The organism is Antarctobacter albus (genome assembly GCF_900101505.1).
Taxonomy (GTDB): domain Bacteria; phylum Pseudomonadota; class Alphaproteobacteria; order Rhodobacterales; family Rhodobacteraceae; genus Antarctobacter; species Antarctobacter albus.
The window spans coordinates 1-111,689 of record NZ_FMZI01000003.1 but is presented as its reverse complement, the minus strand read 5'-3'; the positions used below and the strand labels follow the sequence as shown (position 1 = coordinate 111,689).

Sequence of the window (111,689 nt, the reverse complement as noted above, 5' to 3'; positions counted from 1 at the left end):
ATCCTGCTGGCGGCGCTGATCTCGGCGCTGGTGATCCTGGCCATCGGGCACAACCCGGTCGAGGCCTTCTCGATCATGGTCAAGGAAAGCCTGACCTCCTCGCGCGGGATCGGCAACACGCTGTATTACACGACGAATTTCATTTTCACCGGCCTCGCCGTGGCGGTGGCCTTTCACGCGCGGATGTTCAACATCGGCGGTGAAGGCCAGGTGCTTCTGGGCGGGCTGGGTGTTGCCCTGGTCTGTCTTTACGTGCCCTGGCCCCACTGGACGCTGGCGCTGGTGGGGGCGACGGTGGCGGCGGGTGTCTTTGGCGCCGCCTGGGCGCTGATCCCGGCCTACCTTCAGGCCAAGCGCGGCAGCCATATCGTCATCACCACGATCATGTTCAACTTCATCGCCGCGGCGGTGCTGAACTATGTCCTCGTGAACATGCTGCGCCCGCGCGGCGCGATGGAACCGGCCTCTGGCCCGTTCCCCGAACCGACCCACCTGCCCACCTTCCAGGAGATGTTTTCGACCGCCGACACGGTCCTGTTCCGCTCGGCCCCGGTCAACGTCTCCTTCTTCCTGGCCGTTCTGGCCTGTTTCGCCGTCTGGCTGCTGATCTGGCGTACGCGGCTGGGCTATCAGATCCGCGCCTTCGGCCATTCCGAAAGCGCGGCACGCTACGCAGGCATCTCGCCGGTCCGCATCACCGTCATTGCCATGCTCATCTCGGGCGGGCTTGCGGGCATGATGGCATTGAACGCCACGATGGGAGAGGCCGAACGGCTGGTTCTGAACGCCTCCGAAGGCGCGGGGTTCATCGGCATCGCCGTGGCGCTCATGGGGCGTTCGCACCCCTTCGGTATCTTCATGGCGGCACTGCTGTTTGGTTTTCTCTACCAGGGCGGGCTTGAGCTGGCCTTCTGGACCGGCATCCCGCAGCAGCTGATTACCGTGATTCAGGCGCTGGTGATCCTCTTTACCGGAGCGCTGGACAACATGGTGCGGATGCCTCTGGAAAAACTGTTCCTGGCCCTTCGCAAGGGCAAGGCCTGATGCTGGCCGACTACCTGCCCTCCCTGTTGCTCGCCTGGGGCGTGCACGCGCTGGCACTTGCCTCTCCGGGGGCCAACGTGCTTGCGGTGATCGGCACCGCGATGGGCACTGGCCGACGGCAGGCACTTGCCATGAGCGCGGGGATCGTGACCGGCTCGATCCTCATGGCCTCGGGCGCCATCGCGGGCCTTGGCGCGTTGATCCTGACATGGGCCCATGCCGTGACCCTGATCAAGTTCCTGGGCGCGGGCTACCTGGCCTGGCTCGGGTACAAGTCCCTGCGCTCTGCCACCACCCCGGGCGCAGCCCCGCCCGTGACCATGCTCAGCGGCAGCCCCGCCGGGCTCTACCGGCGGGGCCTATTGCTACAGGTGAGCAATCCCAAAGCCATTCTCGCCTACCTGTCCATCGTCACGCTGGCGCTCGGTGGCACCGCCCCCTGGCCTGTCGCGGCGCTCTTCGTGCTTGGCGCCGCCCTGAACTCGGCCCTGATCCATGCGTTCTACGCGCTGACCTTCTCGACCCGCCCGATGGTCGCGCTCTACCTGCGCGCCCGGCGTGCCATCGACGGGGCGCTCGGGGCGTTCTTCTGTTTCGCCGCCCTTCGTCTGGCGCTGGCACGACCATGACCAGGCGCCCCGCTCATCCGCACTTCCTCGAACCAAGAGGCTGACACCGCACATGGATCTTGCCACGCTCATCCCGGTCCTTGAATCGACCATCCGCCTGTCGACCCCGCTGCTGCTGGCCTGTCTGGCCGGGCTGTTCTCGGAACGCGCGGGCATCTTCGACATCGGGCTTGAGGGCAAGATGCTGATCGCCGCCTTCTTCTCGGCGGCGGTGGCCTACAGTTCGGGGAACGTCTGGATCGGGCTGCTGGCGGGCATCGCCGCCTCGTTGACGCTGTCGGCCATTCACGGACTGGCCTCGATCACCTTCCGGGGCAACCAGCTGATCTCCGGTGTGGCGCTGAATTTCCTCGCCTCCGGCCTGACGGTGCTGATCTCACAAAACTGGTTCCGGCAGGGCGGCAAGACGCCCACCCTGACCGATGGCGCGCGCCTGTCGGAATGGCACCTGCCCTTTGCCGACAGTTTGCGCGACGTGCCCGTCCTGGGTCCGATCTATTCCGACCTCCTGTCCGGGCACGCACCGCTTGTCTACCTGGCCTTCGCGCTGGTGCCCGCCACATGGTGGGTGCTGTTCCGCACCCGTTTTGGCCTGCGCCTGCGGGCCGTGGGCGAGGCGCCCGAGGCGGTGGACACCGCCGGCGTCTCCGTCGTCGGGCTGCGCTTCGCCGCCGTCGCGATCTGCGGAATTCTCTGCGGCATCGCGGGCGCCTACATGGCCACCGGGCTGCAGCCTTTCTTCGGCAAGGAGATGACGGCAGGGCGCGGCTATATCGCGCTGGCCGCGCTGATCTTCTCGAAATGGCGCCCCTGGTACGCGCTTGGCGCCTGCCTGCTCTTCGGCTTCCTGCAGGCGGTGGCGCTGCGCTTCCAGAACATCGACCTGGGCGCCTTTACCGTGCCGGTACAGGTCATGGACGCCCTGCCCTACATCCTGACCGTCGTGATCCTTGCGGGGTTCGTCGGCAAGGCCATTCCCCCGCGCGCCGGCGGAGAGCCCTACGTCAAGGAGAGATAGGCCCCGCCAGCCCCCCGGGCGCGGCCCCCGTGCTGCGCTTGCATAATCCCACGACATGGGACTAACTTTGCTCATGCAGGTCTACCTCCCCATTGCCGAGGTTTCGGTCAACGTCTTCGTCCTTCTCGGCCTTGGCGGGCTGGTGGGCGTCCTGTCGGGCATGTTCGGCGTCGGCGGCGGCTTTCTGATGACGCCGCTGCTGTTCTTCATCGGCGTGCCCCCCGCCGTGGCCGTGGCCACCGGCGCCAACCAGATCGTCGCCTCTTCGGTTTCCGGTCTGATGGCCCATCTGAAACGAAGGACCGTCGATCTGCGCATGGGGACGGTGCTGCTCATAGGCGGGCTGATAGGGGCTGCGCTGGGGGTCGTGCTATTCAACTACCTGAAATCGCTGGGCCAGGTCGATCTGCTGATCAACCTCTGTTACGTCGTCTTCCTGGGCATCATCGGCGCCCTGATGTTCATCGAAAGCCTCAATGCGCTGCGCAAGTCGCGGCGGGGCACCCCACCGAAACGCAAGAAGCACAACTGGGTGCACGCCCTGCCCTTCAAGATGCGCTTCCGCACCTCGGGGCTTTATATCTCGGTGATCCCGCCGTTGCTGGTGGGTCTCGCGGTCGGGGTACTGGCGGCGATCATGGGTGTGGGCGGCGGGTTCATCATGGTGCCCGCCATGATCTACCTGCTCAACATGCCGACCAAGGTCGTCATCGGCACGTCGCTTTTCCAGATCATCTTCGTCACCGGCTTTACCACGATGATGCATGCCACCACCAACTACACGGTGGACGTGGTGCTGGCGGTGGTCCTGCTGGTCGGCGGCGTGCTCGGCGCGCAGGCTGGGACCGCCATCGGGATGCGGCTGAAGGCCGAACAGCTGCGCATCCTCCTGGCCGGACTGGTGCTGCTGGTCTGCGGCAAGCTCGCGCTTGACCTGCTGCTGACCCCGTCCGAACTCTACGTCCTTTCCGCGGCAGGGAGCCACTGATGCGCCTGCTGCTGCTGATCCTGCTGGCGTTCGCCCTGCCCGCAAAGGCTGAACAGGTCGTGCTGGGCCTCAGCAAGGAAATCGTCCAGATTTCCACCGATTTCGACGGTTCCGACATCCTGATCTTCGGCGCGATCAAGCGCGAAACCCCGATCGAGGCCGAGCCGCTGCAGGTCATCGTCTCCGTGGCCGGTCCGCAGCAGCCGGTCACGGTCTGGCGCCAGGCCCGCCGCTTTGGCATCTGGGTCAATGCCCACGCGGTCGAGGTCGATGCCGCACCCAGCTTTTACGCCATCGCCACCTCGGCCCCCTGGGCGCAGGTGATCTCGGAAACCGAAGACCTCCGCCACAAGGTCTCGATCCCCCGCGCCATCCGCTCCGTCGGCGCCCCGATGGACGTTCCCGACGCACAGAGCTTTACCGAAGCGGTGATCCGCATCCGCACCGGCGAAGGCACCTACCAGCTGCTGGAAAACACGGTAACGGTCCGGGAACAGACGCTTTTCGACACCGCCATCTCGATGCCTGCCAACCTGACCGAGGGCAGCTATCCCACGCGCATCTTCCTGACCCGTGGCGGCAGGGTCATCAACACCTACGAAACAGAAATCGAGGTGCGCAAGGTCGGCCTCGAACGCTGGCTCTACGTCCTCTCCCGGCAACAGCCCTTCGTCTATGGCCTGATGTCGCTCTTCATCGCCATCGCCGCGGGCTGGGGCGCGTCCACCGCCTTCCGCATCCTGAGGTCACAATGACACGCACACCGCCCGGCACCCGCGCCGACTACCGCGCCTTTCGCACTCTGCCCACCCGCTGGATGGACAACGACGAATACGGGCACATGAACAACGCCACCTACCTCTCCTTCTTCGACACCGGCATCAGCCTCTGGCAGATGGACAACGGCATCAACATCCGCGGACCTGAGGCGCTCCGCCTGCTGACAGTGGAAACCGGCTGCCGCTACCACTCCGAAACCGGCTTTCCTGACCTGGTCCATGCCGGGCTGCGCATCGGGCACCTCGGCACATCATCGGTCCGCTTCGAGGTCGGCCTGTTTCGCAACGACGAGGAAACGGCCAGTGCCGAAGGGTTCTTCACCCAGGTCCTGACCGGCGAGGCTGGCCGCCCGACGTCCATTCCCGAAACGCTCCGCGCCGCATTCGATACCCTGCGCGGCTGAGAGGAGAGGACGGGGGGCCAGCCCCCGATCCCCCCGGAGGTATTTTTTTGCCAAAAGAAACACCAGTCGCACGCCTTGGGCTTCTTTGGGCTCAAAATACCTCCCGGGTGAATGTGCATAGCACAGAGGGGCAGCGCCCCTCACTGGCTTGCGGCCACGCAAGCTCCCCTGTCACGCCGCAGGCGTGCCAACTGGATCACGCCTTTTCGTTGAAATAGGCGTAGATGCGTTCCGCAAGCGCCCCGCTCACGCCGTCCACCGCCTTGAGATCGGCCAGGTTGGCGCGGCTGACCGCCTTGGCAGAGCCGAAATGCGCCAGCAGGGCGCGCTTGCGGGCCGCGCCGACGCCCGGCACCTCGTCCAGCGGGTTGGCCATCTGGGATTTCGCCCGTTTCGCGCGGTGCGTGCCGATGGCAAAGCGGTGGGCCTCGTCTCGAAGGCGCTGCACGAAGTAGAGAACGGGATCGTTGTGGCGCAGGGCAAAGGGGCGCTGGCCGGGGCGGTGGAATTCCTCCTTGCCGGCATCGCGGTCGATCCCCTTGGCAACACCGACGAAGGGCAGGTCATCGACGCCCCGTTCGGCCATGATCTCGGCCACCGCGCTGATCTGGCCCGCGCCGCCGTCGATCAGCATCAGGTCGGGCCACAACCCCTTGTTCCGGTCCGGGTCCTCTTTCTGCAGCCGCGTCAGGCGCCGCTTGAGAACCTCCTTCATCATCCCGAAGTCATCGCCGGGCACCAGGTCATCGCCCTTGATGTTGAACTTGCGGTACTGGTTCTTCATGTAGCCATCCGGCCCGGCGACGATCATCGCGCCCACCGCGTTGGTGCCCTGGATGTGGCTGTTGTCATAGACCTCCACCCGCTGCGGCGGCGCGTCCAGGTCAAAGGCCTCGGCCAGCCCGCGCAGCAGCTTTGCCTGCGTCGCCGTCTCGGCCATCTTGCGGCCAAGGCTTTCCTTGGCGTTGCGCAGGGCGCCGTCCACCAGTTCGGCCTTCTCGCCCCGTTGCGGCACCGCGATCTCGACCTTTCGGCCCAGCTTGTCACCCAAAGCCTCTGACATCAGGTCCTCGTCCTCGATCCCATGCGACAGCAGGATCAGCCGCGCCGGGTCCTTCTGGTCGTAGAACTGGCCCAGGAAGGCCTGCATGACCTCGGCGGGGTCGATCTCGTCACCGACGCGCGGGTAGTAGTCCTTGTTGCCCCAGTTCTGGTTCGCCCGGATAAAGAACACCTGCACGCAGGCCTGCCCGCCCTCCATGAACAACGCGATCACATCCGCCTCGGCCGTCGTCTGCGGGTTGATCCCCTGCGATGTCTGCACCTGCGTCAAGGCGCGGATGCGGTCGCGCAGGGCAGCGGCGCGTTCGAACTCCATTTCATCCGAGGCCTCGGCCATCTGGGTCTTGAGCCGCTCCTGCACCTCGGTCGACTTGCCCGAGAGATAGCGCTGCGCGTCCTTCACGCTGCGGGCATAGTCCTCTTCCGAGATCTTGCCGACACAGGGCGCGGTGCAGCGCTTGATCTGGTACTGCAGGCAGGGCCGCGTGCGCGTCTCGAACATGCTGTCGGTGCAGTTGCGCAGGAGAAAGGCCTTTTGCAGCTGGTTCAGCACCCGGTTGACCGCACCGGCGCTGGCGAAGGGCCCGTAATAAGCGCCTTTCTCTTTCTTCGCGCCGCGATGCTTCTTGATCATCGGAAAGGGATGATCGGTCACCAGGATGTTCGGAAAACTCTTGTCGTCCCGCAAGAGCACGTTGAACTTCGGCTTGAGCTGCTTGATCAGGTTCTGTTCAAGCAGCAGCGCCTCGGTCTCGGTCCGGGTCGTGAGGAACATCATCGACGCGGTTTCCGAGATCATCCGGGCAATCCGCCGCGAATGCCCCGTGGGCCGCGCATAGCTCGACACCCGCGCCTTGAGATTGCGCGCCTTGCCGACGTAAAGCACGCGGCTCTGCTCATCCAGCATGCGATAGACACCGGGCGAAGAGTCCAGCGTCTTGAGGTATCCGTGGATGATCTCGTGGCCCTTTGGCACGCGGTCCTGTTCCCCGTTCTGCTCACACAATGGTGGTATTCCTGCTGATATGCGAGTTGCGCGATTCCTTGCCCGTGCTGCAATGCAACGAAGGCCGTTTCAAGCACTTAAACATCCACCGAATATGTGGATAACTCTGCGGGCAAAATCCGGGTAGGTGGATTTTTTCCTTGTTTACGGCCCACTTCGCCGAGATGCCTAATTTTTAGGCGACTACGTAAGGCTTTGATTTCAGGTCACAAAAAAGCTGTCACGTTGCAAGCCATTGAGACCATTTACCTTTTCGTAACGCTTTTGTTAAGACTTTGTGACCCGTGCACAACTCTGGGGCGCATCCCCCTATTCGACACCTACAACGTCGGGTGTCTGCCATCCCAGGTGCTGGCCGCCATCAATACAAATCAACTGGCCGGTGACGGTTTTCGCCCCCAGAAGGTAGGTCAGCGCGGCTGTGATGTCCTCGGGGTCGGCGCCCCGTTCCAACACCGTCGACGCCCTCTGCCGGGCAAAGGCCCCGGCGTCCTGCCGTCCGCCTTGCAGGGTCGGCCCCGGGCCGATCCCGTTGACCCGCACTCGTGGCGCCAGCGCCTGTGCCGCGGTCTGCGTCAGGGTCCAGAGCGCGGATTTTGCCAGGGTGTAGCTCATGAACTCGGGCGTCAGCTTGCGCACCCGCTGGTCGATCATGTTGACCACCAGGCCCTGCGCCACCGGCTCGCCTCTCGCGTCCAGCGCGGGATCGGGCACCTGGGCGGCCAGGGCCTGGATCAGCACGAAGGGCGCGCGCAGGTTGCTTTCGAAATGCCGGTCCCAGCTATTCCGCGTGGCGCTGCCGATGTCGTCGTATTCAAAGACGGAGGCGTTGTTCACCAGAACCGTCACCGAACCGCCCAGCACCTCTGCCGCGCGCGGCAGCAAGGCCTGCGCCTGCGCCTCGTCCAGCAGGTCCGCCTGCAAGGCCACGGCCTGACCGCCACGCGCCTCGATCCCGGCTACGACCTCCTGCGCAGCGGCCTCGGACCCGGCATAATGCACCGCCACGGCATGCCCTTGCGCGGCCAGTGTCTCGGCCATTGCGCGGCCCAGCCTCCGGCCCGCGCCGGTCACCAGCGCGCGCCCTTTCACATCACCCATGTGGTTCTCCGTCACAGCAATACGACTGTGACATAGCCCAGATAAAGCGCCGACAAGACAAAGCCCCAGATCCGCCCGAGGTCACGTCCGAAATAGACGAAGGGCAGCAGCAGCAGCGAGGCCCCCAGCATCACCCAGAAGTCGAACTGCAGGAAGCCCGGCCCGACCTGGATCGGGGCGATCAGGGACGCGACACCGATGATGGCCAGCAGGTTGAACAGGTTCGACCCGATCACGTTGCCGATGGCCACGTCGGCCTGCCGGCGGATCGCGGCCATGACCGTCGTCGCCAGTTCCGGCAGGGAGGTGCCCAGCGCCACCAGCGTCAGCCCGATCACCGCGTCCGGGACGCCGAACATGCGGGCGATCTCCTCGGCGCTGTCGACCAGCAGGTCGGCCCCAAGGGGCAGGCCGATCAGGCCCAGCACCAGGTACAGGCCGATCCGCCACCACGGCATGTCAGGGTCCGCGCCCTCCGGTTCTTCCAGCTCTTCGTCGGCCTGCCCTTCGGCGCGGTGCCGCAGCGCGGTGCGCAGCTGGCTGCCCAGGATGACGAGCAGCAGCGCCAGAAGAATCAGGCCGGCGGTCATGTCGAAAACACCGCGAAAGCCCAGCGCGATGAAAACCAGAGTGCCGCCCATCATCTGCAGATAGCTGGTGCGCGTGTCGCACTGGCTGGTATGCATGACCGTGATCAGCCCCGGCACCCCCAGGACCAGCAACACGTTGGCGGTATTCGACCCCACCACGTTGCCCAGCGCGATGCCCGGCGCGTTTTCCAGCGCCGCCTTGATCGAAATGAGCAGCTCTGGCGCCGAGGTGCCGAAAGCGACGATGGTCAGGCTGACGACAAGGGCCGGGATACCGACCCGCAGGGAGAGATTCACCGCCCCCTTGACCAGCGCGTCCCCCGCCAGAAGCAGGATCAGCAGACCAAGAACCGCGTAGACGTAGACCATCTCAGTTGTCACCCTTTCGACAGTCGCAAGGCCCCTTGCCGATGCGGTAGCGACCGCATTTCGGGCATTTCGTGGCGTTCAGGCGGGCGCGGTCACGCAGCTGGCCCAGCTGCTTGGCACCGGGGATCCGGAGCTTTCCGAAAAATCCCAGCACGGCGATGAACACCAGGAAAAGGGCAACGATCTTGACGATCAAGACAGGCCAAACCGCGCGTAGTCCGCGCGTTCCTCGATTTCGCCCAGCGCGCCCTGAACCGCCTGCGCGCCAAGGCGCGGCAGCAGTGGCTTGCGCGCCTCGTAACGCTTGAACCGGGTCTTGTCGCCAAAACGGTCCTTCATCAGCGGCACAAGGTGACCGATGCCATCGGCCAGCCCCTCGTCCACAGCCGCCTGGCCGATCCAGACCTCGCCGGTATAGAGGTCGGGGTTCTCGGTCAGCTTGTCGCCCCGCCGGGACTTCACATGGCCGATAAAGGTCTCGTGCAGCTGCTCCAGCAGGCGGTTCAAACGGGCCACGTCCTCTTCCTTTTCAGGCTGGAACGGGTCCATCATGCTCTTGGACTTGCCCGCCGTGTGAACCCGCCGTTCGATCCCCTGCCGTTGCAGGAAGACCGGCAGGCCGAAACCGGCAGAGATCACCCCGATCGACCCCAGGATCGAGCTGGGGTCGGACCAGATCTCGTCCGCCGCACTGGCGATCCAGTAGCCGCCAGAGGCCGCGACATCCTCGACAAAGGCCAGCACGGGCACCTCGTGTTCCTCTGCCAGCCTGCGGATGCGGGACCCGATCAGCGAGCTTTGCACCGGCGACCCGCCGGGCGAGTTGATTTCCAGCGCGACCGCGTCGGGTTTCGACCGAAAGGCCTTTTCCAGCAACGGCGCAACCGAGCGGTCAGAGATACTCGACCGTCCGGGGACGCCGATAGCGCCCTGCAGGCGCACGACGGACACCCGCGGAACGGATTTCATGAAGGGAACCCAACGTCTCATGGCGTGGCATGTAGAGAGCGTGCAGGGGACAAACAAGGCAGGGGCCGAAAAGACGCCGCGTTGTGGTGCATTTACCTCTGACGCCGCGCGATGTTGCCAACCTGCTGGACAACCACACCCGAGGTTTTTCTTGCCAAGCCGCCCGACGGTCCCAAGACTGCTTCACGATGCTTGATGAACCGCGACACCCCTGCCGAGCAGGCCTTGCCCTGTTCCTGGCCCAGTTTCTGGTCCTGACGGCATTGTTCCTGCCGGCCTCGGCCTTGGCTGCCACAATTACCCCGGGCGGCGATGCGATCATGCAATGCGATGCCACGCTGACCGAAGAGATCCGGGACGGCGATGCGGACAAGCTGCGCAGCTTTGCCAAGCGAAACGGATGGGAACCCGCCTTTGCAGGCAGTGGCAGCACCGACGGTATCCGGACACTCTGTCTCGACAGCAACGGCGGCAGCTACCTTGAGGGCATCGAACTGGGCAATGTGATCGGCAGTATCGGCATTCGAACCGCCGTTGGGCCGGACCGGACCTGCGAAAGCGCCTGTGCCCTCACCTTCATGTACGGCACGTTTCGCACCTTCGAGGACATCATCTTGCCCGAACGCCGCCTGCACCCGCGCGGCACATTGGGATTTCACGCCCCCGGTCTTGTCGTGCCACGGGGGGACTATACCGAAGACGCGGTGAACGACGCATACCGCGTTGCAATTCAGAGCGTCGAACGCCTGGCCAGCATGAGGGGCATGGGCCAGTCCATCTTTCCCCAGGCGCTGTTCCTGACCATTCTCGGCACCCCGCCCGAAGAGATGCGCTATGTCCGGACGGTGCAGGAGGCCGCAACCTGGAACATCGAGGTGTTCCCCGTCGGCTTCCCGGCAACAGACCGGCACCGCGCCGTCCTGAATGCCTGTACCAACGGCTCCCCGAATGCCGGCGTTCTGGCCATGTTCAACCGCACGACGGGGCCGAACCTCGACTTGATCGAAAGCGCGAAATGGGATGCCGGAGAACTCAGGATCACGACGCGAGACTTCTTTCACGTCGAGGCAATGAGCAAGTGCCGTCTGGTTCAGCAAAACAACGCCGCGCAACGCAGCCATTTGGGCAAGGTGGAATTCCTTGACGTCGGCGTGCTGTCGAACTCGCCCCTCTACCGTTTCTTCTTCTTTCCCCCCGACATGCCGATCAGGGACATTCCCGAACGCCCCGGCATGAGCAATGGTCAGTTCTTCGAGGCCCTCGCAGGTGCCCGCCCCATGCCTGCGCCGGACGCGCCCCGCACCGAGGCTCCGCCCCCGACCGCCACGCCCGCCGCATTGATCGCCCCTCTTGCGACAGAGGCGGACGAGGCCCGCCTGAACCTGGATCGCGCCGCACGGCAAGAGATCCAGCGCCGCCTGACGCTGGCCGGCTTCGATCCCGGAGGTGTCGATGGCGATCTGGGGCCGAACTCGCGCAGGGCCATCCGGGACTGGCAACAGGCGCGGGGCTTTCCCGCCTCCGGCCACCTGAACGCAAGCCAGCGCGCAAGACTGATCGAGGACAGCCGCGAACTTTATGACGGCTGGCTGGCCGAGGAACAGGCGAAGCCCAGGAAACGGCGAGTCAAGGTCTGCCAGCGCGGCGCCCTTGGGCTGCTGGTGAACTGCCGCATGGAATGGCGATAGCACCGCTGCGCGGGCTTCTTTCATCACATACCCAAAGACCAGGTTCCCCTCGGGTCGCCAAAGTCAGCGCTGGGCCGGAAACGCGATAGGCCTGCGTCCACACCTTGGCCCGTCCCGCCTTACTTCCCCCTATGGCACGGCCAGCCACTGACGACCTCACCCGCCCGACGTGAACCGCACCGGCGTCCGCGCCGAGGTGTCCACGGTCAGCGTAAACACGTCAGGCCGGGCGTAGTGACCCGCCACATCGAAGGCGCGGCGCGCGGAGCGCAGGGCAAACCTGTCGATCTCGGCCCCCAACGACCCGATGGTCTCGCGCATCGGGCCGGCGAGGATCTGCCCGCCGGGGGCCACCACCACGGCACCGCCGGGCTGGTTCCATTCGCCGCCCTCGTCGAACCTGTCTCGTTCAGGGAAATCCTTCGGAATCGCTGAGACGCGCTGGATCGCCCCGCACCCGACCACGAAACACCCTCCTTCGCGACCGATATGCTGCATGGTCGCGTTCCATTCCGGCATCGGGTCGGCTGTGGGGGCGCAAAGGATCTCGAGGTTTTGCGCATAGAGCGCCATGCGCGCCAGCGGCATGAAATTTTCCCAGCACAGCAGCACGCCGACCCGACCGACCGCGGTTTCGACCACCTTCAGCGTGCTGCCGTCACCAAATCCCCAGACCGTGCGCTCTGCCCCGGTCGGCATCAGTTTGCGGTGGGCGTTCAGGATCGTCCCGTCCGCGTCGATGATGACCCCGGTGTTGTAGAGCGTGCCGGCGCTCATCTCTGGCGCACGCTCGTTGATGCCCATGACGACGACCACACCATGGTCCCGTGCCGCCGCGCGGATCGGCGCCAATCCGTCGCGCGACAAATCCACTGCGTTGCGCCACAGGATACCGTCGGCCTCGTCGACAGGGCTGGGCCAATTGTCCGGCCGGATGGCCCAGACATGGCAAGGGTAATTCGGCAACCAGCCCTCGGGAAAGACGATCAAGTTCGCCCCCTCGCGGGCGACCCGCCCGATGATCGCGACGCCTTTTTCAAGACTGGCTTCAAGGTCGTAAAAGACGGGCGTTTCCTGAACGGCTGCAAGTTTCACAACACCCCCCCGGCTAACTCCGGACAACCATGCCTCATTTCCCGTAGCGGATCAAAATCCAATGGCCTGCTGCGCCATTGGACGCCGTTCGAAAGGACGCTGCATGGGCCAATTGTCGCCCCGTCAGAAGAAGCTCTGCGGATCGATGTCGATGGCCAGCCGCATATCGCCGGTCAGGCGGACCTGCGCGACCCAATCCGCCAAGGCCCCCTGCAGGGCCACCCCCTTGGACGCCTTGACCAGCAACCGCACCCGGTGCCGCCCCTTGACCCGGGCGATGGGCGCGGGCGCCGGCCCCCAGACCTCGGCCCCGACCTGCCGCAGGGCCCTGTCGTTGCGGGCCAGGAAATTGCCCAGGTCGAACACCTTGGCCATGTCCCCGCCCGACAGGATGATCCCGGCCAGCCGACCAAAGGGCGGCATCCCCGCCAGCCGACGCTCATCCGCCTCCGCCGACCAGAAGGCCTCTTCGTCCCCCGCCAGGATCGCCCGGATCACCGGGTGTTCGGGCTGGTAGGTCTGTAACAGCGCCACGCCCGGCTTTTCCGCCCGCCCCGCGCGCCCCGCAACCTGCCGCATCAGCTGAAAGGTCCGCTCGGCGGCGCGCAGGTCGGAGCCCTGCAGGCCCAGATCCGCGTCGATCACCCCCACCAGCGTCAGCAGCGGAAAATTGTGCCCCTTGGCCACCAGCTGCGTGCCGATGATGATATCGGCGCCCCCTTGGGCAATCGCCGCCACCTGGTCCTTCAACTCGCGCGCGGTTCCGAAGAGGTCCGAGGACAGCACCGCGATCCGCGCCTCGGGGAAGAGCACCGCCGCCTCCTCGGCCAGACGTTCCACTCCGGGGCCAACGGCGGCCAGCTTGCCCTCGACCTCGCAGGACGGGCAGACCTCGGGGATCGGCATGCTCTCGCCACACTGGTGACAGACCAGCCGCTTCAGGAACCGATGCTCGACCATGCGCGCATCGCAATGCGGACAGCCGATCTGTTCGCCACAGGCCCGGCACAAGGTCACCGGCGCATAGCCGCGCCGGTTGATGAACAACAGCGCCTGCTCCCCTTTCTCCAGCCGCAGGGTGACCGACCGTTGCAACGTGCCGGAAATCCACCGCCCTGCGGGCAGTTTCTCTGCCCGCATGTCCAGCGCCCGCATCTCGGGCAGGACGGCGGGGCCAAAGCGCGATGTCAGCACCAGCCGCTTGTACTTTCCCGCATCCGCGTTGGCCCAGCTTTCCAGCGAAGGCGTGGCCGAGGCGAGCACCACCTGGCACCCCAGAATCGAGGCACGCAGAACCGCCATGTCGCGCGCATTGTAAAGAACCCCGTCTTCCTGCTTGTAGGATGTGTCGTGTTCCTCGTCGACGACGATCAACCCGAGGTTCTGGAACGGCAGGAAGAGGGCCGACCGCGCCCCCACGACAACCTGGCAGCCGCCCTCGCCGACCATGCGCCAGACCCGCCGGCGCTCTGTCATCGTGACGCCGGAATGCCACTCGGCCGGGCGCGCGCCGAACCGCGCCTCGACCCGGGTCAGGAACTCCGCCGACAGCGCGATCTCGGGCAAGAGCACCAGCGCCTGCCGCCCGGCGCGCAGGGCCTCGGCCACCGCCTCGAGGTAGACCTCGGTCTTGCCAGACCCGGTCACCCCCTTCAGCAGGACGGTCTCGTATCCACCGACCCGCTGCCCCTCGCGCAGCATCTCTGCCGCCGCGGCCTGGTCTTCGGTCAGATCCTTGCCGCCATACCCGGGGTCGAGCCTAGGAAAGGCCGTGTCGCGCGGCGTATCTTCCTCCCGGATTGCACCGCTCTTGACCAACCCCTTGACCACCGAAGAGGTCACGCCGGCCGCTTCGGACAGTTCCTTGAGCGTCAGGGACAGCCCGCCCATCTCGCGCGCGGCGTCGATCACCCGGGTCCGCGCCTCTGTCATGCGCGGCGGCTCTCCCTCGCCCAGACGATAGACCTTGCGCATCGACGGCGGATCGCCCAGCCCGGGCGCCCGCGTCGCCAGCCGCAACATGGCCGGCAGCGGTGTCAGCGTGTAGCCGGCGGCCTTCTCGATAAAGGCACGCAACTCGTCACGCATCGGCGCCACGTCCAGAACGCGGTTCACGGCACGGATCTTCGACGCGTCGAAATCCCCCCGCCCCGGTCCCCAGACCACGCCCAGCACCTTGCGCGGACCCAGCGGCACCTCGACAAAGGCACCGCGCCAGCACCCGCCTTCGGGCGCGCGGTAATCCAGCACCCGATCCAGCGGTTGCGTGGTCAGCACACCCACAAGCGTGCCGGCGTCAAAGAATTCCGGGGTAGTGATCGGCATGCAAAAGGGGTAAATCGCGGGACAGGAAAGGCCAAGCCATCAAGGAGCGCGCGCCATGAAATTCTTTGTCGACACCGCCGAGATCGACGCCATCGCCGAACTGAACGACCTCGGCATGGTGGACGGGGTCACCACCAACCCATCGCTGATCATGAAATCCGGCCGTGACATCCTCGAGGTCACCAAGGAAATCTGCGACATGGTCTCGGGCCCCGTCTCCGCCGAAGTGGTCGCCACCGAGGCCGACGCCATGATCGCCGAAGGCCGCAAGCTGGCGGATATCGCCGAGAACATCGCGGTCAAGGTGCCGCTGACCTGGGACGGCCTCAAAGCCTGCAAGGTGCTGAGCGACGAGGGCCGCATGGTCAACGTCACGCTCTGTTTCTCGGCCAATCAGGCCCTACTGGCAGCCAAGGCCGGCGCCACCTTCATCTCGCCCTTCATCGGGCGGCTGGACGACCTGAACCTCGACGGCATGGACCTGATCGCCGACATCCGCGAGATCTACGACAACTACGGGTTCGACACCCAGATCCTCGCCGCGTCGATCCGCTCGGCCAACCACATGTCCGAAGCCGCCAAGATCGGCGCCGACGTGGCCACCGCGCCTCCGGGCGTGATCAAGAAGATGGCCGAGCATGTGCTGACCGACAAGGGACTGGCACAGTTCCTGAAGGACGCGGAAAGCGCGGGCATCAAAATCGTCTGATCGCCCTGCGGAACGGACAGGAGTGGGGGCGCCGCCCCCACACCCCCGGAGGTATTTTGACCAAGGAGAAACATGGAAGGGCGCTGTTTCGGCTTCTTCTTGGCCAAAATACCCAAACTCAGCCCACAAAGCGGCGCAACGCCGGCCAGGCAGACCTGCCGCCGGAACCTGCGTAGGGCGGGGTTGACCCCGCCGTACCGTCAGACGTTGGGCTCTCCCTGCAGGCCCAGAAGCTTGCGGAACCCGGTCCAGTATCCCGGCAACTTGGGCGGTGCCTGCAGCCCGGCCAGCGCCTCATCCGACCAATGCGCCATCTCGCGCGTGACGAAGTCGCGCCCCCAGGCGAGGTAGGCCTCTGCATCGTCGGGGCGCAACCGGCAGGCTGACCCGACCAGCCCGACCAGTGTCTCCGGCGGCGAATACCATTCGTCCTGGATACCCGTAACGCGCTTTTGCATCAGCGGGCCAATGATCCGCATCAGCCGCTTGTCCGAGAAGGTCAGCAGCATCTTCCCCATCTCGTCCCGCGAATAGTGGATCAGTGGCGGGAAGGTGTCGAAGAACACGGCCTGTCCCTCGATCACCGCGAAATTCCGGATCGAGGGGTGAAAGCCGATCCGCCCCTCCTGGTCCCGCGCCCAGAGCCAGAAGCGCGCGATGACCTGGCCCGCCGCTTCCATCATCTCCAGCGTCGCGGCCAACGGTTCCTTCTGCATCCGCGGCCGCATCAGGCTGTCGACCGGCAGAGCCTCCTGCACGATCACCGGCACGCGCGCACCGCCCAAGTCGACGAAGTGGAACTCAGTCGCCGGCATCGGCACGCCGCCCGCCAACAGGGCCTCGACGTAGTCGTCGTGGCAGCGTTTCAACCGGTCCAGCGCCGCCGCGTCCGCCATACCCCGGTAGACCTTGATCACCCGGTCGGACAGCGGCCCGCTGTCCGGCCGGAACGGCGCGCAGAAATAGCCCAACCGGGAAATCGTCTGGCCCCGGGACTGGGCATCGGCCCGGATCAGGCGGGAGAGTTCATCGAGATCGGTCATCAAGGGGCCTCCTGTGCGCGCCCCCTTACCCCGTCCCGAGCCGCTCCGCCACCTCTTGCGCAAGCGCCTCGATCTCGGCCCGGGCCGGGGTCCTGGCTCCTTCATGCGCCCCGCGCCCCTGTCCCAGCGCCTCGGCATAGCCCACGCGGTTGCCCAGGCTGGCCTGCGCCACGGCCGCGCCCAGCCGGGTTGCCGCCTCGGCCACCTCGGCATTCAGCCGTGTGCCCACCCGCGTGCGATTCATGACCAGCAGCGTCGCGCAATTTTCCCGCGCGGCTAGGTCCAGAACGCCTTCGGTGGCCCAGAGATCGACATGGCTGACCGCCACCGGCACCACCACAAGGTCCGCCACCCGCAGCGCCGGGCGCAGGTCGCTGTCCGCCTTGGGGGGCGTGTCGATGATGACGATGTCATTGATCGCCGAAAGCTTGCGCACCTCGTAGGAGATCCCCCAGGCCGAGGAGGTCGCGAAATCCAGCCCCTCGCAGGTTTCGGGCTGGCGTTCGACCCGGGTCATGAACCAGCGCCCCAGGCTGCCCTGCGGATCCAGGTCCACCACGGCCACCCGCTTGCCCTGACCGTGAAAGGCCAGCGCCAGGTGAGCCGCCAAAGTGGTCTTGCCGCTGCCGCCCTTCTGCTGCGCCACGGTGATCACATGTCCAGCCATTCCATCCCCCGAGAAACCTGTCAGCGACTGTGCACCTGCGGCATCGGGGAATCCAGCCCCCTGCGTCAATTGCTTCACCTTCCGTTAACCATTGCATCCTTACGGTTTGGAAGGGTTGGTTAACGGCCCGACGCTGCCCAGAGACCCAGCCATGCGTCCTCTAGCCCTCTTCCTGGCCGCCATCCTGGCCGCCTGTCTTGCCGCCCCACCCGCCGGGGCAGGCGCCTGGCCGCGCAAGCAGGGCAGCGGCTTTGGCAGCATCGCCGTTCGCCTGGGCTGGCCACAGGACATGAGCACCTGGACCTCGATGGACCCGACACAGGACTATTCGACGCTGTTCTTCGAATATGGCCTGACCGATCGCCTGACGCTGGGATTCGACATCGGCCATTCGGTCGGCGGCAGCGGGAAATCGGTGCTGTTCCTGCAATGGCCGCTCCGGCAGGCCGAAACGGGTGCCCAGATGACCGCCCAGTTCGGGCTGGGCACGATCGCGGGCGAACAGGTCCTGCGGCCCGGGCTTTCTGTCGGCTGGGGGCTGCAAAACGGCTGGCTGTCCATCGACAGCGTGGCCGAGACCTATGTCGACAGCGGCCGGACCGACCTCAAGATGGATGTTACGTGGGGCCGCAACCTGCCGAGGGACCGCAAGCTCATCCTGCAGCTGCAAACCGGCCAGCCGGATGGCTACGCCCCCTTCGTACGGGTCGCGCCCTCGCTGGTCGTGCCGCTGAGGGGACCGCTCAAGCTGGAGACCGGCGTCACCTGGGGGCTGACCGGGGACACCTCGATGGGCCTGAAGATGGGGCTCTGGACGGAATTCTGACCGGCCCCAAGGTCAGGCGGACACGCCCGGCGCCGGAATGACGCGCACGCCCGAAATGCGCCAGTCGCCATCGACACTCTGCATCCTGTACTCGACGATATAGCTCTTGCCGGCCTCGTCCCGGATCAGGACCTGCTGCCAAAGGGCCTCGTCCCGCTCGCGCAGCGGGCCGAACTCCACGTCGCTGGGCCGCCAGACCATCGGATAGCCCTTTTGCACCATCGCGCCGAAATTCTGAGGTGTGCGAAAGGTGTTACGGATGCCCGGGCTGGCAAATTCGAAGGCGGCGCCGAAATCGTCCTGCAAGAAGGCGTCGATCTGGCCCTGGATCGTTCCCTGGATTGCCGGGTTTGGCGCCAGGGCATCCTGTGCCGGAGCCGTCCCTGCCAGGCTGACCGCCACGGCCAACCCCATCAAAAATGTGCGCATGTGATCTCTCCTCGTGGCTTTCCCATAGGTAAGACACGAGGAGAGTCCGTCAAAGTTTCAGGCGCATGGGGTCAGCACAGATCGCCCGCCAGGCCCTTTTCGATCAGTGCCACGGTCTCGTCGATGCCATAGAGCGCGATGAACCCGCCGAACCGCGGACCCTGGCTTTGGCCCAGCAGCACCTCGTAAAGCGCCTTGAACCAGTCGCGGAGGTTCTCGAACTCATGTGCTTTGCCGACGGCAAAGACGAGGCTTTGCAGCGTCTCGTCGTCGGTCGCGCCGTCATGCGCCCCAAGCTGCGCGGCCAGGTCCTCCATCGCCGCGCGTTCCTTGGCGTCCGGGGCGCGGAAGACCTTGGTCGGCTTGACGAAATCCTCGTAGTACTTGACCGCGAAACCGGCGGCGGCATCCAGGTCGGGATGCGTTTCCGGCGAGGCGTCCGGCGCGTAACGGCGGATGAAGCCCCACATCGCGGCCTTGTCCTCGGCCCCGGCGGCACTGGCAAGGTTCAGCAGCATCGAGAAGGGCACCACCATCTTTGATTCCGGCACGTCGCCGTTGTGGATGTGGTAGACCGGGTTGTTGACCTGCGCCTTGAGATCCTGCCCCGGGTAGGCGCGCAACTGCTGGTGATATTCGTCCACCGCCTTGGGGATCACGTCAAAGAACAGCCGCTTGGCGGTCTTGGGCTTCTGGAACATGAAATAGGACAGCGACTCGGTCGAGGCGTAGGTCAGCCACTCGTCGATCGAGATACCGTTGCCCGAAGATTTCGAGATCTTCTGTCCCTTGTCGTCCAGGAACAGTTCATAGGTGAAATGCTCCGGCGCCCGCACGCCCAGCGTCCGGCAGATGCCGTCATAGATCGGCGTGTTGGTGCTGTGGTCCTTGCCGTACATCTCGAAATCGACGCCCAGCGCGGCCCAGCGGGCGCCGAAGTCCGGCTTCCACTGCAGTTTGACGTTGCCGCCGGTCACGGGCAGCGTCCATTCCTTGCCGTCCTCGTCGTCGAAGGTGATCTCGCCCTTGGCGGCATCGACGTTCTTCATCGGCACGTACAGCACGCGGCCCGTTTCCGGGTGGATCGGCAGGAAGATCGAATAGGTCTCGCGCCGCTCGTCGCGCAGCGATTTCAGCATGATCGCCATGAGGTCATCATAGCGTTCTGCGCAGCGCAACAGGATCTCGTCGAACTGGCCGGACTTGTAGAACTCGGTCGCGCTGATGAACTCGTATTCGAACCCGAAGGTGTCGAGGAACCGCCGCAGCATGGCGTTGTTGTGGTGGCCAAAGCTCTCATGCGTCTCGAAAGGGTCATAGACGCTGGTCAGCGGGCGCTGCAGGTCCTCGCGCAGGCGCTCCTGGTTGGGCACGTTGCCCGGCACCTTGCGCATCCCATCCATGTCGTCCGAGAAACAGATCAGGCGGGTCGGAATGTCCGAGATCACCTCGAAGGCGCGGCGGATCATGGTGGTCCGCGCGACCTCGCCAAAGGTGCCGATATGCGGCAGGCCCGAGGGGCCATAGCCCGTCTCGAAAAGGACGTAACCCTTTTCAGGCGGCGCCTTTTCATAGCGTTTGAGGATCCGGCGCGCCTCTTCGAAGGGCCAGGCCTTGGCGCTCATCGCCGCGTCGCGCAGATCGGACATTTCTCGGTCTCCTTGGGGGGTGTTGCGGGCGCTTCTCTATTGCCCCCCCGCCTCCGCGTCAATAAATTGCACGGCGACGCCATTGCAGACCGAGGCCCCCGCATGTCCGACGCCACCCAGCCGCTCAGCCCGCAGGACTGCCTCGTGGCCCTGATGATCGCCGTTTCCGTCTCGGACGAGAGGGTGCGGACCGTCGAACTGGTCAAGATCGACGCCTCGGTCAAGATGCTGCCGGTCTTCTCGGGCTATGACAGCGACCGGGTGCGCGCGATGTCGACCCTGGTCTTCGAGCTTTTCGAACAGGAAGACGGGCTGGACGCGCTGTTCGGCCTGATCCGGGACAACCTGCCGGAACGGCTGTTCGAAACCGCCTACGCGCTGGCCTGCGATGTCGCCGCTGCCGATGGCACGCTGCAGGAAACGGAACTGCGCCTGCTCGAAGAGATTCGCTACGAGCTCAACCTCGACCGCCTGCACGCCGCCGCGATCGAGCGTGGCGCCCGGGCGCGGCACCTGACCCTGTGAATTTGACTTGAAACGGCCCGAATCCCGGGCTGGCCTGTTGCAAAAATCCCATAGGTTTTGCCGCTCTACCCCCTGTACCGGGCCGGGTCGGGTATACCTGACTGACCGGCGGGTAACCGCGTAGTAACGTCCCTCTAGGCATTTTTTCGCCGAAGCTGCCAAGCTTGTACCTGGAGGGACGAATGAAACGATTTTTTGCCGCCGCGCTGGCCGCGGCACTTCTGTGTTTTTCACCGCTCATGGCCGCCGCCGCCCCGCTGGTGGCCAAGGTCGACGTGTCGACCCAGACCATGACGGTGATCTACAACGGCAAGGTTGAGTATCGCTGGCCGGTCTCGACCGCCCGAGCGGGCAAGCACACGCCGCGTGGCCAATGGAATGCCTACTGGCTGTCCAAGTACCACCGGTCGAGCATCTACAACAACGCGCCGATGCCCTTTGCGATCTTCTTCAACGGAGACTACGCGATCCACGGCACCGACCAGATCAGCCGCCTCGGCCGTCCCGCTTCGGCCGGCTGCGTGCGCCTGCACCCCGAACATGCCGCCGTGTTGTTCGAACTGACCCAGCAGGTCGGCAAGAAGAACATGAAGGTCGTAATCGACAACTGAGCCGCCAGGCCGGCTGCCACCGGCCATGAAGATGCCCAGACATGAAAAGGACCCTGCATCGCGGGGCCCTTTTTTCGTTGGTCGCAGGGGACGTCACGGCCCGATACAGAGGGTCAGCTATACCTCTTCCAGGTCTCCATCTCGATCGCCTTGCGGGTTTCAAGGGCAGAAATCTCGGACTGGATAGCGCGCCGCTGTTCCGAATCACTCGCCTCGGCCAGCCGTTTGCGGGCCTCGTCGATACGGACCTGCAACATGCCGAAGGGCGTCATCGCGCCACTTTCGGCAAAGGTATGCGCGAAAGGATCGACGGTCAGGCTGCTTGGCTCGATGGGTTTTCCCGTGCCCGGCAGGTCGTCGAGATCGCCGTTTTCCTGTGCACGCCTGAAAGCCTGGTCGATGAACGACTCGAACATGTCCATCACGGCCCCTTCCACTCTTCTGCCACGCGTCCTTGTGCTTTGGCACTTATGCAGCCGACAGCTCCGTCGCAAGGCGCGCGGTCAGACAGGGTCGCTTTCGTACAGAACACCCCAGCGCCCGATCAGCCCCTGTTGCAGGATCTTGGCCCGGCTGTTCCAGCTCCGTCCGCCTTCGGGGCGTTCTCGCTGTGCCTTGGTCAGCGCGTCCCGCCGCGGCATGTCGGCGGCAAAAATCGCAAAAACCAGCTCGGTGCCGTCGGGCAGATCGACGAAACCGGCCAGCCCGCTGACGAAGTTCAGGGTGCCGGTCTTGGCCCGCACCTTCAACGGCGCATTCTCGATCACCTGGTAACGGGAATCGCGGAGCGGCATGTCCTTGAGCAGCGGCTTGATACCCATCTTCATGCGCAATCCGCGCAGGCATCCCATCATCTGCATCGCGCTGACCCGGCTCTGGTCGCCCAGGCCGGAGTGATCGACCAGCGCCAGGCCGCCGACCCCCAGTTTTTCCTGCGCCCAGGCATTCATTTCCGCCGCCGACGCCTGAAGCGAGGCGGGAACGGCCCCGCTGCGCGCCACGCTGGCGGCAAGGCCGACGACCTCGGCGGTCAGGTTGGTCGACCATTTCAGCATGTCGCGCAGGATCACCCGCAAGGGCGGGCTTTCGTGGCGGGCCAGTTCATCGCCGCCGGGCAAGCCGGTGGCGATCTCGGGCTTGCCGGTCTTGATGCCCTGCGCCGCCAGCAGCGTCTGGAACACCTCGCCCGCGTAGGCCTCGGGCTTTTTGATGGGCAGCCAGCGCGCGCCGCCGTCGCCCAGCGCGCCACGCGCCACCGTCCAGTTGTCGCGCCCCAACTTGTCTTCGTAGGTATATACCGGCAGGCTGCGGTCGATCAGGTCCATCCGGGCCACGCGCACGTCCGGCCGGTGCGCGGCAGAACGTGCCTGCATTGTCACGGTGTAGTCGCTGCCCGCCTTGCGCCATTCGAAATGCACGCGGTTGTAGTTCAGGTTCAGCCCGGACACCGACGGATTGTAGCCGACATGATCCGGCTGGCTGGCGTCGATGCCGATCAGCGAAGGCAGCGCCCCGCCCCAGACCTTCAACCCGCCGGTCAGGCCGGTGACGCCGGCGGCGCTGACCGCTGCCGCCAGCCCGGCAAGGGCGTCGGTGTCCAGCGTCGGATCCCCCCCGCCCGCCAGCACCAGGTCGCCCTGCACCACCCCGTCCTTGACCGGGCCGGTGGCGATCACGCGGGTGACGAAATGATGCGCCGGACCCAGCACGTCCAGCGCGTAGCCGGCGGTCAGGGCCTTGGCCACGCTGGCCGGGGGCAGGCTCACGTCGGGGGAATGCGTCTCCAGCACCTCGCCGCTGTGCAGGCGCGCGACGGCAAAGCCGACCTCGCCGTCAAGCGCCGCGCGTTCGATCAGCGCCTCTGCGGGCGGCTGGATGCGTTTTCGAAAATCATCGGACCGTGCGACCGGGCGCAACGAGGTTTCGGGCGCTCGCGCCCAGCCGGGCGATGCCGCCCCGCCTAGCGCCGCACCCGCCACTCCCCCCAGGAAGGCACGTCTGGAAATGCCATGCGTCATGCGCCCGATCTAAGCGAATCCCGGACCTTCGGGCAACCGGCAACTGGGGGCACGCCCTTCACGTTTTCGGGCCTGTTGCCCAGTGGCCCGCCGCGCGGATCGCGGTCGAGCTGAGGTCGGTCATCGGCATGTTCACGAAACACCAGGCCGGGGGGCACATGCTGGGCAACCGGTGCGAGGCCTGTGCCGGTATCCGCGCCGCGCGATAGATCCGCGCCGCCGGAGAGCTGCGCGCCGCCGTGCGCAGCCCGGGACGCGCCAGAATCCCCAGCGGCACGGCCTGCAGGATGCCCTGCCAGTTGTCCCAGCGATGGAATTGCGCCAGGTTATCGGCCCCCATCAGCCAGGTGAACTGCACCCTCGGAAACAGGTGCCGCAGCCGCGCCAGGGTTTCGGCGGTATAGCGTGTGCCTGCGCGCGCCTCGAAATCGCTGACGGTGATGCGCGGGTGGTCGATCATCGCCCGGGCCACCGCCATCCGGTCTGCCAGCGGCGCCGGGGGATTGGGTTTCAGCGGGTTCCCCGGGCTGACCAGCCAGACGACTCGGTCCAGCCCGAACCGTTTGAGCGCCTCGCGCGACAGGTGCAGATGCCCCGCGTGCGGAGGATCGAAAGAACCACCCAATAGGCCAATCCGGGAGCCGCGCGGCAGTGCACGCCCATCCAGCGCACCCGCCCCGGCCGGGAATACGTCCTGCCCCTGTCTGCCTGACTGCGGCACGCCGCATCCTCCCGCCAAGTTGCGCCCGCGCGCACCGGGCAACCGGATACGCGCTCAGACCGGCTTGTGCAAGAAACCCTTGCGCGCGGGGGCCTTACCCGACCCGCCGGACCGCGCCGCCCAACTGCGCAGGACCATGCTCCGGCCCTTCGCCGGACGCCTCCACAAAGCACTTGCGCATCTCCTGCCCAAGCTGTTCCAGATCCGTCCCGAGGCCGACCAGACGACCAACCTGCGCCTCCATATCCGGCATCGCCTGCCCCGCCCGGACGGCGCCGCGGATCTCCCTCTGCGCACCGTCGACCTGCTTGCCCAAGGCGCTTACCAGCCGCACCCCGTCCAGGACCCGCTCTTGCGAGGAAGTAATCAGCGCTCTCACCCGCTCCGCGCTTTCAGCCGATTGGACAGCCAGACCGTGCATCTCTTCGGCGACGACGGCAAAGCCACGCCCCGCCGTCCCGGCCCGCGCCGCCACGATCCCCGCGTTCAACGCCAGCAGGTTGGTCTGAAAGGCGACGTCCTCCATCACCTCGACCACCTGCCCGATCTCGTCGGTCGAACTCGCGATCCGCGCCAACTGCTCGACCGCCCTGCCGGGCAATCCGGCATCCCGATCCAGCACCGCCCGCGCCGCCTGCACCGATCCGGTCATGTCCCGAGCCGCCCCCAGGACATCCTGGATGCCCCGACCCAGGTCATCTGCCCCGGTCCGCAGGTGGTCAATTGCCTCGACGCCCGCACGGCCGCCTGTCTGCGCCTGCCTCAACTGCAGGGTCAGCCGACGCAACTGCCGCTCTGCATGCTGCCGGGTCCGCACATGTTCACCCAACTCCGACGCGACCCTTGCCTCTACGGCCCCAATCGCCCGCAGGATGCCCGGCGGGCATCCCTCCGGCAGCGTGGGCTCACCCCGTGCCACCCGATCCAGGGCGCCCTGGATGGCGCAAAGGTCGAGCGCCGGTTGCGCCGCTGCCTCCTGTCGTGCCTCGACAAGCGCTGCCTGAAGTTCCCCCACGGCCCGCGCCAACCCGCCGATCTCATCACCCGAGGCGCGATCCGGCAACACGCTCAAGGCGCCATCCGCCGATGCGACAACCGCCGTCTCCAATGCACGCAGGCGCCGGGCAAGCCGTGCCGCCGCGACCCAGGCCAGACCGAAGGCAGCCAGCACCTGCAGACCAGCCCCGGCCACCAGCATCCGACCCGCTGCACCGTCGCCAAGAACGCCCACGGCCAGCGCCACCAAAGACGACGCCACGGCCACCAAGCCCGGCAGCCACCACCGCAGGCCCAGCCGTGCCTGTCCCTGCTCCGGCGCGTTCCGCATCACCCTTGCCTTTCCCGGTCCCCGGCCCCTTGGGCACGACCACCTAGATGACGGGGAAATCTTTAGATCGGTTTAAGGCAAATTTGCCCGGAATTTTCCGGGTCTCGCGCCGCAGATTGCACCGCCGACGCCAACGCGCTACTCCGTCACGAACAACGCGCAAGCTGCAGGAGCGGATCATGGCCTCGTATCAGTATGTCTACCACATGGATGGCGTCTCCAAGACCTATCCGGGCGGCAAGAAATGCTTTGAAAACATCCGCCTGAGCTTTCTGCCCGGAGTCAAGATCGGTGTCGTCGGCGTCAACGGCGCCGGTAAGTCGACCCTCATGCGGATCATGGCCGGAATCGACAAGGACTTCACCGGCGAGGCCTGGGCCGCAGAAGGCGCCAAGGTCGGCTACCTCCCGCAGGAGCCGAAGCTGGAAGAAGAGATGAGCGTGCGCGACAACGTCATGCTGGGCGTGGCCGAGAAGAAGGCCAAGCTGGACCGGTTCAACGAACTCGCCATGAACTATTCCGACGAGACCGCCGACGAGATGGCGCAGCTGCAGGACGAGATCGACAGCCAGAACCTCTGGGATCTGGACAGCCAGGTCGACGTCGCGATGGAGGCGCTGCGCTGCCCCCCCGATGACGCCATGCCGGCCAACCTTTCGGGCGGGGAACGCCGCCGGGTCGCGCTGTGCAAGCTCTTGCTCGAAGCACCCGACATGCTGCTGCTCGACGAACCGACCAACCACCTGGACGCCGAGACCATCGCCTGGCTGCAGCAGCACCTGATCGACTACAAGGGCACCATCCTCTGCGTCACGCACGACCGTTATTTCCTGGACGACATCACCGGCTGGATCCTCGAGCTCGACCGCGGTCGGGGCATCCCCTACGAGGGCAATTATTCCAGCTGGCTGGAACAGAAGGCCAAGCGGCTGGAACAGGAAGCGCGCGAGGACAAGGCCAAGCAGAAGACGCTGGAACGCGAACTGGAATGGATGCGCCAGGGCGCCAAGGCCCGGCAAGCGAAATCCAAGGCCCGGATCAGCGCCTACAACGAGATGGCCAACCAGTCCGAGCGCGAGAAACTCAGCCGCGCCCAGATCATCATTCCCAATGGCCAGCGCCTGGGCCAGAAGGTGATCGAGGTCGAGCACCTGAACAAGCACATGGGCGACAAGCAGCTGATCGAGGACCTGTCCTTCTCACTGCCGCCGGGTGGCATCGTCGGCGTGATCGGCCCGAACGGCGCCGGTAAATCGACGCTGTTCAAGATGATCACCGGGCAGGAAACGCCCGACAGCGGCACCATAGAATTCGGCGACACGGTGCAGCTGGCCTATGTCGACCAGTCGCGCGACGACCTCGCCGCGGATGCAACCGTCTGGGAGGCGATTTCCGGCGGCGCGGAACAGATCAAGCTGGGTGACGCCGAGATGAACAGCCGCGCCTACTGCTCGGCCTTCAACTTCAAGGGCGGCGACCAGCAGAAGAAGGTCGGCCTGCTCTCGGGTGGTGAGCGCAACCGGGTGCACATGGCGCGCCTGCTGAAAGAGGGCGGCAACGTCATCCTGCTTGACGAACCGACCAACGACCTCGACGTTGAAACCCTGCGGGCGCTCGAAGACGCGCTGGTCGATTTCGCAGGCTGCGCCGTCGTGATCTCGCACGACCGTTTCTTCCTCGACCGGATCTGCACGCATATCCTGGCCTTCGAGGGCGAGGCGCATGTGGAATGGTTCGAGGGCAACTTCGAGGACTACGAAGAAGACAAGAAGCGGCGGTTGGGCGCGGATGCGCTGGAGCCGAAGCGGCTGAAGCACAAGAAGTTCACGCGGTGAAGGTCGAAAGGTAGTGCGTCATGACAACTAAGCGTTCCATAGACGCCTATTTTTCGGCAGATGTTGAGACGGACGGCCCCGTGCCCGGCCCATACTCGATGCTTTCTTTCGGAATGGTTTATGCTGGCGAATTTGATGGGCATGAATTCATTCACCCCAGTCACCTAGACATTTCTTTTTATCGTGAAGTGCGCCCGATATCGGACAATTTTGTGGGCGAGGCGCTAGACGTAAATAAATTAGATCGCGATAAACTAAAGTCCAAAGGGGCCGATCCACACGAAGCGATGACAGAGGCGGCACGGTGGGTGCAAAGTGTTGCCAACGGCAGAAATCCAGTCCTAGTTGCATACCCACTCGCCTTCGATTGGACTTGGCTCTATTGGTATTTTACAGTCTTTTCAGAATCAGGGTCTCCGTTCGGCTACTCTCAATGCTACGACCTAAAAACTGCATTCGCCACAAAAGCGGAACTCCCCATCTCTCTTTCGGGTCGATCGAGATTGCCAATTGACGTCAAATCCTTGCGTAGACATACTCACCATGCGGTAGACGATGCCGTGGAACAGGCAGAAATATTCGCAAACCTATTTGAGTGGAGGCGACGACGTGAAAGAAATTGAACGCAGAAAAAATTATTCCGATTCAACAATCTCCCGCCTGAAGGAAAAGCTAAAACTATCCACCAGAGAACTGGAAAACAAGGGCTGTATATACTTAACCGGATCCTTTGGACGCCGTGAAGCGAGCGAAGGCAGCGATATAGATGCATTCATAGCATGTACTGGTGGCGAGCAAAGCCGGGCTGTGTCACGTTTGTCTGAGATCAAGATCAAGGCCGACCTGATAAATGGCACGGAAAAACTGAGACTACCAGAATTTGATGGAGACGGCGACTACCTGAGACTATTCTCATTTGACAAACTTATAGAATCCATTGGATCGCGAAATGATGACTATGAAAACACATTTACAGCTCGTCTGCTGCTTCTTCTGGAAGGGAGCCCCCTGATAGGCGAAGAATCTTTTTCCGACCTGCGAAGCAGCATAGTTGACGCATACTGGAAAGACTATGGCGGGCACGAAGCAAGCTTTATTCCAGCGTATTTCACCAATGACGTTTTGCGGCTGTGGAGAACGTTCTGCGTGAACTACGAAGCCCGCACTAGCGACAACACGTCAGAAAAACTAGCCAAAAGGAGAGCAAAGAACTTCAAGCTTCGCCACACTCGAATTCTTACCTGTTATTCCGCGCTCGCCATGTTAATAGATTCAGAGCGCCAGAAGAAAAAAATTGATCAACACTGCATTTTGGAAGTCTGCCTGCTCACCCCGACTGATCGAATAGAGAGATTGCGTGAGAGCGCGAGTTCAAAAGCTGAACACGTCTTGCAGCTATATGAGCGATCTCTCGAATGGACAGCCAAAAGCGATTTTAAATCGCTGTTTTCGCGCGACGATTTCAATAACGCGCGCAGAATGGAGTCAAGAGAGTTTTCTGAGGCCTTCTTTGAAATGTTGATGGAGTTGGGTAGGGACACGACATTGCTGAAAAGACTCGTAGTCTAAAGGGATCAGAAGCAGTCTTCTGAGGTTTCTTGCATCTTGCCAAGTCCATCCGCACCATAGCTACGGGTGTTGTGCGGAGGATTCTCGATCCGCCCACGAAAAATCCGCGCGGGGCCCATCGGCGTACCCGCGCGGGTCCACTACTCACACGGCCCGAACGACGGGCCCAACCATCACCCGTCGTCCGACGGCTGCGCGCCGTCGCCCGGCATCCGCTCCTGGAACATCGCGGTGATCCGCTGGCTCAATGCGTCGTCGGCCTGGGCGGCCTCACCGATGGCGGTATAGGTCGGCACGTCGATGCCATCGGTCTGCACGATGGCCGCCTTCATCTCTTCCTGCGCCTGGCGGACCAGTGCCTGCTGCTGCTTTTCGTTGACAGCCCCCTGCAGCCGCGCCTGGTAGGTCTGGCGCAGGGCCATGACCTTCATCGCCGCATCGACAAAGCTTTCGAGGTCGCTGTCGCTGTATCGCGCCTCGGCCTGTACCGGAACCAGGTCGGCCTGCGGTCCGGATTGCGCCAGGGCCGGCGTCAGCGGTGCCGCGGCCAGTGCCACGAGGGTTGCAGTTCCAAGAATTTTCTTTCTTACGCTCATGATCGGTCTCCCGTCAGAGGTGGATTTCACGGCTCTCACCGCACTCTCCCCCCGACCAAATCCCTTGGCGCCGATGTTTCAACCGTTCAGCCAAAATTCCTGTGCTGACGGCGGCGGTCCGCCGCCGGTGCTACAGCGCCAGCGCCGTCGCCCACAGACCCAGTGCAAACACCGAATGCGCCAACAGCCCCATGACGCGCCCCTTCCAGGGCCGCTCCGTCCGCGACAGGGCCCAGCCCAGCCCCATGCCGGGATGCAGCAGGAACCATCCGCCCGCGATCGTCACGATCCCCCAGATCCAGGCCATCCAGAACACCGGCGCGTCGAACCACGCGCCCCCGACGATCAGGGCAAAGACCACGCCGTAGACAACCCCGACAAGATAGTGAAACGCCCAGCCCAGCGCGCGCTCTCCCGCCACCGGAGCCGCTGCGTCGATGTCGTCGTGAAAGACCCGCCCCCGGAACAGCCAGCCGACCCAGCGGCCCACGTTGCCCCAGTTCGGCCGCCCCTGCCCCGCCAGCCGGTCCAACAACAGCGCCCAGAGGTCCATCGCCACCGTGCCGCCGATGCCGATCACCACGCCTGCCCAGATCACGCCCATTGCTCCCCTCCCTGTTTGCGCCACCATGACCCCGGCATGCCAAAGTGGCAATCATCCCGGCCCGCACCGCCCCGCGCCCAACAATCTTGACCACTGCGCCGGACCCGGCCTAACCTTGCGTCGGACTTAGATTAATTGCTCAAGGAATTGATACATGCACCGTCTATTGATGCTGGCGCTCTGCTTGATGACCGCCGTCAGCGCCGGGGAAACCCGCGCACAGACCCAATACGCCCAGAACAACAACCAATTCACCGTCATCTTTGTGAATGCCTGCAACCGGCAGATCCAAACCGCGATCAACTATCGCGACCTGTCGGGCAACTGGGTGACAAACGGCTGGTGGAACCTCGCTCCGGGGGAATCCGCGACGGTCGCCTTTACCACCAACCGCATCTACTACATGTACGGCGAAAGCATCGCCCCGGTGAACAGCCGCATCTACTGGCGCGGCGCCGTGCGGCACTTCCATATCCGCGGTTCGTCGCACACCTATGGCTTTCGCCAGCGCACGATGGACATGAACAACTGGGGCCGCTGGACGGAACGCTTTACCTGCAACTAGGCCGGCCCACTTCAAACCGTGGTATCCTCGGAACAGGTCCCGGACCAACCGGGACCGATTCTGGAGGAGAAACTCATGTCTTTCATCCGTTTGCCCGCCCTCGCGGCGGCCTTTTTCATTTTTGCCACCCCCACCCTTTCCGAAACCGTGAATGCCGCCGGCGTGGGCCACGGCACATCTACCGCCACACCGATGCCGGTGACCGATGGTCTGGTCATCGTACACGCGACCTCGATGTACGAGCGTTTCGAGACCGAGGACCCGATGAACCCCTTTGCCAGCGCAAAGGGCCCCTGTTTCGGCGCGATCCTCATCGACAAGGGCAAGGTGTCGGGCGACGGTCTTTGCCACTACACGGACGGCGACGGCGACGTGGCCGTTGTCAAATGGGTTGCCAATGGCATCGATGCCGAAGGCCGCACGCAGGGCGAGTGGATGGTCCTGGGCGGCACCGGCAAGTGGGCCACGATGACGGGCGGCGGGACATTCGACGCAGGCGGTGATCCCTATACCAACCGGGTCGCCGGCGAAATGACCCGGAACTGACCGTGCAGACCGGGGCCAAAAGGCCCCGGAAAGCGCCCCTTTGCAGGGCGCAGCAGACCTGGCAATTGCATCTGCGACAATCCGATCCTTCTTGCTCCGACTCAGCAAACCTGCGATATCCAATACCGCTACGTTACCACTATCGCCTACCTGTCTCCGTCATACGGCGTCAGCGCAACCGATACTGCTCTGACATTGCCGGGCCGCAGCACTTCCGCGTGCGGCAAATCTACAGGAGACCACGGAATGGCCACTGGCACCGTGAAATGGTTCAACACCACCAAAGGCTACGGCTTCATCGCGCCCGAGGGCGGCGGCAAGGACATCTTCGTCCACATCTCTGCTGTCGAGCGTTCGGGCCTGACCGGCCTGCAGGACAACCAGAAAGTCAGCTTCGAACTGCGCACCGGCCGTGACGGCCGCGAAAGCGCGTCGGACATCGAACTGCTCTGATCGGCGCCGCCCGGGGTCGTCAGGCCTCGGGCGGAACCATCCTCTTGTTGCCCTCCTCGTCGAGGGCAACATAGGTAAAGACCGCCTCGGTCACTTTCTCGCGCTTGCCGATCCGGTTGCGGATCACCCAGGCCTCCAGCCCGATCCCCATAGAGGTCCGGCCCACCCGCGCGACCCAGCCATAGATTTCCAGCACGTCGCCGATCCGCACCGGACGGATGAATTTCATCGCGTCAACCGCCACTGTGGCCACGCGCCCCTGCGCCCGCTCTCCGGCGATGATGCCGCTGGCAAGGTCCATCTGGCTGAGCACCCATCCACCAAAGATATCGCCGCTGACATTGGCATCCGCCGGCATGGCCAGCGTCCGCAGGGTGGGATCGCCCTTTGGTGTCACCTGTTCCATTCCGTGCCTCCTTCCTGTCCCGCGCGGCACCACGCACCGCCTTTGTCCCGACCATAGCCGGTTTTGTACAAAACGTCAGAATCCGCGTACGTTTTGTACGTTTTGTACAAGGGGTCGCCGGTCAACTGCCCCCTTGCGCCAGGCTCCCGAGGGCGTTTTCATGGTCGGGTATTCCGGAGGGTCCCCCATGCTGCGCAACATCCCCGCCATCCTCTCGCCCGAAATCCTGTACAGCCTGCGGGCGATGGGACACGGCGATGACCTCGTGATCGCGGATTGCAATTTCCCAGCCTATTCAATGGGATGCAAGGTACACCGCCTCGATGGCCTGTCCGCCACCCAGGTGCTGCAAGCGGTTCTGACACTCTTGCCGCTGGACAGTTTCGTCAAGGACCCGGCCCATACCATGCAGGTGGTCGGCGACGCCGAGGCCACCCCAGAAATCTTCAATGAATTTCAAACCCTTATCGATAATTTCGCGGACAACCCCGCGCCCATCGCGACGCTGGAACGCTTTGCCTTCTACGAGCGGGCAAAGACCGCATTCGCAGTGATTCAAACCGGGGAATCAAGGCTTTACGGGAACATCATCCTCAAGAAAGGGGTCATCCCGCCAAACTGAACTGGCCGGTATGGTTTTCGTGACTGTCGGAAAAGGGCGCCTTCCCCCATCTTCAGAGACAGGAAAAGGAGACCCGCCATGACCAAGCACAACCAGCCCCGCCCCGCACAGCCCACCATGCCCGTCCCGGGCCGCACCACGCCCAAAACCTACCAGTTCACCGACTGGGCCGCTTTCTGAACCGCCCGGCCAACTCTTTGATCAAAGACGTTTTTCCCGGGACCATCCGGGGCAGATGCAAGACCTGCGGGAGTGAACCCCTGCACCCGGACCTTGGCGAGCGCGCCGCCAAAGCCAACCGGACAAAGCGATCAGAGCCCTGCGATGTCCCGCAGTTTCGCCACGATCCCCTCGACCCCTTCCCCGCCCTTGAGAGCTGAGAACAGGAACGGTCGCCCCGCGCGGACCCGCGTCGCATCGCGCTCCATCACCTCCAGAGAGGCGCCGACATATGGCGCCAGGTCGGTCTTGTTGATGACCAGCAGATCCGACCGCGTGATCGCCGGTCCACCCTTGCGGGGGATCTCTTCTCCGGCAGCAACATCAATGACATAGACCGTGAGGTCCGCCAGCTCCGGGCTGAAGGTGGCCGACAGGTTGTCGCCCCCGGATTCGATCAGGACGATCTCGACCTCCGGATGCCGCTGCCGCATCTCGGCCACGGCGGCCAGGTTGATCGAGGCATCCTCGCGGATTGCCGTGTGCGGACACCCCCCGGTTTCCACGCCGATCACCCGGTCCGCGGGCAGGATCTGCATCCGCATCAGCGCCTCGGCGTCCTCTTGCGTGTAGATGTCGTTGGTGATCACCCCGATCGAGAAATCATCCTTCAGCCGCTCGGCAAGCCGCGCGGTCAGGGTGGTCTTGCCGGCGCCGACAGGCCCGCCGATGCCAATGCGCAAGGGGCCGTTCATCCGTGTCATGACTGGAATAGCCTCGGTTCAAGTGTTTCGTGTTTCATGGAAGCGATATCGGACAGAAAGGCGCAGGAGGCCATATCGTCCAATGTCAGCCCCTCCGTGCCCGCCGCCACCTCGGCGCACAGCGGCGCCAGTCGCGCCAGCACAGCCTGCGCCGCCATCTGCCCCAGGGGCATCAGCCGCTGGGCGGCAGAGACCAGGTTGCCTGCAAAGGACTGAAGATAAAGCGCGATCACCGGCTCTATCGCCATGTCCATCTGCCGCGCCGCGTCGCCCAGCGCCACAGGCAAGAGCATCGGCGGCAAATCCAGGTCCCAAACCTCGGCCGTGACCTGCGCAAAGGCCGCGCCCTGGCGTTCCGCCTCGCGCAGGCGTTCGCGTGAGGGCTGCCAGGCGCGCGCCAGCGCGTCGAGCTCGGCCGCGGACCGATCCCCCTGCCAGGCCAGCCGGATCCAGAGCGCATCCGCCTTGCCGGACCCGTCGCGCAGGACATCCGTCAACCATGCCTGAAGGCTCTCCGCATCTGTCACCCAACCCTGCCCCACGGCGCTTTCCAAGCCGTGTGACCAGGCGAAGGCGCCCACCGGGTAGGCAGGGGACAGCCATTGCGTCAGCGTCAGCAGGCGCGGGTCAATGGGCATGGGCGGTATGGCCGTGCTCGTGGCTGTGGGTGCGGCCGTGGCCATAGGCGCCGCCCTCGGGCGTAAACGGCTCCTGAATCTCGGTAATCCCTGCCCCCAGGTGTTCCAGCATGTGCCGGATGACCGGGTCGCGCTGGATCAGCAGCACGGTCCCTGCCATCTGGCAGGGCGTGTGACGGTTGCCAATGTGCCAAGCCAGACGAGGCAGATCCCCGGACACGGCCAGCAGATCTTCTGCCGCCGCGACCACTTCGATCAGGCGCCCGTCATCGCATTCCAGCGCGTCGCCCTCTTCCAGGGAGGTCGTCTTTTCCAGGTCGACGACGAAGCGCTCTCCGTTGACGGTCGTCAACACCTTGCGGCGCAGGAAGCGTTCATCATACGTCAGCCGGCAGGTCTCATGTTCGCCCGACCAACTGCCCGCGGGTCGCAGGGTCTGGGCCACGGGAAGCTCGGTCATTGCACCACCTCGATGCTGCTATAGTAATAATCCGTCCGCTCACCATCGCTTTCGAACCCGGCGATGTAGGTGATCCCAAGCTCGGGCAGGTAACGCAGGTAGTCGACGCTTGACACGATATCGCCCCCATAGCGGACCTCGACCGGGATCATGCGGTAATCGCAGCCGCCGATGGTGTTGATCGCCTCCTGGCCAAAGCGGTAGTCATGCGTCTCTGTCCATTGCTCGCCACCCCGGATCACAACGACCTTCGCGCTGAACCCGCCACCTGGCTCTGGGGCAGGCAGGACGCCCGACACGGTTTCAAAGGTGTAATGGACCATGTCGCCAATGGGCTTATGGTCGGAATCGAGGTCCTGCTGCTCCATGATGTAGACCCCTTTGGCGAAATCCATCCAACCGACATAATCGCCCTCTTCCCAGACAGACTCGACGAATCCGGGCCGCATCTGGGTAAAAGTCTCGACGTGTCCGCCGTCGATCGTGAAGCGAATGCCAGTGTAGAGATCATCGGCCACCGGACAGGACGCCCAAAGTGGGGCGCCCAACCCGCACAGCACAGATGTGGCGCAAACAAGCAGTTCAGTTTTCAAGTCAGTTACCTTGTTCCTTTGGGCCGCATGAGGCTGTGCGGTCCTGGGTAGGAGGCAAGGCATCGCGTCGGCCTGCCCCTCATTCGATCACCTCGATGTCGGAATAGTTGTAGCGGTCCGAACCGTCCGTATAGTCACTGCCCGCGTAGTAGGAAAAGCCGAAGGCGGGGAGGTAATAGAGCAGGTCGACCGTGCCACTGTCGTCGGGCTCATACCGGATCTCGATCGGGATCAGATCGTATTCGCAGGCGCCGAAGTTGATCTTGGACAGCGGGCCGAAGTCGTAGATCTGGCGTTCCTTGTCGAGATCGCCAAGGTTGTTGATCGCCACGTCATAGGTCACCTGCCCGCCCGGTTCGGGCACCGCCAGTTCTTCTGCGCGGCCCGGAAAAGCATAGGTGACACGCGTATCCTGGTCCGGCACGCCCTCGACCAGATCGACCAGTTCGACCAGGTAGACCCCCTGCGCCAGCAGGTTGCGCGTGACCAGCCCGTCCGAGGCGGAATAGACCGCCTCGATCATGCCCGGCCCGATGCGGCGGTATTCCTCCGTATCGACGTCATCGACGGTAAAGCGAATGCCCTTGTCGATGTCCGATCCCACGGGACACCCCCAGGCCACGGGGGCAAGGAAAGCAAGGCCGGCGGCCAGGACCAAGCTGCGCATGTTCAAACTCCAATCGATTGATCCGCGTCCGGTGACGCCCGGACCAGGATCATGTTGCGGGAGCAACTGGCGGATATCAAGCGGCGGCCCGCAGGGGCCGTCCCCCGCCGCCCCGGGACGATTCAGAACAGGAAATACCGCTGTGCCATCGGTAGTTCGCTGGCCGGTTCGCAGGTCAGCAACTCGCCGTTGGCGCGCACCTCGTAGGTTTCCGGGTCGACCTCGACCGTAGGTGTCGCATCGTTCAGCAGCAGGTCCTTCTTGCCGATGCCACGCGTGTTCCTGACCGCCACGGTCTGCTTGGCCAGCCCCAGCCCGGCGCCGATCCCCTCGGCATGCGCGGCCTCGGAGACGAAGGTGACGGCAGAATTTTCCACGCTGCGGCCATAGGCGCCGAACATGGGCCGACTATAGACCGGCTGCGGTGTTGGGATCGAGGCATTCGGATCGCCCATCTGCGCACAGGCGATGGAGCCACCGATCAGCACCATCTCGGGCTTCACGCCAAAGAACGCCGGGTTCCACAGGACGAGGTCGGCGCGCTTGCCTTCCTCGATGCTGCCGATCTCATGGCCGATGCCATGCGCAATGGCCGGATTGATCGTGTATTTCGCGATGTAGCGCCGGACGCGAAAATTGTCGTTGTCGCCGGTCTCCTCGCTCAGCCGCCCGCGCTGTTTCTTCATCTTGTCTGCGGTCTGCCAGGTGCGGATCAGCACCTCGCCCACGCGGCCCATCGCCTGACTGTCCGACGCGATGATCGAAAACGCGCCCATGTCGTGCAGGATGTCCTCGGCGGCGATGGTTTCGCGCCGGATCCTCGATTCCGCGAAAGCCACGTCCTCGGGGATCGCCTTGTCCAGGTGGTGGCAGACCATGAGCATGTCGAGATGCTCTTCCAGAGTGTTCATGGTGAATGGCCGCGTCGGGTTGGTCGAGGAGGGCAGGACGTGTTCCTCGCCGCAGATCTTGATGATGTCCGGCGCGTGTCCGCCCCCCGCGCCTTCGGTGTGGAAGGCGTGGATGGTGCGGCCCTTCATGGCCTTCACCGTATTCTCGACAAAGCCGCTTTCGTTCAGCGTATCAGTGTGGATCATCACCTGCACGTCCATCGCGTCCGCCACGCTCAGGCAGCAGTCGATGGCGCCGGGCGTCGTGCCCCAGTCCTCGTGCAATTTCAGCGCGCAGGCGCCGCCCAAGACCTGTTCCTCCAGTGCCGCGGGCAGCGAGGCGTTGCCCTTGCCCGCAAAGGCCAGGTTCATCGGAAAGGCATCCGCCGCCTGCAACATCCGCCCGATGTGCCAGGGACCCGGCGTGCAGGTGGTGGCCAGCGTCCCATGCGCCGGGCCGGTGCCCCCGCCCAGCATGGTGGTCAGGCCGGAATGCAGGGCATCCTCGATCTGTTGCGGGCAGATGAAATGGATGTGGCTGTCAAAGCCGCCCGCGGTCAGGATGCGCCCTTCGCCCGCGATGGCCTCTGTCCCCGGGCCAACGATGATGTCGACGCCGGGCTGGGTGTCCGGGTTACCGGCCTTGCCGATCTTGTGGATGCGCCCGTTCTTCAGCCCCACGTCAGCCTTGTAGATGCCCGAGTGATCGACGATCAGCGCGTTGGTGATGACCGTGTCCACGGCGCCCTCAGCCCGTGTGGTCTGGGCCTGGCCCATGCCGTCGCGGATCACCTTGCCGCCGCCGAATTTCACCTCTTCGCCGTAAGGGCCGGTCAGGTCCTTTTCGACCTCGATGATCAGGTCGGTATCGGCCAGCCGCAGCCGGTCGCCGGTGGTGGGGCCGAACATGGCGGCGTAGTCAGAGCGTTTGATAGTGGCTGGCATCCTGTCCTCGTTCTTGTCATCGGCGGACCCTCTTCGGGTCCGGGCCGCGTCCTATTCCTTGAAAACCTCGTCCACAGGCACCTGCAGGGCGCTCGCGAGGGCGTTGGTCTGGTTGGCCATGCCCATCACGGCCAGCAGTTCGCCGTACATCTCGGGCGTCATCCCCTTGGCGCGGGCCGAGGCCGTGTGAGAATGGGCGCAGTAGGCACAACCGTTGGTGCCGGAGACGGCAACATAGATCATCTCCTTGACCAGCGGATCCAGCGCGCCGGGCGCCATCACCACCTTGAGCCGGTCCCACGTCGCCTTCAGCAGCGCCGGGTCATGCGCCAGCGCGCGCCAGAAGTTGTTAATGAAATACGTCCCGCGCACCGCGCGGATGTCGTCGAAAACCGCCTTTGCCTCGGCGCTCAGTTCCTCGTCGGACAACAGTTTGACCGTCGCCATTACATCCTCCACTTGGGTCCGCGCCGCGCCAGCCGCAGCGCGTTGGCCCGGGTCTGGCGATGCAGCGGGGCCAGCGCGGCGCCAAGGGGATCTTCCCCTTTCCAGGCCGCGCGGGTCGCCTGTTCCATCGCCAGCGGGAAATTCACTGCCTTTTCACGCATCATCCGTGCCGTCTCGGAGGGGGTCACGGACCACAGCCCGGCCATCCCCAGGACCCGCATGGCCACCACCGTTTGCGCCTCGGCCGCCATGCAGGCAAAGCGCGAGGCGGTGAGCCAGAGATCGAAAGGGGACAGCCGGACCATAGGCGTCACACCATCGCGAAAATGCGGGCAGGGCCACCGGTGCCGCGCGCATGTTTCGGGGCCCCCACGATCAGCGTGGCCCCGGAGGCCGGGACATTGCCGAGGTTCGCAATATTCTCGATCCCGTAGCGATTGGTCGGCAACCATGCGTAGTGCGCGTCGAAGGTGGCCGAGTTGCCCGGATCCAGCGACAGCGTGTCCGTCGCGATGGCCCGCGCGCCCGTTTCCTCGACCAGCATCTGGGCCGCCTCGACGTGGAAACCCGGGAAATGCATCACCCCGTCCCCATCCGCGTTGCGGAACCCGTCGGTGCCCAGCCTGGCGGTCCAGCCCGAATCCATCGCGACGCAGGCGCCCTCGGGGATATCGCCATGTGCGGCGATCCACGCCTTGAGGTCGTCAGGTGTCACCATCGTGTCAGCGTCTTCGGCAGCCCGGGCCGCGATATCCACCTTGACCAGCGGGCAGACCAGGCTGTCGACCGGGATTTCGTCCACCGACTGCCCATCGGCCGAGAAGTGCAGCGGCGCGTCCACATGGGTGCCGGTGTGTTCGTTGACCGTCAGGCTGTACAGGTTGAACCCGTCCTTGGCGAAATCGGCCCCCTTGTCGTAGGAAATACCCGGAACGCCGAAATAGGTCGGAAAGCTCTCGTCATAGGTATGAGTCATGTCGACGACACCGCTGCCGTGGCTTGCCGCCATCGCCGGTTTTGCCATGCCGGCCCCCAGAACGGCCCCGGCACCGGCAACGGCCCCCGCCCTGAAGAACGAGCGCCGCGACAGCATCCGGTCCTTGACCGAGTTCATCACGCATACATCGCACATGGTCTTTCCTTCCCTGGTTGGTTTCTGCAACCCCACCAGTCTGTGCCGACTCGGGCGCGTCAGTCCAGCGCGCCCATCACCTGTTGATTGAACCCGTAGACCCGGCGCGCCCCCGAAATCGGGATCAGGTTGACCTCGCGCGCCTGCCCCGGCTCGAACCGCACCGCCGTTCCCGCCGCGATATCAAGCCGGCATCCGCGCGCGGCGGTCCGGTCGAAATCAAGCGCGGGGTTGGCCTCGGCGAAGTGGTAATGAGAGCCCACCTGCACCGGGCGGTCGCCGGTATTGGCCACGCGCAGCGTCACCACCTCGCGGCCTTCGTTCAGGGTCAGCGTGCCCTCGGCGGGGAACAGCTCCCCGGGGATCATCTCCGGCCCCAGGCGATCAGGCCCGCAACCACGATCAGTGCCACGGCGGGCAACAGGCTCAGCCAGCTTTCGGCGCCATGCGGATGCATGTGCGAGCCGGGATGCGACATTGCGGGAGCGGCGGCCATGAGTGCGGCGCCAGTTGCGATCAGCTTTTTCATCCTTGTCCCTCGTCTTTCTTCTCTCTGAAAATACTCAATGTCACCGGATCGGATCGTGAACCGTCACCAGCTTGGTGCCGTCCGGAAAGGTCGCTTCGACCTGCACCTCGTGGATCATCTCGGGCACACCCTCCATGCATTGTTCACGCGTGATGACCTCGGCGCCCGCCTGCATCATGTCGGCGACGGATCGCCCGTCCCGGGCGCCTTCGACCACGGCGTCGGTGATCAGTGCAATCGCCTCGGGGTAGTTCAGTTTCACGCCGCGGCTCAGGCGCTTGCGGGCCACCTCGGCGGCCATCGCGACCAGCAGCTTGTCTTTCTCGCGCGGGGTCAGTTGCATGTCTTCAAAGTCTCCAGGATGTCGGCAGGGTGTCCCGGCTCAGCCGGTCCAGCACGGGCAGCAGGCTGCGCCGCAAATTCAGACTGTCGCGCGCCAGCATCCGCAGGATCAACAGATCCTCGCGCATCAGGGACACGCCGCAGGTCTCGGGCAGCATCGGCCGCAGGGCCGCCAGGTGCGCCTCGGCGTCGGGCGCGACATAGACAAGGCTGGCCATCGCGCCCGCACCGCCGCCAAGCGCCGGGCGCCGCATCCGCGCCTCCAGGTCACCGTCCAGCTGCACGGAATCAAGGTAGAGAGGTGAGCCCCCGCGCCAGACTTCGATCCGGTCATCGAAACGCACGTCGTGCAGATGTTCCCCCATCGCGCTGCGGCCAAAGATCACCGGTTCAACCAGCAAAAGGCGCGCATCCGAGGCCAGATCGGCCCGCAGGCGCCGTCGCAGGCGCGCACCTTCAAACAGGATCAACTCCTGCGGCAACCAGTGCAGACTCGCGTCGGCCCCGGCCTCGAGCCGCGTTTGGACCCTGGCGATGTCGGAACTCGCCTTGTAGGCACGTTCGGCCGCCTGGGTCGTCAGCGTCAGGTGAGAGCCGTGCCCTGCCGTGGCAGCGAGGTCCAGCCGGTCACCCCCGGTCAGCCCTCCCGACGTGTTGATGACAATGGCCTCGACCCCTGCCTGGCGGCGCGGAAACAGTGCCCGCAGGCAACCGGAGGTGCGCAAGCCGTCTATCGCCGATTGGTCGGCGCGTGACTTGGTCGACAGGTCAAGTGTGCCGCGCGCCCGGGGCAGCCTTGCCGCGGGCGCGGCCTCTCCCGTCCGGTCCTTGCGCATGTGCAGTGTCATGGTCCCCCCGCGACCTCTTTCGGCACGATACCGCCACTGCGGACCGGCCAATGCAACATGCTTGGGCACTTTCGCAGACAGGTGGCCGGAACTTTCGCTGACAAATTAGGCGTTCATGCCGGTTTCGGGTCAATAATTGGGCATTTCCTGCCACACACCTGTCAGCTCCCCTCCCGCGATTGACCGAAAGGCACCTGGGCCAGATGACTCGAGGCGCCCAGGCCGCGCTGCTCAGGAGATGGACGGAAAGGGCGTGTGGCGACCGGTCAAGTTCGCACCTCGGTCAGGCCGCCACACTGGATGCAACAAGTTGTTGCGGGGGAGGACCTAGTCGCTCGGAAACGTGCCGACAAGGGCCGCTCGCCCGCGGGGAGACAGGAATGAACCGTTTCACGAAACTTCTGTCCGGTGCTGCCGCACTGGCCATCATCGCGGGCAGCGCAAGCGCCCAGGACTGCACCATCAAGGTCGGCGTCCTGCACTCGTTGTCCGGCACGATGGCGATTTCGGAAACCACGCTGAAAGACACCATGCTGATGCTGGTGGCGGACCAGAACGAAAAAGGCGGCCTGCTGGGCTGCGAGCTTGAAGCCGTCGTGGTCGACCCGGCCTCGGACTGGCCGCTCTTCGCCGAAAAGGCGCGTGAACTGCTGACCGTGCACGAGGTCGACGTGATCTTCGGCAACTGGACCTCCGTGTCGCGGAAATCGGTGCTGCCGGTGATCGAGGAACTCAACGGCCTGCTGTTCTACCCGGTGCAGTACGAAGGCGAGGAATCGTCCAAGAACGTCTTCTACACTGGCGCCGCGCCGAACCAGCAGGCGATCCCCGCCGTGGATTACTTCCTCGAGGAACTGGGCGTCGAGAAATTCGCCCTGCTGGGCACCGACTACGTCTATCCGCGCACCACGAACAACATCCTGGCCAGCTACCTGGCATCGAAGGGCATCGCCGAAGAGGACATCTTCGTCAACTACACGCCCTTCGGTCATTCTGACTGGGCCACCATCGTCGCGGACGTCGTCGCCCTGGGCGAGGACGGCAAGCAGGTCGGCGTGATCTCGACCATCAACGGCGACGCCAACATCGGCTTTTACAAGGAACTGGCCGCCGCCGGCATTTCCGCTGACGATATCCCGGTTGTCGCCTTCTCGGTCGGTGAAGAAGAGCTTTCGGGCCTCGACACCGTGAACCTGGTCGGTCACCTGGCCGCCTGGAACTACTTCCAGTCCGCCGAAACCGACGCCAACGAGGCATGGGTCGCCGCGTGGAAGGCCCGCATGGGCGAAGACCGCGTGACCAATGACCCGATGGAAGCGCATTACATCGGTTTCAACATGTGGGTGAACGCCGTGACCCAGGCCGGCACCACCGACGTGGATGCTGTCCGCACCGCCATGTACGGGCAGGAATTCCCGAACCTGACCGGCGGCACCGCGGTCATGCTGCCGAACCACCACCTGACCAAGCCGGTGTTGATCGGCGAGATCACAGAGGACGGCCAGTTCGACATCATCAGCCAGACCGACCCGGTTCCCGGCGACGCCTGGACCGACTTCCTGCCGGAATCGGCTGTGCTGAAGTCGGATTGGAAAGACCTCGGCTGCGGCATGTACAACACCGAGACCGAGACCTGCGTCCAGATCAAGTCGAACTACTGATGATACCTCTCGGGGCGGCCGCCATGCCGCCCCGGCGACCAAGGTTACTCTGGCAGGGCGGCCCGACCGCCCTGCCCCACCCCCTCCCAAGACACAGGCTGACACATGCTCCGTGCCCTTCTTGCGGTTCTCCTGATCGCGTGGCTGCCCGCGCCCGGCTTCTCCCAGGATCTGCAATCGCTCCTGCAAGAGCACCAGGAGGAAGTCGCCAAGCCGTCGCGCCGCACCGTCACCCCTGTGCTCGAGGCGCTGTCGGCTTCCGGCCTGCCCGAGGTGCCGCGCTTTCTGGAACGCTGGCAGGGCAAGGCCGTCTACGTCCGTGAAGCGGACGGGCTGTTTTTCTACATCGAGGAAACGGGCGACACGCTGACCCTGCTGGACCTCACCAGCGGTGACGCCGTCGCGACCGGCGTCGCATCGGATGCTCTCGACCAGATCAAGCCGAACGGCGGGGTACGCCGCGCCATCGCCGAAACGCTGGTCCAGTTCCAGCTTTCCGACCCCGACATCACCAAGCGCCAGGACGCCGTCGATGCCATCGCGCGCGGGCTGGATCCCAGCCAGATTCCTCCGCTCGCCGCCTCCATCGACGGCGAACCGGACGCCGCGCTGAAAACGCGCAAGGAACGTCTGCTGAATTACCTTGTCGCCCGTTTCGGTGACACGTCCGAAGCCCGCATCGAGGCCATCGAGGCGCTGTCCTCCGACCTCAGCGTCGATGCCCGCGCCGTCCTGTCCCAGATCCTCGCCACCCGGACCGAAATCGCCGAGGACCTACCCGAGGACGCGAATATCGCCCGCGTTCTTGTGCCCGGAACCGATCTGCCCGAGGCCGAGGCCTATGCCATGATCGGAGAACAGACAGACCTGCCCGCGCTGGTCGATGCCTCTTCGATCCGCACGACGCTGGAACGCCACGTCGAGGACGGCAAGGTCGGCGGTATCCCGGTCGGCCAGCTTGGCACGTCCGACCGGCGCCTGCGCGCCTATGACACCCTGGCCGAGGCCGGAACGCTGCCGCCGCGCGCCACGCCCGAGATCATCGCCGAAACCCTTGCCGCCTGGACCATCTACGAGGCTTACGACGAGCCGGACAGTGCCATCACCGATGCCGCCGAAAGGACCCAGGACGCGGTTCAGACCCGCGTCGGGATGAGCCAGGCAGGCGATCTCGCGCTGGACGCCATCTCGCTGGCCTCGATCTACTTCCTCGCCGCCATCGGTTTGGCCATCACCTTTGGCGTCATGGGCGTCATCAACATGGCGCATGGCGAATTCATCATGATGGGCGCCTACACCGGCTACGTCGTCCAGCTTTTCATTCCCGATTACACGCTGTCGCTCATCGTCGCCCTGCCGCTGGCCTTTGCCGTCACCTTTGGCGCCGGCGTGGCGATGGAACGCCTGGTGATCCGCTGGCTCTACAACCGCCCGCTGGAAACCCTGCTGGCCACCTTCGGCGTCTCGATTGCCCTGCAGCAGCTGGCGAAGAACATCTTCGGCACCCAGGCCCGCCCGCTGACCTCGCCCGACTGGCTGGACGGCGCATGGCAGATCAACGACGTGATCGCCATCAGCTATATCCGCATCGCCATCTTCGTGCTGGCCCTGCTGTTCCTGGCCCTTCTTCTTTTCATCCTGAAACGCACCCGGCTGGGGCTGGAGGTACGCGCCGTGACACAGAACCCGCGCATGGCTGCCTCGATGGGCATCAACCCGGACAGGATCAAGATGATGACCTTCGGCCTGGGCTCTGGCATCGCCGGGATCGCCGGTGTGGCCATCGGGCTTTATGCCAAGGTGACATCGGAAATGGGCGCCGACTATATCGTGCAAAGCTTCATGACCGTGGTTGTGGGCGGTGTGGGCAATGTCTGGGGCACGCTCGCCGGTGCCTTCATGATCGGCACGCTGCAAAAGGGGATCGAATGGTTCAACCCGTCGAACACCCTGGCGGCACAGACCTACATGATCCTCTTCATCATCCTCTTCATCCAGTTCCGTCCCAAGGGCATCGTCGCCCTCAAGGGCCGCGCGGCAGGAGACTGAGACCATGCGCACCCTGTTCTGCAGCCATAGCCACGGCGTCCTGATCCCGCACACATGTGGCGCCGCCACCGGCACCAGCGCGCACGCCCCGTCTTCCTTGGGCCCGAAACACGCCGGGGGAGGCCGCAGGCCGGGGGCAGAGCCGCCCGATGCCCGAAACCGCCCCCCTGCCCCCGACCGGAGCAATCCCAAGAACGGAGCGCCGAAATGAACCGCAGCTTCATTGCCCGGAACCCCTCGGTTCTCTGGTTTCTCGCCTTCCTCGGGATCTTCACGCTGGCCGTCACCCTGATGGCCGAGGCGACCGGGACGGGCTTCATCTCCACCAGTTTCGTCAAGACCCTGGGCAAGACCCTGTGCCTGTGCCTCGTCGCCATCGCGATGGACGTGGTCTGGGGCTATTGCGGCATCCTCAGCCTGGGCCATTTCGCCTTTTTCGGGATCGGCGGCTACGCCATCGGCATGTGGCTGATGTATGCCCGCACCGAAACCATCGTCACTGACAGTATGGCCGCACAGGTGGTCCCGCCCAGTCCGCAAGAGGTTTCTGACGCCATTGCCAGCCAGATCTTCGGCGTGGTCGGGGCGTCCGAGTTCCCGCCGATCTGGGCCTTTGCCCATTCCCTGCCCCTGCAACTGTTGATGGTGGTGCTGGTCCCGGGCCTCTTGGCGCTGGTCTTTGGCTGGCTGGCCTTCCGCTCGCGCGTGACCGGCGTCTATCTCTCGATCCTGACCCAGGCCATGACCCTGGCGCTCTCGCTTTACCTGTTCCAGAACGACAGCGGCTTGCGCGGCAACAACGGCCTGTCCGGCCTGCAAAACATCCCCGGATTCGAGAGCACCCCGCAAAGCATGGTCTCGATGGTCTTCTTCTGGGCCTCAGCCCTGGCGCTTGCGCTGGGATACATCCTCTTCGCCTGGGTCGTCTCGGGCAAGATGGGCAGCGTGATCCGCGCCATCCGCGACGATGAAACCCGGGTGCGCTTCCTCGGCTACCACGTCGAAAGCTACAAGCTCTTCGTCTTCACCCTGACGGCGGTGATCGCGGGCATCGCGGGCGCGCTCTATTACCCGCAGGCCGGCATCATCAACCCGGCGGAAATCGCCCCCATCGCCTCGATCTACCTTGCGGTCTGGGTCGCCATCGGCGGGCGCGGACGGCTCTATGGCGCGGTAATGGGCACCGTCTTCGTCACCCTCGCCTCGAGCTGGTTCACCGGCGGCGGCGCGCCCGACATCAACCTCGGCTTCTACACCATCCAGTGGACCGACTGGTGGCTTGTTCTGCTGGGCCTCTCGTTCGTCGCCGTCACCCTGTTCGCACCGCAGGGCCTGGGCGGGCTGGTCGACAAGATCGCGAGGAAATCATGAGTAAGACCCTGCTAGAACTGTCCGGCGTTTCGGTCTCCTTCGACGGGTTCAAGGCGATAAACTCGCTCTCCTTCCAGATCGGAGAGCCCGAGTTGCGCGCCATCATCGGCCCCAATGGCGCCGGCAAGACCACCTTCATGGACATCATCACCGGCAAGACAAAGCCGGACGAGGGCCATGTCCTGTGGGGCGACAAGGGTATCTCGCTGCTGGGCATGTCGGAATCCGCAATCGCCCGCGAAGGCATCGGCCGCAAGTTCCAGAAACCCACCGTCTTCGAGGCGCAAACCGTCCGTGAGAACCTGGCGATGGCGTTAAAGAACCCGCGCGGCCCCTTCGACGTCTTGTTCTACAAGAAGACGAAACGAGGCGCCGAGCGCATCGAGGAAATCGCCGAACAGACCGGCCTGACCGACAGTCTCACCCGCCCCGCCGGCGAACTCTCCCACGGCCAGAAACAGTGGCTGGAGATCGGCATGCTGCTGGCGCAGGAACCGCGGCTCCTGCTGGTCGACGAACCCGCCGCCGGCATGACCCCGGCAGAACGCGAAAAGACCACCGAAATGCTGGTCGAGGCGGCCAGGACCCGGGCCGTCGTCGTGGTCGAACATGACATGGAGTTCGTCCGCCGCCTGAATTGCAAGGTCACCGTGCTGAACGAGGGATCGGTTCTGGCCGAGGGCTCGATCGACCATGTCACCAGCAACCCGCAGGTGATCGAAGTCTACCTGGGCCGCTGAACGATGCCTTGCCGCTTCTTCTTGGTGAAAATACCCCAATGCGCCCACGTTCCCGCGCGCGGCGCCCGGACGACAGGAAAGCCCACCCCATGCTGAGCCTCTCCGACCTGACACTGCACTATGGCCACAGCCAGATTCTCTACGACATCTCGATGGAGGCAAGACCCGGCGCGGTCACCTGCCTGATGGGCACCAACGGCGTGGGCAAGACATCCCTGCTCAAGGCGATCTCGGGCACTCATGCGCGGTCCGGCGGCGCGATGGTGCTGGACGGGGCGGACATCGCCCGCACGACACCAGCGCACGCGCTGGCGCGGGCCGGGGTCGGATACGTCCCGCAAGGCCGCGACATCTTTCCCCTGATGACCGTGAAAGAGAATCTCGAGACCGGATATGCCTGCCTGCCCAAGTCGGACTGGGGCATTCCGGACGAGACATTCGAGCTTTTCCCGATCCTCAAGCAGTTCCTGGCCCGCCGTGGCGGCGATCTTTCGGGTGGCCAGCAGCAGCAACTCGCCATCGCCCGCGCGCTGATCGCACAGCCCAAGCTGCTGCTGCTGGACGAGCCCACTGAGGGGATCCAGCCGAACATCATCAAGCAAATCGGAGAGGTCATCAAATACCTCCGCCAGAAGGGCGACATGGCCATCATCCTGGTCGAGCAGTTCTTTGATTTCGCTTACGATCTTGGCGATCACTTCATTGCGCTGGAGCGTGGCCGGGTGATCCACAATGCGCCCAAGGCGGACACCCCGCGCGAGGTCCTTCTGAAGAAGGTGTCGGTCTGATGCCGACAATGGACCCTTGACTCGTAAACCATTTCTCCACAGCTGCCAACGCACGCAAGTTTAGTAAAACAAGGCCCAAGAAGCCCCCACCCCGCCACCGGCAGTGACAGGCTTGTTAACCTATGGGCGCTTTAATCTGCCGTACCGACCCGATCATTTACGGAACAGCAGATGACCAAGGACCTTCAACAGAAACTCTCGCACTTCCAGCTGGACGGCGAAAACGCAGGTTTGCTGCGTGAGGTCGGGGAACTTCTCAAACCCGAACTCGACGCGGTGCTGACAGCCTTCTACAAGCGCGCCCAGGCCAATCCCGATACCGCGGCCTTCTTCGACGGGCCGGAGCGGATGGAATACGCCCGCAATGCCCAGAAAAAGCACTGGACCCGCCTGCTGTCAGGAGAGTTCGACACGGAATACATGGCCTCGGTAGACCGGATCGGGCGCACACATGCCCGGATCGACCTGCCGCTTGATACCTACATGTCCGCCTATTCGCTGGCCACGACCGACCTTGTCGCGGCCCTGTTCAAACGCATCCCCAGGCGCAAGCGCAGCCGCCTTGCCATCATGGTCGGCGTTCTGACCCGGGCCTTCGCGCTGGACATCGAACGGGTTGTCGAAACCACGTTCCGCATCCTCGCAGAGGAACAGACCGCCGCCTTTGGCCATATCGACACCGCGATCGAGAAACTGGCACAGGGGGATCTGACCCATGTCATCCCCGGCCCCGACAGCAGCGACTATCCCAAGCGATTCGACGATGTACGGAGAAAGCTGAACGGCGCCACGGAAAACCTGAGGGAGACCATGACACAGGTCACGGGTACCATGTCGAACCTGGTCAAGATCATCGAGGAAGTATCGGCCGCGGCCGACGACTTGTCGGAACGCACGGCCAACCAGGCCGCATCGCTGGAAGAAACCGCCGCTGCGGTGCATGAACTGACCGAAAACGTGGCCAGCTCTGCCAAGAACACGCAAGAGGCCAACCAGGTCGCCGCGACGGCCTCGCAGACCGCGCTGGAAGGCGCGCGCACTGTCGAGGAAGCCTCTGGCGCGATGACCCGCATCCAGACCTCCTCGGACCAGATCACGCGGATCATCGGGCTGATCGACGACATCGCCTTTCAGACCAACCTTTTGGCCCTGAACGCGGGCGTCGAGGCGGCGCGCGCCGGCAGCGCGGGCAGCGGCTTTGCCGTGGTGGCCGAAGAGGTGCGGGTGCTGGCGGGCAATGCCTCGGACGCCGCGCGCCAGATCACCGAGCTGGTCTCGAACAGCTCGAAGGAAGTGACCAGCGGCGTCGACCTGATCGACAACGCAGGTCGCAACCTCAAGGCCATCGTGGAAAGCTTTGAAAAGGTCTCCGGGCTTTCCGCCGCGATCGCCGCCGCCTCCAGCGAGCAGTCCACCGCCCTCTCCGAGGTCAACTCCGCCGTCAGCCAGATGGATTCGGTCACCCAGCAGAACGCGGCGATGGTGGAACAGACGACCGCCGCCGCCTCGATCATGCGCCAGAACGCCACCGAAGTGGCCGCCGCGCTGGCGGGACTAAAAATCGGCGGAACGGCTGCTCAGCGCACCCCCAGACCGACCGCGCAGAGCCAGGCCGCCTGACTGTCGCGCGCGCTCACCGCAGGCAGGGAAAGGCGGCCCGGATCGCACTTTCCCGCGCCGCCTCCAGGTAAACAGGCCGATGCGTGGCCAGGATATGCCGCGCCTCGGCCTTTGCCCTTGTCCGCGCCTCTTCGGCCCCGGCCAGTTCCCAGCTGCGTGGATCGCTGCGGTCCGCGAGGCGCGGATAGAGATAGTCCCGTTCCATCGCCGCGCGGGTCTGGTCCGCCCCCAGGAAATGCCCCTGGCCAAGGACGGCGTCCCGGATCGCCTCGACACCCAGCGTGTCCTCGCTGACCTCGATCCCGCGCAGCACCCTTTGGACGGCCCCCAGCATCTCGTTGTCCAGGACAAAACCCTCGTAACTGGCGCCCAGCAAGGCGGCGGTCATGCCCGCGCTCTCGTAGACCAGGTTGCCGCCCGCAAGCCCCGCCGCCAGCGCCGTCATCGCCTTTTCCATCCCGTACTGCGCATCCACCGTCTTGGCGTCCGTCATCGAACAGGCCACCCCAGACGGCAGATCCAGCCAGTTCGACAACTGCGCCGATGCCGCGTTCATCAAAGCGACCTCTCCGCCACCGCCCGAAAAGGACCCCGTGCGAAGATCCACGACGAAGGGCCAGTTCGAAAAGACCATCGGATGCCCCGGTCGGATGGCATGGACCATGACCAGGCTGGCCAGCGTTTCGGCCAATGACTGCGCCAGGAACCCCGCCAAAGTCGCCGGCGCCGTCGCCCCGGCCTGTGCCGCGGTGATGCAGGACAACGGCATGTTGGCAGCGATGCAGGCATAGACCACCTCGACAGCATCGGCCCCATACCGCATGGGCGAGATCACCGGGCTGATATGCGCCTTTAGGAAAGGGCGGGCGGAAAACGCGCCCTCGCCTCCCAGCGCCATGTCCATCATCGCCACGACGGGCGCCACGTTTTCGGCCAGGGTAAAGGCGCTGGCCACCGGCTTTGTCGTCCCGACCAGCAGCGCGAAGGCGGTGTTCAGGTCCAGGTCGCGGGCGTCGGACACATCGGTGGCGATGCAGCACCGGGTAAACCAGCTGATGTTTTCAAGCGCGTCCTGCAGGCGGGTGAAATCCCGCAGGTCCTGCAGGGTGGCCGCCCTGTAAAACCCGCTGTCCAAGTCCACGACCTGCACCGCCGCCCCGCCGGTGCCAAAATACACCCGGTCACCGCCCACCTCGATGTCGCGGGCGGGATCGCGGCCGTGAAGGACAAAGCGTTTTGCCGCCCGGTCCACCGCCGCATCGACCAGCGCAGCCGGAAACAGGACCCGCGGGCCTTGCGCCTCGGCCCCGACGGTCAACAGATCGGCCCGTAGCCGGTCGGGGACCTCGCCCATGCCCAGTTCTGCCAGCAGGCGCTTGGCGGCAGCATAGATCGCCACGATGTCGTCATCGCTCAACGGTGCGTATTGCCCGCCAACCTGGCCTGGCGGCGCCGGACTGGCCAGCCCCTTGGCCCGGGCTGCATGACGCGCAAGACGACCGCCAGGCCGCCTCCCCTCCCGCACCTGGCGCAGGCCGCGCTGATCCTTTTCGATATCCATGCGGATCACTACGGGCTGTACCGCCGCACATGACAAGCCGCCGCATGCACCTGAAGACTTTCAAAAACTCCTTTTTCGAGGCGCTTAAGTCACGAAAGCCGCCTTGCCCAAGTGTCGGAGTTCGCCCCCGATTGGCAACAGCAGCAGGAGGCCCGCACATGAAGACCACCACTCGCGCCGTCGTCATCGGCGGGGGCATCGCCGGATGTTCGACGCTTTACCACCTGACACAGGAGGGGTGGACCGATGTCATGCTGCTGGAACGGGACGAGCTGACCTCTGGTACGACCTGGCATTCCGCGGCGCAGGTGACGAATTTCGGCATGACTCAGACGATGGTCGGCCTGAAAAGCCATTCCATCGCGCTCTACAAGGAATTGTCCGAGGACCCGGAGTACCCGATCACCTACCACCACGCCGACGGTGGCATTCGGTTGGCCAACACCGGGGCGCAGATGGACGGCTATCGCCATTTCGCCAGCATGGCACGGGGCATGGGGGTGCATTTCGAGATCATCGACGCCCAGGAGTGCGCCCGCCGCCACCCGCTGATTTCCACCGACAACCTTGTCGGCGGGCTCTGGGATCCGCTGGACGGCGACATCGACCCGGCGCAATTGTGCCAGGCCCTGGCACGGCGGGCCCGAAAAGCCGGGGCAGAGGTGCATCGCAACACGCCTGTCACCGCCCTGCGCCAGTTGCCGGACGACAGCTGGATCGTCACCACGCCCCGGGGCGAGATCCACACCGAGGTCGTCGTCAACGCCTGCGGCTACCGCGTGAACGAGGTCGGGGCGATGATGAGCGTGCACCATCCGGTCATGTCGATGGAACACCAGTACTTCGTGACCGAGGAAATCCCCGCGATCCGGGACGCGGGGCACCGGATGCCCCTGCTTCGCTGCCCGATCTCCGACTACTATTGCCGACAGGACAAGACCGGGCTGCTGATTGGCTTCTACGAACAGGACTGCCGCACCTGGGGCATGGACGGGATCGACCCGAACTTTACCAACGCGCTCTGCCCCGACGATCTGGACCGTATCATGGACGTGCTGGAGGGCGCCTTTGCCCGGATGCCTGCCCTGCGCGACGCGGGCATCCATACCATCGTGAACGGTCCGATCACCTATACCATCGACGGCGCGCCGCTGGTCGGGCCGATCCCGGGCAAGCGCAACGCCTATTGCATCATCGGGTTGCGCGCGGGCCTGGGAGAAGGCGGCGGGCACGGTTGGCTGCTGGCCCAGCAGATCGTGCATGGAGAGGCAATCTACGACACCTGGGCGCTGGACCCGCGCCGCTATGGCCCGCACACCAATGTCGAGCTGACCGCCCGCATGGCCGTGCAGGAATACCAGAACGAGTTCCGCTTTCACTTTCCCAACGAACACCGCCCGGCGGGCCGCATGGCCCGCACCACCCCCCTGACCCCGATCCTTAGGGCCGAGGGTGCACATTTTGCGCCGGTCAACGGATGGGAACGGGCCGAGGTCTTTGCCCCGGGCCTGCAGGTCACGCCCGGCTTCCGGTTTGACGAAACCCACGCGACGGTTGCCGAAGAGGTCCAGGCCGTCCACACCCGCGCGGGACTGGCAGAGATCAACGGGTTCAACCGCATCGAGATCACGGGCCGCGACAGGCATGCGTTTCTCGACCGGCTCTGTTGTGGTCGCGTCCCCCGGCAGGCGGGCCGCGTCGGGCTGGGTTACCTGCTCAACGATCATGGCTGCATCAAGGCAGAGGCGACCTTCGCCAACCTGCCTGCCTCCGACCGGGGCACGGACCGTGTCTGGTACGGCTCTGCCGCAGCTTCGGAACGGCACGATCATGACTGGCTGGCCGGGCACATGCGCCCGGGCGAGGACGTGCAATTGCACAGCCTGACGCAGGACATGAGTATCTTCGTGCTCGCCGGCCCCGGCGCCCGCGCGATCCTGTCCACGGTCGCGCGCGGCGACTGGTCCGCCAGCGGCTTTCCCTGGCTGTCCGCGCGCGAATGTTTCATCGGCTACGCCCCGGCCACCGTTCTGTCGGTCAGTTTCTCTGGCGAACTGGCCTATGAGGTCCACGTACCCAACGCCTCGCTTATGGCCGCCTATTCCGCCCTGCAAGAGGCCGGCACCGCGCAGGGGATGCGCCTGTTCGGCAGCCACGCGATCGAGTCCATGCGGCTGGAGAAGAGCTTTCTGCACTGGAAATCGGACCTGCTGACAGAGTACGACCCCTACGAGACCGGGTTGGGACGCTTCGTCTCGACCACCAAGGCATTTGTCGGGAAAGAGGCGCTGATGCGACGCCGGGCGAAGGGTCCGGGAAGGTGCCTTGTCACCCTGCGGCACGGGGCGACAGACCGTGTGGCCCAGCCCGGCGCCTCGATGATGCGGGACGGCAAGGTTGTCGGCACCGTCACCTCCGGCGCCTACGGGCACCGCACGGGGATGAACCTGGCGCTGGGTTTCGTCGTGCCCGACCTTGCCGCGCCGGGCAGCCGGGTGGAGCTGGACCTGCTGGGGGACCTGATCCCGGCAGACGTCATCCCGTCCAGCCCCTTTGATCCGGGCATGACGCGCCCCCGTACATGACCCTGTGCCTTGACCTTCCCCCAAGGGGAAGCCCTATCTGGTCAGGCGACCCTGTGCTGGGCCAGAAGAAAGGACGACAAGAACCATGCCGATCACCCCCCTCCACCGTCGCGGCCTGCTGATGGGCGCCCTTGCGGTCACCGCCCTGCCCGGCATGCTGCGGGCTGCCGCACCGGAGATCCACGTGCTCAAGGACCGCAATTGCGGCTGCTGCAGTTCCTGGGTCAAGATCCTGCGCCAAGAAGGATTTGCGGTCACCACCGAGGACACCCACAACGCGGCGCTGATCCGCTACAAGATGGACAACGGCATCCCGCCCAGGATGGCCTCGTGCCACACCGCGCGGATCGAGGGCTACCTGATCGAGGGTCACGTCCCCGCCGCGGACATCCGCCGCCTGCTGGAGGAACGCCCCGAGGCGCGCGGCCTCGCCGTGCCGGGCATGCCCTACGGCTCTCCCGGCATGGGGCCGGAGGACGAGCGCGAGGCCTACGACGTCCAACTGATCCTGCGCGATGGGACGACGCGCGTGTTCACCCACTACGACGCCGCCTGACGGCCCTGGCAAACGCGCCCCGGGCCTGCCCCGGGGCCTCTCCCCTTGCCCGCGAGGCGCTTTCGTCGCACAACTTGCGGGCAGTCCTGCCCCTTCACGCAGGCGCAGACAGGAGGAGACCCCATGCCGAAATTCGCCCTTGGCAAGACCGATCTCGAAGTCACCGAGCTTTGCTTTGGTGGCTCCGCCCTGGGCGACATGCCCGACACATATGGCTATTCGGTGGACGAAGACCGCGCGCGTGCCACGGTCGAGGCGATCTTTGACGGGCCGGTGAATTTTCTCGACACCTCGCGCAACTACGGGTTCGGCCGGTCCGAGGAACGGATCGGCGCCGTGATCAAGGACCGCGGCGGCCTGCCCGAAGGCTTTGTCCTGTCGACCAAGCTGGACCGCGAGATGGAGACCGGGCGCTTCGATGCCGCCCGCGTGCGCCAGTCGCTGGAGGAAAGCCTGGCGGCACTGAACCTCGACAGCATCCCGCTCCTGCACCTGCATGACCCGGAACATGCCCGCGACCTGGCCGAGATCACCGGCGATGGCGGCGCGCTGGACGAGTTGTTCAAGCTCAAGGAAGAGGGGCTGGCACAGGCCGTCGGACTGGCGGCGGGCAGGCTGGATGTGATGGAGCCGATCCTGCGCGCCTATCCATTCGACGCGCTGATCTCTCACAACCGGTTCACCCTGCTGAACCGCTCGGCGGATGCGATGTTCGACTATGCCTATGACAACGACATTGCCGTGTTGAACGCCGCGCCTTTTGCCAGCGGCGTGCTGGCCAAGGGCAGCGCTGCCATGCCGCGCATCACCTACCAGGAGGCCGACGATGCCGCCCTGGCCCCGGTGCGCGCCATCGAGGAAATCTGCGCCCGCCACGGCGTGCCGACCGGCCCGGCGGCACTGCAGTTCTCGCTGCGCGATCCGCGCATCACCTCGACCGTGGTCGGCGTGTCGAAACCCGAACGCGTACAACAGACGCTTGACTGGGCAGCAATGAAACTGCCGGAGACGCTCTGGGACGAGCTGTCGAAACTGCCCTTCTCGGACGAAGACCCCGAGGCCAACCGCGATTACAAACCGGGCTGAGGGCAACACGGGCGCAGGGCGGGGCTTGCCCCGCCGTCCCGGGTCACGCTTCCCTGGCCCAGTCTTCCCAGTCGTTGCCGTGCCAGATCACCTCGCCGTCCCAGGCAAAGGGGATCTGGTGCACCACCACATCCTCTCCGCGCATCAGCACAACGCGGTAGGACGGTTCCAGCGGCCCCATGCCCGAAAGCTTCGAGGGCGACAGGTTCGGGATCACCTGGTGCACCGTCGAGGCCACGCCGGAAAAAGGAATGCCTGCCAGCGTGCCCGACAGCGGTTCGTGCACATGACCAAAGAAAATGTGCACGATCTTGTCACGATGGGCCTTCAAGAGCGGCCTCAGCCCCGCCTGGTCACGGTCGTTCAGCGACAGCATGTCCGAGGACGGATCGCCCAGGTGCAACGGGTTGTGGTGAAAGAACAGGAACGCGCGGGCACAGCCCTCCAGCTGCGCCCGCAGCCAGTCCAGGCGCACCTCGCAGAAATGGCCCGCGTGGCTTTGCGGCTGGACCGTGTCGCAATAGATGAACCGCCCCTCGGGCAGGTCCTCGGCATGGTTGATGAAACCGGCCGCGTCGCGTGGATGTTCTGGGAATTGCTCCAGGAAGGCAGTCCTGTCGTCATGGTTGCCCACCATCAGGCGCACCGGGATCGGCAGCACGCGCAGTGCCTGTTTCAGCGCCGCATAGGCCTCGGGGTCTGCCCAATGGGCCAGGTCGCCGGTGATGACCAGCCGTACCGCGTCCGAATGATGCTCGGCGATATGGCCAAAGGCGCGGGCCAGGCGTTCGTGCGGGTCGATCCCCTCGATCAACATGCCCGGCACGCCCAGGTGAATATCCGACATGTGGATGAATTTCATGACACAGCCCCCGTCCGAATCGCCACGACCCTATGACAGCCGGATCACAGGATCACGACATCCGGACCAGGGCTTGCGGTTCAGGTGCGCAGGGGCCAAAGACACCGGCAAATTGACAAGCGGCGCAGGGGCGGCAACTCTGCCACCAGCCAAAAAACCGACAGGGGTAATTCCGATGAAACTCATGACTTTCACCGCGCTCGCCTGCGGCCTCGCGGGCGCCGCGCTGGCCCAGGACACTTGTGCCACCGGCAAGACCCTGACCGACGGCATGCTGACCATCGCCACCGGCAATCCCGCCTATTACCCCTGGGTCCTGGATGACGCCCCCGAAAGCGGCAAGGGATTCGAGGCCGCAGTGGCCTATGCCCTGGCCGGGGAAATGGGATTCGCCGCCGACCAGGTCACCTGGGTGCGCACCTCCTTCGACCAGTCGATCCAGCCCGGCGCCAAGAACTTCGACATCAACATGCAGCAGTTCTCGATCACCGAAGAGCGTGAGAAGGTCGTCGATTTCTCCGACCCCTACTACAGTTCCGCGATGGCGGTCCTGACCACGCAATCCGTGGTCGATGGCGGCGCGCAGCCCACCGTGGCCAGCCTGAAAACCCTGCTCTGGGGGGCTGATGCCAACACCACCGCCGTGCCGATGCTGATGGACCTGATCGGCCCGGACAAGCAGCCGATGCTCTACGGCGACAACGTCGACGTGACCGCGGCGATGCAGGCGGGCCAAATCGACGCCGCGCTCTTTGACCTGCCGACGGCGCTGTACCTCTCGGCCGTGGTGGTCGAAAACGGCACCATCCTGGGCCAGTTCCCGCCCGAGCGCAGCGACAGTCCCGACCAGTTCGGCCTGCTGATGGAAGAAGGCAGCCCGCTCAAGACCTGCGTGAACGAGGCCCTGGCCGCGCTGAAGGATAGCGGCAAGCTGGCCGCGATCGAGGCCGAGTGGCTGCAGGACGCCACCGGCGTTCCGGTCATCGAGTAATCGCGGAACGCGCCCCCGCTTCTTTGGTTTTCCAAGTACCTCGGGGGAGGCCCGAAGGGCCGGGGGCAGAGCCCCCCGCCCCGCCCCCCCCATGCCTGACGGACAGTTGATGCCCACCCGCAGACAGATCTTCGAGACCCGCCAGCGCCGACGCGCCAACCTGATCGCCGCCGGTTCGACCCTGGCGGTTGTCCTGGCCATTGTCGTGTTTGTGCCGATGGCTCCCGGCTGGGACCGGGTCCAACGCAGCTTTTTCAACGGCGAGGTCTTTGCCAAGACCTTTCCGGGCCTGCTCGAGGCCTTCCTCCTGGACATCGCGATCTTTGCCTGGTGCGCCCCTCTGATCGCGGCGCTGGGGCTGGCGGTGGCCATCGCGCGTGACCTGCGTACGCCCGCGCTCTACCCGGTGAAACTGGCGGCGATCCTCTACACGGATATCTTTCGCGGCCTACCGGTGATCCTGGTCATCTACTTGATCGGCTTCGGCATTCCGGGACTGGGCCTGCCGCGCCCCTGGAACTCACCCTATATCTGGGGGTCGCTGGCACTGGTGCTGGTCTATTCCGCCTATGTCGCCGAGGTCATCCGCTCCGGCATCGAATCGATCCACGAAAGCCAGCGCGCGGCGGCGCTGTCGCTGGGCCTGTCGCCGTCCGATGCGATGCGCTTCGTGATCCTGCCGCAGGCGATCCGACGCGTGGTGCCCGCCAACATGAACCTCTTCATCGCGCTGCAAAAGGATGTGGCCCTGCTCAGCTTCATCGGCCCGGTCGAGATCTTCCGCCAGGCCGGTGTCTACAAGTCGCTGCTGGCCAATTTCACGCCCTATGTCGGCGCCGCGCTGATCTTTCTGGCGATCACCATCCCCGCGACCCGCTACGCCGACCACCTCATGAACCGCCAGCGCAAGGCCCGCAGCTGATGCCGACACTTTCCCTGAAAAACGTCCGCAAGAGCTTTGGCGGCAACGAGGTCCTGCGCGGCATCGACCTGGACATCACCACCGGCCAGATGATCTGCCTCATCGGCGCATCCGGGTCCGGTAAATCCACGCTGCTGCGCTGCCTGAACCTGCTGGAACCGATCGACGACGGCACCATCACGCTGGACGGGACGGACATCTCCGAGCCCGGCTTCGACCCGCAGCCGGTGCGCCAGCGCATCGGCATGGTCTTCCAGAGCTACAACCTGTTCCCGCACATGACGGCGATGGACAACGCCATGCTGGCGCCGCGCCGCATCCACGGTCACAACCGGGCCGCACTGGAACCGCGCATTGCCGAGCTGTTCACCCGTTTTGGCCTGGGCGACCGGATGCAGCACTATCCCGACCAGTTGTCCGGCGGACAGCAACAGCGGGTCGCCATTGTGCGGGCGCTGGCGATGCGCCCCGAAATCATGCTGTTCGACGAGATCACATCGGCACTGGACCCCGAGCTGGTGGGCGAGGTTCTGGATGTTCTTAGGCAACTGCGGGCCGAAGGCATGACGATGGTCCTGGCCACGCATGAGATGGGTTTTGCGCGTGAACTTGCGGACACGGTCTGCTTTCTCGACCAGGGCCGCATCCTCGAATCCGGGCCGCCCTCGCAGGTCTTTGGTGCACCGCAAGAGACCCGCACGCGGGCCTTCCTGTCCCGCGTATTGTAGCCACCGGGCGCCCCACCCCCGCCTAGCCCCTCTCAAATACCGGAATTTGCCCGACTTTTTGCAGGGTCGGGTTTTCCTTCGTTGACGCAACGGCCCCTTCTGAACAAACTGAAATCATCTTGATGACAAACCTTTTTTCGAAGGATGGATACCGTGCGTACCGCCGCTGCAATGGCCACACTGATCACCTCGCTGGGACTGGCGGCCTTTTTGCCCGTTCAAACCCGGGCGCAGGAGTTCGTCGGTTTCGACCGGACGAGCTTTGGCAGTGTCGTTCTGCGCCGAAACCAGACGGCAGGCGGCGGCAGCGACATCAACCTCGAACTTGCCATCGGCGACTACAACAACGAGCCGATCCTGAACTATTCCCCCAACAGCGTCTTTTCCAAGATGGGGCTGGCCGTGGGCCGTCTGGACATCCTCACCGATACCGGCGTCTACCCCTGCACCGCCTTCATCGTCGACGACAAGCACATCCTGACCAATCATCACTGCGTGCCCGGCATCCTCGACAATGAACGGGCCGGTGCCACGCGGATCGACTCGATCCTTTTCGTGGCCGGCTATCGCCAGCCGGGCGTCGACGAGGGAACCCGCCGCTACACGGTCGTGCCGACGCCGGTCGAGACCTCCAAGGATCTCGATTACGCAGTGCTCGAGGTGATCGGCGATCCCTCGGCCGATTTCGGCACGCTGGACCTGGCCGCCGTCACGCCGCAGGACAACGATCCCTACTGGGTCATCGGCCACCCGATGGGAGAAGCCCAGCGCATCAGCCGCGAGAAGTGCCGCGCCAATGCGCCCGCCCTGTCGAACCGCCAGCTGCTGCACACCTGCGACACGCTGCCGGGCAACTCCGGCTCGCCGGTGATCGACGCCTCTCTGCAAAAGGTCGTCGGCCTGCATCATGCCGGGTCGAACCGCGACGCGGTCAACTATGCCATCCCGATGGCCGACATCCTGGCCCAGTCCACGGTGCTCAAGGCCGCCGTCGTGCCCGGCGCCCCGGACCCCGTCACGCCACCGCCGGCCCCGGCACCCGGCGAGGAGGGCAGCGGCCGGCCGCTGCCGCCGGAAGAGCTCGCCCCGGAACTGGCGCTGTGCGACGCGCTCTATGCCGAGGCCAAGGAATTCGACGAATGCTTTGCCTACGAGGCCTACCTGCAGGTCTGCGGCGACCACGGCTATTCGATCCTGGCCAAGTCCTATGTCGCGCGCCAATGCACCATTGCCGAGACACCCGAAGAGCCGGTTCCCCCAGTGATCGATACCCGCCCCGAAGAACCGCTGCTGTGGTGGTGCACTTCGCCCAACCTCAACACGACCGAGCGCACGATCTGCGGTGACCGCTACCTTGCCGGCCTCGACGAGGAAATGGAGCGCGCCTACAAGAACCCCGCGCGCCCGGTGAGTGCATCCGACCAGCAGAGTTGGCGCATAAACACCCGCGATCGCTGCGGCGCAGACACGGATTGCATCTCGCGCGTGGTGATCGACCGTATCACCTTTCTCAAGACGCCGGAAAAGGTGGTGACACCGCCGCCCAGCCGCACCTTCCCGATGTATGTCACCGGGACCGATCACCTGAACGTCCGTTCCGGGCCGGGCACGCAATACGGCGTCGTCAACCGGATCGACTTTGGCGACAAGGTGACCGTGCTGAACCAGAACGGCGGCTGGAACAACGTGCGCCTGTCGAACGGCCAGGACGGCTGGGTCTCCAACCGCTACCTGGCTTCGGACAAGCCGCGCCAGCGCCCGGTGACGCAATGTACCGCCACCGTGGTGAACCTGAACCACTACAACAGTCACACCCGCAACAACGGGAGCGGCTTCCTGAACATCCGGACGCAAGCCAGTACCCGCGGCCGGATCATCTCCGAGACATATCTCGGCGACACCCTCAGGGTGCTGAACCAGAGCGGCAACTGGGCCCAGGTCCGCTGCCTCTCGGGACAGTGCCAGAACCCCCACCGGGGCAGAGGCGGAGTGACCGGCTGGGCCTCGAAGAAATACCTCTCGATCCGGTGCCAATAATTCGAATTCCACCCCAATCCCTCTTTGAACAGGAGAAGATGTTATGCAACCCAACGACCTGATGAAGGTGAGCGTCATCGCCCTGACGACCGCTTTCGGCCTGCCCGCACTGGCGCAGGACCAGACCAAGCTGGTCGACCCGGAGGAGCTGGATTACCAGTTGCCCGCCGATGCGACCGCCCAGGAAAAGGCAGCATACGCGGTTCTGGACAAGTACTGCGCCGACTGCCACCAGCAAGGCGCGCTCGGCGACGGGCTGACCACGCCGAAGGCGGGTTTCGGCCACGTCCTCGACCTGCGCCGCCTGTCCCATGACCCCAAGTTCGTGGCCGTGGGCGAACCGTCCAAATCCAAGCTGTACCAGGTCATCACCGGCGGCGCGCCGGCGATGCCCGACAACTGCTGGGACCCCAGCTGCGTGCCGAACGAGGCAGAGCTGCAGCAACTGCAGGACTGGATCGTCGCTCTGGGTGACACCGCGCCCGAGCCGCGCACCTACATCTCGCTTGCGGACATGTACGCGATGGCCCATGCCGACATGCAGAGCCTGCCGACCAACCGTCGTGACCGCGTCCGCTATATTTCGATGCGGCCGATGTGGAACGACCCGGACGTCACCGACGAGAACTACACCGCCTACCTGGCGGCGACGGTCAAGCTGCTGAACGCGCTGAGCTGGAACCCCAACGTCTACAAGTTCGAAAAGGTCGACGAGCACGGCATCCTGCTGCGCGTCTTCCTGCCCGATCTCGACTGGACGCATGAAACCTGGGGCTACATGGAAGCGCAGTACCCCTACGGCATGGAAAGCGACACCGACCCCTACCTGGGCTCGCTGCAGCACCTGGCCGGGACCAAGATCCCGATCATCCGCGCCGACTGGTTCGCCGCGACCGCTTCGGTTTCGCCGATGTACTATGACATGCTGGGCCTGCCCGACACGGTGCATGGGCTGGAAAAGCTGCTGAACATCGACATGAAGAAGAACATCCTGAACGAGCAGGTCATCCGCGCCGGCTTTCAGGACTCGGGCGTGTCGACGCACAACCGCCTGATCGAACGTCACCCGATGGGCACCGGCTTTTTCTGGACCTCCTATGACTTTGCCGGGTCGGCCAAGCGTCAGAGCTTCTTCGAGTTCCCGCTGGGTCCGACAGAGGCCTACGGCCCCGATCTTGCCTTCCTCCACGATGGCGGCGAGTCGATATTCACCCTGCCCAACGGCTTCCACGCCTATTACCTCAACACCGCCGAAGGCGATCGTCTGAACGTCGGCCCGACCTCGATCGTGCGCGACACCGACTATCCCGACGGCACCGGCGAGGTGGTCAACGGCATCTCGTGCATCTCGTGCCACTCCAAGGGCATGCGGTTCAACGACGACACCGTGCGTGACGTCGCCCTGAACAACCTGTCCCTGTCGGCCTCGGCGCGTCAGACCATCGACGCGATCTATCCCGGCAAGGATGTCGTGAACGAGTACTTCCAGCGCGACATGGAAGCCTTCCTGGACACCCTGGCCAGCGCAGGCATCGAACCCGACACCAAGGCCGCAGGCCTGGAGCCGGTGCGCGGCCTCTTCGTCTACCACGTCGACTACTTCATCGACTTCGACCAGGCGGCCAACGAACTTGGCCTGACCTCGGACGCGCTGCGCAGCCGGATGGCCTTTGCCGGGCACGAGATGGCCAGCCTGCTGACCCGTCTCGACACCTCGCCGATTGCGCGCGACGAATGGACGGCGGCCTACCCGGTCCTGCTTGAAAAACTGACGGACTACTACCCGTACAAGACCGACCATGTCGTGACGGCGGACCTGTCCTACTCGGTCAAGCAGGTGGTCAAGGACACCGACTACGAGCCGCCGGCCAAGAAGGTGAAAGTGATCAAGGACGATGGCTATGTGGACACCAAGGTCGTCAAGAAAGACGCCGACTACACGCCCACGGACAAGGACTATGTCGTGACCGGCAAGGAACCGATCAAGACGCATGACGACGCCAAGAAGTACGGCGACGACTATGATCCGGTCCAGCATTCGGCCGCGGCCCAGAGCCACCTGACCGTCTACACCGACAAGCCCACCTACAAGGTCGGTGACGAACTGCGGGTCTTCATCGAACCGCGCCACGACTGCCGCCTGACGCTGATCTCGATCGACGACGATCACGACAGCTGCGTGCTGTACCCCTTCCCGGGCCTCGATGACATCGTCATCCCGGGCGGCACCCAGTACGTCTTCCCGCCGAAGGGCGCGCTGCGCACCTCCGAACCGGGGCTGGAGACAATCCTGGCGATCTGCAACGGTGGCGACGCGGCCATCAAGAAGGCGACCCGCGATACCTCCAAGGTGTCCTGCGCAGCCGGTCACAAGACCGTCTCCAAGGATCACTACGAGGGCATCGTCAAGGAAACCCTCATTCTTGACCTCGACGCAGACGCCAAGGACAAGAAGCACACCGCAAGCGGCGTAGACTACCGCGCCGTGTCCAAGCACAACCCCGACGTGACCAAGGCCCAGATCTCGGTCGTGGTCCGCGATTACTGAGGAGACGAGAGCGATGCGAGAGCTTTTCCTTGGCGTCGCTCTCTGCCTTGGCCTGCCCCCTGCGGCAGGCCTTGCGCAGAGTGGCGAAATCTTCATCCCGGGCGACGATCCCCTGGTAGATATCAAACCGCAGCCGAAAAGCGCGATGGCCAATTGCCTGCTAAACCCCGACGCAGCGACCTGCGCCGGTGTGGATATCGACCCGGACGGGATCGCGCTGGAAAGCGCGGGACCGGGGGTGGAGTATGAAACGCTGGTGCTGGACCTGGACAACAACAAGGTCACTGTCAGCAAGGCCCCCCCTCCGCCCACACCGACCTACACCGACACGGCGAAACCCAAGCCCCAGGAGCCCGTGACGGCGCGCTACGACGAGCCGAAACCTTTGAACTACGACGCTCCTGAACCGCCCAAGACGGGCAAGGTCGTGATCCCGTCAGTCGCTATCACAATCGAATTCGATTATGACAGCGACAAGGTCCGGCAGGACCAGAGCGGCAAGATCAACACGCTGATCGCCGCACTGAACGATCCCGCGCTGCAGGGCACCTCTTATGCGGTCGTGGGCCACACCGATGCCGTTGGCTCGGCAGGCTACAACTGCGATCTCAGCCTGCGCCGCGCGGCCTCGGTGACGCGTATCCTGGAAGGGGCCTATGTGGGCGTGCCGCTCTACCCGGTCGGCTGGGGGGAATATGTCCTCAAGAACGAGGCCTACCCCGACGCGCCGGAAAACCGCCGCGTGACCTTCATGCGCCTGCCCAACACGCCCGGCGCCGTCCTGCAGACCGCAACCACGGTCTGCCAGTACTGACACCGCGGGCCCCGCCCGTCACCGGGCGGGGCCTATGTCCTAAACCGTTCTCCTGTCCCAGGTGGGCCGCAAATAGCACGGTTTGACACTTGCCTGACCCGGAATGGCACAGCTACCTTGTCATGGGCGCGCCGCCTCTGGGCATTACCTTCCGGGCAAGGACAGAATTTCGAATGGACTCCAATCACGACACGGGCGGGCCGCAGCGGGCCCCGCTGGCCAATTTCCTCACCTATCGCTTTGCCAGGGTGCAGTCCAAGCTCAACGCGCAGGCCTCGCGCATCCTGCGGGAACACTCGGGCGTGACCATCACCCAATGGCGCATCATCGCCGTGATCGGCGATGGAGGGCCCTGCACCTCGGCGCAGTTGTCGCGGATGACCGCGATGGACAAGGGTCTGATCAGCCGCAACGTCAAGTCTTTGAACGCCGAGGGCTACCTGAGCGTGACCCGCGACCAGACAGACAACCGCGCGCTGTACCTCGACCTGACGGAGAAGGGGCGCGAGGTCTTTGAGCGCACGATGCCCAGGATGCAGGCCCGCCAGAAGGCCCTGCGCGCCTACCTGGACAAAAGCCAGATCGATCTGCTGATGCAGACCTTCGACACGCTGGAAAAGGCCGCCGAGGACCCGAACGTCTGAACAAGCCTAGAGGGTCACCCGGCAACAGCCCCGCCGGGCACTGTCGGCGATGGCGTGGATCACACGTTCGAACACCAAGGCGTCCTGCATCGACGGATAGGCCTGCCCACCGTCGCGGATGGCCGTTAGCAGGTCCGCCGCCTCGATGGTCTTGAGGTCGCCAAAGCCCAGCTGATGCCCAGGCGCAGGCACAAAGGCGCCAAAGGGCGGATGTTCCGGGCCGGTCAGGATCGTGCGGAATCCCTGTTCCGCCTTGGGCCCCTCGTTCAGGTAGACCTGCAATTCGTTCATCCGCTCCTGTGCAAAGCAGATCATCCCCCTGGTGCCGTGGACCTCCCAATCGAGCTTGTTCTTGCGGCCCCAGGCCGACCGAGAACTGGAGATCGACCCATGCGCGCCATTGGCAAATCGCAAGAGGGCCGTCGCCGTATCCTCGTTCTCGACCGCGCCCCGGCCCGATCCGTCGGGCAAGGGGCGCGTGTCGTGGATGATCTGCGTGTCGGCGACAAGGCTCTCGATCGGTCCGGCAAGGCCAACCACCATCGACACCAGGTGACAGCCCAGGTCGCCCAGCGTGCCAAGGCCCGCGTCCTGCAGCCGCGCACGCCAGGTCCAGGGCAGATCGGGGTCAGCCTGGTAGTCTTCGTCCACCCAGCCGCGCACATGCACGACACGGCCGATGCGCCCCTCCTCGATCAGCTTTTTCGCGTGCAGAAAGGCCGGGTTCCGGATGTAGTTGTAGCCTACCATCGTGACGGTCCCGGCCTCATGCGCCGCCTGCGCCATCTCTTCGGCCTCGGCCAGGGTCAGCGCCATCGGCTTTTCGCACCAGACATGTTTGCCCGCCCTGAGCGCGGTACAGGCCATTTCGTGATGCAGGTTGTTCGGCGTGGTGATCGAGACCACGTCGACCGCCGGATCGGTGACAAGCGTGCGCCAATCCCCTGTCGCACGGGCAAAGCCGAACTGGTCCGCCATCTCTGCGGCTCGGTCCTGGGGCGTATCGCAGAGCATCTCCAGACGCACTTCGGGCAGGTCGCGCCCGAGAACCGCCCGCGCGGCGCCCCAGGCCAATGCATGGGTCTTGCCCATGAAGCCCGTCCCGATCAGCCCGATCCCCAATCCTGCCATGCTGCCCTCCTGTTTTGCACCTCAGCCCTAGCCGCGTGACGCGATTCTTCCCAGAGAGATTGCAACCGGGGGATTGGATTTCTTGCAAAAACCCTCATGATGCGCGCGCACAATTCATCAATCGTCAGGACATGACATGGCCAAACGTCCGACCATCACCGATCTGGCCCGCGAGGCGGGGGTCAGCGTCGCCACCGTTGACCGCGTGCTGAACGGGCGGGCCAAGGTGCGCGAGGAGACCGCTCGCCGCGTCTACGAGGCCGCCCAACGCATCGGTTACCATGCCGCCGCGCTGATCGGGCAGCGGATGTTCGCGGACCTGCCGGAGGTGCGATTCGGCTTTGTCTTTCCCAAGGCGCGGCAGCCGTTCTGGCAGGACGTCGCGCGCGAGATGGAGGCGGCTGTGGCGCGGGCGCCGGGCATTCGCGGGTCGTTCGCGGTGGAATTCGCGCCCTCGCAAAGCCCCGGCGACATCGCGGGCTTGCTGACCGGCCTGGCCGACCGCTGCGATGCGCTGGCGGCCTCGGCGGTCAACCACGTCCAGATCACCGATACCGTTGCCCAGTTGCAGGCGCAGGGGGTGCCCTGTTTCGCCATGCTCAACGATTTCGCGCAGGGCGTGCGGCAAGGCTATATCGGGTTGAACAACATGAAGGCGGGACGCATCGCTGCCCACATGATGTTCCGCACCGTGGGCAGCCCGGGCAAGCTGGCGGTCTTCGTCGGCGGCTACCGCTGGCACGGGCACGAGCTGCGAGAAACGGGTTTCCGAAGCTATTTCAGGGAGTTCGCGCCGGACTTCCGCATCCTCGACACGATGGTGAACTTGGAGACGCGGCAACTGACCTACGAAACCACGCTGGAACTGTTGCAGCGGCATCCGGATCTCAAGGGGCTGTACTGTTCGGGCGGCGGCATGGAGGGCGCGATTGCCGCCCTGCGCGAGGCGCGGGCGCCCGGCCAGGTGACACTGATCCTGCACGAACTGATCCCAGAATCGCGTGCCGCGCTGGCCGATCGTTATGCAGAGATGTCGATTGCCACGCCGCTGGAACAGCTGTGCAACGACACGGTGGCGCTGATGGTTTCCGCCGTTCAGCAGCAGGAAAGCCCCACCCCCGGACAGCATTTCCTGCGCCCCGATCTCTACCTGCCGGAGTCGGTTTGACCATCTTGGCGCGACCACCCGGCCTTGTACGTTTTGTACAAAACGTACAGCGTTTTCTGCGTTTTGTACAAAACCCTCAGACCGGCGGACTCACTACGCCAGAACGTCCCGACCTCCAGTCGCAAGAACGCGTCGGACATACCGGTGCCTCCGGATCAAAACGGTCCAACACGACCTCGCCTGAGACGTTTCATCTCATTTGGCAGAAAACCCTCTCGCAGAACCTATCAAAGACCCTCATGAATGAGAGGATTCGGATTGCGGGGAATTGACCGCGGGCCCCTCTCGGCTCAGGTTTGCGCCAACATGCGCCGCGCTGAGGAGAGCGGCGCGGATGTTTCGACGATCCGGAAAGGCAGATAGGCATGGGCAAGACCCTGGATGTGATCACCATTGGCCGGTCCTCGGTGGACCTCTATGGCGCGCAGATCGGCGGGCGGCTCGAGGATATGGCGAGCTTCAACAAGTATATCGGCGGCTCGCCCACCAATATCGCCGCCGGGACCGCGCGGCTGGGCCTGAAATCGGCGCTGATCACCCGCGTGGGCGATGAACACATGGGCCGGTTCATCACCGAGGAGCTGCTCAAGGAGGGCGTCGACACGCGCGGCGTCGTCACCGATCCTGAGCGCCTGACCGCACTGGTGCTGCTGGGCATCCGCGACCAGGAACAGTTCCCGCTGATCTTCTACCGCGACAACTGCGCCGACATGGCGCTGTGCGAGGATGACATCGACGAGGGGTTCATCACGCAGGCGCGGGCAGTCGTCGCCACGGGCACGCACCTGTCACATTCGCGCACCGAAGCGGCGGTGCTCAAGGCGCTGAACATCGCGCGCGGGAACGGGATGCAGACGGCGCTGGACATCGACTATCGCCCGAACCTCTGGGGGCTGTCCGGGCACGGTGACGGCGAAAACCGCTTTATCGCCTCGGACGCGGTCACGGCCAAGCTGCAAAGCACGCTGCATCTGTTCGACCTGATCGTCGGCACCGAGGAAGAGTTCCATATCGCCGGCGGCACCACGGACACGATCCAGGCGCTGCGCAATGTCCGCAAGGTCTCGGGCGCGACACTGGTCTGCAAGCGCGGCCCGATGGGCGCCGTCGCCTTCACCGGCGAGATCGCGGATACCCTGGACGAGGGCCAGAGCGGCCCGGGCTTTCCCATCGAGGTCTTCAACGTGCTGGGCGCCGGTGACGGTTTCATGTCCGGCCTGCTGAAAGGCTGGCTGACCGACCGGGACTGGCCCACCGCACTGACATATGCCAACGCCTGCGGCGCCTTCGCCGTCTCGCGCCACGGCTGCACCCCCGCCTATCCCTCCTGGGCCGAGCTGGAGTTTTTCCTGCAGCGCGGGGTCAAGGAAAAGGCCCTGCGCAAGGACGCCGAGCTGGAACAGGTGCATTGGGCCACCAACCGCAAGGGCGACTGGTCGACCATGCGGGTCTTTGCCTTTGACCACCGGATGCAGATGGAAGCGCTGGACGGCGCCACGCCCGAGAAGATCGGTGCCTTCAAGGAATTGTGCCTGCAGGCCTGCAAGCAGGTGGCGGACGGGCGGCCCGGCTACGGCCTGCTGGTGGACAGCCGCCTGGGGCGCGATGCGCTTTACAAGGCTGCCGGAACGGGTCTGTGGATCGGGCGCCCGGTGGAATGGCCCGGATCGCGCCCGCTGACGCTGGAACCCGAGATCGGGCCGGATTTCGGCGGGCTGAACGAATGGCCGCTGGACCACGTCGTAAAGGTGCTGTGTTTTTACCACCCCGACGACACGCCCGAGATGCGCGCCGACCACGAGGCGACCGTGACCCGCCTGTTCCATGCCGCGCGGCGCAACCGGCTGGAATTCCTGCTGGAGGTGATCCCGTCGAAGGCCGGGCCGGTCGATGACGACACCACGGCAAAGGTGATCCGGCGGTTCTACGAATTGGGCGTCTATCCCGACTGGTGGAAGCTGGAACCGATGACCTCGGACGTGGCATGGCAAAAGACCGTGCAGGCAATCGAAGAGAACGATCCCAACACCCGTGGTATCGTGGTGTTGGGCCTGGGAGCCGGAGAGGCTGCGCTGAAGGAAAGTTTCAAGGTCGCGGCGCGTTTCCCGCTGGTCAAGGGCTTTGCCGTGGGCCGCACGATCTTTGCCGACGCGGCGCAGGCCTGGATGACAGGCGCCATGAGCGACGCGGACGCGGTGGCGCAGATGACGGACAATTTCGCACGCCTCTGCGGCCACTGGGATGCCGCACGCGGGGAGGACTGAGACATGACGACGATCCGACTGACCGCCGCGCAGGCGATGGTGCGCTATCTTTCGGCGCAGATGACCGAGGATGGCGAGAGGTTCCTGGCCGGGTGCTGGGGCATTTTCGGCCACGGCAATGTCGCCGGGCTGGGCGAGGCGCTGTACCAGGCGCAGGAAGAGCTGCCCACATTTCGCGGCCACAACGAACAGACGATGGCCCATAGCGCGATAGCCTTTGCCAAGCAGAGCGGGCGGCAGCGGGCGATGATGGTCACATCGTCGATCGGGCCGGGGGCGACCAACATGGTCACCGCCGCCGCGCTGGCGCATGTGAACCGCCTGCCGGTGCTGCTGGTGCCGGGCGACGTCTTTGCCAACCGTGGCCCGGACCCGGTGCTGCAACAGGTCGAGGATTTCGAGGATGGCACCGTGTCGGCCAACGACTGTTTCCGCCCGGTCTCGCGCTATTTCGACCGGATCACCCGGCCCGAACAGCTGCTGACCGCCCTGCCCCGCGCGATGGCCACGATGACGGACCCGGCGCAATGCGGGCCGGTCACGCTGGCCTTTTGCCAGGACGTGCAGGCCGAGGCCCATGACTATCCAACCAGCTTCTTCGAGCCGCGCGTCTGGTATCGCCGCCGCATCCGCCCCGATCACCACGAATTGCACCGGGTTGTTGAAAAGATCCGCGCGGCCAAGCGCCCTGTGATCGTCGCCGGGGGCGGCGTGCATTACGCCGATGCCTGCGGCGACCTGCAAGGCTTTGCCGAGGCGCATAACATCCCCGTGGTCGAGACGCAGGCGGGCAAGTCGGCGCTGGCCTGGGATCACCCGCTGAACCTTGGCCCCGTGGGCGTCACGGGGGCCACGTCGGCCAATGCCATCTGCGCCGAGGCGGATCTTGTGTTGGGCGTGGGCACCCGGTTCCAGGATTTCACCACCGGCTCCTGGACGGTGTTCAAGAACCCGGCGGCCACGCTGGTGAGCCTGAACGTCAACGCCTATGACGCGGTGAAACACGGCGCGCTGCCCTTGTTGTCGGACGCGAAGACCGGGTTGACGGAACTGGCGCTGGAGCTGACCTCCTACCGGGCCGGGGATGTCCCGGCGCAGCTGAAGCAGGACTGGTTCGCCGCCGTCGATCCGCTGACCGATGCGCCCGCCGATGGCAACGAGCTGCCCACGGACCAGCAGGTGATCGGCGCCGTGCAACGTGCCAGCGGGCCGGACACGGTGGTGATGTGCGCCGCCGGCTCCATGCCGGGCGAGCTGCACAAGCTGTGGAAGGCCCCGCGCCCCGGCGCCTATCACATGGAATACGGGTTCTCCTGCATGGGCTACGAGATCGCCGGCGCAATGGGGATCAAGATGGCCCAGCCCGGGCGCGACGTGGTCTGCATGCTGGGCGACGGCAGCTACATGATGGCCAACTCCGAGCTGGCAACGGCGGTGGCGATGGGGATCAAGATCACCCTGGTCGTGACCGACAACCGCGGCTTTGGCTGCATCAACCGGCTGCAGATGGGCACCGGCGGGGCCGAGTTCAACAACCTTTTCGACCACTCCAGCGTGGCGCAGAGCAACATAGATTTCGCCGCCCATGCCGCCAGCATGGGGGCGGCGGCGGTCCATGTGCAGACCATCGCCGAACTGGAAGAGGCGCTGAAACGCGCCGCAGACGCCACCGGCCCCTTTGTCGTGGTGATCGACACCGACCCCTACCCCAGCACGCCGCATGGCGGACACTGGTGGGACGTGGCCGTCCCCGAGGTCTCGGCCCGCGAGGAAGTGACCGAGGCCCGCAAGGGCTATGAGGCACAGCTCAAGGAACGCATCTGACATGGGCCGTGACATCCGCCCCCTAGGAAAGGCATGCCAATGATCCGCTACGGCACCAACCCCATCGCCTGGGCCAATGACGACGACCAGACGCTTGGCGCCCATATCCCGACAGACCAGATCCTCTCCGAGGCGGCCGAAATCGGGTTCGCCGGGATCGAGGGCGGGCACCGCTGGCCCGCCGATCCGCAGGCGCTCAAGGAGCTGCTGGGCCGTCACCGGCTGGTGCTGCCCTCGGCCTGGTACTCGCTCGAACTGTGCGCGCGCTCCGTCGAAGAGGAAAAACAGGCGATCCAGCCGCATCTGGACATGCTGAAGGTGAACGGCTGTTCGGTCTGTATCGCCGCCGAATGTTCCAACACCGTGCATGGCTCGCAGGTAACGCCGGTGTCGCAACGCCCGCGGCTGTCAGCCGAGGAAATGGCCACCTATGGCGCCAGGCTGGAAGAGATCGCGCAGTTCACCGCCGAGCAGGGCCTGACGCTGGTCTATCACCACCACATGGGCACCATCGTCGAGAGCCCTGAGGACATCGACGCATTGATGGCCGCCACCGGCCCGGCCACGCATCTGCTGTTCGACACCGGGCATTGCTATTTCGGCGGCGGCGACCCGGCCGAAGTGTTGGCCCGCCACGCCCCCCGCGTGCGCCATTTCCACGCCAAGAACGTCCGTGACGACATCATGAACCAGGTCCGGGGCGAAGACCTGACCTTTCTCGAAGGTGTCCGCAGGGGCGTCTTTACCGTGCCCGGCGATGCCGAGGGCGCGATCGACTTTGCCCCCTGCCTGCAGATCCTGGCCGACACGGGCTACGAGGGCTGGCTAGTGATCGAGGCCGAACAGGACCCCGAGGAGCGCGACCCGGTGAAATACCAGACCCTTGGCCTGACCACGCTGCGGGACACCGCCCGCGCCACCGGGCTGGACAGGGGGTAGGGCATGTTCGACGTCCAGCACCCCTTCTTCATCCCGCTCTGGCGCCGCATCGTTGTGGTGGCCGCCTGTATCGGCTGGGCGCTGCTGGAACTCAGCTGGGGCAATCCCGGCTGGTCGATCGTGTTCGGCGCCATCGGGGCCTATTGCGCGCACCAGTTCTTCGTCGCCTTCGACATCGAGGCGATCCGGAAGAAGTACACCGACGAAGGAGGATCGTCATGAAAGACACGGCTTATTTCGACGTCACGTCCTGTGACCTTGCGGAGTTCGCCCGGCTGACCGGGCAAAGCCTCTCTGCCTCGGACCTGCGATTTGCCTCGGCGGTGGAACAGAACGTGCCGGTCTATGAGGTGGCCTCCCTGCAGGCGGCGCTGGGCGATCCCGCCCACCGGGCCGAGCTGCTGGCGGAATGGGGCTTTGTCCTGGGCCAGTCGGCGGGCGTCCTGGCGCTGAAAGGCGCCTATGCGGATACCGCGCCCGTCGACGCGGCAACCGCCGTCTTCAACCGGATCATCGCCCGCGAGAGCGAGGCCGGACTGGGCGCGGGCGACCATTTCGCCAAGGCCGGGTCGAACGCCCGGATCTGGAATTCGCTGCAGAAACACTGTCTCGAGGATCCCGAGGGCTTTGCGCTCTACTACGGCAACCCGGCGATCGCGGCCGTCTGCGAGGCCTGGCTCGGCCCCTTCTACCAGATGACCGCGCAGGTGAACCTGGTCCGCCCCGGCGGACAGGCCCAATCGGCGCACCGCGACTATCACCTCGGGTTCCAGACCGCCGACGTTGCGGCGCGGTTCCCGGCCCATGTGCATGACCTTTCGGCGGTGATGACCCTGCAAGGGGCGGTGGCCCATTGCGACATGCCCATTGAGAGCGGCCCGACCAAGCTGCTGCCTTTCTCGCAGTTGTTCCGCCCCGGCTACATGGCCTACCGGCGCGAGGATTTCCGCGAGTTCTTCGAGGAGAACTACATCCAGTTGTCGCTGGCCAAGGGCGACGCGGTGTTTTTCAACCCTGCACTGTTCCACGCGGCGGGAGAGAACCGCAGCGCCGACATCGAACGCATGGCGAACCTGCTGCAGGTCTCCTCGGCCTTTGGCCGCGCGATGGAGACGGTGGACCGGACGGCCATGAGCCGCAGGCTGTACCCCGCGATCCAGGCGCTGCGCGCCGCCGGGCGCCTGGGGGACGAGGCGCTGGCCGCCGCCGTGGCCGCCGCCGCCGAGGGCTATTCCTTTCCCACCAACCTCGACAGCGACCCGCCGCTGGGCGGACTGGCCCCTGAAACCCAGAACGCCCTGTTCCACCGCGCCCTGTCCGAAGACCTCTCGCCCGAGGCATTCGCGCAGGCACTTGCGGACCAGGACGCGCGCCGCCACCCCTGACCCCGGGAAGGACAAGATGACCCAGCTGCTTCGCAAACCCGCCGGCACCACCGGCAAGGTCCACGAGATCACCGTGGACAAGGCCCGCACCTCCGAAAGCCCAGATTGGGGATACGTCGGGTTCGACCTCTGGCGACTGCATGCCGACGACCGCGCCGAGGGCCGCACCGGCGACCGCGAGGTGATCCTGGTGCTGGTCGAGGGCAAGGCGCACATCAGCGGCGGCGGCCAGGATTTCGGCGAACTGGGCGCACGCATGAGCGTCTTTGACCGTATCCCGCCGCACGCGGTCTACCTGCCCGCCGGTGCGGACTGGACCGCGACGGCCACCACGGAGTGCACGCTTGCGGTCTGCTCGGCGCCCGCCAGCGCCGACTACCCGGCGGCGCAAATCGGCCCCGAGGGCATCGACCTGGTGGAACGCGGGCGTGGCACCAACACGCGCTACATCCACCCCATCGCGATGGAGGAACGGGATGTTGCCTCCTCGCTGCTGGTGACAGAGGTCTACACGCCGTCGGGCCACTGGTCGTCTTACCCGCCGCACCGCCACGACGAGGACAATTTCCCCGAGATGACCTATCTGGAGGAAACCTACTACCACCGGCTGAACCCGGCGCAGGGGTATGGCCACCAGCGGGTCTTTACCGAGGACGGATCGCTGGATGTCACGGTGTCGGTCAGCGATCACGACGTGATGCTGGTGCCCAGGGGCCATCACCCCTGCGGCGCGCCCTATGGCTACGAGATGTACTACCTCAACGTCATGGCCGGTCCGATGCGCAAGTGGCGGTTCCGGAACCATCCCGATCACAACTGGATCGCCCGGCGCGACGCCTGACGCGCCCGGTATCAGGGGTGTTTTGGGGTATTTGCACCAAGAAGAAACAGCAGGCGCGCGCTCCTGGTTTCTTCTTGGTGCAAATACCCCGGGGGTCAGAGGGGGCAGCGCCCCCTCGTCCTACGGCGCAGCCGGGCCCCGCATGTGGATTTGGGCGCAGGGCTGGGTCGCGCCGCTGCCCGCGCTGCGTGTAGGGTGGGTTGTTCCAACCCACCCCGTCAGGGCAGGAGCTTTCCCGGGTTCAAGATTCCCTCCGGGTCCAGCGCCGTCTTGATCGCCCGCATCATGTCCAGCGCGACGGCATCCTTGCGCCGCGCCATCGAGGCCCGCTTGGCCAGGCCGATGCCGTGTTCGGCGGAAAACGACCCGCCAAGACCCAGGACCACGTCCTCCACCGCCTCCATCACCGCGTCCTTATGGCCCGCGTCGCCGATCCAGACCGGGTAGTGCACGTTGCCATCGCCCAGGTGAGAGACGACGACAGGCTGCGCCTCCGGGTCGATCTCGGCCAGCCGCGCGCCGGCCCGCTCAAGGAAGGTCTCGACCTTGTCCAGCGGCACAGAGATGTCGTTGTTGACCAGCGGGACGTGCGAGAGCGAGACCTCCGCCGCCGCCTCGCGCAGGGCCCACATGGCCTCGCGCTGCGCGTCGCTTTGCGCAACCGCGGCGTCCAGCACCGCGCCCTCTTCCAGCATCTCGCCCAGGACCTCTTCGAGGTAGGCCGCGATCGGCACTTGCCCGTCGGGGCCCGGCTCGGCGTCGCGCGGGGCGGTGGCGCCCAGTTCGACAAGGATGGTCACGTCGTATTCCCCGTCGAGGACCGGCCGCGCCTCGGGGTGCATCGCTGCGTATTGCTGTATGTAGAAACGCGACATGAACTCGAAGGCCTCGACCGCGCCGCCGGTCACGTCCCTGAGCCGGTTCAGCACCTCCAGAGCCCCCGAGAGCGTCTCTGTCGCCACCATCGCGGTGGCAAAGGCGCGCGGCTTTGGCACCAGTTTCAATACCGCGCGGGTGATCACGCCCAGCGTGCCCTCCGATCCGATCAGCAGGTGGCGCAGGTCGTAGCCGGTGTTGTTCTTGTGCAGTTCCGACATCAGATCGACCACGCGGCCATCGGCCAGCACCGCCTCCAGCCCCAGCACCAGGTCACGCGTGTTGCCATAGCGCAGGACGTTGGACCCGCCCGCGTTGGTGGCGAGGATGCCGCCGATCCGGGCCGATCCCTTGGCGCCGAAAGTCATCGGGAAACTCAAACCCTCGGCCGCCGCGGCGGCGTGCAGGTCGCTGAGGATCACGCCCGCCTCGACCACGGCAAGCCGGGCGGGGGCGCGGATTTCCTCGATCCTCGTCATCCGGTCGAGCGAGAGCATCACGGCCCCGTCGCCCGAAGTGCCGCCGGCAAGCCCGGTGTGCCCCGAGACCGTCACCACCGGCACCCGTTCCGCATGGGCCGCGCGCAGGACGGCGGCGACCTCTGCGGTGCTGCGGGGGCGCGCCACGCAGAGCGGTGTCCAGCTGTATTGCCCGGTCCAGTCGCGCGACCAGGCAGCCATGTCCTCACCGGTCAGGACGCCGGATTCGTCCAGTTCGCCGCGCAGGTGATCCACGAGGCTCATTGCGGGACCTCGAATGTCAGCGAGGCCCAGAGGCTTTCCCATGCCGGATCTTTCTCTTCCTCGATCTCCAGTTCCCGCATGACCACGGCATCGACCAGGTAGAAATGCCCCGGCTTCACCTCGACCCGGGCGCGTCCCTCGTCGTCGGTGCGGTATAGACGGATCGTCACCGTGCCCTCGGGGTCCCGTTCGAACAGTTCCACCTGCACGTCCACGCGCGGTTCGCCCTGGTAGAGGACGCGCACCGGCAATCCGTCAGAGAGGTCGTCGGTATAGGGATTCGCCTCGGCCACGATCTCGGTCAACAGGCCCACTTCTCGGTCGGCGCCCGCACCATCGCCCAGCGCCACCAGGCTCTTGGCGTGGCGGGAATAGCGTTCGCGCACCCGGTCCTGCCCCAGTCCGCGATCCAGGTGCCTGTCAAGCGCCCAGGCGAAATCCTTGTGCTCGACGAAGGTGACGAATTTTTCCCACTCGGTATAGGTCAGGCTGTAGTCGCGGGTGACATGCACGATGGTCGCCAGCCCCGTGCCCTCGGGCACCATGTTCAGCGCCGGCTTGTCGCCAAGCCGCCCCTCGACCGGTTCGACCCCTTCGGAGGTGACGATGTCGAAACGGGTGAAGTTACGGGGATTGTAACTGTAGGTCGCGCCCTTCAGTTCCGTGCCGACGAGGGTCTGTGCCAGTACCGGCGCCTCGTCGGGGATCACAAAGCCCTCGGGCTCGATCCAGAATTCATGAGCCGACAGCGGCCCGGCCAGCAGGGCCAGGACCCAGGTCAATCGCAACATGCGGCGCTCCTTTATGCCTTTTGCGGCAATCTAGCGCCATGTCACCTCAACGCAACGGGATCAGGCCGCGCCGCGAAGCCTTGTTTCCATTTCTCCGGCCAATTCGGCCACGCGCTTGCGGAACCGCTTGTCCATGCCGCCACGGGCCAGCTTCATCGACTGCAGGAGAAGCCGGGCCGACAGGCTGCGCGCCGCCATGACCGTGGTGACATTGATCCGCGACCGCGAGGGCGACAGCGCCACCACATCCAGCGTCAGCGTCATGTCCAGCCCGCCCGACACGGTATCAAAGACCATCCGCTCTGGCGGCTGGTAGTCGGCCAGGGTGATGGCGGCCTCGCGCCGTTTGCCACGGAACCGGAAGGTCACGTCCCAGGCCATCCCGGCGCCCGGGCCGTCCCCGGTGCGTGTCACGTCAAGGCCGCGCCGCATGGCCTGGCGTTCGATGCTGTCGAAATCCGCCATCATGGCAAAGACCCGGTCCTGCGGGGCCTCGATATCTTCGCGTGCCGTGAGTTCCATCTGCCTGCTTTCGCCTCATCCTGTCCGGCTGTTTTCCGGCACCCTACCGCAACCTGCGCCTCAGTCCAGCCTATCCGCCATCCAGTTAAGCAACATGAAATGCGCGATGGCGCCCTTGCGGGCGGGCAACAGCCCCTCGCGCAGGCCCGCCGCCGCCTCGGCCACCTCTTCGCGCGTGACCCATATCGCGTCTTCCAGCTCGGCCGGGTCCACGGTGATCTCGTCGCTTGTCGCCTCGCCGTGACAACCGAACATCAGCGAGGCGGGAAAGGCCCAGGGCTGGCTGGCCAGGTAGCGGACCGGGCCGACGCGGATGCCGGCCTCTTCCCAGACCTCGCGCCGCACGGCGGCCTCGATCGTCTCGCCCGGTTCGACGAAACCGGCGAGGCAGGAATACATCCCCTCGGGCCAGCCCGGCGAGCGGCCCAGCAAACAGCGGTTGCCCCGGGTGATGAGCATGATGACCACCGGGTCGGTGCGCGGGAAATGCTGCCCGCCGCAGGCCGGGCAGATGCGGGTCCAGCCGGCCTGGTGCATCTCGGATTCCGCTCCGCAGCGCGAACAGAACCGGTGGCTTCCGTGCCAGCCGTGCACTGCCTTGGCGGTCGCCGCCAGTTCCGCGTCACGGGGCGTGAGACGCGTCATGATGCGGCGCAGCTCGGCAAAGCGGGCCTCGGGGCAACTGGGGTGGCTGTATTCGCTGGGATCGAGGAAACTCGCCTGCGCCTCGGCATCGAAATCCGGCGGGGTCCAGCCCGATATATCATGCGAAAAGACCGCCGCCCCCTCTTCGCGGCCCAGGAGGATGGGAGAGCCGCCCGCCTCCCCCAGGATCGGGTGGTCCAGAGGCAGGCGCACGGCCTCCATCATGCCCTCGCCCGCGACCAGCGGCTTGCCGCGCCAGATCGGGATCGTGCGCGCCCGCGCATCCTGCATCGCGGCGGCCAATGCGCCGATGTCGCCCCGGATCTCTGCCGCGCGATCCAGCCCCGATCCCCCGAATGTCACCTCTTCCGCGTGCCGCATCCCGTCCCCCGTTCCAGCGCCCCGCACATTTGCCCGCCCCGGACCGGGATGCAAACCCAAAGCCCGCGCGATTTCCCCAAGGTCAAGCCGCCACGGCGCGCGGGAATCGTGTTAGCGTCACATCACTGTTGGAATTTCCGGGTCAATACCATCACGCAGCCAAACTTTGGGGAAAACCATGTCACAGTCCTTTGATGCACGTCTCACGCGGCGCCAGTTCCTTGCCGGCACCACCGCCGGGGCCGCCCTGATCACCTTGCACCCCTATTCGGCCCATGCGGCGGCCAATCAGGCGCACCTGCGGATCATGGAAACGACGGACATTCACGTCCACGTCCATCCCTATGACTATTACGCCGACAAGCCGCGCGACACCGTCGGCCTGTCACGCACTGCCTCGATCATCGAGGGCATCCGCGCAGAGGCGACCAACACGATGCTGCTGGACAACGGCGATTTCCTGCAGGGCAACCCGATGGGCGATTACATCGCCTATGAACGCGGCATGAAAGAGGGGGACATGCACCCGATCGTGACCGCGATGAACACGCTGGGCTTTGACGCCGCCACCATCGGCAACCACGAGTTCAACTACGGCCTCGACTTCCTGATGAAATCAATGGCGGGCGCCGATTTCCCGGTGGTCCTGGCCAACATCGCCAAGACGACAGGCGCCACCGCGCGCGAGGACGAGACGCTGTTCAAGCCCTACGTCATCCTCGACCGGATGCTGACCGACGGCGCCGGCGACACGCATCCGATCAAGGTGGGCGTCATCGGCTTTACCCCGCCGCAAGTGATGAACTGGGACCGCAAGCATCTTGAGGGCAACGTATCCGCGCGCGACATCGTCGAGACGGCGAAATCCTACGTCCCCGAGATGCTGGAACAGGGGGCGGAAATCATCGTGGCGCTGTCGCATTCGGGCATCGGCGCGGCGGACCACACGGACGGCATGGAAAACGCCTCTGTGCCGTTGGCCGGGGTCGAAGGCATCGACGCGGTGATGACCGGGCATTCGCATCTCGTCTTCCCCTCGCCCACCTATGCCGACTATGCCGCCGTCGACGCGGACAAGGGCACGATCCACGGCAAACCCGCCGTCATGGGGGGCTTCTGGGGCTCGCACATGGGGCTGATCGACCTGCTGCTGGAACGTGACGGCAATACCTGGCGCGTGGTCAACACCATGTCCGAGGCGCGCCCGATCTCGAAACGCAACGAGGACCGTTCGATCACCGCGCTGGTCGAGGATTACCAGCCGGTCATCGACGCGACGCTAAAGGAGCACGAGGAAACACTGGCCTATGTCCGCCGCGCGGTGGGCCAGACCTCGGCGCCCCTGCACAGCTATTTCGCGCTGGTGGCCGATGATCCCTCGGTCCAGATCGTCTCGATCGCGCAGAAATGGTACATCGAACAGATGATGCAGGGGACCGAGTACGAGGGCCTGCCGATCCTGTCCGCCGCCGCGCCGTTCAAGGCCGGTGGTCGTGGCGGGCCGGACTATTACACCGACGTGGCGCCCGGCGCCGTGGCGATCAAGAACGTCGCCGACCTGTACCTTTATCCCAACACCGTACGCGCGGTGAAGGTGACAGGTGCACAGGTCAAGGACTGGCTGGAACGCTCGGCGGGCATGTTCAACCAGGTCGATCCGGGCACGCAGGACGCACCGCTGCTGAACCCCTCTTTCCCGTCCTACAACTTTGACGTGATCGACGGGGTGACTTACCAGATCGACCTATCTCAACCTTCGAAGTTCGGCCCCAAGGGCGAATTGGAAAATCCCGATGCCAACCGCATCGTGAACCTGATGTTCAACGGAGAGCCGGTGACGGCGGACATGGAATTCGTCATCGCCACCAACAACTACCGCGCCTCCGGCGGCGGATCGTTCCCCGGCGCCAAGGGCGACACCATCATCTTCGAGGCGCCGGACACCAACCGCGACGTGATCGTGCGCTACATCGTTGAACAAGGCACCATCAACCCGTCGGCAGATGCCAACTGGTCGTTCAAGCCGATGGAGGGCACCACCGTCCTGTTCGAGACCGGCCCCAAGGCGCGCGACTATGCCGATGACGTCAAGGGCGTCACCATCGAGGACGCAGGCGAAGGCGCCGACGGTTTCGCACTCTTCCGAATCTCGCTGTAAGACCGGGACACGAAACGTTATGGCGGGCGGCTTTCGGGCCGCCCGTTTTCCGTCTAGGCCTTGGCCAAAATCTGCGAACCGGAAAACCGATGCCCTATGATGCCGTGATCTTCGACCTGGACGGAACGCTGGTCGACACCGAAAGCCTTGCCTTTGTCACCGGGCGCCGGGTGCTGGCCCGCCACGGCGCCGACCTGACAGAGGCGATCTTTCTGCAACTGGTCGGCACCGCCAACGACACCGGGCGCGCGATCCTCGAACGGCATTTCGGCGCGCTGGATTTCGACGCGATCCATGCCGACTGGCTGGAAGAGGACCGCCGCCAGACCGCGCAGGGCATCCCCCTGAAAGCCGGTGCGACCGACCTGCTGGACCAGCTTGCGGCGCGGGCGGTGCCCGTGGCCATCGCCACCTCGTCGCGTCGTGCCTCTGCCCTGCACAAGCTGGCGCAATCGGACCTGGCGCGGCGCTTTGACGTGGTCGTGACGCGCGATTGCGTGACGCGGCCCAAACCGGCGCCCGAGCCCTACCTGCTGGCCGCCAGCCGGCTGGGGGCAGAGCCGCGCCGCTGCCTTGTGTTCGAGGACAGCAACACCGGCGCCGAGGCCGGCTTTGCCGCCGGCATGACCGTCGTTCAGGTGCCCGACCTCGTGCCACCCTCTGGCGGGCATGCGCATCACCTGGCCGACGACCTGCTGCGGGGGGCGGCACTGGCGGGCCTCATCTGACGCGCTTGCGCAGGGCCCCGCGCTCGCCTACTCCATCAGGCATCGAGGTCAGACAATGGAATTGCCATGTATCGTTTTCTTCTCGGCATGATCGTCATGGCGCTGATCGGCGCCCTGGTCACCAAGCCCGGCCCCGAGGCCGCAGAGGCAGAGGTACGCCGTCAGATACAGCTGTCTGTTGCGAACGAAGGGCTCGACGGCAAGTCCGGCCTCGACGCGGCGGCCTTGCTGCTGTGCCGCGCCGACAATCGCGCCTGCACCGATCTGTTGATGTCCGGCATCGACCTGACCTACGAGGACCGCTACGTCTACGCCCGGATCGACCTGCGCGGCTACAAGATGACGGCCACCTGCTACGGTCTTTACACCCGGTTCTTCTGCCCCGGCGGGCTGATCCGCGAATAAGTCCGCAGGGGACCTTGTCGGCCATTGCACGCGGGACTGGGGGCGCATAGCTCTGGCCGCAGAGGATGCAAACCCGATGAGGCCCGTGATGAGTTTTTCGTTTCCAACAGGCAGGACATGCGCAGCACTGACCGCGGCGGTCACGCTGACATTTGCCACCGCCGGCGCGGCTTTCGCCGGTGACCATGCCGCAGGTGTGCGGACACTTTCGGTGCCCTCGGCGGAACGCGGGACAGATCTGGACGTCACGGTCTGGTATCCTGCGGCAAGCGGCGGCACCCCGGTGACACTGGGCGAAAACATCTTTTTCCAGGGCACCGCCGCCATGCAGGACGCCCCGGTTGCGCCCGGGCAACATCCGGTGATCGTGCTGTCGCATGGCGCGGGCCTGGGCGGGCGCCCCTCGGCGGCCAGCTGGCTGGCCACGCCGCTGGCCGAGGCGGGGTACATCGTCGCCGCCCCCACCCATCCCGGCAACACCGGGCCGGACCGCTCGGCGGAACAGACAATGAAGCTGTGGCAGCGGCCCGCAGACCTGTCGCGCGCACTGGACGCGCTGGAGATGGCGCCGGACCTGACGGCCCATGCCGACCCGGACAGGGTCGGTGCCCTGGGCCTGTCGATGGGCGGCAACAGCACCCTTGGGCTGGCCGGTGCGCGGATCGACCCGGACCTGCTGGCGGGATACTGCGACGACGCGGAGCGCAACCCCTCGCTTTGCAGTTGGGTCCGGATGAGCGGCGTGGACCTGCACGCGATGGACATGACCGTCGCGGGCCGCGACAACTCGGACGATCGGATCGGCTTTGTCATGGCGATCGACCCGGCCCCGGCGGATGTCTTCGCGGCGGAGAGCCTGGCAGAGGTGACGATGCCGGTCGCGCTGGTGAACCTGGGCCAGGAGGCCGGGATTCCCGCGACGATACGCGCCGCAACGCTGGCACAGGGCATTCCCGGGGCCGATTACACGGTGATCGAGGGCGCAACCCATGCCGCCATGTTCCCCGAATGCAAACCCAAGGCCGCCGAAATCGCGCGGGAAGAAGGGATCGAAGACCCGATCTGTCCCGATGGCACCGGGCGCCCGCGCGCGGACCTGCACGCGCAGATGATCGACATGGTCACATCCGCCTTTGCCGAGGCTTTCGACGCCGAGGAGTGAGGCCCGCTAGAGACGCGCCTGGTAAAGCTTGACCTTGAGCCCGCCGAAACTCACCGGCGGGCCGGCGTCCAGGGTCAGGCCCGTGGCCTTGGCCAGCCCCCCGTCAGAGGTCACCATGCCCAGCCGCCAGCCCGCAAAGCGGTCCTGCAGGACGGCGCCAAGCGTGCCGTATAGCGCAAACAGCAGCTTGCGGTTGCCGATCCGTGCGCCGTAGGGCGGGTTCACCATGACCAGCCCTGGCGGCCCCTCGGGCCGTTGCAGGTCGCTGATCGCCGCGCGGGTGAAGGTGCAGAGATCCGCAACCCCCGCCCGTTCGGCATTGGCCTGGCTCATCCGGATCGCCCCATCGTCCCGGTCCGATCCGTAGAACCGCGCGCCGACCTCGCGCCGCACCGGTTGCGGCGCTTCGGGCACTTCGATCGCCAGCCGGTCAAAGGCAAAACCCCGCGCACGCCCGGGTGCCAGCCCGGCGGCAATCTCTGCCGCCTCGATGACAAAGGTGCCGGACCCGCACATCGGGTCCATCACCGGCCCTGTCCCGTCATAGCCGCAGGCGCGAAGGAAAAGCGCCGCCAGCGTCTCGCGCATCGGGGCCTTGCCCACCTGCTGCTTGAGGCCCCGCCGATGCAGCGGTTCGCCCGAGGTATCGACGGAAAACACCGCCATGTCGTCCTCGATCCGCAGCATGATGCGCACCGCCTCGTCCGAGGCTTCTTTCAGGACCGGCGCGCCCACCGTCTCGGCGATGGCGCCTTCGACGCGCTGCCGCGCCGCGCGGTCGTGGTAGATCCTGGAATTGCGGCAGGTCACTTCGACCCGCACCGGCACATCAGGGCGCAGCACGGCCGCCCAGTCCAGTTTCCGCGCCCGCTTGTCCAGCTGCGCAAGATGCATGGCCCGGAAACTCGCAAAGCGCGCCAGGACCCGCCCCGCGCCGCGCAGCTCGCGGTTGGCCCGCGCCACCTCAGCCCAGCCGCCCTGAAAGGTCACGCCGCCCGGCACCTGCGCAGGCTGCGCGAATCCCGCCGCGCGCACCTCGTCCAGCAAGAGCGGTTCCAGCCCCGGCGGCGCGCTTGCGAAAATCTCGAATGTCTCGTCCATCCCGCCCTCATAAACGCCCCGCGCGGCAAACGGGAGAGTGCATCGCACCCCATTGCAAAATCCGCGCCGGCGTCTTAGATAGACGGTCGAGAGGTTGTGCGGGCAAGCGCCTCGCCAACCCGGTCAGGTCCGGAAGGAAGCAGCCGTAACGAGCCCCGCTTGGGTCGTTGCAATCTCTCACCTCAATCGGCCCGGTGCGCAAGCGCCGGGCCGTTGCCTTTCCGGTCCAACCGTTTGCAGGCCAACCATTTGCAGGATTGTCAGCCCGACCGGGCGTGCCGCACGAAGGGCACTGGCTCACGCTCTGCCTGCAGAGACCAGTTGCGTTGCCAGGACTCGAGATGGGCTCCCCGCTGGACCGATTGCAGACGGGCCTCGGCCTCGTCCGGGGCCTCTCCCGCCTCGATCATCAGGCGCAGGGCCATCATGCCCGACCGGCCCTTGCCGTCACGGCTGTGCAGCATGACGCGCCCGCCGCCCAGCAGCGCCTTGCGAACCTGCGTGCTGACCTTTGGCCAGTCCTCTTCGACGGTGGCATTGGGCGCCTCGCCGCGCTTGATCGGCATGTGCACCCAGCGCGTGCCCTTGTCCTGTACGTCCTGGCCAAGGGTCTTGGCCCCGGCCTCCAGCATCTCGACATGGCTGACGAGGGAAATCACCATCGCCGGGCGCCAGCTGGACAGGTGTTCCAGATCGCCGCGATAGTCACCCCCGGTGCCGGGCAGCTGGGAAAAGGCAAGGATGCCGCCCCCCACGGGCAGGACATGCAGAACCACAGGCCCGGCGGTGCCGGCTGCTTTCTGCTCATCCTCGACCATGCAATGTCTCCCCAATCGGCAGCGACGGCGCCGGCGACCGCCCCCACGGCCGCGGATTTCCGCCAACGGGGATAATACACGCATGTCCAGACCGGCCTAGCGATTCGGGCCGCAGACAGCCGGCAATCCCCACCAGAGTCGGGCACTTGCGGCCAGTTTTTCACGTTGTGCGTTCAGAATGCCACGCAAAGGCCCGCGCCCGAAGGCGCGGACCGGCTCAGACCACCTGCCCGGGATGCGACTCGGCCCAGTCCTCGAGAAAGGCGCGAATGTCCTCTCGACCGGCAAAGCCGATCTCGCGACGAGGCAGGGCAACGCCGTGATGCAGGGCCCGTTCCAGGCATCCGATATGATCCCGGCTGGCGCGATCGGGCGCGTTTTCGGCCCCGTGCAGGATCGTGCTCAACAGCGTGCCACCATAGCCGTTGACATGGGACAGGTCCGGCTTCAGCCGCAGGAAGAACCCCATGACCTCGGGCAGGCCTTCCCAGCCCGCCGCCTGCACGGGCGTCACGCCCATTCCGTCCGGCAGGTCCCAGGGCAGACCCAGCGCCACCAGCCGTTCCAGCACCGGCAACCTGTCCGGCAGGTGCAACGTCTCGCGCAGGATGTTGGCATAGGCCGGGGCCAGGCGTGCCGGGTCGATGTACTCGCCCGGGCTGTCCTGCCCCTCGGCGGCGCGGGCCAGCAGGGCTTCCTCGCGGCTGAGCGGGGTCGCGGCACCGCGCGCCTCGATCGCCTCCGCGACAGCGTGGTTGCCATGCACCCGGGCATAGGCATAGGCCGTGGCCCCCTGCCAGGTGCGCGCCGGGTCGGCGCCCGCCCCCAGCAGCAGGTCCACCATGCGCCGGTCACAGCCCCGCCGGGCCGCCTGGTGCAGGGCGGGCACCACCCAGGGGGCCTCTCCGCCGATATCGTCCGGATTGAAGTCATCCGGCCGCGCGCCGTGCGCCAGCAGCATCTCGACCGCGGCGTGATCGTGGAAATCCATCGCCCGGAGCAGCGCGTTGGTGCCATGCGGATCGGCGCCCGCCTCCAGCAGCATCCGCAGTCCTTCGTGATGGCCCAGTTCGGTGGCGTGGTAGAGCGACTCGTTGTCGTTTGGGTTGGCGCCGTGGTCCAGCAGCCAGCGGCCCAGCACCATGTTGTCCGCGTGGCCGATGGCACCGTAGAGGGCCGAGAGCAGGTGCTCCTCTCCCTCGGCGGCCGGGTAGCCATCATTCACGTCGGCCCCATGCGCCAGCAACAGGTCGGCCACCGCCAGCATGTCGGCTTCGAGTTCAGGATGCGCCTTGAACCAGCGCGAAAAGGCCAGGTGCAGGATCGGTGTCCGAGGCCCGAGGGGCCGCGTGGCCAGGCCGGGATCGCGCGCCAGCGCGGCGGCCACCGCCTCGCGCCGGTAAAGCGCGCATTCCAGGCCAAAGACACCATCCGCCAGGTCGGGCGTATCGGCCAGAAGCGCCACGACAGCAGGGGTCTGGCCGTGAAACAGCGCGATCTTGAGTCGTTGCAGTTTCGCGGCGCGGTCCAGCCCCGTGGTTTCGGCGGCGAGTTTCAGACGCGGCCAGCTGGGAAAACCGTTTTCCTGCGCGATGACGTGCAGGAAATCGGCCCGGCGCAGGGTGTCGGGTGCGCGCCGTGGCGGGTGCTGTTGCAGGCGCTGCAGGGCCCAGACCTCGTGCGCGACATAGGCACGGTGCAGGCGCTTGGCCTCAAGGCGCAGGGAATCGAGGGAAAGCTCGGTCATGATCGGGTTCCTCCGTCACTGCCCGCGATCCGCCATGTCGGGCCAGAGAAAACCGTAGGATCGGTGGTCTTCCATATGGGCCGGCGCAGGTGCTTTCCGCGGATCAGGAGGCCCCCGGCAAGCGGCCCTGCCCCTGATGTGCCGCGTCGCCGCGCGGAAATCAAGCCTTGCCTGCGCGCTTGCCGTCAGAGGGCGGTGGACGGCCCGGCGCGCAGCGCTTACCTTGGCCGCAACACCAGACAGGACCCCCATGACCGACGCCCCCGCCTACCAGGTGCTCGCCCGCAAGTACCGCCCCGAGACCTTTGCCGATCTCGTCGGGCAGGACGCGATGGTGCGCACGCTGAAGAACGCCTTTGCCGCCGACCGGATCGCCCAAGCCTTCATCATGACCGGCATCCGCGGCACCGGGAAGACCACGACCGCGCGGATCATCGCCAAGGGCATGAACTGCATCGGCGAGGACGGCAACGGCGGGCCGACGACGGACCCCTGCGGCAAGTGCGAACATTGCGTCGCGATCATGGAAGGCCGCCACGTCGACATCCTGGAGATGGACGCCGCCAGCCGGACCGGCGTGAACGACATCCGCGAGATCATCGACAGCGTGCACTACCGGGCGGCCAGCGCACGCTACAAGATCTACATCATCGACGAGGTGCACATGCTGTCCAAGAGCGCGTTCAACGCGCTCTTGAAGACGCTGGAGGAACCGCCCAGCCATGTGAAATTCATCTTTGCCACGACAGAGATTCGGCAGGTGCCGGTCACGGTCCTGTCACGCTGCCAGCGTTTCGACCTGCGCCGGATCGAGCCGGAGGACATGATCGGCCTCTTGCGCAAGATCGCCAAGGCCGAAGCGGCAGAGATCACCGACGAGGCGCTGGCGCTGATCACCCGCGCCGCCGAAGGGTCCGCGCGGGACGCGACCTCGCTGCTGGACCAGGCGATTTCGCATGGCGCCGGGGAAACCACCGCCGAACAGGTGCGCGCCATGCTGGGCCTGGCCGACCGGGGCCGGGTCATGGACCTGTTCGAGCGCATCATGCGCGGTGACGCGGCAGGCGCGCTCGAGGAACTGTCGGCGCAATATGCCGATGGTGCCGACCCGCTGGCGGTGCTGCGCGACCTGGCCGAGCTGACGCACTGGATTTCCGTGGTCAAGATCACGCCCGAGGCCGCCGACGATCCCACCGTGTCCCCCGACGAACGCGGGCGCGGGCAGGCCTTTGCCGATGGTCTGGGGATGCGGGCGCTGGCGCGGGCCTGGCAGATGCTGCTCAAGGCGATCGAGGAGGTCTCGAACGCGCCTTCGGCGATGATGGCCGCCGAGATGGCTGTGATCCGCCTGACCCATGTGGCCGAGGGCCCCTCGCCCGAGGAACTGATGCGCAAGCTGCAGGACAGCCCGCCGCCGCCCGCGCCGAAGGGCGGTCCCGGCGGCGCGCCTGCCGGCCCCTCCGGCGGCATGACCCACGCGCCACAGGCCCATGCGCCACGCGCCGGCGGCGGCGGTCATTCCGGCGGGACCGTCACGGCTCTTGCCACCGAGGCCGCCGAGGCGCTGGCCCGCTACCCCACCTTCGACCATGTGCTCGAGCTGATCCGCGCCAACCGCGACGTCAAGCTGCTGGTCGAGGTCGAGGGATCGGTGCGCCTTGCCGCCTATCAGCCGGGCAGGATCGAGTTCACCCCCACCGACGACGCCGCCCCCGATCTGGCGCAACGGCTGGGCGCGGCCTTGCAACGCTGGACCGGCAATCGCTGGGCGGTGATCCTGGTCAACGGCTGCGAGACACCCACGGTGGTCGAGAAACGCGACGCCGCCGAACTGGCGCTGAAGGCCAAGGCGCAGGAACACCCGCTTGTGCAGGCCGCGCTGGCCGCCTTTCCGAAAGCGACGATCACCCATATCCGCACCGCGCAGGAAGCCGCGACTGAGGCGCTGGAAGAGGCCCTGCCCGAGGTCGAGGACGAATGGGATCCTTTCGAGGAATAAGGCCGGTTGCCAAGCGCCCGCTGCGGCGCCAATTCGCCGCTCACGCGGCCTGACCGCGCGCCTGCGGCTTGTTCATTGCCGCCGTGGCTGCGATATGTAGACCAAGCATCCTTCACACCGCGCCATCCGGTCGGCGGTCCATCTAATCGGGAGACAGAACATGCTGAAAGGTTTGGGCGGACTTGGCGACATGGCCAAGATGATGAAACAGGCGCAGGAAATGCAGGGCAAGATGGCCCAGATGCAGGAAGACCTGGCCAGCATGACCGTGACCGGCGAATCCGGCGCCGGGCTGGTCAAGGCGACCGCCACCGCCAAGGGCGAGCTGACGGGCCTTGAAATCGACCCCTCGATCTTTGTCCCGTCAGAAAAGGAAGTGGCCGAGGACCTGATCCTGGCCGCGATCAAGGACGCGCAGGCCCGCGCCAACGAGCGCGCACAGTCCGAGATGCAGAAGCTGACCCAGGAAATGGGCCTGCCGGCCGACATGAAGCTGCCGTTCTGATCCATGCCGGGGCGGGGTCGGGATCTGCTGCGCGGCGGGATCGCCTGCCTTGGCCTGCTTGTCGCCGCGGCCCCGGTCGTGGCGCAGGACTGGGCCACGCGCGAGCTCTGCTTTCCGCCCCGGATCGAGATTCACGACGAGGTCTTTGCCCCCGAGCGCCGGGCCGAACTGGAGGCGCGCGCCGCCGCCATCCCCCATGCCACCGGGCGGTTCTGGCGCATCACGGCACCGGGTGGCGGCGTCTCCCATCTCTGGGGCACGATGCACAGCAGCCACCGCAGCGTGCTGGACCTGCCCGCCGCCGTGCGCGAGGCACTGGCCAGCGCCGACCGGCTGGGGCTGGAAATCGACCCGACCTTTCCGGACCGCGAAAGCCATGACGCCTACATGCGCGGCGACGATGTCTATCGCAGGGATGGATCGGTCACGGCCTACCGCGACCTGGAGTTGCCGGCGCGGTTCGAAGAACACCTTGTCACGCGCCTGCGTGCCCTCGGCTGGTCCCCCGACGCCCTGCCGGAACTGAAGCTGGGCACTCTGGCCGAACTGCTGCTCTACGATCCGTGCGAGGATTTCTCTGCCGGGGTCCTGCCCTCGCAGGACAGTTATCTGCAGACGCTCGCCCATATCGAGGGCATCCCCGTCCTGCCGCTGGAAGACAGCGACCGGCTGTCGGCCAAGCTGAACACCCCCGGAAACGAGGATCTGGCCCGCGCGATCATCGGCACCTACGCCGTCTACCTGATGCCCGGCGCCACCCCCGAGGCGCGCGCCACCGCGCTGGCGCTTTACCGGACCGGGCGGGTCGGCCTGATGATGGCCTGGGACGAGGCGCAGGTGACAGCAGCCTTGGGCAACGAGGGGCCCGCGCTTTATGCCCGGATGACCGAATACCTGGTTGATGAGCGCAACGAGGACTTCGTGAACGCCGCCCGCGACGCGCTGCGCGAAGGCGGCGTTTTCATCGGGGTCGGCAATTTCCACCTGCCCGGCGAAAGCGGCATGATCGAACTGTTGCGCGCCGAGGGGTTTGACGTGACCCGTATCCCGCTGCCGGGCGAGGCCCCCTGACATGGCCCGTGACGCCAACCCGATCGAGCACCTGATCGACCTCATGGCCCGACTGCCCGGGCTTGGCCCCCGCTCTGCCCGTCGCGCGGTCCTGCACCTGATCCGCAAGCGGGCGATCCTGCTGGCGCCGCTGGCCAAGGCGATGGCGGACGTGGCCCAACGCGCCCGCGAATGCCTGAATTGCGGCAATGTCGGCACCTCGGACATCTGCCCCATCTGCGCCGACGAAGGGCGTGCCAACGGGCTGCTCTGCGTGGTCGAGGAAGTCGCTGATCTCTGGGCAATGGAACGCGGCGGCACCTTCAAGGGGCGCTATCACGTCCTTGGCGGTACGCTGTCTGCGCTGGACGGCGTCGGACCAGAGGACCTGCGCATCCCGCAACTGCTGCAACGGATCGGGGCCGAGGGCGTGACAGAGGTAATCCTGGCGCTGAACGCCACCATCGACGGTCAGACCACCGCCCATTACATCGCCGACCAGCTGGAAGACCGGGGCGTCCAGCTCAGCTCGCTGGCGCAGGGCGTGCCCATCGGCGGCGAACTGGATTACCTCGACGATGGCACCATCACCGCCGCGCTGAACGCGCGCAAACGGCTGTGACCGAAACCCGGAGTTGCCCGTTTGCCGCACCGGCACGCGGGGCCGCCGGGTTCACGCCCCCGCACATGAAACTGTTACAATCGCGGCGTAGCCGCGCCCGACAGGAGGCCTTGGCCTCCGCGATTATCACCAAGTGACTCCAGGATTCTCCATGAACCGCGTTTCCCCCCTTGCCCTTGCCGCCGCGCTGATGGCCCTTCTGCCTGCGGGCGCCTTTGCCCAGTCGGCCTGCCTGCCCTCCGATCCCGCCGACGGCGACGACGTGATCTGCGCCGGCAGCGGCCTGGGGATCGAGGATAACGGCTTCGATGACGGCACCATCACCATCACACCGACCGGAGTGATCGACGGCGGCGACCGGGGGCTGCGGGTGGATGACGGCGTGACCATCGTCAACGACGGTTTCGTACGCGGGCCGGGAGATCACGGCATCCAGGGCGACAACGATGTCCTTGTCACCAACAACGGCACGGTGATCGGTGTCGGTGGCGACGGCATCAACATCGACGACAATGGCGTGGTGATCAACAACGGCGTGATCACCAGCCTTGACGACGACGGCGTACAGCTGGAGGAACGCCCGCTGGTCATCAACAACGGCACGATCACCGCACCGGACGAGGGCATCAACGTCAACGTCGATTACGCGCAGGTCGCCAACACCGGCACCGTGATCGCTGGCGACGACGGCGTGAACGCGGGCAACTTCGCTGACATCTTCAACTCCGGCCTGATCCAGTCGACCGGAGACCAGGATGCCATCGACCTGGACAGCGGCAAGATCACCAACCACGGAAGGCTGATCAGCCTCGGCGCCGAGGACGGGATCGATTTCGACGCCCCCGCCGCCGGCCCCTCCTTTGTCCGAAACACCGGCCATATCGAGGGCAATATCGCCATCAACACCGATGCCGCCGACCTCGCCGTCCAGGAAATCGTAAACTCCGGCACGCTGATCGGGCGCGGCGGTGTCGCGGTGAACCTGGGCGGCGGCGACGACATCCTGCGCCTGCTGGACGGCAGCGTGGTTTCCGGTGCCATCGAGATGGGCGCGGGCCGTGACACGCTGGCCGTCATGACCCGCCGGTCGCAGGTGCTGACCTTCGGCACCACCGTGCCCGAAACGATCACCGTTCGGGGCGGCGGCTTTGTCCTGCTGAATGCCGCGCCCGCGCCCGGGGCGAAACCTGCGGCCGTGGTCACCGCGCCGACGCTGATCGTCGTTGACGAGGCGCCGGTCTCGTCCCCGGACCGGCTGTCGCGGGAACTGGGCATGGGGATCGGCGGCAGCGTGCTGGACTTCCAGGTGGCCCGGGGGCCCTGGCTGGGCACCTTCGCCAACGCGGGCACCATCGCGCCGGACAGCTCCCAGGGGGCCGACTACGCCAGCCGTGGTATCGCGGTGGGCTTTGGCACCGGCTGGCAGGGGATCTCTCCCTTCGTGGGCTACGGGCAGGGCGCCAGCGACCTCGACGACGGGGTTACCGAAACGCGGATCAGATCGTATTTCGTGGGTCTTGGCCTGACCGGAGAGCGCGGGCGGTTCAGCTATGACGCCGCGCTCTATGCCGGGCGGACCCACAACAAGATCAACAGCCCCGACAGCCATACCGGCAGCGCCGATTTCGACGGCCAGCTGCTGGGGATCAGCCTGCGCGGCGGGGGCCTTTTGTGGCAGAACCCGACCGCAGGCTACGGCATCGACCTGGTGATGCAGGGCGACTACCTGCGCCACAAGACAGAGCGTCACGACCTGTCCGGCCTGGCCGGCGGCAAGATCAGCGAACGGACGACAACCACCACCGCGCTGCGCGTCGAAATGGGCCTGCCGATGCAGGTGAACGACATGTCGATGCGCCCTTACCTGGCCCTGACCAGCTTCGGCGGCACACCCGACGACATCACCTTTTCGGTCGGCGGCGCCAGCACCACCTTCGACGCGGCCGACGTCAGCGGCGGCAATGCCCTGGCCCTGGGGGCCAGCTTTGCGACCGGCGGCAACGGGTTGAAAGGCCGCTTCGAGGTCTCGCGCGACGCGGACGACAATACCTCCTGGGGGATCAAGCTGGGCATGCAGTTCTGAGGCACGTCCGCAGGCCCCCGGGGGTAATCGAAGGGGGCAAACGAAAAAGGCGCCCCGGCGGGGGCGCCTGTCAGTGGGACGGCGGACGGGGCGATCTGGCCCGGAGGGCCAGAAGCGGCGCCCCGCCGGACCTCAGCGGTCCTCGTCTTCGTCGTCCTCGTCCTTGCCGCCACCGGGCAGGTTGAAGAAGCTGTCGGCGTCGAGGTAATCGTTATCGCTCTTGCTGTCTTCCTCGTCGTCCTCCTCGCCGCGCGGATCGGACAGGCTGAAGGTCTCGAGCCCCTCGATGGCCGAAGGCAGACGCGGTTCCGGCTCCATCTCCAGGCTCTGCTCGGTCGAGACCAGCTTGCGGCGTTCGTCGTCGGTCATGACCTTGGCCAGGTCCTTGGCCGCCTTGGCCACCGCCGCGTCCAGCTCGGACTGCTTGCACAGGCCCAGGGCGACCGGGTCGATGGGCTGCATGTTCTGGATGTTCCAGTGGGTGCGCTCACGGATCGACTGGATCGTCGGCTTGGTCGTGCCGACCAGCTTGGCGATCTGGCTGTCGGCCAGTTCCGGGTGGAATTTCACCAGCCAGAGAATCGCGTTCGGGCGGTCCTGCCGCTTGGACAGCGGGGTATATCGGGGGCCTCGACGCTTTTCCTCGTCGCGGGCGGCCGGGTTGTGCTTCAGCTTCAGCTTGTGCAGCGGGTTGTTCTCGGCCTTGTCGATCTCGCTCTGTTCCAGCTGGTTGTTGGCAACCGGGTCAAAGCCCTTGACGCCCGTGGCCACGTCGCCATCGGCGATGCCCTGGATCTCAAGCTCGTGGAATCCGGTGAAATCGGCGATCTGCTTGAAGGTCATCGTGGTGTTGTCCACCAGCCAGACGGCGGTCGCCTTGGGGTGCAGCAGCTTGGACATTTCAATACTCCTTGGTCTTGCGGGACCCGCTGGCATGCCTCCTGCGCGGCCCGAGGCCGGTCGGGGGCCAAGGGCGGCTCCGGCGGGCGGAGCGGGTTACCGTTGTCGGGAAACTCGGCGTCTATATAGTGATCTCGCAGTCAAAGGGGAAGTGAAAATGCGATTGATGAGTGTTCTGCTGCTGGCCGCCCTGTCCATCGGCAGCAGTTTGCGTGCAGACGGCGACCGGGCGGGAGAGTTCGACTACTACGTTATGGCGCTCAGCTGGTCCCCGAACTGGTGCGTGCTGGAGGGCGACGCCCGCAACGCCGAGCAATGCGAGAGCGACGCCGGCTGGCTGCTGCACGGGCTCTGGCCGCAATATCACCGCGGCTGGCCCGACTACTGCCCGACGGTGGAACGCGCTCCCTCGCGCCGCATGACCGGCGAGATGACCGACATCATGGGCTCTGGCGGGCTGGCCTGGCACCAGTGGAAGAAACACGGCGTCTGTTCCGGCCTTTCGGCGGCGCAATACTACGCGCTTTCGCGTGAGGCCTATGGCAAGATCACCCGCCCCGAGGCCTTTCGCAAGCTGGACAAATCCGTGACCCTGCCCGCCTCGCTGGTCGAAGAGGCCTTCATCAAGGCCAATCCGCAGCTGGAGCCGGACATGATCACCGTCACCTGCCGGGATGGGCACATCCAGGAGGTGCGCATCTGCCTGTCCAAGGGGCTGGACCCGGTGCCCTGCGGCCGGGACGTGGTACGGGACTGCCGGATGACGGACGCGCGGTTCGAACCCCTGCGCTGAGGCGTGCCCCGGCTCTCTGACGCAGGTCAAGGACGTGTCCCGGAATCGGTGCATGACTTTACATGCGCCGCCCCCGGCGCCCCCTTGCGACAGGAGTTCATGACATGACACGTTTACTGGCCCTAACCGCCGCAGCCCTGCTGGCCACCGTCGCCCCGCAGGCCCGGGCCGGGGATTGCACCGGATGGGTCGTCGGCCTGCGCCCGATCAGCCAATACAACCACGCCACCGGAAACGGGTTCCTGGCGGTGCGCACCGGCCCCGGCTCGCGCTACCAACAGATCGGCGAGTTGTACCTGGGCGATGAAATCGCGGTCTGGAACCGATCGGGCAGTTGGTATCAGGTGCAATGCATGTCGGGCCGTTGCCTGAATCCGCTCTGGGGCGCGGCCAACCCGAACGGCTGGGTCTATGGCCAGTATCTCAACATCGGCGGCGTCTGCCCCTGATCGCGGGACGGGTCAGTCCTACGCGCCAAAGCGATAGCCAAAGCGCGCGATGTCCTCGGCACAGACCTCGGCCACGATGGCGCGGGTTTCGGCGTCGTAGTACCCGGCATGGTCCGTTCGTCGGTCCGAGCGGTTCTCGTGCGGCACCTCGGGCCGGAACCCAAGATGCGCGACCAGCGGCGCCATGTCCGCTTCGAGCTGTTCCAGGCGCAGGAAATGCCCGTGTTCGCGCCCCCGGGCGTCGCGCATGTACCTTGCGTAGGGCCAGGCGCGCAGCGTGGCCTGCGTATGCCCCTGGCGCAGGAAACCCGCGAAATCATGCGCCTTGGCCAGGGTCACGGCGGGATGGTCGAACGCCTGTTCGCGCAGCCAGTGATAATAGCTGACCACCCGGTCCCAGGGGTTGCGGACGAGGCAGAAACAGAACATCCCCGCGATCTCCTCGGCGGTCAGCGCACCGTCGAGATCCGCAAGGGTCGAATGTTTCCAGATCCGCCCCTGCGCGCGTTCCGCCAATGCCTTGGCCCGGGGCCGCCGCCGCCGCGCCTTGGGCGTGTCTCCGATGAGGATGTCGTCCCGATGCGCGCGCGCCTCCAGCGCCAGCGCCATCGAGGTGCCGCCGGTCTTGGGAATATGGACAAAGATGTACCGGCGACCGGGCGACAGGATCATTGCGTCAGGTTAGACTAGGACCCGATCCGGAGGAAAGGCGATAGCGCGGCACCCTCCGTACGATCACCGTGGCGAAATGCTCCTCCGAACGGGGCTTTTCTTGCGCAACTTTCTTGCGCATAGTCCGCCCGAAACCTGGCAACGGAGGATCTCATGGGCTGGCTTGCTGACGAAACCGGACTGGGCAAAAACACGGCGAATTTCGTTCCGCTGACCCCGCTGAGCTTTCTGCGTCGCGCGGGCACGATCTGGCCGGATCACCTGGCCGTGGTCTACGGCCCGCACCGCAAGACCTATGCCCAGTACATCAACCGCGTCACGCGGCTGGCCTCTGCCCTGGCGCAATCCGGCGTCCGCCCCGGCGACGTGGTGGCGACCATGCTGCCCAACATCCCCGCCCAGGCCGAGGCGCATTTCGGCGTGCCCGCCTGTGGCGCCATCCTGAACGCGATCAACACCCGGCTGGACGTGACCACCGTGGCCTATATCCTCGACCACGGCGGCGCCAAGGTCGTGCTGTGTGATCCCCAGTTCCTCCCCATCCTGGCCGAGGCGACCGAGATCATGGAAGGTGAGCCGCCCATGATCGTCGAGGTCGCCGACGACCACGCCGGCGTGCATGGCCACGGCCATTACACCGACTACGAGGCCTTCCTTGAAACCGGTGACCCCGAGTTCGACTGGATCATGCCGGAGGACGAATGGGAGAGCATCGCGCTCAACTATACCTCGGGCACCACCGGGCGGCCCAAGGGCGTGGTCTATCACCACCGCGGCGCCTACCTGAACGCGATGGGGCAGATCCTGTCCTGGCGCATGGTGCTGCACCCGGTTTACCTGACCATCGTGCCGCTTTTCCATTGCAACGGCTGGTGCCACACCTGGATGATGCCCGCGCTGGGCGGCACCATCGTCTGCTGCCGCGAGATCCGCGCCAAGGCGATCTATGACGCCATCGCGGACGAGGGCGCGACCCATTTCGGCGGTGCGCCGATCGTCCTGAACACGCTCATCAACGCGCCCGAGTCCGAGCGGCGCGAATTCGACCATGTGGTCGAGGTCTTTACCGCCGGCGCCCCGCCCGCCCCCGCCACCCTGGCCAAGATCGAGCCGATGGGGTTCAACGTGACGCAGGTCTACGGGCTGACCGAAACCTACGGTCCGGCCACGGAATGCACCTGGAAAGCCGAGTGGGAGCCGACAAGGGGCGACGAACGCGCAGCCATAAAGGCCCGCCAGGGGGTCGCCATGCCCTTCATGGAGGACATCACCGTCCATGACGAGGCCGGGACGGACGTCACCCGGGACGGCGAAACCAAGGGTGAGATCAAGTTCCGCGGCAACGGCGTGATGAAAGGGTATTACAAGAACCCCAAGGCAACGTCGGAAAGCTTTGCCGGCGGCTATTTCCATTCCGGCGACATCGCCGTGATGCACCCGGACAACTACTTGCAGATCGCCGACCGGGCCAAGGACATCATCATCTCGGGCGGCGAGAACATCTCGTCTGTCGAGGTCGAGGGCGTCCTTATGGGCCATGACGCGGTGCTGCTGTGCGCCGTGGTCGCCAAGCCGGACGAGAAATGGGGCGAGGTGCCCTGCGCCTTCGTCGAGCTGAAAGACGGGCACGACGTCACCGAGGCCGACCTGGTCGCCTATGCCCGCGAGCGGCTGGCAGGGTTCAAGACGCCCAAGGCCGTGGTCTTCCAGGAGCTGCCCAAGACCTCGACCGGCAAGATCCAGAAATTCGCCCTGCGCGAGGCGGCCAAATCGTTGGGGTGACCTGGCATCATCTTTGTCACGCCCTCAAATGCTATAGCGAAATATTATCTTCCCATCGGCCAGGGCATGTTGTGTCCTCAGATACAATTGCCTTTGCCGACCCTTGGGGGGATAGATGAGTGTTTACGTCATTGCCTGCCTGACGCCCGACCCGGAGCAGATGGACGCCTACCAGACCTACATGGCGACGGCCTTGCCGCTGCTGGAAAAGGTGGGCGGCAAGCTATCGCAGCATTTCCCGGTGGGCGATGTGGTGGTGGGCGAAAAGCCCGCCGAGGCGATCATGGTGGTCGAATACCCCGACATCGCGGCGGTCCACGCCCTGTTCGACAGCGACGAGTACCAGCAGTTGATCCCGGTGCGGGACCGGGCCTTCAGCACCTACAGCGTCTCCATCGTTAGCTGATCGTCCCGTCCGCTACGCGGGCCAGATTGCCCAGCCCCGCGCCCCGTGCTAGCGTCGCGAAAACGCGAGGCAGAGCAGGCCCCGATGACCGCCCTGAAACAGTTTTCCCGTCTCGAAGCGACCGGCCTCTGGCGTCCGTCGCCGGACGAGCAGCGACGCGAGGTGATCGTGTCTCTGGGCGAGGCGACCCTGACGCTTTCGGACATCAACGGCACCGCGCTGGCCCATTGGTCCCTGGGGGCGGTCAACCGGGCCAACGGCAAGGATATTCCGGCCATCTACCATCCCGACAACGCGCCCGAGGAAACGCTGGAACTGGACGGCTCCGAGAGCGAGATGATCAACGGGATCGACCGGCTGTTACGTGCCATCGACCGGCGCCGTCCGCGCCCCGGCAAGCTGCGGTTCCTGCTGACGGGCGGCACCCTCGCCGCGATCGCGGCGGCGGCCATCTTCTGGGTGCCGGATGCGCTGGAACGCTACGCGGTAACCGTGGTGCCGCCGGTCAAGCGGGTCGAGATCGGCAACAACCTCTTGCAGCATATCGAGAGGGTCGCGGGCAAACCCTGCGCCACGCGGGATGCGCAGCAACCGCTGGACCGCCTGGCCAACCGCCTGCTCACCCGCGGGCGGATCGTGATCCTGCCCGGCGGCGCGCGGGTCAGCGCGCATCTGCCCGGCGGGATCGTCCTGCTGAACCACGGGGTCGTCGAGGATTTCGAGGATCCCGACGTCGCGGCGGGCTTTGTGCTGGCCGAGGCCGTGCGGGCCTCGGAAACCGATCCGCTGGCCGCGCTGCTGGATCACGCGGGACTGGTGGCCAGCCTGCGGCTCTTGACGACGGGCGCCCTGCCCGATGGCGCACTGTCGTCCTATGCCGAATACCTCATGGCCGAAACGCCTGCCTTGCCGCCCGTCGATCCCCTGATCGCCGCCTTTGACCACGCCGAGATCCGCAGCACGCCCTTTGCCTATGCGCTGGACATCACCGGAGAGCGGACGCTTGCGCTGATCGAGGCGGACCCCCGCGCCGGCGACGGCAGCCGGCAGGTGCTGAGCGATGCGGACTGGGTGCGCCTGCAGGGGATCTGCGGCGCCTGAGAGCCTGACAAGGCGACCCAATGGAAAACGCCCGCCTGCCGATGGCACGCGGGCGTCGAAGGATCGCGATGGATCGCGTTCAGCGGATGTAGGCCTGAGTATACCCGGTGCCGTGGACCCGGCGCAGCGCCATCTTCAGTTCATCGAAAGAGGCATAAGGCCCAACCCGCAGCAACGACAGGTCCTGCCCGTTGCGGCTGACATTCGCCATGCGCACGCTGAGACCCGAGGATTGCAGCCGATGCGCCGCATACCGGGCCTTGTCCGACGTGGTAAAGGCCCCGACCTCGATCCAGCGGCCCACCTTGACCTCCGGTTCCCCAGTCGACTTGGGCGCCTTGCCGCTGGAGGCGACGATGGCGGTCAGCGGCAGCGGCGACTTGGCCCGGCCAGCGATGACCGGCGGCTTGACCTCGTGGCGGCGGGCCTGGACGACCAGCTTGCGCGGAACGGTGTTGGTCCAGACCTTCTGAGTGTCCTGATGGCCCTTGACGGTCTGCCAGGCGCGGTAGGGGTTCAGCCGGTCATCACTCCAGGCGGGGCGATAGCCCGTCGGGACATGCGCGACCTGGGTGTCCTGCTCCTCGAGGACATGTTTGGGCACGATGCGCGTTTCCGGCGGCAGGCTCAGGCTGCTGCCGTCCCAGCTGTTCTTGTTGTAGTAGACGTTCTTGCCCGGCGCGGGCGCCTCGCCACGGCGGATGATGGTGGCATGGGGCGCCGTCTGCGGGCCGCAGCTGGCGCGCAGCTTCATCCCGTTCACGACGCGGAAGGTCTCGCCGTTGACGCATGCATATTCGCCCGGTGCGGCCTGGGGCGCGGGGGCCTTTGCAACCGGTGCGGCGGCTTTGGGCACGCGGCGGACGACGCGCGGCTGTTGTGCCGCCATCGGCTTGGCGGCGCGGACGGTGGCGCGCGGCTTGGCGGCGGGGGCCGTGGTCGTCGTGCGCACCGGGGCCGGGGCAGCGGCAGGCGGTGTCGCCGTGATCTGGACCGGCTTGGTCGTGGTGGGCGCCGGCGCGGCAGGCGCGGCCACCTTTTGCGATCCGAAGGTCGGTGTCTGGCCGCAGATCTGCTCACGCTGGCGCGAGACGCGCGGCACCCAGGTCACCGCCCCGTCATAGCCGGCGCGCACATAGACACAGCCCCGGTTATCGACGAACTGGCGCCCCGTGTAAGAGGCCGGCGGAAAGTTGGCCGGGACGTCCCGGGCGGAGGTTTGCGCCGCCGCTGGCAGAGAGAAAATTCCGAATCCGGAAACGGCAAGCGCAAAAATAGAGAGCGTTTTCAAGGTCATGTCTGTCCCCACAGATGATACCCAGCAGAGTACCGCGTCAAAACATGACCTGTAAAGCCTTGAAAACCTTAGGCTGCCCGAGTTGTCCACAGAAGGGCCTGCCGAAAACGGGAGGTTTTCCCGGTGTCTTTCATGGCTGGCCGGGTGCCTGTCCCAAGAGTTGCGCCCGCCCTGCCGCCTGCGCCTTTATTTGGTGCCGAACATCCGGTCGCCCGCGTCACCGAGGCCCGGCACGATATAGCCTTTTTCGTTCAGCCGCTCGTCCAGCGCGGCGGTGACGACCGGCACGTCCGGATGCGCCTCTGCCATGCGCTGCACGCCCTCGGGCGCCGCCAGCAGGCAGAGAAAGCGGATGTCGGTGGCGCCTGCCTGTTTCACCAGGTCGACGGCAGCGGCCGAGGAATTGCCGGTGGCCAGCATCGGGTCCACCACGATCGCGAGGCGAGAGTTCATCTGCGTTGGCAGCTTGTTGTAATATTGGACCGGCTGCAGCGTCTCCTCGTCGCGGTAGAGCCCGACAAAGCCGACCCGCGCCGCCGGGACCAGTTCCAGAATGCCGTCCAGCAGGCCATTGCCCGCCCGCAGGATCGAGATCAGCGCCAGTTTCTTGCCCTCGATCACCGGCGCGTCCATCTCGCACAGGGGCGTCTCGATGCGTCGCTCCGACAGGGGCAGATCCCGGGTAATCTCATAGGCCAAAAGCAGGCTGATTTCCCGCAACAGCCGCCGGAAGCTGGCGGTCGAGGTGTCCTTTTCGCGCATCAGGGTCAGCTTGTGCTGAACCAGCGGGTGTTTGACGATCGTAAGGGTCTCGCTCATGCCTGCTCCAGTTTCTTCAGGACCGCCTCTTTCGTGGCCGCGTCGCAGAATGCGGCATCAAGGGCGGTGCGGTTGATCTCTGCGAATATCTCTTCGTCCCAACCAAAGGCGCGCGCAAGGCCAAGGTACTCTTGCCGCATGCTGGTATGGAAGAATGGCGGATCATCGGTCGAAACGGTGACTTTCACGCCCCGTTTGCGCAGCATGTCGATGGGATGCACCTTGAGCGCGGGATAGACCCCAAGGAAGACGTTGGACCCCGGGCAGACCTCCAGCGTGATCCCCCGCTCGGCCAGCATGTCGACCACCGCCAGGTCGGGTGCGGCGCGCACGCCGTGGCCGATACGCTCGACCCGCAGGTCCTCGACCGCCTCGCGCACTTCCTGCGGGCCGTTCCATTCGCCCGCATGGCTGGTCAGCCGCAGCCCCGCTTCGCGCGCCATGTCGAAACTATAGGCAAAGTCGCGTTGCTTGCCCTGTTTCTCGTCCCCGGCCATGCCAAAGCCCACCAGCCAGTCGCCCGCGGTTTCCGCCGCACACAACGCCGCGCGCTTGGCCTTTTCCGGGCCGAAATGGCGGATGCAGGTGACCACGCCGCGCAGGGTCACGCCCATGTCGCGTTCCGCCGCCTCTGCCGCCTCGCGGATCGCCTGCAGGTATTCGCGCCAGGCGCCGAGATCGCCGCCACCGCAGAAATCCGGGCTGAGGAAGGTTTCCGAATAGACCACGCCGTTTTTCGCGCTTTCCTCCAAAACGGCGGTGCAGAGCCGGGCGAAATCCTCGGGCGTTTTCAGGACAGAGGTCGCCGCCTCGTAGACCTCGAGGAAATGCCAGAAATCGCGGTAGGCGTATGATCCGTCCTCGTTGAAGATCCCGCCGATGTCGACCTTCTTCTGCTTGGCCAGCCCACGGATGAAGGCAGGCGGCGCACCGCCCTCGAAATGCAGGTGCAGTTCGACCTTGGGCAGACGCGCGATACGGTCCAGCTGTTCCTCGTCCGTGATCGGGCGGCGCTCGTCTTCGTCTTTCACAGGAAACTCCTTCCCGGCCCTTGCGCCGGCACATCCAGATGCGCGGCGATACTGGCCGCCACATCCGCAAACCCAACCTGCCCGATGCTGCCGTCGCCCCGACCGCCGATCAGCACCGGCACCCGTTCGCGGGTGTGATCCGTGCCGGTCCATGTCGGGTCGTTGCCGTGGTCGGCGGTGATCAGCATCAGATCGCCCTCGCGCAGCCGCGGCAGCAGGCGGGCCAGTTCCGCGTCGAACCATTCCAGGTGCCGCGCATAGCCCGAGACATTGCGCCTGTGGCCGTACAGGCTGTCGAACTCGACGAAATTGGCAAATGTGAGCGAACCCTCCTCGGCCTCGTCCACCAGGTCCGACAGGTGCCGCATCAGGCTGGCATCGTCGCCCTTGCGGACCTCGTCGATGCCACTCATGGAAAAGATGTCACCGATCTTGCCCACCGCGTAGACCCGGCGGCCCGCCTCCTGCACCCAGTTGGTCAGGATCGGTTGCGGCGGCTTGATCGCATAGTCATGCCGGTTGCCGGTGCGGGTGAAATTGCCGGGTTCACCGACAAAGGGCCGCGCGATCACCCGGCCCACCTTCATCGCGTGCAGGGTCGGCGCCAGATCGGCACAGAGCGTCAGCAGCCGGTCGAGGCCAAAGTGCTCCTCATGCGCGGCGATCTGGAAAACGCTGTCGGCGGAGGTGTAGCAGATCGGTTTGCCGGTGCGGATGTGCTCTTCGCCGAACTGGTCCAGCATGACGGTGCCGGAGCCGTGGCAATTGGCCAGCACACCATCGGTGCCGGCAAGGCGGCAGACCTCGTCGGTCAGATCCTTCGGAAAGGCGGGCACCCTGTCGGGGAAATAGTGCCAGTCCCAGGGCACCGGCAGGCCGGCCAATTCCCAGTGGCCAGAGGGCGTGTCCTTGCCCTTCGAGACTTCCGTGGCCGCCCCCCATAGGCCGGTCACGGGTTGATCCCCGGCGCGGGCGCCACCAGAGGCCAGGTCGGCGGCCTGGTACAGGCCAAGCCCGGCCAGGGTGGGCAGGTGCAGCGGCCCGCTGCGCCCTTCCTCTGCCGCGCCCCGCGCGCAGGCGTCAAAGATATGGCCCAACGTATCGGCGCCGGTATCGGGCACACCGTCGTTGAAATAGCTGGCCGCATCCGGCGCACCGCCGATGCCGACTGAATCCATGACCACCAGAAAGGCCCGCATCAGCTCACCCGTTCCAGAACCAGAGGCGTCGCGGCGGCGGCACTCTCGCCCAGCGTGATCGCCTCCAGAACCGCCTGCGCCGCTGCCGCTGCCTGCCCCTCGCGCGCCGCGTGCACGCGGCACAGCGGCTGCCCCCGGCGCACCCTGTCCCCCAGGCGCACCATGTCCGACAGGCCCACCGCCGGGTCCACCACGTCCGTTTCGACTCGGCGCCCGCCGCCCAGGTCGACCACGGCGAGGCCCAGCGCCTCGCCGTCCATCGCCGTCACCACGCCGTCGGCGGGGGCGGGCACCTCCAGGATCACCGTGGCCTCGGGCAGGAACCGCCGCCAGTCCTCGACAAAGGACAGCGGCCCGCCAAGGGCATAGACCATGCGGCCAAACCGTTCCGCCGCCGCGCCACTGGTGATGGCCTTGCGCAGCTTGGCCTCGCCTCCCTCGATCCCGGCAGTGGTCAGCAGCTCAGCCCCCAGCGCAATGCTGAGGTCCAAGAGCGGCCCCGTCGCCTCGCCCGTCAGCACCGCCATCGAAACATCGACCTCCAGCGCGTTGCCCAGCGCGGGGGCCAGCGGTTGCGACATGTCGGTGATAAGCGCGGTCGTGGGGCACCCGGCGGCATTGGCGGTGCTCACCAATGCCTCGGCCAGCGCGCGCGCCTCTTCGGGGGACTTCATGAAGGCGCCGGAGCCGGTCTTGACGTCCAGCACCAGCGACTGCAGCCCGGCGGCCAGTTTCTTGGACAGGATAGAGGCGGTTATCAGGTCGAGGCTCTCGACCGTCGCCGTCACGTCGCGGATCGCGTACAGCCGCTTGTCCGCGGGCGCGATGTCGGCAGAGGCGCTGACGATGGCACAGCCGACATCACCCACCACGTGCCGCAACATGGCCTCGTCCACGCCGACCGAATAGCCGGGGATCGCTTCCAGCTTGTCCAGCGTGCCGCCTGTATGGCCCAGGCCCCGGCCGGAAATCATCGGCACATAGACCCCGCAGGCGGCCAGCGCGGGCGCCAGCACCAAGCTGACGCAATCGCCCACGCCGCCGGTCGAATGCTTGTCCACCACCGGCGCATCCAGGTCCCAGTGCAGCACATGGCCCGAATCCCGCATCGCCAGCGTCAGCGCCACGCGCCCGGCTTCGGACAGGCCGCGCAGGCAGACACCCATCGCGAAGGCCCCGCCCTGGGCCGCACTGACCGTGCCATCGGCCAGGCCCTGCGCGAACCAGGCCAGGTCGCGCGGCGACGGGTCCTCGCCCCGCCGCAACTCGGCAATGACCCGCCTTGCGTCCATCACGCGCGGTCCATGTGGCTGTTGGCAAAGGCACCGGGCAGCAGGTCCGCCACGGTCACCTTTTCTTCGGCCCCGTCCAGCGTGGCCAGCGTCACCGGCGTGTGCCCCTTGGCAAACTCGAACAGTTTCTGCCGACAGCCACCGCAGGGGGGCACCGGGTGCGCGCTGTCGGCGATGACATAGGCCTCGGCGATCTCGGTCTCGCCCGCCGCCACCATCGCCGCGATCGCCCCCGCCTCGGCGCAGGTGCCTTCGGGGTAGGCGACGTTCTCGACGTTGCATCCGACGTAGACCGCCCCCGAGGGTGTGCGCAGCGCGGCCCCCACCTTGAAATTGGAGTAGGGCGTATAGGCGTTTTCGCGCACGGCGCGGGCCGCATCGGCAAGGGACATGGAACCTCCGGGACTTCGGGCCTTCATCGTGAAACTGGCGCGCCGCGATTGCAAGCGTGAACGCCGGGTCGCCCTGGTCGGAAAATCCGCCACCCCCGGCACCGGTCCTCTCTCGCGATTTACAAAATTAGCCGAAAACTGTACCGCCAAAGAGGAGTCTTCACCCGGCGTTCACGATTGTTTACCGTTGAACTACCCCTGTCCGAAAGGCCTGCCCATGACCGAATCCAGCAACGAAACCTTGCGCCAGGCGGCCCTGTTCTACCACGAGAACCCAAAGCCCGGGAAACTCGAGGTCCGCGCGACCAAGCCGCTGGCCAATGGCCGCGACCTCTCCCGCGCCTATTCCCCCGGCGTCGCCGAAGCCTGCCTGGAGATCAAGGCCGACGAGGCCGCCGCCGCCCGCTACACCACCCGCGGCAACCTGGTGGCCGTTGTCTCGAACGGCACCGCCGTCCTGGGGCTGGGCAATATCGGCGCGCTGGCATCGAAGCCGGTGATGGAAGGCAAGGCCGTCCTGTTCAAGAAATTCGCCGACATCGACTGTTTCGACATCGAGGTGAACGAACCCGACCCCGAGAAGCTGGCCGAGATCGTCTGCGCGCTGGAACCCACCTTCGGCGCCATCAACCTCGAGGACATCAAGGCGCCCGACTGTTTCATCGTCGAAAAACTCTGCCGCGAGCGGATGAACATCCCCGTGTTCCACGATGACCAGCACGGCACCGCCATCGTCGTCGGCGCTGCGGCCACCAACGCGCTGCACGTCGCGGGCAAGGCCTGGGGCGACATCAAGGTCGTCAGCACCGGCGGCGGCGCGGCGGGCATCGCCTGCCTCAACATGCTGCTGAAACTGGGCGTCAAGCGCGAGAACGTCTGGCTCTGCGACATTCACGGGCTGGTCTACGAAGGCCGGGCAGAGGACATGAACCCGCAAAAGGCCGCCTTTGCCCAGGCCTCCGACAAGCGCACGCTGGACGAGGTGATCGACGGCGCCGACCTCTTCCTGGGTCTCTCCGGTCCCGGCGTCCTGAAACCCGAACTGGTCAGGCGCATGTCGCGGCGCCCCATCATCTTTGCCCTGGCCAACCCGACGCCCGAGATCATGCCCGACCTCGCCCGCGAGGCGGCTCCGGATGCGATCATCGCCACCGGGCGCAGCGACTTCCCCAACCAGGTCAACAACGTCCTCTGTTTCCCCTTCATCTTCCGTGGTGCGCTGGACGTCGGCGCGACAGAGATCAACGACGCCATGCAGGTCGCCTGTGTCGAGGGCATCGCGGCGCTGGCCCGTGCCACGACGTCGGCAGAGGCCGCCGCCGCCTACCGGGGCGAGCAGCTGACCTTTGGCGCCGACTACCTGATCCCCAAGCCCTTCGATCCGCGCCTCTCCGGCGTCGTCTCGACCGCAGTGGCCCGCGCGGCGATGGAAAGCGGCGTCGCCATGCGCCCGCTCGAGGACATCGAGGCCTACAAGCAGCGCCTTGACGCAAGCGTCTACAAGTCCGCCCTGCTGATGCGCCCGGTCTTCCAGGCCGCCGCCACCGCCAGCCGCCGCATCGTCTTTGCCGAGGGCGAAGACGAACGGGTCCTGCGCGCCGCCCAGGCGATCCTCGAGGAAACCACCGAAACCCCGATCCTGATCGGCCGCCCCGAGGTGATCGAGACCCGATGTGAGCGCATGGGCCTCGAAATCCGCCCGGACCGCGATTTCAACATCGTGAACCCGGAGAACGACCCGCGCTACCGCGACTACTGGGAAACCTACCACCAGATCATGGCGCGGCGCGGCGTCACGCCGGACCTCGCCCGCGCGATCATGCGCACCAACACCACCGCCATCGGCGCCATCATGGTCCAGCGCGACGAGGCCGACAGCATGATCTGCGGCACCTTCGGCGAATACCGCTGGCACCTGAACTATGTCCGCCAGATCCTCGGCTCGGCCAAGCTGCACCCGCATGGCGCGCTGTCGCTGATGATCCTCGAAGACGGGCCGCTCTTCATCGCCGACACCCATGTGCGGTTGCTGCCCACGCCCGAGGAACTGGCCCAGACCGCCATCGGCGCGGCACGGCACGTCCGGCGCTTCGGGATCGAGCCCAACATCGCCCTCTGCTCGCAATCGCAGTTCGGGAACCAGGCCGAAGGCTCGGGCCAGCGGCTGCGCGCGGCGCTCGAGATCCTCGACGATCGCGGCTGCGATTTCTGCTACGAGGGCGAGATGAACGTGGACGCCGCGCTCGACCCCGAGCTGCGCGCGCGCCTCTTCCCCGGCAACCGGATGCAGGGCGCGGCCAACGTGCTGATCTTCGGCCATGCGGATGCCGCCTCGGCCACGCGCAACATCCTCAAGATGAAGGGCGGCGGGCTGGAGGTCGGGCCGATCCTGATGGGCATGGGCAACCGCGCCCATATCGTGACACCCTCGATCACCGCGCGGGGCCTGCTGAACATGGCCGCCATCGCAGGTACGCCGGTCGATCACTACAGCTGAGCCGGCGGCGCGGGCCCGAACCCGCGCGATGGGGGCTCTGCCCCCGTCGCCTTCGGCGCCTCCCCCGAGGTATTTTTCAAACCAAAGAAGGGCGCCGCAGCGCCCCTCACACCCGTTGGGAAAACGCCCGCAGCGCCTGCCAGGTCTCAGCCCTTCGCGTAGCCCAGCCCCTGCAGGGCTTCCCTGATCTCGTCCAGGATCGCCGGGTCGTCGATGGTCGCCGGCATCTTGAACTCTTCTCCATCCGCGATCTGAACCATCGTCCGGCGCAGGATCTTGCCCGAGCGGGTCTTGGGCAGGCGGTCCACCACGCAGGCCAGCTTGAAGGCCGCGACGGGGCCGATCTTCTCGCGCACCAGCTTGACGCTTTCCGCCACGATCTCCTCGTGCGGGCGGTTCACGCCCGAGGAGAGGCAGAGGAACCCCAGCGGCAGCTGGCCCTTCAGCTGGTCGGTCACGCCGATCACGGCGCATTCGGCCACGTCCGGATGCGAGGCCAGCACCTCTTCCATGCCGCCGGTCGACAGGCGGTGGCCCGCGACGTTGATGACGTCATCGGTGCGCGCCATGATGTAGACGTAGCCGTCCTCGTCGATCATGCCCGCGTCGCCGGTCTCGTAGTAGCCGGGGAAATGCTCCAGGTAGCTCTTCTTGAACCGCGCCTCGGCGTTCCACAGCGTCGGCAGCGTGCCCGGCGGCAGCGGCAGCTTGACCGCGATGGCGCCCAGTTCGCCCTGTTTCATGGGGTGGCCGCCCTCGTCCAGGATCTGGATGTCGTAGCCCGGCATCGGCTTGGCCGGAGAGCCCAGCTTGGTGGGCAATTCCTCGATGCCCAGCGGGTTGCCCGCGATGCACCAGCCGGTTTCGGTCTGCCACCAGTGGTCGATCACCGGCACCTTCAGCTGGTCCTGCGCCCATTGGATCGTGTCCGGATCGGCGCGTTCGCCCGCCAGGTAGACGGCCTTGAGGCAGCTCAGGTCATATTTCCCGACAAATTCGCCCTTGGGATCCTCGCGTTTCACCGCGCGGAAGGCAGTCGGCGCGGTAAAGAAGGACTTTACCTTGTGTTCCGAGATCACCCGCCAGAAGGTGCCCGCGTCGGGGGTGCCCACGGGCTTGCCTTCGAAGACGATGGTGGTGTTGCCGTGGATCAGCGGGCCGTAGCAGATGTAGGAATGGCCCACGACCCAGCCCACGTCCGAGGCGGCCCAGAACACGTCGCCGGGATCGACGTTGTAGAGGTTCTTCATGGTCCAGTTCAGCGCCACCAGGTGCCCAGCCGTGGGGCGCACGACGCCCTTGGGCTGGCCGGTGGTGCCCGAGGTATAGAGGATGTACGCGGGATGGTTGCCCTCGACCGGCACGCAGTCCGCCGGTTCGACGCCGTACTGGAACCCGTGCCAGTTGTAGTCGCGCCCCTCTTCCAGGTGCGCCACTTCCTGCTCGCGCTGGAAGATCACGCAGAAATCGGGCTTGTGCTTGGCCTGGTCGATGGCCCCGTCCAGCAGCGGCTTGTAGTGGACGACGCGGCCCGGCTCCATCCCGCAGGAGGCGGCGATGATGCACTTGGGCTGGGCATCGTCGATTCGCACCGCCAGCTCGCTCGCGGCAAAGCCGCCAAAGACCACCGAATGCACTGCGCCCAGCCGCGCGCAGGCCAGCATGGCCTCCAGCGCCTCGGGGATCATCGGCATGTAGATGATGACGCGGTCGCCCTTCTCGACGCCCTTGGCGCGCAGCGCGCCGGCCAGGTTGGCCACGCGGTTGCGCAGTTCGACGTAGGAAATCTCACGCTTGGTATGGGTGATCGGGCTGTCGTAGATGATCGCCGTCTGCTCGCCGCGCCCGGCCTCGACGTGCCGGTCCACCGCGTTCCAGCAGGTGTTCACCATGCCGTCGGCAAACCATTCGTACATGTGATCGCCACGGTCAAAGAGGGCCTTCGAGGGCTTCTTCTCCCAGTCGATCGCCTCGGCCGCCGACATCCAGAAGCCTTCCGGATCGGCCTGCGCGCGGTCATAAACGTCTTGATACCCCATGAGAGAGCCTCCTCTATTCCCTGACAAACCGCTTAGGCGCAGCACCGCCAAACGGGCAAGTCTGTTACCGGCGGTCAGGACAGATTATCGCAGAAGATTTGCGAATTCGCCCTGCAAAGATTTGCAAACCCACGAAATCCTTGCTGTGATCTTTGATGATCGCGAGACTTTGCAAAGTTGAAAAGCGACTCGCCCTGCCCCGCCCCCAAGTCGCCCGATACTATGGCGCGGAATCCGCTTGCGCGATTGTGATCTGTCGTGTGACTTGACCTGCCGTGCGCGGCGTGGACTCATCCCCTGACCGCGCGAAAGGAGATTCTTCATGCAAAGCAAGGCCTTCAAGGCACTGACCCTGGCCATTGTCGGCCTCTGCGCCTGGACCGGTGCCGCTTGGGCCAACTGGGAGTTCGTCGGCGGCGAGGAGGCGACCGAACATGTTGCCCGCGTCTGCAACGGCGATGACGAAGTGATCTGCTTTGAACTGGGCTGCTCCACCGGAGAGCCGCTGGCCTACCGCCTGACGACGCGGAACATGCCCGGCATGGTGGCGGCGCCACGCCTCGACAGCCTGCTGTTCGTCGGCTCGCAACTGGCCGGGTCGCTGGATTTCAGCCATACCGGGCTGGAGAGCTTCCATGCCCCGCTTGAGGAAACCCAGCTGCGCGGCATCGACCGGCTCAAGGCCGGCATCCGTGCGCAACTGCATGTCTGGGACAGCGCCGACAGCGCGCCGGTGATCCATCGCTTCACCCTGATCGGGTCGAACGCGGCGATCACCGAGGTCCAGAAATTCTGCCCGCTGCCCGACTTCGACCAGCGCGAGCTGGAACGGCGCACCCTGCCCGATCCCGCCGCGCAGATCCTTGGCGACATGCGCGAGGCCTGCACCGTCCTCGACGGGCAGCTGACCGTCAGCGACGGCTTCTCGCAGCAGATCGACATCGACGGCAAACCGCCGATGGACCTGCGGATCAACCACGGCGCCATGCTGTGCGACAGCACGCCCGACATGGTCTGCGGCCCGGCCGGCTGTCTGACCTCCTTCTGGCTGGGCATGGAGGACGGCCGCTATCGCCGCGTCTTCCTGAACGCGATCCAGGACGCGGCCATCACCGGGCAACCCGGCGTCCTGACCCTGATCGTGAAGGGATCGCAATGCGGCGACGGGGACGAGGCCGGCCCCTGCGGCAAACGCTACGAACTCGACGGGTTCGACCTGAAGGAACAGCAACCCTGAAGAGCCAGGGACGGGCGATCCCGCCCCCTTCTAAACGAACTGCTCGCGGATCAGCCGTTCTTCCAGACCGTGCCCCGGGTCGAACAGCACCCGGTGCGCCACACCCGGCTCTGACCGGATCTGCACCGCCAGCACGTCGCGCACCTCCGCCCCGTCGGCCTCTGCCATGACCGGGCGCTTCTCGGCCTCCAGCACCTCGAAACTGACCTCTGCCGCCTTGGGCAGCAGCGCGCCGCGCCAGCGCCGGGGCCGAAAGGCCGCCACCGGGGTCAGGGCCAGCACATCCGCGCCGATCGGCAGGATCGGCCCGTGCGCAGAGTAGTTGTAGGCGGTCGATCCGGCGGGCGTCGACACCAGCGCCCCGTCACAGACCAGTTCCGCCATCCGCACCTGGCCATCGACGCTGATCCGCAGCCGCGCCGCCTGGCTGCCCGAACGGTGCAGAGAGACCTCGTTGATCGCCAGCGCCTCGTGTTCCTCGCCGTCGGTGCAGGTCGCGCGCATGGCCAGCGGGTTGATCACCGCCTCTTCCGCCGCGGTCAGCCGTTCGACCAGCCCGTGTTCCGAATATTCGTTCATCAGAAAGCCCACGGTGCCCCGGTTCATGCCGTAGACCGGCACCGCCAGCTCCTGCGTCCGGTGCAGCGTGTGCAGCATGAAACCGTCGCCACCCAGCGCGACGATCACGTCCGCGCCACGCTCGGCATGGTCGCCATAGCGCCGCGTCAGGCCTGCGCGCGCCGATTGCGCAATCGGCGCGTTGGACGCACAAAAGGCGATCCGTAAGCTCATCGGGGGTTTCCTGTCGTCTCCATCCGGGGCGGATGGAAGCACAAAGTTCCGGCAGGGACCAGTGCCCGGGCCGCCATGCCGCTGGTATGTCGCAGCCCGTCGCTTTACCTACTTTGAGTCAGAGCCGGTTTCCTATACGAAACCCCGCAATCCGAATCCAAAGGAGCAGCGCCATGAACGCCCCCCATCGTGACGACGGTTTTTTCACCGAGTCCCTCGCCTCGCGCGACCCTGAACTGTTTGGCTCGATCACCGGCGAGCTTGGCCGGCAACGCGACGAGATCGAGCTGATCGCCTCCGAGAACATCGTCTCGCGCGCGGTGATGGAGGCGCAGGGC

Annotated in this window: 108 protein-coding genes, 1 other RNA gene and 1 pseudogene (1 of these 110 running past the window's edge); 59 read left to right on the top strand and 51 right to left on the bottom strand. The window is 65.6% G+C overall.

Going from position 1 to position 111,689, the window contains the following annotated elements:
• The 6 genes from BLQ71_RS06090 to BLQ71_RS06065 form a co-directional block, all read left to right on the top strand.
• A protein-coding gene (locus BLQ71_RS06090) for an ABC transporter permease (protein ID WP_043136036.1) crosses the window boundary here: on the top strand, positions 1-1,044 show its 3' portion. It extends 51 nt beyond the left edge of the window; only the last 1,044 of its 1,095 coding nucleotides appear in the window; its start codon lies off the left edge, out of view; its stop codon occupies positions 1,042-1,044.
• Positions 1,044-1,673: a LysE family translocator gene (locus BLQ71_RS06085; protein WP_074621087.1), complete on the top strand. Its 630-nt coding sequence runs from the start codon at positions 1,044-1,046 to the stop codon at positions 1,671-1,673. The genes BLQ71_RS06090 and BLQ71_RS06085 overlap by 1 nt, the downstream gene beginning before the upstream one ends.
• A gap of 52 nt (positions 1,674-1,725) precedes the next feature.
• Positions 1,726-2,691, top strand: a complete 966-nt coding sequence (locus BLQ71_RS06080; RefSeq protein ID WP_043136033.1) for an ABC transporter permease — start codon at positions 1,726-1,728, stop codon at positions 2,689-2,691.
• A gap of 73 nt (positions 2,692-2,764) precedes the next feature.
• Complete coding sequence (locus BLQ71_RS06075; protein WP_043136032.1) at positions 2,765-3,679, top strand: sulfite exporter TauE/SafE family protein; 915 nt, start codon at positions 2,765-2,767, stop codon at positions 3,677-3,679.
• The gene (locus BLQ71_RS06070) at positions 3,676-4,434 is read left to right on the top strand and encodes a TIGR02186 family protein (protein WP_074621086.1); all 759 of its coding nucleotides are present in this window, start codon (positions 3,676-3,678) and stop codon (positions 4,432-4,434) included. Before BLQ71_RS06075 ends, BLQ71_RS06070 begins: the two co-directional genes overlap by 4 nt.
• Entirely contained in the window at positions 4,431-4,862 is a 432-nt protein-coding gene (locus BLQ71_RS06065; RefSeq protein ID WP_074621085.1) for an acyl-CoA thioesterase, read from the top strand. The genes BLQ71_RS06070 and BLQ71_RS06065 overlap by 4 nt, the downstream gene beginning before the upstream one ends.
• 196 nt (positions 4,863-5,058) lie before the next feature.
• Here the strand turns inward: BLQ71_RS06065 and uvrC are convergent, their stop codons facing one another.
• The 5 genes from uvrC to BLQ71_RS06040 form a co-directional block, all read right to left on the bottom strand.
• On the bottom strand, positions 5,059-6,930 hold the full coding sequence (uvrC, locus tag BLQ71_RS06060) for an excinuclease ABC subunit UvrC (protein WP_069209285.1): 1,872 nt from the start codon (positions 6,928-6,930) through the stop codon (positions 5,059-5,061).
• Positions 6,931-7,239: 309 nt separating this feature from the next.
• The gene (locus tag BLQ71_RS06055; protein ID WP_074621084.1) at positions 7,240-8,031 is read right to left on the bottom strand and encodes an SDR family oxidoreductase; all 792 of its coding nucleotides are present in this window, start codon (positions 8,029-8,031) and stop codon (positions 7,240-7,242) included.
• Between the two features lie 11 nt (positions 8,032-8,042).
• Positions 8,043-8,990, bottom strand: a complete 948-nt coding sequence (locus BLQ71_RS06050) for a calcium/sodium antiporter (protein WP_074621083.1) — start codon at positions 8,988-8,990, stop codon at positions 8,043-8,045.
• Position 8,991: 1 nt separating this feature from the next.
• Positions 8,992-9,186 (bottom strand): hypothetical protein, encoded by a 195-nt coding sequence (locus tag BLQ71_RS06045; protein WP_043136021.1) that lies wholly within the window; start codon positions 9,184-9,186, stop codon positions 8,992-8,994.
• Positions 9,183-9,980: a S49 family peptidase gene (locus tag BLQ71_RS06040; RefSeq protein WP_043136018.1), complete on the bottom strand. Its 798-nt coding sequence runs from the start codon at positions 9,978-9,980 to the stop codon at positions 9,183-9,185. Before BLQ71_RS06040 ends, BLQ71_RS06045 begins: the two co-directional genes overlap by 4 nt.
• A gap of 167 nt (positions 9,981-10,147) precedes the next feature.
• Between BLQ71_RS06040 and BLQ71_RS06035 the strand changes: the two genes are divergently transcribed.
• Positions 10,148-11,647, top strand: a complete 1,500-nt coding sequence (locus BLQ71_RS06035) for a peptidoglycan-binding protein (RefSeq protein ID WP_074621082.1) — start codon at positions 10,148-10,150, stop codon at positions 11,645-11,647.
• A gap of 156 nt (positions 11,648-11,803) precedes the next feature.
• On the opposite strand, the gene BLQ71_RS06030 is transcribed toward BLQ71_RS06035, so the two are convergent.
• Complete coding sequence (locus BLQ71_RS06030) at positions 11,804-12,742, bottom strand: carbon-nitrogen hydrolase family protein (RefSeq protein ID WP_074621081.1); 939 nt, start codon at positions 12,740-12,742, stop codon at positions 11,804-11,806.
• 123 nt (positions 12,743-12,865) lie between these two features.
• Positions 12,866-15,067, bottom strand: a complete 2,202-nt coding sequence (locus BLQ71_RS06025) for a primosomal protein N' (RefSeq protein ID WP_074621080.1) — start codon at positions 15,065-15,067, stop codon at positions 12,866-12,868.
• Between the two features lie 55 nt (positions 15,068-15,122).
• On the opposite strand from BLQ71_RS06025, the gene fsa reads away from it, so the two are divergent.
• Positions 15,123-15,776 carry a fructose-6-phosphate aldolase gene (gene fsa, locus BLQ71_RS06020; RefSeq protein WP_074621079.1) on the top strand — a complete coding sequence of 218 codons (654 nt, stop codon included), beginning with the start codon at positions 15,123-15,125 and terminating at the stop codon, positions 15,774-15,776.
• A 200-nt stretch (positions 15,777-15,976) separates the two neighbouring features.
• Here fsa and BLQ71_RS06015 read toward each other — a convergent pair whose 3' ends face one another.
• Entirely contained in the window at positions 15,977-16,819 is an 843-nt protein-coding gene (locus BLQ71_RS06015) for a DUF6206 family protein (protein WP_074621078.1), read from the bottom strand.
• A gap of 25 nt (positions 16,820-16,844) precedes the next feature.
• Entirely contained in the window at positions 16,845-17,486 is a 642-nt protein-coding gene (gene parA, locus BLQ71_RS06010) for a ParA family partition ATPase (protein WP_069209293.1), read from the bottom strand.
• A gap of 151 nt (positions 17,487-17,637) precedes the next feature.
• On the opposite strand from parA, the gene BLQ71_RS06005 reads away from it, so the two are divergent.
• A complete protein-coding gene (locus BLQ71_RS06005; protein WP_074621077.1) occupies positions 17,638-18,312 on the top strand; it encodes a hypothetical protein in 675 nt (224 codons plus the stop codon).
• Positions 18,313-18,324: 12 nt separating this feature from the next.
• Here the strand turns inward: BLQ71_RS06005 and BLQ71_RS06000 are convergent, their stop codons facing one another.
• Both BLQ71_RS06000 and BLQ71_RS05995 read right to left on the bottom strand, forming a co-directional pair.
• Entirely contained in the window at positions 18,325-18,741 is a 417-nt protein-coding gene (locus tag BLQ71_RS06000; RefSeq protein ID WP_074621076.1) for a DUF4864 domain-containing protein, read from the bottom strand.
• A 71-nt stretch (positions 18,742-18,812) separates the two neighbouring features.
• Complete coding sequence (locus tag BLQ71_RS05995; RefSeq protein ID WP_074621075.1) at positions 18,813-20,390, bottom strand: lysine--tRNA ligase; 1,578 nt, start codon at positions 20,388-20,390, stop codon at positions 18,813-18,815.
• A 102-nt stretch (positions 20,391-20,492) separates the two neighbouring features.
• Between BLQ71_RS05995 and BLQ71_RS05990 the strand changes: the two genes are divergently transcribed.
• Together BLQ71_RS05990 and BLQ71_RS05985 are read left to right on the top strand one after the other, a co-directional pair.
• Entirely contained in the window at positions 20,493-20,915 is a 423-nt protein-coding gene (locus BLQ71_RS05990; protein ID WP_043135992.1) for a tellurite resistance TerB family protein, read from the top strand.
• A 182-nt stretch (positions 20,916-21,097) separates the two neighbouring features.
• A complete protein-coding gene (locus BLQ71_RS05985) occupies positions 21,098-21,526 on the top strand; it encodes a L,D-transpeptidase (protein WP_043135991.1) in 429 nt (142 codons plus the stop codon).
• Positions 21,527-21,639: 113 nt separating this feature from the next.
• Here BLQ71_RS05985 and BLQ71_RS05980 read toward each other — a convergent pair whose 3' ends face one another.
• From BLQ71_RS05980 to BLQ71_RS05965, 4 genes are all read right to left on the bottom strand, one after another.
• Positions 21,640-21,948: a DnaJ family domain-containing protein gene (locus BLQ71_RS05980; RefSeq protein WP_074621074.1), complete on the bottom strand. Its 309-nt coding sequence runs from the start codon at positions 21,946-21,948 to the stop codon at positions 21,640-21,642.
• Positions 21,949-22,029: 81 nt separating this feature from the next.
• A complete protein-coding gene (gene dacB, locus BLQ71_RS05975; protein WP_074621073.1) occupies positions 22,030-23,544 on the bottom strand; it encodes a D-alanyl-D-alanine carboxypeptidase/D-alanyl-D-alanine endopeptidase in 1,515 nt (504 codons plus the stop codon).
• Positions 23,545-23,602: 58 nt separating this feature from the next.
• Positions 23,603-24,196: a nicotinate-nucleotide adenylyltransferase gene (locus tag BLQ71_RS05970; protein ID WP_083342180.1), complete on the bottom strand. Its 594-nt coding sequence runs from the start codon at positions 24,194-24,196 to the stop codon at positions 23,603-23,605.
• Positions 24,197-24,359: 163 nt separating this feature from the next.
• Positions 24,360-25,592, bottom strand: coding sequence for a methyl-accepting chemotaxis protein (locus tag BLQ71_RS05965; RefSeq protein ID WP_074621072.1), 1,233 nt, complete (start codon positions 25,590-25,592; stop codon positions 24,360-24,362).
• Positions 25,593-25,771: 179 nt separating this feature from the next.
• On the opposite strand from BLQ71_RS05965, the gene ettA reads away from it, so the two are divergent.
• The 3 genes from ettA to BLQ71_RS05950 are packed head-to-tail and all read left to right on the top strand — an operon-like array spanning position 25,772 to position 28,996.
• Positions 25,772-27,427 carry an energy-dependent translational throttle protein EttA gene (gene ettA / locus BLQ71_RS05960; protein ID WP_043135983.1) on the top strand — a complete coding sequence of 552 codons (1,656 nt, stop codon included), beginning with the start codon at positions 25,772-25,774 and terminating at the stop codon, positions 27,425-27,427.
• 20 nt (positions 27,428-27,447) lie between these two features.
• The gene (locus BLQ71_RS05955; protein ID WP_074621071.1) at positions 27,448-28,050 is read left to right on the top strand and encodes a 3'-5' exoribonuclease domain-containing protein; all 603 of its coding nucleotides are present in this window, start codon (positions 27,448-27,450) and stop codon (positions 28,048-28,050) included.
• Positions 28,037-28,996 carry a nucleotidyltransferase domain-containing protein gene (locus tag BLQ71_RS05950; RefSeq protein WP_157923287.1) on the top strand — a complete coding sequence of 320 codons (960 nt, stop codon included), beginning with the start codon at positions 28,037-28,039 and terminating at the stop codon, positions 28,994-28,996. The genes BLQ71_RS05955 and BLQ71_RS05950 overlap by 14 nt, the downstream gene beginning before the upstream one ends.
• Positions 28,997-29,169: 173 nt before the next feature.
• Here BLQ71_RS05950 and BLQ71_RS05945 read toward each other — a convergent pair whose 3' ends face one another.
• Both BLQ71_RS05945 and BLQ71_RS05940 read right to left on the bottom strand, forming a co-directional pair.
• Positions 29,170-29,592: a DUF4168 domain-containing protein gene (locus BLQ71_RS05945; protein ID WP_074621069.1), complete on the bottom strand. Its 423-nt coding sequence runs from the start codon at positions 29,590-29,592 to the stop codon at positions 29,170-29,172.
• A 130-nt stretch (positions 29,593-29,722) separates the two neighbouring features.
• Entirely contained in the window at positions 29,723-30,196 is a 474-nt protein-coding gene (locus BLQ71_RS05940; protein WP_074621068.1) for a DUF2938 family protein, read from the bottom strand.
• Positions 30,197-30,350: 154 nt separating this feature from the next.
• Between BLQ71_RS05940 and BLQ71_RS05935 the strand changes: the two genes are divergently transcribed.
• The 3 genes from BLQ71_RS05935 (at position 30,351) to BLQ71_RS05925 (ending at position 31,760) form a co-directional block, all read left to right on the top strand.
• Entirely contained in the window at positions 30,351-30,761 is a 411-nt protein-coding gene (locus BLQ71_RS05935; protein WP_083342166.1) for a DUF1036 domain-containing protein, read from the top strand.
• A gap of 75 nt (positions 30,762-30,836) precedes the next feature.
• On the top strand, positions 30,837-31,307 hold the full coding sequence (locus BLQ71_RS05930) for a hypothetical protein (protein ID WP_074621066.1): 471 nt from the start codon (positions 30,837-30,839) through the stop codon (positions 31,305-31,307).
• Between the two features lie 246 nt (positions 31,308-31,553).
• On the top strand, positions 31,554-31,760 hold the full coding sequence (locus BLQ71_RS05925; RefSeq protein ID WP_043135970.1) for a cold-shock protein: 207 nt from the start codon (positions 31,554-31,556) through the stop codon (positions 31,758-31,760).
• A 19-nt stretch (positions 31,761-31,779) separates the two neighbouring features.
• Here the strand turns inward: BLQ71_RS05925 and BLQ71_RS05920 are convergent, their stop codons facing one another.
• Complete coding sequence (locus BLQ71_RS05920) at positions 31,780-32,166, bottom strand: acyl-CoA thioesterase (protein ID WP_043135967.1); 387 nt, start codon at positions 32,164-32,166, stop codon at positions 31,780-31,782.
• 187 nt (positions 32,167-32,353) lie between these two features.
• Here BLQ71_RS05920 and BLQ71_RS05915 point away from each other — a divergent pair, with 187 nt between their 5' ends.
• On the top strand, positions 32,354-32,788 hold the full coding sequence (locus tag BLQ71_RS05915; RefSeq protein ID WP_074621065.1) for an RbsD/FucU family protein: 435 nt from the start codon (positions 32,354-32,356) through the stop codon (positions 32,786-32,788).
• Positions 32,789-33,099: 311 nt separating this feature from the next.
• Here BLQ71_RS05915 and ureG read toward each other — a convergent pair whose 3' ends face one another.
• The 13 genes from ureG to BLQ71_RS05855 form a co-directional block, all read right to left on the bottom strand.
• Complete coding sequence (gene ureG / locus BLQ71_RS05910) at positions 33,100-33,711, bottom strand: urease accessory protein UreG (RefSeq protein WP_069209304.1); 612 nt, start codon at positions 33,709-33,711, stop codon at positions 33,100-33,102.
• Entirely contained in the window at positions 33,708-34,349 is a 642-nt protein-coding gene (locus BLQ71_RS05905) for an urease accessory protein UreF (protein WP_074621064.1), read from the bottom strand. The genes ureG and BLQ71_RS05905 overlap by 4 nt, the downstream gene beginning before the upstream one ends.
• Complete coding sequence (locus BLQ71_RS05900; protein WP_074621063.1) at positions 34,339-34,809, bottom strand: urease accessory protein UreE; 471 nt, start codon at positions 34,807-34,809, stop codon at positions 34,339-34,341. The genes BLQ71_RS05905 and BLQ71_RS05900 overlap by 11 nt, the downstream gene beginning before the upstream one ends.
• Entirely contained in the window at positions 34,806-35,327 is a 522-nt protein-coding gene (locus tag BLQ71_RS05895) for a hypothetical protein (protein WP_133066122.1), read from the bottom strand. Before BLQ71_RS05895 ends, BLQ71_RS05900 begins: the two co-directional genes overlap by 4 nt.
• Before the next feature lie 154 nt (positions 35,328-35,481).
• Positions 35,482-36,069 carry a hypothetical protein gene (locus tag BLQ71_RS05890; RefSeq protein WP_069209308.1) on the bottom strand — a complete coding sequence of 196 codons (588 nt, stop codon included), beginning with the start codon at positions 36,067-36,069 and terminating at the stop codon, positions 35,482-35,484.
• A gap of 122 nt (positions 36,070-36,191) precedes the next feature.
• Entirely contained in the window at positions 36,192-37,904 is a 1,713-nt protein-coding gene (gene ureC / locus BLQ71_RS05885) for an urease subunit alpha (RefSeq protein ID WP_074621061.1), read from the bottom strand.
• A 51-nt stretch (positions 37,905-37,955) separates the two neighbouring features.
• Positions 37,956-38,351 (bottom strand): carboxymuconolactone decarboxylase family protein, encoded by a 396-nt coding sequence (locus BLQ71_RS05880; protein ID WP_074621060.1) that lies wholly within the window; start codon positions 38,349-38,351, stop codon positions 37,956-37,958.
• Entirely contained in the window at positions 38,351-38,656 is a 306-nt protein-coding gene (locus tag BLQ71_RS05875) for a hypothetical protein (protein WP_074621059.1), read from the bottom strand. Before BLQ71_RS05875 ends, BLQ71_RS05880 begins: the two co-directional genes overlap by 1 nt.
• Before the next feature lie 5 nt (positions 38,657-38,661).
• The gene (locus BLQ71_RS05870; RefSeq protein ID WP_074621058.1) at positions 38,662-39,483 is read right to left on the bottom strand and encodes a cyclase family protein; all 822 of its coding nucleotides are present in this window, start codon (positions 39,481-39,483) and stop codon (positions 38,662-38,664) included.
• Positions 39,484-39,542: 59 nt separating this feature from the next.
• Positions 39,543-39,851, bottom strand: coding sequence for an urease subunit beta (locus BLQ71_RS05865; RefSeq protein ID WP_074621057.1), 309 nt, complete (start codon positions 39,849-39,851; stop codon positions 39,543-39,545).
• Positions 39,848-40,012 carry a hypothetical protein gene (locus tag BLQ71_RS26325; RefSeq protein ID WP_157923286.1) on the bottom strand — a complete coding sequence of 55 codons (165 nt, stop codon included), beginning with the start codon at positions 40,010-40,012 and terminating at the stop codon, positions 39,848-39,850. Before BLQ71_RS26325 ends, BLQ71_RS05865 begins: the two co-directional genes overlap by 4 nt.
• A gap of 40 nt (positions 40,013-40,052) precedes the next feature.
• Positions 40,053-40,355 (bottom strand): urease subunit gamma, encoded by a 303-nt coding sequence (locus BLQ71_RS05860; RefSeq protein WP_043135940.1) that lies wholly within the window; start codon positions 40,353-40,355, stop codon positions 40,053-40,055.
• Between the two features lie 4 nt (positions 40,356-40,359).
• Positions 40,360-41,202 (bottom strand): urease accessory protein UreD, encoded by an 843-nt coding sequence (locus BLQ71_RS05855; protein WP_229754787.1) that lies wholly within the window; start codon positions 41,200-41,202, stop codon positions 40,360-40,362.
• A gap of 380 nt (positions 41,203-41,582) precedes the next feature.
• On the opposite strand from BLQ71_RS05855, the gene urtA reads away from it, so the two are divergent.
• From urtA to BLQ71_RS05825, 6 genes are all read left to right on the top strand, one after another.
• Complete coding sequence (gene urtA / locus BLQ71_RS05850; protein WP_074621056.1) at positions 41,583-42,863, top strand: urea ABC transporter substrate-binding protein; 1,281 nt, start codon at positions 41,583-41,585, stop codon at positions 42,861-42,863.
• 105 nt (positions 42,864-42,968) lie between these two features.
• A complete protein-coding gene (gene urtB, locus BLQ71_RS05845) occupies positions 42,969-44,912 on the top strand; it encodes an urea ABC transporter permease subunit UrtB (protein ID WP_074621055.1) in 1,944 nt (647 codons plus the stop codon).
• Positions 44,913-45,119: 207 nt separating this feature from the next.
• On the top strand, positions 45,120-46,283 hold the full coding sequence (gene urtC / locus BLQ71_RS05840) for an urea ABC transporter permease subunit UrtC (protein WP_043135933.1): 1,164 nt from the start codon (positions 45,120-45,122) through the stop codon (positions 46,281-46,283).
• Entirely contained in the window at positions 46,280-47,023 is a 744-nt protein-coding gene (gene urtD, locus BLQ71_RS05835; protein ID WP_043135930.1) for an urea ABC transporter ATP-binding protein UrtD, read from the top strand. Before urtC ends, urtD begins: the two co-directional genes overlap by 4 nt.
• 89 nt (positions 47,024-47,112) lie before the next feature.
• On the top strand, positions 47,113-47,811 hold the full coding sequence (gene urtE / locus BLQ71_RS05830; RefSeq protein WP_074621054.1) for an urea ABC transporter ATP-binding subunit UrtE: 699 nt from the start codon (positions 47,113-47,115) through the stop codon (positions 47,809-47,811).
• 171 nt (positions 47,812-47,982) lie between these two features.
• On the top strand, positions 47,983-49,431 hold the full coding sequence (locus BLQ71_RS05825; RefSeq protein WP_074621053.1) for a methyl-accepting chemotaxis protein: 1,449 nt from the start codon (positions 47,983-47,985) through the stop codon (positions 49,429-49,431).
• A 13-nt stretch (positions 49,432-49,444) separates the two neighbouring features.
• On the opposite strand, the gene BLQ71_RS05820 is transcribed toward BLQ71_RS05825, so the two are convergent.
• Positions 49,445-50,992 (bottom strand): trimethylamine methyltransferase family protein, encoded by a 1,548-nt coding sequence (locus tag BLQ71_RS05820; RefSeq protein WP_074621052.1) that lies wholly within the window; start codon positions 50,990-50,992, stop codon positions 49,445-49,447.
• Between the two features lie 158 nt (positions 50,993-51,150).
• Between BLQ71_RS05820 and BLQ71_RS05815 the strand changes: the two genes are divergently transcribed.
• From BLQ71_RS05815 to BLQ71_RS05805, 3 genes are all read left to right on the top strand, one after another.
• Positions 51,151-53,577, top strand: a complete 2,427-nt coding sequence (locus BLQ71_RS05815; protein ID WP_074621051.1) for an FAD-dependent oxidoreductase — start codon at positions 51,151-51,153, stop codon at positions 53,575-53,577.
• Positions 53,578-53,662: 85 nt separating this feature from the next.
• Positions 53,663-54,133: a DUF411 domain-containing protein gene (locus BLQ71_RS05810; protein ID WP_074621050.1), complete on the top strand. Its 471-nt coding sequence runs from the start codon at positions 53,663-53,665 to the stop codon at positions 54,131-54,133.
• Between the two features lie 123 nt (positions 54,134-54,256).
• Positions 54,257-55,219: an aldo/keto reductase gene (locus tag BLQ71_RS05805; protein ID WP_074621049.1), complete on the top strand. Its 963-nt coding sequence runs from the start codon at positions 54,257-54,259 to the stop codon at positions 55,217-55,219.
• A 43-nt stretch (positions 55,220-55,262) separates the two neighbouring features.
• Here the strand turns inward: BLQ71_RS05805 and BLQ71_RS05800 are convergent, their stop codons facing one another.
• A complete protein-coding gene (locus BLQ71_RS05800) occupies positions 55,263-56,081 on the bottom strand; it encodes a metallophosphoesterase (RefSeq protein WP_043135918.1) in 819 nt (272 codons plus the stop codon).
• A 175-nt stretch (positions 56,082-56,256) separates the two neighbouring features.
• On the opposite strand from BLQ71_RS05800, the gene BLQ71_RS05795 reads away from it, so the two are divergent.
• The 7 genes from BLQ71_RS05795 (at position 56,257) to BLQ71_RS05765 (ending at position 64,765) form a co-directional block, all read left to right on the top strand.
• Positions 56,257-57,072, top strand: a complete 816-nt coding sequence (locus tag BLQ71_RS05795) for an ABC transporter substrate-binding protein (protein ID WP_074621048.1) — start codon at positions 56,257-56,259, stop codon at positions 57,070-57,072.
• A 109-nt stretch (positions 57,073-57,181) separates the two neighbouring features.
• Positions 57,182-57,994, top strand: coding sequence for an amino acid ABC transporter permease (locus BLQ71_RS05790; RefSeq protein ID WP_083342165.1), 813 nt, complete (start codon positions 57,182-57,184; stop codon positions 57,992-57,994).
• Positions 57,994-58,722 carry an amino acid ABC transporter ATP-binding protein gene (locus BLQ71_RS05785; protein WP_043135916.1) on the top strand — a complete coding sequence of 243 codons (729 nt, stop codon included), beginning with the start codon at positions 57,994-57,996 and terminating at the stop codon, positions 58,720-58,722. The genes BLQ71_RS05790 and BLQ71_RS05785 overlap by 1 nt, the downstream gene beginning before the upstream one ends.
• Before the next feature lie 153 nt (positions 58,723-58,875).
• Positions 58,876-60,759: an SH3 domain-containing protein gene (locus tag BLQ71_RS05780; RefSeq protein WP_175459223.1), complete on the top strand. Its 1,884-nt coding sequence runs from the start codon at positions 58,876-58,878 to the stop codon at positions 60,757-60,759.
• A gap of 43 nt (positions 60,760-60,802) precedes the next feature.
• A complete protein-coding gene (locus BLQ71_RS05775; RefSeq protein WP_074621045.1) occupies positions 60,803-63,307 on the top strand; it encodes a DUF4384 domain-containing protein in 2,505 nt (834 codons plus the stop codon).
• A 13-nt stretch (positions 63,308-63,320) separates the two neighbouring features.
• Positions 63,321-64,121: an OmpA family protein gene (locus BLQ71_RS05770; RefSeq protein WP_074621044.1), complete on the top strand. Its 801-nt coding sequence runs from the start codon at positions 63,321-63,323 to the stop codon at positions 64,119-64,121.
• A 173-nt stretch (positions 64,122-64,294) separates the two neighbouring features.
• Complete coding sequence (locus tag BLQ71_RS05765; RefSeq protein WP_043135913.1) at positions 64,295-64,765, top strand: MarR family winged helix-turn-helix transcriptional regulator; 471 nt, start codon at positions 64,295-64,297, stop codon at positions 64,763-64,765.
• A gap of 6 nt (positions 64,766-64,771) precedes the next feature.
• Here BLQ71_RS05765 and BLQ71_RS05760 read toward each other — a convergent pair whose 3' ends face one another.
• Positions 64,772-65,896 carry a Gfo/Idh/MocA family protein gene (locus tag BLQ71_RS05760; protein WP_074621043.1) on the bottom strand — a complete coding sequence of 375 codons (1,125 nt, stop codon included), beginning with the start codon at positions 65,894-65,896 and terminating at the stop codon, positions 64,772-64,774.
• 136 nt (positions 65,897-66,032) lie between these two features.
• On the opposite strand from BLQ71_RS05760, the gene BLQ71_RS05755 reads away from it, so the two are divergent.
• The 7 genes from BLQ71_RS05755 to iolB all read left to right on the top strand — a co-directional run bounded on the left by BLQ71_RS05755 (position 66,033) and on the right by iolB (position 74,317).
• Positions 66,033-67,064, top strand: a complete 1,032-nt coding sequence (locus tag BLQ71_RS05755) for a LacI family DNA-binding transcriptional regulator (RefSeq protein WP_043135906.1) — start codon at positions 66,033-66,035, stop codon at positions 67,062-67,064.
• A 365-nt stretch (positions 67,065-67,429) separates the two neighbouring features.
• The gene (locus BLQ71_RS05750) at positions 67,430-69,328 is read left to right on the top strand and encodes a bifunctional 5-dehydro-2-deoxygluconokinase/5-dehydro-2-deoxyphosphogluconate aldolase (protein ID WP_074621042.1); all 1,899 of its coding nucleotides are present in this window, start codon (positions 67,430-67,432) and stop codon (positions 69,326-69,328) included.
• A gap of 3 nt (positions 69,329-69,331) precedes the next feature.
• Positions 69,332-71,152 carry a 3D-(3,5/4)-trihydroxycyclohexane-1,2-dione acylhydrolase (decyclizing) gene (gene iolD, locus BLQ71_RS05745; protein ID WP_074621041.1) on the top strand — a complete coding sequence of 607 codons (1,821 nt, stop codon included), beginning with the start codon at positions 69,332-69,334 and terminating at the stop codon, positions 71,150-71,152.
• Between the two features lie 39 nt (positions 71,153-71,191).
• Positions 71,192-72,091, top strand: a complete 900-nt coding sequence (iolE, locus tag BLQ71_RS05740) for a myo-inosose-2 dehydratase (protein ID WP_074621040.1) — start codon at positions 71,192-71,194, stop codon at positions 72,089-72,091.
• Positions 72,092-72,094: 3 nt separating this feature from the next.
• Positions 72,095-72,313 carry a hypothetical protein gene (locus tag BLQ71_RS05735; RefSeq protein ID WP_074621039.1) on the top strand — a complete coding sequence of 73 codons (219 nt, stop codon included), beginning with the start codon at positions 72,095-72,097 and terminating at the stop codon, positions 72,311-72,313.
• Positions 72,310-73,476, top strand: a complete 1,167-nt coding sequence (locus BLQ71_RS05730) for a phytanoyl-CoA dioxygenase family protein (protein WP_074621038.1) — start codon at positions 72,310-72,312, stop codon at positions 73,474-73,476. Before BLQ71_RS05735 ends, BLQ71_RS05730 begins: the two co-directional genes overlap by 4 nt.
• A 16-nt stretch (positions 73,477-73,492) precedes the next feature.
• Complete coding sequence (gene iolB, locus BLQ71_RS05725; protein WP_074621037.1) at positions 73,493-74,317, top strand: 5-deoxy-glucuronate isomerase; 825 nt, start codon at positions 73,493-73,495, stop codon at positions 74,315-74,317.
• Positions 74,318-74,535: 218 nt separating this feature from the next.
• Here iolB and BLQ71_RS05720 read toward each other — a convergent pair whose 3' ends face one another.
• Genes BLQ71_RS05720 through nudC form a run of 4 tightly spaced genes read right to left on the bottom strand, consistent with a single transcriptional unit; the run spans position 74,536 to position 78,275 of the window.
• Positions 74,536-75,936: an FAD-binding oxidoreductase gene (locus BLQ71_RS05720; RefSeq protein WP_074621036.1), complete on the bottom strand. Its 1,401-nt coding sequence runs from the start codon at positions 75,934-75,936 to the stop codon at positions 74,536-74,538.
• Positions 75,933-76,727: a DUF4198 domain-containing protein gene (locus BLQ71_RS05715; RefSeq protein ID WP_043135891.1), complete on the bottom strand. Its 795-nt coding sequence runs from the start codon at positions 76,725-76,727 to the stop codon at positions 75,933-75,935. Before BLQ71_RS05715 ends, BLQ71_RS05720 begins: the two co-directional genes overlap by 4 nt.
• Positions 76,728-76,787: 60 nt before the next feature.
• Positions 76,788-77,249 carry an SRPBCC family protein gene (locus tag BLQ71_RS05710; RefSeq protein WP_043135889.1) on the bottom strand — a complete coding sequence of 154 codons (462 nt, stop codon included), beginning with the start codon at positions 77,247-77,249 and terminating at the stop codon, positions 76,788-76,790.
• A 60-nt stretch (positions 77,250-77,309) separates the two neighbouring features.
• Positions 77,310-78,275 (bottom strand): NAD(+) diphosphatase, encoded by a 966-nt coding sequence (gene nudC, locus BLQ71_RS05705; protein ID WP_074621035.1) that lies wholly within the window; start codon positions 78,273-78,275, stop codon positions 77,310-77,312.
• 178 nt (positions 78,276-78,453) lie between these two features.
• Between nudC and BLQ71_RS05700 the strand changes: the two genes are divergently transcribed.
• The 4 genes from BLQ71_RS05700 to BLQ71_RS05685 all read left to right on the top strand — a co-directional run bounded on the left by BLQ71_RS05700 (position 78,454) and on the right by BLQ71_RS05685 (position 82,728).
• Positions 78,454-80,433 (top strand): bifunctional 2',3'-cyclic-nucleotide 2'-phosphodiesterase/3'-nucleotidase, encoded by a 1,980-nt coding sequence (locus BLQ71_RS05700; RefSeq protein WP_074621034.1) that lies wholly within the window; start codon positions 78,454-78,456, stop codon positions 80,431-80,433.
• Between the two features lie 89 nt (positions 80,434-80,522).
• Positions 80,523-81,161 (top strand): HAD family hydrolase, encoded by a 639-nt coding sequence (locus tag BLQ71_RS05695; RefSeq protein ID WP_043135883.1) that lies wholly within the window; start codon positions 80,523-80,525, stop codon positions 81,159-81,161.
• A 66-nt stretch (positions 81,162-81,227) separates the two neighbouring features.
• Positions 81,228-81,566 carry a hypothetical protein gene (locus BLQ71_RS05690; RefSeq protein ID WP_043135879.1) on the top strand — a complete coding sequence of 113 codons (339 nt, stop codon included), beginning with the start codon at positions 81,228-81,230 and terminating at the stop codon, positions 81,564-81,566.
• A gap of 88 nt (positions 81,567-81,654) precedes the next feature.
• Positions 81,655-82,728, top strand: coding sequence for an alpha/beta hydrolase family protein (locus tag BLQ71_RS05685; RefSeq protein WP_074621033.1), 1,074 nt, complete (start codon positions 81,655-81,657; stop codon positions 82,726-82,728).
• A 6-nt stretch (positions 82,729-82,734) separates the two neighbouring features.
• On the opposite strand, the gene BLQ71_RS05680 is transcribed toward BLQ71_RS05685, so the two are convergent.
• Positions 82,735-83,829 carry a THUMP domain-containing class I SAM-dependent RNA methyltransferase gene (locus BLQ71_RS05680; RefSeq protein WP_074621032.1) on the bottom strand — a complete coding sequence of 365 codons (1,095 nt, stop codon included), beginning with the start codon at positions 83,827-83,829 and terminating at the stop codon, positions 82,735-82,737.
• Positions 83,830-83,914: 85 nt separating this feature from the next.
• Here BLQ71_RS05680 and ffs point away from each other — a divergent pair.
• An RNA gene (gene ffs / locus BLQ71_RS05675) (signal recognition particle sRNA small type) lies at positions 83,915-84,014 on the top strand.
• A 75-nt stretch (positions 84,015-84,089) separates the two neighbouring features.
• Here ffs and BLQ71_RS05670 read toward each other — a convergent pair.
• Together BLQ71_RS05670 and BLQ71_RS05665 are read right to left on the bottom strand one after the other, a co-directional pair.
• Complete coding sequence (locus BLQ71_RS05670; RefSeq protein WP_074621031.1) at positions 84,090-84,647, bottom strand: protein-tyrosine phosphatase family protein; 558 nt, start codon at positions 84,645-84,647, stop codon at positions 84,090-84,092.
• A gap of 217 nt (positions 84,648-84,864) precedes the next feature.
• Positions 84,865-86,394 (bottom strand): ankyrin repeat domain-containing protein, encoded by a 1,530-nt coding sequence (locus BLQ71_RS05665; RefSeq protein WP_074621030.1) that lies wholly within the window; start codon positions 86,392-86,394, stop codon positions 84,865-84,867.
• A 250-nt stretch (positions 86,395-86,644) separates the two neighbouring features.
• Here BLQ71_RS05665 and BLQ71_RS05660 point away from each other — a divergent pair, with 250 nt between their 5' ends.
• The 5 genes from BLQ71_RS05660 (at position 86,645) to BLQ71_RS05640 (ending at position 92,653) form a co-directional block, all read left to right on the top strand.
• Positions 86,645-88,393 (top strand): DNA polymerase III subunit gamma/tau, encoded by a 1,749-nt coding sequence (locus BLQ71_RS05660; RefSeq protein WP_074621029.1) that lies wholly within the window; start codon positions 86,645-86,647, stop codon positions 88,391-88,393.
• A gap of 160 nt (positions 88,394-88,553) precedes the next feature.
• Positions 88,554-88,898 carry a YbaB/EbfC family nucleoid-associated protein gene (locus tag BLQ71_RS05655; protein ID WP_074621028.1) on the top strand — a complete coding sequence of 115 codons (345 nt, stop codon included), beginning with the start codon at positions 88,554-88,556 and terminating at the stop codon, positions 88,896-88,898.
• A gap of 3 nt (positions 88,899-88,901) precedes the next feature.
• On the top strand, positions 88,902-89,969 hold the full coding sequence (locus BLQ71_RS05650; RefSeq protein ID WP_074621027.1) for a TraB/GumN family protein: 1,068 nt from the start codon (positions 88,902-88,904) through the stop codon (positions 89,967-89,969).
• 1 nt (position 89,970) lies between these two features.
• The gene (gene recR, locus BLQ71_RS05645; RefSeq protein WP_074621026.1) at positions 89,971-90,570 is read left to right on the top strand and encodes a recombination mediator RecR; all 600 of its coding nucleotides are present in this window, start codon (positions 89,971-89,973) and stop codon (positions 90,568-90,570) included.
• Between the two features lie 151 nt (positions 90,571-90,721).
• Positions 90,722-92,653 carry a non-ribosomal peptide synthetase gene (locus BLQ71_RS05640; protein WP_074621025.1) on the top strand — a complete coding sequence of 644 codons (1,932 nt, stop codon included), beginning with the start codon at positions 90,722-90,724 and terminating at the stop codon, positions 92,651-92,653.
• Between the two features lie 132 nt (positions 92,654-92,785).
• Here the strand turns inward: BLQ71_RS05640 and BLQ71_RS05635 are convergent, their stop codons facing one another.
• Positions 92,786-93,553, bottom strand: coding sequence for a DUF1013 domain-containing protein (locus BLQ71_RS05635; protein WP_043135855.1), 768 nt, complete (start codon positions 93,551-93,553; stop codon positions 92,786-92,788).
• A 157-nt stretch (positions 93,554-93,710) separates the two neighbouring features.
• Here BLQ71_RS05635 and BLQ71_RS05630 point away from each other — a divergent pair, with 157 nt between their 5' ends.
• Positions 93,711-94,346 (top strand): ribonuclease T2 family protein, encoded by a 636-nt coding sequence (locus BLQ71_RS05630; RefSeq protein WP_074621024.1) that lies wholly within the window; start codon positions 93,711-93,713, stop codon positions 94,344-94,346.
• 104 nt (positions 94,347-94,450) lie between these two features.
• The gene (locus BLQ71_RS05625; protein WP_052244193.1) at positions 94,451-94,795 is read left to right on the top strand and encodes an SH3 domain-containing protein; all 345 of its coding nucleotides are present in this window, start codon (positions 94,451-94,453) and stop codon (positions 94,793-94,795) included.
• Between the two features lie 18 nt (positions 94,796-94,813).
• On the opposite strand, the gene BLQ71_RS05620 is transcribed toward BLQ71_RS05625, so the two are convergent.
• Positions 94,814-95,467: a sulfotransferase family 2 domain-containing protein gene (locus BLQ71_RS05620; protein WP_074621023.1), complete on the bottom strand. Its 654-nt coding sequence runs from the start codon at positions 95,465-95,467 to the stop codon at positions 94,814-94,816.
• A 153-nt stretch (positions 95,468-95,620) separates the two neighbouring features.
• On the opposite strand from BLQ71_RS05620, the gene BLQ71_RS05615 reads away from it, so the two are divergent.
• From BLQ71_RS05615 to BLQ71_RS05605, 3 genes are all read left to right on the top strand, one after another.
• A complete protein-coding gene (locus BLQ71_RS05615; protein ID WP_074621022.1) occupies positions 95,621-97,249 on the top strand; it encodes an AMP-binding protein in 1,629 nt (542 codons plus the stop codon).
• Between the two features lie 115 nt (positions 97,250-97,364).
• Complete coding sequence (locus tag BLQ71_RS05610) at positions 97,365-97,655, top strand: DUF1330 domain-containing protein (RefSeq protein ID WP_074621021.1); 291 nt, start codon at positions 97,365-97,367, stop codon at positions 97,653-97,655.
• A gap of 84 nt (positions 97,656-97,739) precedes the next feature.
• Positions 97,740-98,756, top strand: coding sequence for a hypothetical protein (locus BLQ71_RS05605; protein WP_074621020.1), 1,017 nt, complete (start codon positions 97,740-97,742; stop codon positions 98,754-98,756).
• A gap of 79 nt (positions 98,757-98,835) precedes the next feature.
• Here BLQ71_RS05605 and BLQ71_RS05600 read toward each other — a convergent pair whose 3' ends face one another.
• The 6 genes from BLQ71_RS05600 to BLQ71_RS05575 all read right to left on the bottom strand — a co-directional run bounded on the left by BLQ71_RS05600 (position 98,836) and on the right by BLQ71_RS05575 (position 104,813).
• On the bottom strand, positions 98,836-100,053 hold the full coding sequence (locus tag BLQ71_RS05600; RefSeq protein WP_088702299.1) for an SPOR domain-containing protein: 1,218 nt from the start codon (positions 100,051-100,053) through the stop codon (positions 98,836-98,838).
• A gap of 186 nt (positions 100,054-100,239) precedes the next feature.
• Complete coding sequence (gene upp / locus BLQ71_RS05595) at positions 100,240-100,872, bottom strand: uracil phosphoribosyltransferase (RefSeq protein ID WP_043135834.1); 633 nt, start codon at positions 100,870-100,872, stop codon at positions 100,240-100,242.
• Positions 100,869-101,903, bottom strand: coding sequence for an adenosine deaminase (locus BLQ71_RS05590; RefSeq protein WP_083342162.1), 1,035 nt, complete (start codon positions 101,901-101,903; stop codon positions 100,869-100,871). Before BLQ71_RS05590 ends, upp begins: the two co-directional genes overlap by 4 nt.
• The gene (locus BLQ71_RS05585) at positions 101,900-103,105 is read right to left on the bottom strand and encodes a phosphopentomutase (protein ID WP_175459227.1); all 1,206 of its coding nucleotides are present in this window, start codon (positions 103,103-103,105) and stop codon (positions 101,900-101,902) included. Before BLQ71_RS05585 ends, BLQ71_RS05590 begins: the two co-directional genes overlap by 4 nt.
• The gene (locus BLQ71_RS05580) at positions 103,102-104,394 is read right to left on the bottom strand and encodes a thymidine phosphorylase (protein ID WP_074621018.1); all 1,293 of its coding nucleotides are present in this window, start codon (positions 104,392-104,394) and stop codon (positions 103,102-103,104) included. The genes BLQ71_RS05585 and BLQ71_RS05580 overlap by 4 nt, the downstream gene beginning before the upstream one ends.
• Positions 104,394-104,813, bottom strand: a complete 420-nt coding sequence (locus BLQ71_RS05575) for a cytidine deaminase (protein WP_074621271.1) — start codon at positions 104,811-104,813, stop codon at positions 104,394-104,396. The genes BLQ71_RS05580 and BLQ71_RS05575 overlap by 1 nt, the downstream gene beginning before the upstream one ends.
• 190 nt (positions 104,814-105,003) lie before the next feature.
• Between BLQ71_RS05575 and BLQ71_RS05570 the strand changes: the two genes are divergently transcribed.
• On the top strand, positions 105,004-107,283 hold the full coding sequence (locus BLQ71_RS05570; protein WP_069209344.1) for an NADP-dependent malic enzyme: 2,280 nt from the start codon (positions 105,004-105,006) through the stop codon (positions 107,281-107,283).
• 146 nt (positions 107,284-107,429) lie between these two features.
• Here the strand turns inward: BLQ71_RS05570 and prpE are convergent, their stop codons facing one another.
• On the bottom strand, positions 107,430-109,322 hold the full coding sequence (gene prpE, locus BLQ71_RS05565; RefSeq protein WP_069209345.1) for a propionate-CoA ligase PrpE: 1,893 nt from the start codon (positions 109,320-109,322) through the stop codon (positions 107,430-107,432).
• A gap of 322 nt (positions 109,323-109,644) precedes the next feature.
• Here prpE and BLQ71_RS05560 point away from each other — a divergent pair, with 322 nt between their 5' ends.
• Positions 109,645-110,559: a hypothetical protein gene (locus BLQ71_RS05560; RefSeq protein ID WP_074621017.1), complete on the top strand. Its 915-nt coding sequence runs from the start codon at positions 109,645-109,647 to the stop codon at positions 110,557-110,559.
• A 30-nt stretch (positions 110,560-110,589) separates the two neighbouring features.
• Here BLQ71_RS05560 and BLQ71_RS05555 read toward each other — a convergent pair whose 3' ends face one another.
• Positions 110,590-111,351, bottom strand: a complete 762-nt coding sequence (locus BLQ71_RS05555; RefSeq protein WP_069209346.1) for an NAD kinase — start codon at positions 111,349-111,351, stop codon at positions 110,590-110,592.
• A gap of 173 nt (positions 111,352-111,524) precedes the next feature.
• Between BLQ71_RS05555 and glyA the strand changes: the two are divergent.
• Positions 111,525-111,689, top strand: a pseudogene (gene glyA, locus BLQ71_RS25925) (serine hydroxymethyltransferase); the annotation flags it as partial.

Coding starts and splice junctions, on each gene's coding strand:
- BLQ71_RS06085 (WP_074621087.1), top strand. CDS start 1,044: ATGCTGGCCGACTACCTGCCCTCCCTGTTGCTCGCCTGGGGCGTGCAC.
- BLQ71_RS06080 (WP_043136033.1), top strand. CDS start 1,726: ATGGATCTTGCCACGCTCATCCCGGTCCTTGAATCGACCATCCGCCTG.
- BLQ71_RS06075 (WP_043136032.1), top strand. CDS start 2,765: ATGCAGGTCTACCTCCCCATTGCCGAGGTTTCGGTCAACGTCTTCGTC.
- BLQ71_RS06065 (WP_074621085.1), top strand. CDS start 4,431: ATGACACGCACACCGCCCGGCACCCGCGCCGACTACCGCGCCTTTCGC.
- BLQ71_RS06055 (WP_074621084.1), bottom strand. CDS start 8,031: ATGGGTGATGTGAAAGGGCGCGCGCTGGTGACCGGCGCGGGCCGGAGG.
- BLQ71_RS06050 (WP_074621083.1), bottom strand. CDS start 8,990: ATGGTCTACGTCTACGCGGTTCTTGGTCTGCTGATCCTGCTTCTGGCG.
- BLQ71_RS06040 (WP_043136018.1), bottom strand. CDS start 9,980: ATGAGACGTTGGGTTCCCTTCATGAAATCCGTTCCGCGGGTGTCCGTC.
- BLQ71_RS06035 (WP_074621082.1), top strand. CDS start 10,148: ATGCTTGATGAACCGCGACACCCCTGCCGAGCAGGCCTTGCCCTGTTC.
- BLQ71_RS06025 (WP_074621080.1), bottom strand. CDS start 15,067: ATGCCGATCACTACCCCGGAATTCTTTGACGCCGGCACGCTTGTGGGT.
- fsa (WP_074621079.1), top strand. CDS start 15,123: ATGAAATTCTTTGTCGACACCGCCGAGATCGACGCCATCGCCGAACTG.
- BLQ71_RS06015 (WP_074621078.1), bottom strand. CDS start 16,819: ATGACCGATCTCGATGAACTCTCCCGCCTGATCCGGGCCGATGCCCAG.
- parA (WP_069209293.1), bottom strand. CDS start 17,486: ATGGCTGGACATGTGATCACCGTGGCGCAGCAGAAGGGCGGCAGCGGC.
- BLQ71_RS06005 (WP_074621077.1), top strand. CDS start 17,638: ATGCGTCCTCTAGCCCTCTTCCTGGCCGCCATCCTGGCCGCCTGTCTT.
- BLQ71_RS06000 (WP_074621076.1), bottom strand. CDS start 18,741: ATGCGCACATTTTTGATGGGGTTGGCCGTGGCGGTCAGCCTGGCAGGG.
- BLQ71_RS05995 (WP_074621075.1), bottom strand. CDS start 20,390: ATGTCCGATCTGCGCGACGCGGCGATGAGCGCCAAGGCCTGGCCCTTC.
- BLQ71_RS05990 (WP_043135992.1), top strand. CDS start 20,493: ATGTCCGACGCCACCCAGCCGCTCAGCCCGCAGGACTGCCTCGTGGCC.
- BLQ71_RS05985 (WP_043135991.1), top strand. CDS start 21,098: ATGAAACGATTTTTTGCCGCCGCGCTGGCCGCGGCACTTCTGTGTTTT.
- BLQ71_RS05980 (WP_074621074.1), bottom strand. CDS start 21,948: ATGGACATGTTCGAGTCGTTCATCGACCAGGCTTTCAGGCGTGCACAG.
- dacB (WP_074621073.1), bottom strand. CDS start 23,544: ATGACGCATGGCATTTCCAGACGTGCCTTCCTGGGGGGAGTGGCGGGT.
- BLQ71_RS05965 (WP_074621072.1), bottom strand. CDS start 25,592: ATGCGGAACGCGCCGGAGCAGGGACAGGCACGGCTGGGCCTGCGGTGG.
- ettA (WP_043135983.1), top strand. CDS start 25,772: ATGGCCTCGTATCAGTATGTCTACCACATGGATGGCGTCTCCAAGACC.
- BLQ71_RS05955 (WP_074621071.1), top strand. CDS start 27,448: ATGACAACTAAGCGTTCCATAGACGCCTATTTTTCGGCAGATGTTGAG.
- BLQ71_RS05945 (WP_074621069.1), bottom strand. CDS start 29,592: ATGAGCGTAAGAAAGAAAATTCTTGGAACTGCAACCCTCGTGGCACTG.
- BLQ71_RS05940 (WP_074621068.1), bottom strand. CDS start 30,196: ATGGGCGTGATCTGGGCAGGCGTGGTGATCGGCATCGGCGGCACGGTG.
- BLQ71_RS05935 (WP_083342166.1), top strand. CDS start 30,351: ATGCACCGTCTATTGATGCTGGCGCTCTGCTTGATGACCGCCGTCAGC.
- BLQ71_RS05930 (WP_074621066.1), top strand. CDS start 30,837: ATGTCTTTCATCCGTTTGCCCGCCCTCGCGGCGGCCTTTTTCATTTTT.
- BLQ71_RS05925 (WP_043135970.1), top strand. CDS start 31,554: ATGGCCACTGGCACCGTGAAATGGTTCAACACCACCAAAGGCTACGGC.
- BLQ71_RS05920 (WP_043135967.1), bottom strand. CDS start 32,166: ATGGAACAGGTGACACCAAAGGGCGATCCCACCCTGCGGACGCTGGCC.
- BLQ71_RS05915 (WP_074621065.1), top strand. CDS start 32,354: ATGCTGCGCAACATCCCCGCCATCCTCTCGCCCGAAATCCTGTACAGC.
- ureG (WP_069209304.1), bottom strand. CDS start 33,711: ATGACACGGATGAACGGCCCCTTGCGCATTGGCATCGGCGGGCCTGTC.
- BLQ71_RS05905 (WP_074621064.1), bottom strand. CDS start 34,349: ATGCCCATTGACCCGCGCCTGCTGACGCTGACGCAATGGCTGTCCCCT.
- BLQ71_RS05900 (WP_074621063.1), bottom strand. CDS start 34,809: ATGACCGAGCTTCCCGTGGCCCAGACCCTGCGACCCGCGGGCAGTTGG.
- BLQ71_RS05890 (WP_069209308.1), bottom strand. CDS start 36,069: ATGCGCAGCTTGGTCCTGGCCGCCGGCCTTGCTTTCCTTGCCCCCGTG.
- ureC (WP_074621061.1), bottom strand. CDS start 37,904: ATGCCAGCCACTATCAAACGCTCTGACTACGCCGCCATGTTCGGCCCC.
- BLQ71_RS05880 (WP_074621060.1), bottom strand. CDS start 38,351: ATGGCGACGGTCAAACTGTTGTCCGACGAGGAACTGAGCGCCGAGGCA.
- BLQ71_RS05875 (WP_074621059.1), bottom strand. CDS start 38,656: ATGGTCCGGCTGTCCCCTTTCGATCTCTGGCTCACCGCCTCGCGCTTT.
- BLQ71_RS05870 (WP_074621058.1), bottom strand. CDS start 39,483: ATGTGCGATGTATGCGTGATGAACTCGGTCAAGGACCGGATGCTGTCG.
- BLQ71_RS05865 (WP_074621057.1), bottom strand. CDS start 39,851: ATGATCCCCGGGGAGCTGTTCCCCGCCGAGGGCACGCTGACCCTGAAC.
- BLQ71_RS26325 (WP_157923286.1), bottom strand. CDS start 40,012: ATGAAAAAGCTGATCGCAACTGGCGCCGCACTCATGGCCGCCGCTCCC.
- BLQ71_RS05860 (WP_043135940.1), bottom strand. CDS start 40,355: ATGCAACTGACCCCGCGCGAGAAAGACAAGCTGCTGGTCGCGATGGCC.
- BLQ71_RS05855 (WP_229754787.1), bottom strand. CDS start 41,202: ATGACACTGCACATGCGCAAGGACCGGACGGGAGAGGCCGCGCCCGCG.
- urtA (WP_074621056.1), top strand. CDS start 41,583: ATGAACCGTTTCACGAAACTTCTGTCCGGTGCTGCCGCACTGGCCATC.
- urtB (WP_074621055.1), top strand. CDS start 42,969: ATGCTCCGTGCCCTTCTTGCGGTTCTCCTGATCGCGTGGCTGCCCGCG.
- urtC (WP_043135933.1), top strand. CDS start 45,120: ATGAACCGCAGCTTCATTGCCCGGAACCCCTCGGTTCTCTGGTTTCTC.
- urtD (WP_043135930.1), top strand. CDS start 46,280: ATGAGTAAGACCCTGCTAGAACTGTCCGGCGTTTCGGTCTCCTTCGAC.
- urtE (WP_074621054.1), top strand. CDS start 47,113: ATGCTGAGCCTCTCCGACCTGACACTGCACTATGGCCACAGCCAGATT.
- BLQ71_RS05825 (WP_074621053.1), top strand. CDS start 47,983: ATGACCAAGGACCTTCAACAGAAACTCTCGCACTTCCAGCTGGACGGC.
- BLQ71_RS05820 (WP_074621052.1), bottom strand. CDS start 50,992: ATGGATATCGAAAAGGATCAGCGCGGCCTGCGCCAGGTGCGGGAGGGG.
- BLQ71_RS05815 (WP_074621051.1), top strand. CDS start 51,151: ATGAAGACCACCACTCGCGCCGTCGTCATCGGCGGGGGCATCGCCGGA.
- BLQ71_RS05810 (WP_074621050.1), top strand. CDS start 53,663: ATGCCGATCACCCCCCTCCACCGTCGCGGCCTGCTGATGGGCGCCCTT.
- BLQ71_RS05805 (WP_074621049.1), top strand. CDS start 54,257: ATGCCGAAATTCGCCCTTGGCAAGACCGATCTCGAAGTCACCGAGCTT.
- BLQ71_RS05800 (WP_043135918.1), bottom strand. CDS start 56,081: ATGAAATTCATCCACATGTCGGATATTCACCTGGGCGTGCCGGGCATG.
- BLQ71_RS05795 (WP_074621048.1), top strand. CDS start 56,257: ATGAAACTCATGACTTTCACCGCGCTCGCCTGCGGCCTCGCGGGCGCC.
- BLQ71_RS05790 (WP_083342165.1), top strand. CDS start 57,182: ATGCCCACCCGCAGACAGATCTTCGAGACCCGCCAGCGCCGACGCGCC.
- BLQ71_RS05785 (WP_043135916.1), top strand. CDS start 57,994: ATGCCGACACTTTCCCTGAAAAACGTCCGCAAGAGCTTTGGCGGCAAC.
- BLQ71_RS05775 (WP_074621045.1), top strand. CDS start 60,803: ATGCAACCCAACGACCTGATGAAGGTGAGCGTCATCGCCCTGACGACC.
- BLQ71_RS05770 (WP_074621044.1), top strand. CDS start 63,321: ATGCGAGAGCTTTTCCTTGGCGTCGCTCTCTGCCTTGGCCTGCCCCCT.
- BLQ71_RS05765 (WP_043135913.1), top strand. CDS start 64,295: ATGGACTCCAATCACGACACGGGCGGGCCGCAGCGGGCCCCGCTGGCC.
- BLQ71_RS05760 (WP_074621043.1), bottom strand. CDS start 65,896: ATGGCAGGATTGGGGATCGGGCTGATCGGGACGGGCTTCATGGGCAAG.
- BLQ71_RS05755 (WP_043135906.1), top strand. CDS start 66,033: ATGGCCAAACGTCCGACCATCACCGATCTGGCCCGCGAGGCGGGGGTC.
- BLQ71_RS05750 (WP_074621042.1), top strand. CDS start 67,430: ATGGGCAAGACCCTGGATGTGATCACCATTGGCCGGTCCTCGGTGGAC.
- iolD (WP_074621041.1), top strand. CDS start 69,332: ATGACGACGATCCGACTGACCGCCGCGCAGGCGATGGTGCGCTATCTT.
- iolE (WP_074621040.1), top strand. CDS start 71,192: ATGATCCGCTACGGCACCAACCCCATCGCCTGGGCCAATGACGACGAC.
- BLQ71_RS05735 (WP_074621039.1), top strand. CDS start 72,095: ATGTTCGACGTCCAGCACCCCTTCTTCATCCCGCTCTGGCGCCGCATC.
- BLQ71_RS05730 (WP_074621038.1), top strand. CDS start 72,310: ATGAAAGACACGGCTTATTTCGACGTCACGTCCTGTGACCTTGCGGAG.
- iolB (WP_074621037.1), top strand. CDS start 73,493: ATGACCCAGCTGCTTCGCAAACCCGCCGGCACCACCGGCAAGGTCCAC.
- BLQ71_RS05720 (WP_074621036.1), bottom strand. CDS start 75,936: ATGAGCCTCGTGGATCACCTGCGCGGCGAACTGGACGAATCCGGCGTC.
- BLQ71_RS05715 (WP_043135891.1), bottom strand. CDS start 76,727: ATGTTGCGATTGACCTGGGTCCTGGCCCTGCTGGCCGGGCCGCTGTCG.
- BLQ71_RS05710 (WP_043135889.1), bottom strand. CDS start 77,249: ATGGAACTCACGGCACGCGAAGATATCGAGGCCCCGCAGGACCGGGTC.
- nudC (WP_074621035.1), bottom strand. CDS start 78,275: ATGCGGCACGCGGAAGAGGTGACATTCGGGGGATCGGGGCTGGATCGC.
- BLQ71_RS05700 (WP_074621034.1), top strand. CDS start 78,454: ATGTCACAGTCCTTTGATGCACGTCTCACGCGGCGCCAGTTCCTTGCC.
- BLQ71_RS05695 (WP_043135883.1), top strand. CDS start 80,523: ATGCCCTATGATGCCGTGATCTTCGACCTGGACGGAACGCTGGTCGAC.
- BLQ71_RS05690 (WP_043135879.1), top strand. CDS start 81,228: ATGTATCGTTTTCTTCTCGGCATGATCGTCATGGCGCTGATCGGCGCC.
- BLQ71_RS05685 (WP_074621033.1), top strand. CDS start 81,655: ATGAGTTTTTCGTTTCCAACAGGCAGGACATGCGCAGCACTGACCGCG.
- BLQ71_RS05680 (WP_074621032.1), bottom strand. CDS start 83,829: ATGGACGAGACATTCGAGATTTTCGCAAGCGCGCCGCCGGGGCTGGAA.
- BLQ71_RS05670 (WP_074621031.1), bottom strand. CDS start 84,647: ATGGTCGAGGATGAGCAGAAAGCAGCCGGCACCGCCGGGCCTGTGGTT.
- BLQ71_RS05665 (WP_074621030.1), bottom strand. CDS start 86,394: ATGACCGAGCTTTCCCTCGATTCCCTGCGCCTTGAGGCCAAGCGCCTG.
- BLQ71_RS05660 (WP_074621029.1), top strand. CDS start 86,645: ATGACCGACGCCCCCGCCTACCAGGTGCTCGCCCGCAAGTACCGCCCC.
- BLQ71_RS05655 (WP_074621028.1), top strand. CDS start 88,554: ATGCTGAAAGGTTTGGGCGGACTTGGCGACATGGCCAAGATGATGAAA.
- BLQ71_RS05650 (WP_074621027.1), top strand. CDS start 88,902: ATGCCGGGGCGGGGTCGGGATCTGCTGCGCGGCGGGATCGCCTGCCTT.
- recR (WP_074621026.1), top strand. CDS start 89,971: ATGGCCCGTGACGCCAACCCGATCGAGCACCTGATCGACCTCATGGCC.
- BLQ71_RS05640 (WP_074621025.1), top strand. CDS start 90,722: ATGAACCGCGTTTCCCCCCTTGCCCTTGCCGCCGCGCTGATGGCCCTT.
- BLQ71_RS05635 (WP_043135855.1), bottom strand. CDS start 93,553: ATGTCCAAGCTGCTGCACCCCAAGGCGACCGCCGTCTGGCTGGTGGAC.
- BLQ71_RS05630 (WP_074621024.1), top strand. CDS start 93,711: ATGCGATTGATGAGTGTTCTGCTGCTGGCCGCCCTGTCCATCGGCAGC.
- BLQ71_RS05625 (WP_052244193.1), top strand. CDS start 94,451: ATGACACGTTTACTGGCCCTAACCGCCGCAGCCCTGCTGGCCACCGTC.
- BLQ71_RS05620 (WP_074621023.1), bottom strand. CDS start 95,467: ATGATCCTGTCGCCCGGTCGCCGGTACATCTTTGTCCATATTCCCAAG.
- BLQ71_RS05615 (WP_074621022.1), top strand. CDS start 95,621: ATGGGCTGGCTTGCTGACGAAACCGGACTGGGCAAAAACACGGCGAAT.
- BLQ71_RS05610 (WP_074621021.1), top strand. CDS start 97,365: ATGAGTGTTTACGTCATTGCCTGCCTGACGCCCGACCCGGAGCAGATG.
- BLQ71_RS05605 (WP_074621020.1), top strand. CDS start 97,740: ATGACCGCCCTGAAACAGTTTTCCCGTCTCGAAGCGACCGGCCTCTGG.
- BLQ71_RS05600 (WP_088702299.1), bottom strand. CDS start 100,053: ATGACCTTGAAAACGCTCTCTATTTTTGCGCTTGCCGTTTCCGGATTC.
- upp (WP_043135834.1), bottom strand. CDS start 100,872: ATGAGCGAGACCCTTACGATCGTCAAACACCCGCTGGTTCAGCACAAG.
- BLQ71_RS05580 (WP_074621018.1), bottom strand. CDS start 104,394: ATGGACGCAAGGCGGGTCATTGCCGAGTTGCGGCGGGGCGAGGACCCG.
- BLQ71_RS05575 (WP_074621271.1), bottom strand. CDS start 104,813: ATGAAGGCCCGAAGTCCCGGAGGTTCCATGTCCCTTGCCGATGCGGCC.
- BLQ71_RS05570 (WP_069209344.1), top strand. CDS start 105,004: ATGACCGAATCCAGCAACGAAACCTTGCGCCAGGCGGCCCTGTTCTAC.
- prpE (WP_069209345.1), bottom strand. CDS start 109,322: ATGGGGTATCAAGACGTTTATGACCGCGCGCAGGCCGATCCGGAAGGC.
- BLQ71_RS05560 (WP_074621017.1), top strand. CDS start 109,645: ATGCAAAGCAAGGCCTTCAAGGCACTGACCCTGGCCATTGTCGGCCTC.
- BLQ71_RS05555 (WP_069209346.1), bottom strand. CDS start 111,351: ATGAGCTTACGGATCGCCTTTTGTGCGTCCAACGCGCCGATTGCGCAA.